Raw genomic sequence first — 94,667 nt, 5'->3', positions numbered from 1 at the left:
CCGGGATCCTGTTGGCCTCAACCCTGATCTGGATCAAGACCGACTTGATCAACACGCCCTAGCGCCCGGAGGACATGGCGTTCGAGGAACGGCGCCAGGCTGCGGGAGTAGGTCGCGGTGAGGTGGGAGCCGTCCATGTACACCAGTGCGCCGCCGACAACCGAATCGCACCGGTCGCGCTGGCAGATGAAGTCGTTCATGTCCACGTAGGTCGCCGCGGGGTGGTCAAGTTTGCGCACTGCCTTGACCAGCGGATCCGGCTTCAGCCAATGCGTGCGGAGAGCGGCGCACCGGTCGACGTTGGGCCACTGCGTCGCCACGCAGTCGGGGGCCACGACCTTCGTGAGGTACGGGACGGGGGTGTCGCGGATGACCAGGACCTTCTTGCCCGCATCGATCCACCGCCGAAGGGTGGACTCGTAGCCAACCTGAAACGTGGTCAGGGGATCTCCGCCATTCTTCGGCTTCCCATCCGTGCGCGACGAATAGATGACGAGATCGAATGAACGCTTCTCCACCTGATCGGTGGCCCACGCGCTCCAGGCTCGGCAATTCTCCGTTAGCCGGTCGGACTCCAGCTGCAATGGCACCGCGTTCGGGAAGCACCGGCCGGCGAGAAATGTCTCGATGGCGACGCTGCGCCCCTCGAACATTCGCTGCAGCGCGGGAAGCCAGTGCTCGGCGTGCGAATTGCCGATCAGGGCGATACGAACCCTCGCCTCGGGGTCACCGTAGACACACGACTTCAATCGTGTGAAAGGGGGATCGTTGCGGCAGTCCTCCTGCGCTGTGTCCGGAGCGTCCCTGCTTGCCAGCGCGGGTCGCGGCAGCACCTCGGAGAAGGTCCGGGAGCTGCATCGGGCGCCCGACGACTCCATGGAAGCCGCGGCGAAGCAGGGGTCGTTCGACCGTGCCAGGATCTCCTGCGCGTCCGAACGGATGCGACGATCGACCTCGCCCACCTGGAAGAGCCCGGCCGCCACGACCGCGCTCATGCCGAGCGCGGCAAGAGCGGTCGGCGTCAGCACCGGTCGGGTCCAGGTCCGGGTCCTCGCCGGATCCTCGACGTATCGCTTAGTGAGGGCGGCCAGCGCCACGGTAAGGCCGAGGATCCCGACCTTGTGGTCGAACGTCAGTTCGGTGCCGATGGCCCAGGGGGTGACGACGATCAGGGGCCAGTGCCAGAGGTAGACCGAGTAAGAGATATCGCCCAGGTACTGGGCCGGGCGCCATCCGAGCACGCGGTTGGTGCCTCGGCCCTGCGGCACGTCGGCGGCGATGACGAGGGCGGCGCCCACCACCGGCAGCAGGGCCGTGTACCCAGGGAACGCGGTCGCGCTGCTGTATCTGTAGCTCGCCACGCAAATTGCGATCAGGCCGATCGACGCGACCGTCGTCCGGGACCAGGTTCGGCTCGGACGTCGAACCCGGGCGGTCCGAGCGCGTGCCGCGACGAGCGCGGCGAGCAGGCCGCCGAGCGCCAGTTCCCACACGCGGGTGGTCGTCACGAAGTACGCGGCGGCGGGATTGCGGGCGGTCTCCGCGATCGACCAAACCAGCGACGCCCCGAGAACACTGGCCATGCCGACGAAGGCCCAGCCGTGGGCCCGCCGGGCGGCGCCCCGCGCGAGCAAGGCGCACGCCAGGAAGAGGATCGGCCAGAACAGGTAGAACTGTTCTTCGACGGACAATGACCAGTAGTGCTGTAGCGCGCCAGGCTCCTGGTCGGCCGCCATGTAGTCCACGGACGAATCCGCCAGGCGCCAGTTCTGGAAGTAGAGGGCCGATGCGGTCGCGTCTCGCGCAGTCCGTTCCCACTCCGTCTCCGGCGCGAATCCGCGGACCGCCACGAAGGTGACAGCGATGACCAGGAGCGCGGCAGGCAACAGGCGCTTGATGCGGCGCACCCAGAAGTGCGTGAGGTCCTCCAGGCTCTCCGGCCACCGGCGCAGGAGGTGCGTGGTGATCAGAAAGCCTGAGATGACGAGGAAGACGTCTACGCCGACGAATCCGCCGGGAAGCGCGTCGGGCCAGAGGTGATAAGCCACGACGGAACCGACCGCCAGCGCACGCAGCCCTTGAATGTCGGCGCGAGGCGCCGATTCGGCAGGCTTCGGCGCCGACCGCGCGGGTGCCCGCACGGGCCTCGACTCGTGCACGTAAGAGCCGTGCCCGGTTACGGCGAGGCCAATCCTTGTCGAGAACGTACCCAACTCGCAGTGACCCGCCGCGCGATCGATCACCAGCCCCGGGAACGCCACTCCGCGAGGTTGGGGCGTTCGTGGCCGAGGGTGGTGTCGGCGCCGTGGCCGGGGTAGACCCAGGTCTCGTCGGGGAGACGGGCGAAAAGCTTGGACTCGACGTCGTCGATCAGCTTCGCGAAGTTGTCCTTGTCCCCGAAGGTGTTGCCGACGCCGCCGGGGAACAGGCAGTCGCCCGTGAACAGGTGGGGGTGACCTGACGGGTCGTCATACAGCAGCGCGATGCTGCCGGGCGTGTGGCCGACGAGGTGGATCACCGACAGGTTCACCTCGCCGACGCTGACTGTGTCGCCGTCGGAGACCGGGTCGTCGGTCGGGACCGGGATGCCCTCGGCGTCGAGGTGGTGGGCGGTGGTCCGGGCGCCGGTCTCCTGCTTGACCTCACCCAGCGCCTGCCAGTGGTCGTAGTGCTGGTGGGTGGTGACGATGCGGCCGAGGGAGCCGCCGACCATCCCGAGGATCGTGCCCGCGTCGTTCGCCGCGTCGATCAGCAGCTGCTCCCCGGTGCGCCGGCACCGGAGCAGGTAGGTGTTGTTGTCCATCGGCCCGACCGAGGCCTTGCTGATGACCAGGCCGGCCAGTTCCCGGACGTCCGGGGCCCCGCCGAGCGTGACCTTCCCGGTGTAGGTGCGCATCGAGTGCCTCCCGTCGATCGTGGGCGCCATCCTCACACGCCGCCACCCTCTACCCGCGAGCCCGCTGTTCTCCCTAGAGTGCGCAAATGCGGACATTCAGGGATCTTTCAGGCGGCATATCCTTCGCGCTCGTCGCCGTGGTGGGCGCCCCGGCGGCGGTGGTCGCCCTCCCGTCCGCGGCGGTCGCCCGGACGGCGGCGGTCGCTCCGGTCATGAACCTGCAGGCCAGGGCGTACGTGGACGAGGTCGTTCTCTACTGGCAGCAGGACTTCTGGAACCCCGGGCACACCGCCGTCGTCCGCGGTCTGCCCGGGACCCTGCCGCCGAGCAGCCCGACCGACGGTTTCGGGGTGGCCGTGGGGTCCGGGGCCTCGACCGCGACCGTCCACGGGCTGGAAGCCAACACCCCGTACTCGTTCGCCGTCTTCGCCCAGGACCTGGCGGGGGAGTACGCCGCGCCCGCGACCATCACGGTCAGCAGCCTGCGAGTCACGCTCTCCTCGGCGGCGCAGGTCGTCCTCGAACAACCCGTGACGCTGAGCGGCCGAGTGACGGATGCGATCACCGGTGCCCCGGCGGCGGGCCTGCGCGTTCACTTCTTCGCGGTTCCGCTCACGACCGGGGAGCTCATCCCGATGCCGCAGACGGGGACGCAGTCGGACGGGCGCTACTCGATCCAGCTGTGGCCGCGGGAGAGCGCCCAATTCGTTGCGGTCGTAGAGGGGGACTGGCAGCACCTCGCCGGCAGCGCGGTGAGCCGAACCGTCAAGGTTCTCTCCCAGGTTGTCCTGAAGCCGCTGGGTCGGATGCAGCCGCTCGGGGCGCTCGTCTGGTTCAAGGCGACCGTCTTCCCCAGGTCCACCAAGGCCCTCGCTCTGCAGCAGCGGATCGGGAAGAAGTGGAGGACGGTGGCGAAGGTGAAGCCGAAGCGCGGAGTCGCGCAGTTCAAAATCAAGCCGACCAAGCGTGGCAAACACTTCTTCCGTGCGAAGGGCGGCGGGGTGCCCGGAGTCGCGGCGGGGACCAGCAAGACCAGGACGATCACCATTCGCTGACGTCGCGGGTCGTCATTCACCCGCTGACCTGCCCGAACGCCGATTGTCGGACCCCCCACCTACCATGGCCGCGGGTCCGGTCCAGGGCCCGAGCGGGGACTGCGAAGGGCACAGAGTGGCGGAACGTCTGATCGTCCGAGGGGCGCGGGAGCACAACCTCAAGGACGTCTCCCTCGACCTGCCCCGGGACAGCCTCATCGTCTTCACGGGCCTGTCCGGCTCGGGCAAGTCCAGCCTCGCGTTCGACACGATCTTCGCCGAGGGCCAGCGCCGCTACGTGGAGTCCTTGTCCGCGTACGCCCGGCAGTTCCTCGGGCAGATGGACAAGCCCGACGTCGACTTCATCGAGGGCCTGAGCCCGGCGGTCTCCATCGACCAGAAGTCGACCTCCCGCAACCCCCGGTCGACGGTCGGCACCATTACCGAGGTCTACGACTACCTGCGTCTGCTCTACGCCCGCGCCGGCCGCCCCCACTGCCCGCAGTGCGGCCGCCCGATCGCGCGCCAGACCCCGCAGCAGATCGTCGACCGGGTGCTCGAGCTCGAGGAGGGCTCGAAGTTCCAGGTCCTCGCCCCGGTGATCCGCGAGCGCAAGGGGGAGTACACCGAGCTGTTCCGCGAGCTCGTCTCCAAGGGCTTCTCCCGCGCCCGGATCGACGGCGTCGTGTACCCGCTCACCGAACCGCCGAAGCTCAAGAAGCAGGAGAAGCACACCATCGAGGTGGTCGTCGACCGCCTCGCGGTGAAGGCCTCCGCCAAGCGCCGCCTGACCGACTCGATCGAGACCGCGCTCGGTCTGTCCAGCGGTCTGGTGACGCTCGACTTCGTCGACCTCCCCGAGGACGACCCCCACCGCGAGCGCGTCTTCTCCGAGCACCTCGCCTGTCTCTACGACGACCTCGACTTCGAGGAGCTCGAGCCGCGCTCGTTCTCGTTCAACTCGCCGTTCGGCGCCTGCACCGAGTGCACCGGCCTCGGCACCCGCATGGAGGTCGACCCCGAGCTGGTCGTCCCCGACCCGTCGCTCTCGCTCGAGGAGGGCGCCGTCCAGCCCTGGGCGAGCGGCCACTTCTCCGAGTACTTCGGCCGGCTGCTCGTCGCGCTCGGCGACGAGCTCGGGTTCAAGACGACGACGCCGTGGGAGAAGCTCCCGGCCAAGGCAAAGCAGGCGATCCTGCACGGGCACGACCACCAGGTGCACGTGAAGTACAAGAACCGCTACGGCCGCACCCGCTCGTACTACACGGGTTTCGAGGGCGTCCTCCCGTGGATCAGCCGCCGGCACGCCGAGGCCGAGAGCGACGCCAGCCGCGACCGCTACGCCGGCTTCATGCGCGAGGTCCCGTGCCCCGCCTGTCACGGCGCGCGGCTCAAGCCGGTCTCCCTCGCCGTCACGCTCGGCGGGAAGTCGATCGCCGAGGTCGCCGCGATGTCGATCGGCGACTGCGCGGTGTTCCTGCGCGAGCTGCAGCTCTCGGCGCGTGAGGCGCAGATCGCCGAGCGCGTGCTCAAGGAGGTCAACGCCCGCCTCGGCTTCCTCCTGGACGTCGGCCTCGACTACCTGTCACTCGACCGCGCGGCGGCGACGCTGGCCGGCGGCGAGGCGCAGCGCATCCGCCTCGCGACGCAGATCGGCTCCGGCCTCGTCGGCGTGCTCTACGTCCTCGACGAGCCGAGCATCGGCCTGCACCAGCGCGACAACCACCGCCTGATCGAGACGCTGGTGCGTCTGCGCGGACTCGGCAACACCCTGATCGTCGTCGAGCACGACGAGGACACCATCCGCACCGCGGACTGGGTCGTCGACATCGGCCCCGGCGCCGGCGAGCACGGGGGACAGGTCGTCTTCTCCGGGCCGTACCAGGAGCTGCTCAAGGTCGAGGACTCCCTGACCGCCGCGTACCTCTCGGGCCGGCGCGAGATCGCGGTGCCCAAGATCCGCCGCAAGCCGCAGAAGGATCGCAAGCTCGTCGTCCGCGGCGCGCGCGAGAACAACCTCAAGGACGTCACCGTCGAGTTCCCGCTCGGCTGCTTCGTCGCCGTCACCGGCGTCTCCGGCTCCGGGAAGTCCAGCCTCGTCAACGACATCCTCTACAACGCGCTGGCCAAGCACCTGTACCACGCCCGCGAGGTCCCGGGCCGGCACACGCGCATCGACGGGCTCGACCAGATCGACAAGGCGATCCACGTCGACCAGTCGCCGATCGGTCGCACGCCGCGCTCCAACCCGGCCACCTACACCGGCGTCTTCGACAACATCCGCAAGCTGTTCGCCGAGACGCAGGAGGCGAAGGTCCGCGGCTACCAGCCGGGCCGGTTCTCCTTCAACGTCAAGGGCGGACGCTGCGAGGCGTGCGCCGGCGACGGCACGATCAAGATCGAGATGAACTTCCTCCCGGACGTCTACGTTCCGTGCGAGGTCTGCCACGGAGCGCGCTACAACCGCGAGACGCTTGAGGTGCACTACAAGGGCAAGACGATCGCCGAGGTCCTCGACATGCCGATCGAGGAGGCCGCGGAGTTCTTCGCCGCGATCCCCGCGATCGCGCGGCACCTCAACACCCTGGTGCAGGTCGGGCTCGGGTACGTCCGGCTCGGCCAGCCCGCCCCGACGCTCTCCGGCGGTGAGGCGCAGCGCGTCAAGCTCGCCTCCGAGCTTCAGAAGCGCTCCACGGGCCGGACGATCTACGTCCTCGACGAGCCCACGACCGGCCTGCACTTCGAGGACGTCCGCAAGCTCCTCGGCGTGCTGACCAGCCTCGTCGAGAAGGGCAACTCGGTGGTCGTCATCGAGCACAACCTCGACGTGGTGAAGACCGCCGACTGGGTGATCGACATGGGTCCGGAGGGCGGTTCCGGCGGCGGGACCGTCGTGGTGACCGGGACGCCCGAGGACGTCGCAGCATGTGCTGAGAGTCACACCGGTCGGTTTTTGGCGCCGCTCATCGGCCTATCCGGCCACTCGGCGCAATCCACGAACCGCACGGCGACGAAGCAGATTACGAAAAGGACAAAGGCGGCAGCTCGAGGCAGATCGGCATCAAGCCGCGGGTAGCCTTTCGAACGCCCTGTCAGGTTCTTCACATTTGCCCCGCCAAACTCGGAGGTTTTCCATGTCTGCTGCGGAAACGCCCAACGTCCCGGAGGGTGCGGAAGAAGCCGTTCCCGGCCGGCGCGTCGTGCTCCGCGGGATCTCGGCGCTGGGTCTGGCCGCCTTTGCGGCCCCGCTCGCTGCGTGCGGCGGGGACGACGACGACCCGACCGCGGCCGAGGCGACCCCCGAGACGACTCCCGAGGTGACCCCCGAGGCCACCACCAGCGCGAAGCCGTCCAAGACGGCCAAGCCGACCAAGTCCGCGGAGCCGACGGCGACCGCCGACGCCACGAAGACCGCCAAGCCCGAGGCGACGCCGAAGGCGACCCCGAAGCCCGACAAGGCGCCGAAGCTCGTCAAGGCCAGCGACACCCCGCTCGCGGCCACCTCGGACATCCCGGTCAACAGCGGCGCGCTGTTCGAGGCCGACGAGTACGTCATCACCCAGCCGAAGGCCGGTCAGTTCATCGGCTTCGACTCCCTCTGCACCCACGAGGGCTGCCCGGTCGACGTGTTCGACACCCCGGGCAAGATGAGCTGCTCGTGCCACAGCTCGGACTTCACGCTCGACACCGGCAAGCCGACGGCAGGTCCGGCGCGCAAACCGCTGCCGAAGAAGCCGATCATCGTCGAGGGTGGTCAGATCTACAAGGCGAAGGAAGCCTGAGCTCCCGCCTCCGCACGACCCGCATGAGGACCTCCCGGCGCGTAGCCGGGAGGTCCTCATATTTTCCGTTCCGAGCAGCGGCAAATGGCCGATCCGCGATTAGGCTCCCGCTGTGGTTCCCCGACGAGTAGTCCTCCGCGGCGCGTTCGCCGTCGGGCTCCTCGGCGCGACCGGAACCCTCACCGGCTGCGGGGACGACAGCCCGAACGCCGGCGGCGCCGCCCCGGCCACCGACCTGACCGCCACCGAGCCCGCACGGACCGGGCGTCCGACCGCCCGGCCCACGTCCAAGTCGGACGTCTACCAGCGCAGCCCCGAGCCCCGCCCGGCGCGCAGCACCGACCCCTCGAACGGAACCGACCCCTCGGCGCAGCCCGCGGCGACCACGGACCCGACGGCGGACCCGTCCGGGGAGCCCACCGTCGGCAGCCGCCGCGGTGACGACCTCGCCACGGCGCGCAACGAGCCGACCCCGGAACCGACCCCGAGCCCGTCACCCACGCCGGAGCCGCTGCCCCCGGGGGCGGTCGCCCGGACCTCCGACATCCCGGTCGGCGGGGGCAAGACGTTCCCGGAGAAGAAGCTCGTCGTCACCCAGCCGACGCCGGGGCAGTTCCGCGCGTTCGACGCGCGGTGCACCCACCTGGGCTGCCTGGTCGACAAGGTCGAGCACGGGCAGATCGTCTGCCCCTGTCACGGCAGTCGCTTCTCGATCGACGACGGCCAGCCCGAGGAGGGCCCGGCCCTGCTGCCGCTGGCCGCCAAACCGGTCGCGGTCGACGACGCGGGCAACATCCGCAGCGAGTGAGCTCGCCGCGTCCGCAGTCGAGTGACGAGAGCAACGCGGACCGGTAACACCCCGTTCAAGCGCGGATGATGTGCTCCTCCCGTGACACAGCCCGCGATCGAGAATCCTGAAGCTCCCGCCCGCCGCGTCGTCGTCCGCGGCGCGCTCGCCCTCGGCCTGACCGCCGCCGGCGGCGCCTCGCTGGCCGCTTGCGGCGGCGCGGACTCCTCCACCCCGGATGCCGCCGGACCGCAGGGCGTGCCCGGCCCGCAGGCGACGCCGGCGCCCGGCACCTCGCTCGGCCCGACGGAGAAGGTGCCCGTCGGCGGCGGCCTGATCTTCGGCGGCGGCGCGAACGTCGTCGTCACCCAGCCCACCGAGGGCGCGTTTCACGCGTTCAGCTCGATCTGCACGCACTCGGGCTGCCCGGTCACCAAGGTGCACCGCGGCGTGATCGAGTGCCCGTGCCACGGCAGCCGGTTCTCGATCGAGGACGGCTCCGTCGAACGTGGCCCGGCGCAGCTCCCGCTGCCCGCGGTCGAGATCACCACCGACGGCGGGACCATCACCGTCGCCTGAGTCCTTCGCCCGACCAGAGGCCCGCCACGGTCGTCGGAGGGATTGCATACCCTCAGGCCCGTGGCGGACCCAGCGACCTACCGACCCCGGCCCGGGTCCATCCCGGACTCGCCGGGCGTCTACCGGTTCTCGGACGCCCACGGGCGGGTCATCTACGTCGGCAAGGCGAAGAGCCTGCGGGCCCGGCTGAACTCCTACTTCCAGGACATCGCGGCCCTGCACGCCCGGACGCAGACCATGGTCCAGACGGCCGCCAAGGTCGACTGGACGGTGGTCGGCACCGAGGTCGAGGCGCTGCAGCTGGAGTACTCCTGGATCAAGGAGTTCGACCCGCGCTTCAACGTCCGCTACCGGGACGACAAGTCCTACCCGAGCCTGGCGGTCACGCTCAACGAGGAGTTCCCGCGCCTGCAGGTCATGCGCGGCCCGAAGAAGCGCGGCGTCCGGTACTTCGGTCCCTACGCCCACGCCTGGGCGATCCGGGAGACCCTCGACCTGCTGCTGCGCGTCTTCCCGGCGCGGACGTGCTCGGCCGGCGTGTTCAAGCGCGCCGGCCAGGTCGGCCGGCCGTGCCTGCTCGGCTACATCGGCAAGTGCTCGGCGCCCTGCGTCGGGCGGGTGTCGCCCGAGGAGCACCGGCGCATCGTCGAGGACTTCTGCGACTTCATGGCCGGCCAGACCGCGACCTATCTGCGGCGCCTGGAGAAGGAGATGCAGGCCGCCGCCGCCGTGCAGGAGTACGAGCGCGCGGCTCGGCTCCGCGACGACATCGGCGCACTCAAGCGCGCGATGGAGAAGAACGCCGTCGTCCTCGGCGACGGGACCGACGCCGACGTCATCGCCCTGGCCGAGGACCAGCTCGAGGCGGCGGTGCAGGTCTTCCACGTCCGCGGCGGGCGGGTGCGCGGCCAGCGCGGGTTCGTCGTCGACAAGGTCGAGGACGTGACGACGGGCGACCTCGTCGAGCACTTCCTCCAGCAGCTCTACGGTGACGACACTGACCCGGCGTCAGCTGAGGGTTCCGGCGACGGTGAGGCGGTGCCGCGCGAGGTGCTCGTTCCCGAGCTGCCGGCCGACACCGTCGCGGTCACGGAGTGGCTGAGTTCGAAGCGCGGAGCCCGCGTCGACCTGCGGGTGCCGCAGCGCGGCGACAAGCGCGCCCTGATGGAGACCGTCGCCCGCAACGCGGCGCAGAGCCTGGCGCTGCACAAGACCAAGCGCGCCAGCGATCTGACGACCCGTTCGCTGGCGCTGCAGGAGATCCAGAACGCCCTCGAACTCGACGAGGCGCCGCTGCGGATCGAGTGCTTCGACGTCTCCAACCTGCAGGGCACCGAGGTCGTCGCGTCGATGGTCGTGTTCGAGGACGGCCTGGCCCGCAAGAGCGAGTACCGCACCTTCAACATCAAGGGCGTCGAGGGTCAGAACGACGTCGCGGCCATCGCCGAGGTCATCACCCGCCGGTTCCGTCGTCACCTCGACGACCGGGTCGCCGCGGCCGAGGACCGACACAGCGGTCCCATCGACCCGGACACCGGCAAGCCCCGGCGCTTCGCCTACCGGCCGAACCTCGTCGTCGTCGACGGTGGCCCGCCCCAGGTCGCCGCGGCCGCCGAGGCGCTCGAGGCACTGCACATCTACGACATCGAGATCTGCGGTCTGGCCAAGCGGCTGGAGGAGGTCTGGCTGCCCGGGCAGGCCGACCCGGTGATCCTCCCGCGGACCAGCGAGGGGCTGTACCTGTTGCAGCGCGTCCGCGACGAGGCGCACCGGTTCGCGATCACCCACCACCGCAAGCGCCGCTCGAAGTCGATGATCGACAGCACGCTCGACGCGATCCCCGGCCTCGGGGAGGTACGTCGCAAGGCGCTGATGAAGCACTTCGGGTCGGTCCGCAAGCTCCGGGCGGCCACGGCGGAGGAGATCGCCGCCGTCCCCGGCTTCGGCCCGCGCACGGCCCAGGCCGTCGTCGACGCGCTTGCCGCGGCCGGCGGGGCGCCGGCCGTGAACATGGCGACAGGCGAGATCATCGAGGAGACTTCGTCCGGGCCCGGTGCCGCCGGGACCGCGACCGGAGGCTGAGCAGGGGGTGACGGTGACGGAACCGGGGGAGCCGGTGCTCGACATCTCGCTGGTGATCATCACCGGCATGTCGGGCGCGGGCCGCAGCACCGCGGCCAACGCCATGGAGGACGCGGGCTGGTTCGTCGTCGACAACCTGCCGCCCGAGCTGCTGCCGATGCTCGTCGAACTCGGCCGCCGCAGCCAGGGGAGCGTGCCGCGCATCGCGGCGGTCGTCGACGTCCGGGGCCGGGCGTTCTTCGACTCGCTCCGCGGCGCCCTCGCCGAGCTCGACGGCCGCGGCGTCGTCCCGCGGATCATGTTCCTCGAGGCCTCCGACGAGGCCCTCGTGCGCCGGTTCGAGAACGTCCGGCGTCCGCACCCGCTGCAGGGTGACGCCCGGATCGTCGACGGCATCGCGGAGGAACGCGAACTCCTGCGTGACCTCCGCGGCCGTGCCGACCTCGTCATCGACACCTCGGACAAGAACGTCCACGAGCTCCGCGCCGAGGTCGACCGCGCCTTCGGCTCCGCCGCCGACGAGTCCGTGACGATGACCGTCGTCTCGTTCGGCTACAAGTACGGCCTGCCGGTGGACGCCGACCTCGTCGTCGACTGCCGCTTCCTGCCGAATCCGCACTGGGTGCCCGAGCTGCGGCCCTTCACCGGGACCGACCCCGAGGTCAGCGCCTACGTCCTGACCCGGCCGGGGGCGGTCGAGTTCCTCGACGGGTACACCGACCTGCTCAAGGTCGTGACCGAGGGCTACCGGACCGAGCGCAAGCGCTACGTCACCCTCGCCGTCGGCTGCACGGGCGGGAAGCACCGCAGCGTCGCCATCGCCGAGGAACTCGGCTCCCGGCTCCGCAAGGCGGGCATCCAGGTGCGGGTCGTGCATCGCGACATGGGGCGCGAATGACCGGGTGGCCGGCATGAGAAGCGCCCACGTCGTGGCACTCGGGGGTGGGCACGGGTTGGCCGCCTCGCTCTCGGCGCTCCGGAACGTCACCGAGGAGCTGACGGCGATCGTCACCGTCGCCGACGACGGTGGCTCCAGCGGCCGCCTGCGGCGCGAGCTCGGGGTCCTGCCGCCCGGCGACCTGCGGATGGCCCTCGCGGCGCTCTGCGGCGACGACGAGTGGGGTGCGACCTGGAGCAAGGTCGTCCAGCACCGCTTCGCCGCCGAGGGCGACCTGCACAACCACGCCGTCGGCAACCTGCTCATCGTCGCGTTGTGGGAGCTGCTCGGGGACACCGTCACCGGGCTCGACTGGGTCGGCCGGCTTCTCGGGGCGCGCGGCCGGGTGCTGCCGATGTCCGCGGTGCCGATGGACATCGAGGCGACCGTCGAGGGGCTCGACCCCGACGACCCGGAGGCCCTCACGCGCGTCCGCGGCCAGGTCGCCGTGGCGACCACCCGCGGCCGGGTCCGCGACATCACGCTCGTCCCCGCCGACCCGCCGGCGTGCGCCGAGGCCGTCGAGGCGGTGTGCACCGCCGACTGGGTCGTCTTCGGGCCGGGCTCCTGGTTCACCAGCGTCCTACCGCACCTGATGGTCCCGGACCTCGCGCACGCGATCTGCACCACGGGCGCGCGTCGGGTGCTCACCCTGAACCTCGAGCCGCAGCAGGGCGAGACGACCGGGTTCTCGCCGCAGGACTACCTCGAGGTGCTCCGCGCCCACACCCCCGACCTGCGGCTCGACGTCGTCCTCGCCGACTCCGACGCGGTGACCGACGTCGACGCGCTCCGCAAGGCGGTGGAGGACGCGGGTGCCGAACTCGTCCTCGCATCGGTGGCGATGGGCGACGGCACCCCGCGTCACGACCCGGCGAAGCTCGCAGTCGCGTACACGGACATCTTCACGCGTGGCAGGATCGACACATGGCGATGACGGCAGCGGTCAAGGACGAACTCTCCCGGTTGCAGGTCACCAAGCCCTGCTGCCGCAAGGCCGAGGTCTCCTCGATGCTCCGGTTCGCCGGTGGACTCCACCTGGTGAGCGGGCGCATCGTCGTCGAGGCCGAGCTCGACACGGGCGCCGCGGCCCGTCGCCTGCGCAAGGACATCGCCGAGGTCTTCGGCCACCCGTCCGAGGTCGCCGTCATGGCGCCGGGCGGGCTGCGCCGCGGCAGTCGCTGGGTCGTCCGCGTCGTTGCCGCAGGGGAGGCGCTGGCCCGGCAGACGGGTCTCGTCGACGGCCGTGGCCGTCCGGTGCGGGGGCTTCCGCCGCAGGTCGTCTCCGCCGCCGCGTGCGACGCCGAGGCCGCCTGGCGCGGGGCGTTCCTCGCCCACGGCTCGCTCACCGAGCCCGGCCGCTCGTCGGCCCTCGAGATCACGTGCCCCGGCCCGGAGGCCGCGCTCGCCCTGGTCGGCGCCGCCCGCCGGCTGGGCATCGGTTCCAAGGCCCGTGAGGTCCGCGGCGTCGACCGCGTCGTCGTCCGCGACGGCGACGCCATCGGTGCCCTGCTCACGCGCCTCGGCGCCCACGAGTCGGTCCTGGCCTGGGAGGAGCGGCGGATGCGCCGCGAGGTCCGCGCCACCGCGAACCGCCTCGCCAACTTCGACGACGCGAACCTGCGCCGCTCCGCCCGCGCGGCCGTCGCCGCCGGCGCCCGCGTCGCCCGCGCGCTGGAGATCCTCGGGGACGACGTCCCGGAGCACCTCGCCTCCGCCGGCAAGCTCCGCGTCGAGCACAAGCAGGCCAGCCTCGAGGAGCTCGGCGCCCTCTCCGACCCGCCCCTGACCAAGGACGCGATCGCCGGCCGCATCCGCCGCCTGCTCGCGATGGCCGACAAGAAGGCTCAGGAGCTCGGCATCCCCGGCACCGAGGCCAATCTCACCCCGGACATGCTCGTCCCGTAACCCCCCGGGCGTCCTCTCCCGAAAGCGCAGGACAGCACGCCGATTTTGCTTTCGCGGGTGCCATGGTGCGCTTTCGGGAGTCTGGGGGGCCGCGGGGCCGCGGATCCTCGGCTCGGAGGTCAGTGCCCGTGGCCCGGGCCGCCGTGGTGGTCGGAGCCGGGGACGTGGGTCTGGGGGGTACGGCGCATCCACTCGGGGGCGCGGGTGCCGCCGTCGACGTCGTCGGTCTCGTGGACGCCGATCAGCATGATCCCCATGACGTCGTTCATGGGCTCGTGGGCGTTGTAGAGGCTGGTCAGCAGCAGCTCGTCGCCGGCGCGGAGGGCGCCGAGGGAGTCCCAGCTGCACGTCGACATCCGGGAGATCATCCCCTCCATCGCGCCGGTGCCGTAGCCCGCGCGGGAGGAGCAGATCCGCTGGTCGGTCGTGACGTTGTCGAGCGTCAGGCCGACGCCACCGGCGTGGACGTGGCCGCCCGCGGCGACGATGCGACCGGTCAGGGTGGACTTCCAGGTCCACGGGGTCGCGGACTTGCCGGCCGGGACCGCGAACTCCGAGGTCCCGCAGTTCGCGGCGTCGAGCCACACCGGGGTCACCGACTTCATGCCGGGCGTCGAGGCCGGGACGTGGTGGACGACGGTCTCGAAGAACACCACCTGCGGGGTGTCCGAGTGGTTCATCATCTCGATGATCCCGGCCCACGGACCGGGCTGGACCTGGAAGCCGAATCCGTCGGGCAGGCGGATCGGCGTGCGCTCGTCGCCGGCCGCGAACAGCCGCCGGCCCAGCGCGCCGACGCCGTTGCGGCCGCACGTGACGTCGGTGGCGCCCGGCTCGGCGATGACGACGTGGTGGAGCATCAGGCCCTTGCTCATGTCCGCGCGCTGCCCGTCCGCGGTGACGAAACGCGGCTCGATCGCGGTGATGAAGCAGTCCTCGCACGGCTTCGGGATGCTCGGGATCGGCCGGTTCACGTGCGCCTCGCCCATCGGGGCCGGCGGGAGGAGGAACGGCCCGACGCGGACCGTGGTCGCGGTCTCGACCGCGCTCAGGTCCGCGGGCGCCTCCGCCCGGACCGACCCGCTGATCGTCGTTCCCGCCACCGCGAGGGTCCCGGCGAGCAGGAGGCCGCCGGCTCGCCACCACCGAGAGGTCCGCATTCCACCACGATCCGTCCGGTTGGACCGGCGTGCAACCGATTCGCGTGGATTGCCCCGCCCGGGGCACCTGTCAGAGCAGCGCCGTCAGGCCAGGGGTAGGTTCAGCAGCACCAGTAGGAACAAGCAGCGCAGGCCAACAGCCAGCAGGAGGAGACGGTCGTGACCATCCGGGTCGGCATCAACGGTTTCGGGCGTATCGGCCGCAACTTCTTCCGTGCGGTCCTCGCCGGCGGAGCAGACATCGAGATCGTCGGCGTCAACGACCTCACCGACAACGCGACGCTCGCCCACCTGCTGAAGTACGACAGCATCCTCGGCCGCCTCGGCCTTGAGGTGAAGGCGACCGAGAACGACATCACCGTCGGCGGCAAGACCTTCGCGGTGACCGCGGAGAAGGACCCGGCGAACCTGCCGTGGAAGAGCCTCGGCGCGGACATCGTCCTCGAGTCCACCGGCCGCTTCACCAAGGCCGCGGACGCCAAGAAGCACGTCGACGCCGGCGCGAAGAAGGTCATCATCTCGGCGCCCGCCAACGACGAGGACATCACGATCGTGATGGGCGTCAACCACACCGCCTACGACCCGGCCGCGCACACCATCATCAGCAACGCGTCCTGCACGACGAACTGCGTCGCGCCGATGGCGAAGGTCATGCTGGAGACGTTCGGGATCGAGAAGGGTCTGATGACCACGATCCACGCCTACACGAACGACCAGGTGATCCTGGACTTCCCGCACAAGGACCTGCGCCGCGCCCGCGCCGCCGCCACCAACATCATCCCGACCTCGACCGGCGCCGCGAAGGCCACGTCGCTCGTGATCCCGGAGCTCAAGGGCAAGCTCGACGGCATCGCGATGCGCGTCCCGGTTCCCACCGGCTCGGTCACGGACCTGGTCCTGCAGCTCGGCCGTGAGACGACCAAGGACGAGGTCAACGCCGCCTTCCAGGCCGCCGCGCAGGGTGAGCTCAAGGGCATCCTCGAGTACACCGAGGACCCGATCGTCTCCTCCGACATCGTCACCGCGCCGGCGTCCTGCACCTTCGACTCGAAGCTGACGATGGTTCAGGGCAACCAGGCCAAGATCGTCGGCTGGTACGACAACGAGTGGGGCTACTCGAACCGGCTCGTCGACCTGATCGCCCTGGTGGGCAAGTCGCTCTAGGCCCGGCGAAGCATCAGGCGAGCAGGAAGACAGCGATGAAGTCGATCGCGGATCTCGGCGACCTCTCCGGCAAGCGCGTTCTGGTCCGCTCGGACCTCAACGTGCCTCTGGACACCGCTCCTGACGGCACTGCGACCATCACCGACGACGGCCGGATCCGGGCCAGCCTGCCGGTGATCCGGCAGCTCGCGGACGCCGGTGCGCGCGTCGTCGTGTGCGCGCACCTCGGCCGCCCGAAGGGCACGCCGGACCCGAAGTACTCCCTGGCCCCGGTCGCGAAGCGGCTCGAGGAGCTGGCCGGGACGGCGGTCGCCTTCAGCCCCGAGGTCGTGGGGGAGCAGGCGACGGCCACCGTCGCGGGCCTGACCGACGGCGGCATCGCGCTGCTGGAGAACGTCCGGTTCTCCGCGGCCGAGACGTCGAAGGACGACGCCGAGCGCGGGGCGTTCGCCGCCGAGCTCGCGGCCCTCGCGGACGCCTACGTCGGCGACGCCTTCGGGGCGGTGCACCGCAAGCACGCGAGCGTCTACGACGTCGCCCGGTTGCTGCCGCACGCGGCGGGTGACCTGGTCCGTACCGAGGTCGAGGTGCTGCGCCGCCTCACCGAGAACCCGCAGCGGCCGTACGCGGTCGTGCTCGGCGGTTCGAAGGTCTCGGACAAGCTGGCGGTCATCGACCGGCTCCTCGGGCTCGCCGACAAGATCCTCGTCGGCGGTGGGATGGTCTACACCTTCCTCGCCGCGCAGGGGCACGAGGTCGGGACGTCGCTGCTCGAGGCCGACCAGATCGAGACCGTGAAGGGCTACCTCGCCGAGGCGGAGAAGCGCGGCGTCGAGCTCCTGCTGCCGACCGACATCCTCGCGGCCGACCGCTTCGCCGCCGACGCGGACGCGGCTGTGGTGCCGGCATCCGCGATCCCCGCGGACCGCATGGGCCTCGACATCGGCCCCGAGAGCGCGAAGGCGTTCGCCGCGGCGTTGGCGTCCTCGGCGACGATCTTCTGGAACGGCCCGATGGGCGTGTTCGAGATGGCCCCGTTCGCCGCCGGCACCCGCGCGGTCGCGCAGGCCCTCGTCGACGGGTCGGGCTTCTCGGTCGTCGGCGGCGGTGACTCCGCGGCGGCCGTGCGCACGCTCGGGTTCGACGAGGCCGCGTTCGGCCACATCTCCACCGGCGGTGGCGCCAGCCTCGAGTACCTCGAGGGCAAGGCCCTGCCCGGTCTGCTCGCACTGGAGGACTGACCACATGGCCAAGGAGCCCAAGGGCGCCGCGGAGCGGGACGGTCGCACGCCGCTGATGGCGGGCAACTGGAAGATGAACCTCAACCACCTCGAGGCCATCGCCCTGACCCAGAAGCTCGCGTTCTCCCTCGACGACCCGGACTTCGAGGCCGTCGAGGTCGCGCTGCTCGTGCCGTTCACCGACATCCGCTCGGTGCAGACGCTGGTCGACGCCGACAAGATGCGCTTCAGTTACGGCTCGCAGGACATCTCGGCCCACGACGCCGGCGCCTACACCGGTGAGGTGTCCGGCGTGATGCTCGCGAAGCTCGGCTGCACCTACGCGATCGTCGGGCACTCGGAGCGCCGGCAGTACCACGGCGAGGACGAGGCCGTCGTGAACGCGAAGGTGAAGGCGGCCTTCCGGCACGGACTGCGCCCGATCCTCTGCGTGGGCGAGGGGCTCGACGTCCGCCAGGCGGGGGAGCACGTCGGCCACACCCTGGCCCAGCTCGACGGCGCGCTCGACGGCGTCCCGGAGAAGAACGCCGCCGACCTCGTCGTCGCCTACGAGCCCGTCTGGGCAATCGGGACCGGCGAGGTCGCGACGCCCGAGGACGCGCAGGAGGTGTGCGGCGCGATCCGCGGGCGTCTTGGTGAGTTGTACTCAAAGGAGCTCGCCGAGAACGTCCGGGTGCTCTACGGCGGTTCGGTGAAGGGCGACAACGTCGCCGCGATCATGGCGCAGCCGGACGTCGACGGCGCCCTCGTCGGCGGCGCGAGCCTGCAGGCGGACGAGTTCGTGAAGATCGTGCGTTACTCCAAGGCCTGAACCGGGTCGGATCCGCGGCGCACGTCGCCGGCGATTCGCCCGTGCCGGGTTAGGATGGCGCCGCTCGTCGGGCCGGAAGTCCGCAGCGCTCGACCGCCTCTAAGTGAAGGACCTTCGTGGAGACCGCGTTCCAGATCCTGCTGCTGATCACCAGCGTGCTGATCGTCCTGCTCGTCCTGCTGCACAAGGGCAAGGGCGGCGGTCTGTCCGACCTCTTCGGTGGCGGTGTCTCGTCCTCGCTGGGTGGCTCGTCGATCGCCGAGCGCAACCTCGACCGGATCACCTACATCGTCGTGACCGTCTGGGCCTCGGCCTGCATCGGTCTGCTTCTGCTGCTGAAGGACTAGCCGCACCACCACCGGCCCCACACCGGGCTCGCACCAACGTAGGAGAACTCTCGTGGCAAGTGGCAACGCGATCAGGGGCAGCCGTGTCGGGGCGGGCCCGATGGGCGAGGCGGAGCGTGGCGATTCCGCTCCGCGGTTCTGGATCTCCTACTGGTGCGCCAACGGTCACGAGACCCGCCCCAGCTTCGCCGACGACGGCACCGTGACCGCGCCGGACTTCTGGGACTGCCCCCGCTGCGGTTTCCCGGCCGGCCAGGACCGCGACACCCCGCCGTCGCCGCCGCGCAACGAGCCCTACAAGACCCACCTCGCGTACGTGCGCGAGCGCCGCAGCGAGGCCGACGGCGAGGCGATCCTCGCCGAGGCCCTCGACAAGCTGCGTGCGACCGGGCGTCCCTACTAGGGCGCCCGACTCCCTGAGCTCGGTCCGGCGTCAGAGCGGCGGGCCGGGCCGCTCAAGGGCGACGATGCCGCGTTCGTCCTGGAGCCCGGTCGGCGTGTGCCAGTAGGGCACGGCCGGCCGGCCACTGACGGTCCGGCGCCGCACGGGGCGGCGGTTCGAGGCCGCCCAGACGTACGTCAGCAGCAGGATCGCGGCTGTGCACGCGAGAAGAATGACCAGCGACTCCGTGCCGGACAGTGGTTGACCCATGCCGGACTCCTTCCGCCCGGCCCGAGCCCTACGGCTCGGGCGGTGGCCCTGTGCCGTACGTGCAGGATGCGCCCCCGACCGCCCCGGCGTCCAGTGTCCGACCCGGGAAATCGGGCACCGGTAAGTTGATCGTCATCCGACGCCAGAACTGGTCCGGGGCCACATATCGGGGCTGAGCAGGAGGCAGTGCATGCGCATCGGCGTGCTCACGGGCGGGGGCGACTGCCCGGGTCTGAACGCGGTCATCCGCGCGGTCGTGCGCAAGGGGGTCCACCAGTACGGACACTCCTTCGTGGGGTTCCGGGACGGCTGGCGTGGCCCGCTGGAGAACAAGACGCAGACGCTCGGCGTCCCCGAGGTGCGCGGGATCCTGCCGCGGGGCGGGACGATCCTCGGCTCGTCGCGCACGAATCCCGTCAAGGTCGACGGCGGGATCGAGCGGATCCGCAAGAACCTCGCCGACCTCGGCATCGACGCGCTGATCGCCATCGGCGGCGAGGACACCCTCGGCGTCGCGACCCGGCTGCACGAGGACGGCATCGCGGTCGTCGGCGTGCCGAAGACGATCGACAACGACCTCGGCGCCACCGACTACACGTTCGGCTTCGACACCGCGGTGAACATCGCGGTGGAGGCGATCGACCGCCTCCACACCACCGCCGAGTCCCACCACCGTGCTCTCGTCGTGGAAGTGATGGGCCGTCACGCCGGCTGGATCGCGCTGCACGCCGGCATGGCCGGGGGAGCGAACCTCATCCTGATCCCCGAGGTCCCCTTCGACATCGGACGAGTCTGCACGCTCATCGAGAGCCGGTTCCAGAGCCACTACGCGCCGATCGTGGTCGTCTCCGAGGGCGCCGTCCCCAAGGAGGGGACGATGGAGCTGGTCTCCGGGGAGAAGGACGACTTCGGCCACGTCCGCCTCGGGGGCATCGGCGACCGCGTCGCGAAGGAGATCGAGACCCGGACCGGGGCCGAGTCCCGCGCGGTCGTCCTCGGCCACGTCCAGCGCGGCGGTACGCCCACCGCCTTCGACCGCTGGCTCGCCACCCGGTTCGGGCTCCACGCCATCGACGCGATCCACGACAAGGACTTCGGGAAGATGGTCGCCCTCCGCGGCACCGACATCGTCCGCGTCCCGCTCGACGCCGCCACCCGCGAGCTCAAGCTCGTCGACCCGAGCCTCTACTCCGAGGCCGAGGTCTTCTTCGGCTGAGTCCGGCGGCGCCCCGGCCGAGCGGCGGACCCGGGCATACCGGGCGATAACCGATTTCAGGCCCGGACCAGGGGCGACGTACCCTCATACCCGTGAGTACCGACCTGGACACCTGGCGGGAGCTGCCTGCTCTGCAGCAGCCGGACTACCCCGACGCCGCGGCGCTGGCCGCGGCGGTCGCTGAACTGCAGTCGCTGCCGCCGCTGGTGTTTGCGGGGGAGTGCGACCAGCTCAAGGAGCGGCTGGCGGCCGTCGCGCGCGGCGAGGCGTTCCTGCTCCAGGGCGGTGACTGTGCGGAGTCGTTCGACGTCCGCGGGGCCGACGCGCTGCGGGCGAAGCTGAAGACGCTGCTCCAGATGGCTGTCGTGCTCACGTACGCCGGCTCGGTGCCGGTCGTCAAGATCGGCCGCTTCGCCGGGCAGTACGCCAAGCCCCGGTCCTCCCCGGTCGAGAAGCGCAACGGCGTCGAGCTGCCGTCCTACCGCGGCGACGCGGTCAACAGCATCGAGTTCACCGCCGAGGCCCGGATCCCGGACCCGCAGCGCCTGGTGAAGATGTACAACGCATCCGCGGCGACGCTGAACCTGGTCCGCGCGTTCACCAAGGGCGGTTACGCCGACCTGCGTCAGGTCCACGCCTGGAACCAGGACTTCGTCGCGGATTCCCCGGTGGGGCAGCGCTACGAGGCCCTCGCCGCCGAGATCGACCGCGCCCTGGACTTCATGCGGGCCTGCGGCGTCGACACCGACGCGCTCTCCAGCGTCGACATCTACTCCAGCCACGAGGCGCTGCTGCTCGAGTACGAGCGGGCCCTCACGCGGATCGACTCCCGCACCGGGCAGCCGTACGGCGTCTCCGGGCACTTCCTCTGGATCGGCGAGCGCACCCGCAACCTCGACGGCGCGCACATCGACCTGCTCCGCAAGATCCGCAACCCGATCGGCGTGAAGCTCGGTCCGAACGCGACGGCCGACGACGCGCTCGCGCTGATCGACGCGCTCGACCCGGAGCGCGAGCCCGGCCGCCTGACCTTCATCACGCGCATGGGCACCGGCAAGGTGCGCGAGAACCTCCCGCGCCTGGTCGACAAGGTCACCGCGTCCGGCGCCGTGGTCGGCTGGGTGTGCGACCCCATGCACGGCAACACCTACGAGACCGCCAACGGGTACAAGACCCGCAAGTTCACCGACGTCCTCGACGAGGTCCGCGGGTTCTTCGAGGTGCACCGGTCGCTGGGCACGCACCCGGGCGGCATCCACATGGAGCTGACCGGCGACGACGTCACCGAGTGCACCGGCGGCGGCCACGTCATCGACGAGGCCGACCTCCACCAGCGCTACGAGACGGCGTGCGACCCGCGCCTGAACCGGACGCAGTCCCTGGACCTCGCCTTCGAGGTGGCGAGGATGTACCGCGAGAACCACTGACGCCGGTGATCGACCTCCGCAGTGACACCGTCACGCGCCCGACGGCCGGCATGCGCCGGGCCATGGCCGAGGCCGAGGTCGGCGACGACGTCTACGGCGAGGACCCGACGGTCCTCGCCCTGCAGGAGCGCGTCGCCGCGATGCTCGGGCACGAGGCGGCCCTGTTCACCCCGACCGGGTCGATGGCGAACCAGCTCGGCCTCCGGCTGCTCGCCCGCCCGGGCGAGGAGGTGCTCTGCGACTCCCAGGCGCACGTGGTCCGCGCCGAGCTCGGCGCGCACGCCGCGTTCGGGTCGGTGACCACCCGGACCTGGAACGCGCCCGACGGGGCTTTCGCCGCGGCCGACGTGATCGGCATGGCGGTCCCGGAGAGCAGCACCCATCTGGTGCGCACCGGCGTCGTGGCCGTCGAGAACACCCACAACTTCGGCGGCGGCACCGTCCAGCCGCTCGACGAGCTGGAGAAGCTCGCCGCCTGGGCGCGGGAGTCCTCGGTGCGCCTGCACCTCGACGGCGCCCGGCTCTGGAACGCCGCCGTCGCCACCGGCACCTCGCTGGAGGCCTACGGCCGGCTCTTCGACGCCGTCTCCGTCTGCCTGTCCAAGGGCCTCGGTGCGCCGGTCGGCTCGCTCGTCGCCGGCTCCTCGGACCTCGTCACCGGCGCCCGCTGGTGGCGCAAGCGCCTCGGCGGGGGCATGCGCCAGGTCGGCGTGCTCGCCGCGGCCGGGCTGTACGCGCTCGACCACCACATCGATCGCCTCGCGGAGGACCACGCCCGCGCCGCCGAGCTCGCGCGGCGCCTGGCCGAGGTCACGCCGGGCGTCAGCATGCCGCAGACGAACATCATCGTGCTCGACCTGCCCGACGGCGGCCCGGTCGCGGCCGACCTCGTCACCGCCGCCCACGACCGGGGCGTGCTCGTCTCGCTGATCGGCCCACGGACGATCCGCCTGGTGACGCACCTGGACGTCGACGACGCGGCGTGCGCCCGCGCCGCCGACGTCCTGTGCCGGTTGTTCTGAGGCCCCGGGGCGGGCCTACGGCTGGAGCCGCTCCACGACGTCGAGGTTGACGAACGTCGGCGGCCCGTCGCACAGCTTCTGCATCTGCTGCGCGAACTCGGAGGTCGCCGGGTGGTTCGAGTTCGCCATCGCGTCCTCGTACGAGTTGAACTCGACGAGCACGGTGTAGCGGTTCGGCACCTCGTGGTCCGTGCACAGGGTGACCTGGACGGGCCGGAGGTCGGCCCCGTCGGCCATCCGGCGAGCCCGGTAGTCCTCGTTGAGTTGGCGAACCTCGTCGATGCGGCTGGTGGTGTACGTGATGGTCTGGATGAACCCCGGCATGGTCGCCTCCCGTTGTGGGGTGAGGACGATTGTCCTCGCCTGTCAAGGCTCGCCGGGGGAGTCGGAACACGCATCGGGGCCGGTACCGAACTGAGGTCGGTGCCGGCCCCGAGACGGAGCGAGGTGGGTCAGTTGGACGGCGGCCGCTCGACGCACTGCGCGAGGTAGAGCGCCTCACCGAGGGAGTCCATCAGCGCGAGCTGGGTCTCCAGGTAGTCGATGTGCTCCTCCTCGCTGGAGAGGATCTTCTCCAGGAGGTTCGCGCTCGTGTGGTCGCCCTTCTCGCGGCACATGATGACGCCGGGACGCAGCCGGGCCACGACCGCGAGCTCGATGTTCAGGTCGGCCTGGAACTGCTCGCGGACCGTCTGCCCGATGCTGAGCGGGAGCAGCTTCTGGTAGTTGGGCAGGCCCTCGAGGAACAGGATGCGGTCGGTGATCTCCTCGGCGTGCTCCATCTCCTCGATGGACTCGTGCCGGGTCTTCTTCGCGAGCTCGGTGTAGCCCCAGTTCTGCTGCATCTTCGCGTGCAGGAAGTACTGGTTGATGGCCGTCAGCTCGCTCGTCAGCTGCTCGTTGAGCAGTGCGATGACCTCAGGGTCGCCGATCATGAAAACGGGGTCCTTCCGGGGCGGGTGTGCGTGGCGGCCGGGGCGTCGGCGGACCCGACGGTAGCGACGAATTCCACGCTTGTCATCGAAGGGAAGGCTGCCCTCGGCGACCTGCCGGAAACCCGGCGAAGGGGAGCCTGACCTCAGGAGATGACGCTCGGTGACCGGTCAGGCGGTGGCGGCCAGGTTCCCGCTGAGCATCCGGCGCGGGCATCCGCTCAGCGCGGTGGTGACGAGGTTCTCGACCCGGTCGAGGCACGACCCGCAGTTGCTCGCGGCCTCCGTCGCCTCGCACGCGCTGCGCACACAGCGCGCACCTGCGTCAACAGCCCCGAGGATGTCGTCCTCGGTCACGGCGTTGCAGATGCAGACGAACACGTGCGTGCCTCCGGCCGACGGGTGAAACCGCTTTCCTTAGGTAAGGCTAAGCATCCGTGAGGCCCCGTCAAGAGGCTGTCCGTCAGATGGCGGAACGGGCGAATGGACACATGTCCGTCACCAGCAGTGATTACGCAAAGTTACGACGCGACGTGGTTCAGAACACGCGCAGTGTGACCCGGGTCCCACGCGGGACACGCGAGCCGGCGTCCGGATCCTGGGACACGACGCGGTCCCCGCCGAACAGGCTCCGCCGGACGTCCACCTCGAACCCGAGGCGCTCCAGCAGGTCCTCGGCGTCGTCGACGTCCATGCCGATGACGCGGGGCACCTCGATCAGGTCGGACTTGGACACGACCAGCGCGATCGTGCTGCCCTTGGCGAGCTTGCGGTTCGGGCCCGGGCTCTGCGACAGCACGGTCCCGGACGGCACCGAGTCGTCGATGCGCTCGGTCCAGGTCGCCTTGAACCCGGCCGACGTCAGCAGATCCGTGGCCTCCTGCAGACTCCGCCCCACGACGTCGGGGACGGCCACCGGCTTCGCGCCGCGGCTCACGATCAGCTTGACGACGGCGTCGCGGCGCAGCTCCCGCCCCGCGGGCGGGTCGGTCGCGAGCACGCGTCCCTCGGGCACGGAGTCGCTGTACTTCTGGCCCTGCTCGTCGGCGACCGTCAGGTTGTTCTCGGTCAGCCGTTTCTTCGCCGCCTCGACGGTCTCCCCGGCGAGGTCCGGCACCGCGTACCGCTCCGGCCCGGCGGAGAGGATCGCCGTGATCGTGCCGCTCTCGGAGATCTTGCGCCCCGGCTGGGGATCCGTCCGCAGCACCTGCCCCTTCGGGACGAGCTCGTCGTGCTCCTCGTCGGCGAAGCGGACCTTCAGCCCGGCCTCCTGCGCCTTGGCCAGCGCCTCGTCGCGGGTCAGGTTCAGCAGACTCGGCGTGGTCACCGAACTCCCGACCGCGACCTGCCAGGCGCCGATGCCGACGGCGAACGTCGTCACCAGGACGGCCAGGAGCGCCAGGAGCCCGCGCCGGCGGCGGCGCTGCAGCCGGGCCGGGACGGGATAGGGCACGGCGCCGGCCGCGCCGGGCTTGCCGGGCGGGGACCCGGCGGCGGGACCGGCAGCGGGACCGGCAGCGGCACCGGCGGGGCCGGGGCGGCGGATCGCCGCCGTGACCGCGTCCGGGCCGGCGGCGGCACCCGGGGGCACCTGGCCGAACATCAGCGTCGGGGCGCCCTGCGCGGGGGCCGGGGCGGGCACCGGGCCGGACCCGGCGACGTCGTCGAGCACCTCGGGCCGGAGCGTGCGGCGGACCGCGACGGTCTCGGCGAGGAACGCCCCGGCGTCGGCGGGCCGGCCGTCGGGGTCGCGGGCGGTGGCGCGCAGGACCAGGTTGTCCAGCGCCGGGGGCAGCGTCGGGCGGACCTCGGACGGCCGCGGCACGTCGTAGTGCACGTGCTGGTAGGCGACCTGGATCGGTGACTCGCCGGAGAACGGCTGCAGGCCGGTCAGGCACTCGTAGAGCAGGATCCCGGCCGCGTAGACGTCCGACCGCTGGTCGGCGTGCCCCTTCTCGACCTGCTCGGGCGAGAGGTAGGCGACGGTGCCGATCAGCGTGTTCGTGCCGGTCGGCGCGCCCCAGGTCGCGGTGTTCGACCCGGCGGTGACGGCGCGGGCCAGCCCGAAGTCGGCGACCTTGACGCGGCCGTCGTCGGCGATGAGGACGTTCTCGGGCTTGATGTCGCGGTGGACCAAGCCGGCCTGGTGCGCGGCCGCGAGCGCGGCGAGCACGGGTTCCATCACCGCGAAGGTCTCGCGCGGGGTCAGGCGCCCCTTGTCACGCAGCCAGTCCCGCAGCGTCCGGCCCTCGACGTGCTCCATCGCGAGGAAGACCGAGCCGGAGTCCGCGCTCTGGTCGAACACGGAGACGACGTTGGGGTGCGAGAGCCGCGCGGCCGAGCGCGCCTCCCGGATGAAGCGCTCGACGAAGTCCTTGTCCTCGGCCAGCGCGGGGTGCATCACCTTGACCGCGACGCCCCGGTCCAGCCGGGTGTCGACAGCCTCGTAGACGGTCGCCATCCCGCCGCGCGCGATGCGGCGCGTGACGCGGTAGCGCCCGTCCAGCACGGTGCCGACCAGGGCGTCGGCAGGCTCCCCCATGGGGCCGGAGTTTAGTCTCAGCCCCAGGCCAGACGGCCCTCAACGGGCGATGACGCCTCGGCATGATCCCGAATCGGTATACGGCCCGCGCGGCGCGCCAGCCGCCCCGCCGTGACCGCCGAACGCATCGCCGCGGCCATCGCGACCGGGTCCTGCGCGCGGGTCACCGCGGAGGCGAGCAGGACCGCGTCGCACCCCAGCTCCATCGCCAGGGCCGCGTCGGAGGCGGTCCCGATCCCGGCGTCGAGGACCACCGGCACCTGCGCCCCGGCGACGATCAGCCCGAGATTGTGCGGGTTCCGGATGCCCATGCCGGAGCCGATCGGCGAGCCCAGCGGCATGACCGCCGCACACCCCGCCTGCTCCAGGCGCCGAGCCAGGATCGGGTCGTCGTTCGTGTACGGGAGGACGACGAACCCGTCGGCGACGAGCTGCTCGGCGGCGTCGAGCAGTTCGACCGGGTCGGGCAGCAGCGTCCGCTCGTCGCCGATCACCTCGAGCTTGACCCAGTCGGTCTCGAGCGCCTCGCGGGCCAGCCGGGCGGTGAGTACGGCCTCGGCGGCGGTGTGACAGCCGGCCGTGTTCGGCAGCACGGCGATGCCGTGCCGGGTCAGCAGGTCGAGGACCGATCCGCGCGTGCCGGGATCGACCCGGCGCATGGCGACCGTGGTCAGCTCGGTCCCGGACTCCAGCAGCGCGGCCTCCAGCACCTCCAGGCTGGGCGCGCCGCCGGTGCCCATGATCAGCCGCGAGCCGAACTCCCGGCCGGCGATGACCAGCGGGTCGGCCGGGGCGGCACCGGGGGAGCCGGGGGCCGGCACGGGGCGGACGTTCACTTCTCAGCCTCCCTGGACCGCGGTCAGGATCTCGACCCGGTCGCCGTCGGTCAGTTCGAGCAGCCGCCAGCGCCCGCGGGGGACCACCGCCCCGTTCAGGGCCGCGGCGACACCCTTGGCGTTCGCGTCGCCCACGATCTCGGAGACGAGGTCGGCCACGGTCGTCCCGGGTTCGAAGTCGCGGGCGGTGCCGTTGACGACCACCGTGCCGCCCTCGGCCTCGCGCATCATCGGACGGCCACCGGACTCGCGGGCCGGAGCAGCCGCTCCGGCGAGAAGAACCGCGCGACCTCGGGCAGGGCCTCGCCGGCCAGCACCGCAGCGACCGCGTCCGCCGTGACCGGCGCGAGCAGGATGCCGTTGCGGAAGTGGCCGAGCGCGACCACGAGCCCGGGCAGCGCGGTGGCGCCGAGGGCAGGCATGTTGTCCGCGGTCGCGGGCCGCAGCCCGGCGCGGGTCTCGGCGATCGCGAGCTCGGAGACGCCGGGGAGGATCTCGCGGGCGTCGCGCAGGAGCTCGTACACCGCGCCGGCGGTGACCGTGGTGTCGAAGCCCTGCTCCTCCATCGTCGCGCCGAGGACGAGCTCGCCGTCCGCGCGCGGGACGAGGTACACCGAGCCGCCGCGGACGATGCCGCGCACGTTGTGGCGCAGGAAGGGGCGCTCCGGCGGGTACAGCGTGCTCGGCACCCGCAGGCGCAGGAGCTGGCCCTTGACCGGGCGGATCGCGGGGACGACGCCGGGCGGGACGCCGTCGACGTCGCCGGTCCAGGGGCCGGCCGCGAGCAGGACGGTGCCGGCGGCGCGCCGGGTGCCGTCGGCCAGCCGGACCCCGGTCGCGCGGTCGCCGGTCAGCTCGACGCCGGTGACCCGCTGCGCGAGAAGGTCGACGCCGGCGGCACGGACCGCCGCGAGCAGCGCGGGCACGAGCCGGCGAGGATCGACCTGGTGGTCCCCGGCGACGAACAGCCCGCCGCGGACGCCGGGTGCGAGCATCGGCTCCCGCTTCCGCAGCTCGCGAGCGGACAGGCGCTCGACCGTCAGGCCGAGGGAGCGCTGGAAGGCGTGCAGGTCGTCGGCCATCGCGAGGTCGCTGCCGTCGGCGGCCGCGAGGACGGTGCCGCACTCCCGGTACGCGGGGTCCAGGCCGGTGCGCTCGACGAGCTCGGCGGCCAGGTGCGGCCAGCGGGCGGCGGAGTCCAGCGTCAGGCGGACCAGGGCCTGCTCGGTGTAGTGCGCCTCGGTGACCGGCGCCAGCATCCCGGCCGCGACGGTGGAGGCGCCGGAGCCCGGGTCCGGGTCGCAGACGGCCACGGACAGGCCGCGGTCCGCGGCCCGCAGGGCGGTGAGGAGCCCGATCACCCCGCCGCCGACCACGACGACGTCGAACGACTGCGTCGGTGCCGCCACTGGTGCTCCCTTCGCCGGCATTACCCGGCAGGTTCAACGGTCGGAGACGGTTCGGGACGTCCCACCGGACGGCCCAGCCTCCCTCTCAGCCCGGTCCTCCGAGCTCCCGCGTGCTCCGGCCAGCCTAGCCCGCGAGGCTCCCGGGCGACGGGGTCAGCCGGTTTGACAGGGTGGGGGCCATGAGCGAGACGCAGGACGGTACGGACGTCGTCGAGGCGGCCGTCTCCGAGTGGCTGACGGTGCCCGACGTCGCGGAGCGGCTGGGCACGGACGTGATCAAGGTGCGGGCGCTCCTCAAGGACCGCCAGTTGCTGGCCCGGCGGCGCGGGGAGCGGGACGTGCTCTCGATCCCCGCCGAGTTCGTGCAGGACGGCCCCGACGGGCCCCAGGTGCTCAAGGGCCTGCCCGGGACGCTCGTGCTGCTCGCCGACGCGCGCTACTCGGACGAGGAGGCGCTGCGCTGGCTGTTCACCGCCGACGACACGCTGCCCGGCACCCCGGTCGATGCCCTCCGGGCGAACCGCGGCACCGAGGTGCGCCGCCGCGCCCAGGCGCTCGGGTTCTAGGCGGACGGACGGATGCCCGGCGCCCTCAACGTGCGTGACCAGCTCGCCTCGTCCCGGCTGTACCTGTGCACCGACGCCCGCGAGAAGCAGGGTGACCTGCCGGAGTTCCTCGACGCCGTGCTCGGCGCCGGGGTCGACATCGTGCAGCTGCGGCAGAAGGGCATGGAGGCGCGGGACGAGCTCGCCGCCCTCGAGGTCTTCGCCGACGCCGCCGCCCGGCACGGCCGCCTCTACGCGGTGAACGACCGGGCCGACGTCGCCTACGCCTCCCGCGCCGACGTCCTGCACCTCGGGCAGGACGACCTCCCCGTCCCGGACGCGCGCTGGCTGCTCGGGCGGGGCATCCTGATCGGCCGGTCCACCCACGACGAGGACCAGGCCGAGGAGGCCATCGCCGACCCGGCGGTCGATTACTTCTGCGTGGGACCGACGTGGGCGACGCCGACGAAGCCCGGCCGCCCGGCGGCCGGCATCGACCTCGTCCGGTATGTGGCGGGACGGACCCCCAAGCCCTGGTTCGCGATCGGCGGCATCGACCTGCAGAACCTGGACGAGGTGCTCGAAGCGGGCGCCCGCCGGGTCGTGGTGGTCCGCGCGATCACCGAGGCCGACGACCCCGCGGCCGCGGCGGCCGCCTTCGCCGCGCGCCTGCGCTCGGTCTGACCCCTGGGCGGCGTTCGGCCGGATCCTGACGAAGGCCTTGCCTGGCTGGGCCGTCCGAGGAGCTCCGTTACGGCGATGTCACAAAGCTGCGTCAAGTCCGGGGCGGCGGGCTGTGAGAGTCCCTAACGTTTTCGAAGCGGAACCCCTGATTCCGCCGCTGAGCCGGAGACCCCGAGAAGTTCCCGGCCAGGAACGGCGTGTGAGGCGCATCGACCCCCTGCGGTGCGCCTCACCGTCCGTCCACCGCGTTCTCGGACCCGCCGGTCAGGCCCGTCCCGCGCCGCCGGGAGACTGACGCGGTGCGCGCCCTGTCCTACCTCGCCATGCTGGCCGGCTGCCTGGCGTTCACGGTGCCGCTCGAGTGGCTCGTGGGGGCGCGCGTCCTCGCCCAGGGCCGCCGGCTCGCGCTGACGCTGCTGATCGCCGGGACGCCGTTCCTGCTCTGGGACCTGTGGGCGGTCTCGCGGCACCACTGGTCGTTCGACGCCGACCAGACGCTCGGGCTCGAGGTGCCCGGCGGGTTGCCGGTCGAGGAGGTCGCGTTCTTCGTCGTGATCCCGCTGGCGGTCGTGTTCAGCTTCGAGGCCGTCCGGGCGGTCCGGCGCCGGCTGGGCTGGGACTCCGGTTCCGACGTCGGCGTGGGGGACGGGCGATGAACTACACCGCGCTCGCGCTCGTCGGTGTGGTCGTCGCGGTCGTCGTGGACCTCGCGGTGCTGCGGACCCGGCTGCTCACGCGCACGTCGTTCTGGAGCGCCTACGCGATCATCGTGTTCTTCCAACTGCTCTCGAACGGCTGGCTGACCGGGCGCGAGATCGTCCGGTACGACGCGGACACCATCCTCGGCGACGCCGACCCGCAGTTCCTCGGCGACGGGCGGATCGTCTACGCGCCGGTGGAGGACCTGCTGTTCGGGTTCGCGCTCGTGCTCTGGACGCTCGGGGTCTGGACCTGGCTGGGCACCTGGCTGGACGAGCGCCAGGCCCGCCGGGCGCGGACGTAGGCCCCGGCGCCCACGCGCAACCGGGTGCCCAGGCCGACGCGGGCGCGGCGGTCCAGCACGCGGTAGTCGTTGCCCTCGACCTCGTCGAGGATCCCGGCGTAGAGCCGCGTGGCGGCGGCGATCGCGGGCCGGCTGTCGGGGTGCAGCATCGCGACCCCGGGTGCGGCGGCGGCGTACCAGTCCCGGGCCCGCTGAACCTGAAACGCCATCAGGTCGCGGACGGCCGGGGTGTGCTCCCCGCGTTCCAGCTCCGCCCGCGTGACGCCGAACGACGCGAGGTCCTCCAGCGGCAGGTACAGGCGTCCCCGCTCCAGGTCCTCGCCGACGTCGCGGATGAAGTTGGTGAGCTGGAAGGCGATCCCCAGGGCTCGCGCCGGCTCCGCGGCGGCCGCCGGGTCGGCGGGGCGCAGCAGCGGCAGCATCTGCAGGCCGATCACCGCCGCCGAGCCGTGCATGTACGCGTCGAGGTCGGCGAAGGTCGGGTACGTCGCCACCGTCAGGTCGGCGCGCATCGAGTCGAGGAACGCGTCGGTGTGCTCGATCGGGATGCCCCAGGTGCGGGCCGTGTGCACCGCGGCGCGGCCGATCTCGTCGTCGCTGGCGCCGCGCTCGAACTCCGCCCGGCGCGCGGTCGCCCACGCCTCGAAGCGCTCCGCGCGGGCGTCGGCCGGGCCGGCGAGCGTGCCGAGGTCGTCGACGAGCTCGTCCGCGCAGCGGGCGAAGCCGTAGAGCGCCCAGACGTAGGGGCGCCGCGCCGGCGGGAGCAGGAGCGTCGCGAGGTAGTACGTCCGGCCGTACCGGGCGTGCAGCTCCCGGCAGCGCAGGTAGGACCGCCGCAACGCGGGGTCGGTGATCCCGGCCGCGTCCAGAGCAGCGCGGGACGACATGGCCTGCAGGGTAATCGGCCGCGCCGAACCGCTGACGGGGTGCGCCGGCGGGGTACGCCGACGGCCGCCCGGTCCCCGGTAGGGCGGCCGTCGGCCGTCAGTCGAACAGCTCGGAGAGAAAGGAGTGCCGCTTCTTCTTCCGGTAGCCGCCGTAGTACTTGTGCTCGTCGGTGTCGTACTTGCGCTCGTCGTACCGGCGCTCCTCGTCGCGGGGCCCCTGGTAGCGGGGCTCGGGCTGACGGGGCCGCTCCGGCTCCCGGGCCTGCTTCTCGTAGTAGCCGGCCTCGGCGTCGATCAGGCGCTCCAGCTCGCCGCGGTCGAGGAAGATCCCCCGACAGTCGGCGCACTGGTCGATGGTCACGCCGTTGCGCTCGTAGCTGCGCATCTCGGCCTGGCACTTGGGGCAGGTCAAAGCGGTCACGGCAGGCGAACGAAGGGCACCGGCCCGGTGTTCCCGAACCTGGGAAAAGCCTGGCCATTCCGCCTCCGCCCGTGGGGTCGGCGCGTTACCGTCCCGCCATGGTCAGTCCCCGCCGGTTCCTGCCGGTCGCCGTCGCCGTGGTCGCGGCTGCCGCGGTCGCGATCCCGTTCGCCGTGGCCAACGAGATCGGCCCGGGCGACGAGGACACCGTCACGCAGGTCGCCGCCGACGCGACGGCCGCCCCGGCCGCGCCGGTCGACGCCCTGCCGGCGGGCCCGCTGCGCTACGTCGCGCTGGGGGACTCCTACACCTCCGCCCCCGGCGTCCCGCCTGTGGACCCGGCCGCGCCGGCGGTCTGCGGCCGCTCGGCGGCGAACTACCCGCACCTGGTCGCCAAGGCGCTGGGCGCCGAGCTCACCGACGTCAGCTGCGGCGGGGCCGACACGATGGCGCTCTACGAGGAGCAGGCTCCCGGCGTCGGGGCCCAACTCGACTCCCTGTCGCGGGACACCACGCTGGTCACGCTCGGCATCGGCGGTAACGACAACGACCTGTTCGCGACCGCGATCGCCGGCTGCGCGGGCAAGGTGGGCGCCGTCCTCGGGGGCGACGTCGCCGGCGCCCTGGAGGAGCGGAGCTCCTGCCGGGACCGCTACGGCGAGCAGTTCCGCGACGACATCGCCGCCTCCGGCGTGATGATCGAGCAGGCCCTGGAGAACATCCGCGCCGAGGCGCCGCTGGCCAAGGTCGTCGTCGTCGGCTACCCGAACCTGCTGCCGACCACCGAGGCCGGTCGGCTCGCCTGCCTCGCGGCCGGGGTGCCGTTCTCGGCCGAGGACATGGAGTTCCTCGACGAGATCGAGCGCGAGCTCAACGCGATGCTGAGGACCGCCGCCGAGAAGACGAAGAACACCTACCTCGACACGTACACCCCGAGCCTCGGGCACGACATGTGCGCCGCCCCGGGGGTCCGCTGGGTCGAGCCGACGATCCCGCTGTCCCCGGCGGCCCCGGTCCACCCCAACGCCGCCGGTCAGGCCGCGGTCGCCGACGCGCTGGTCGCGCTGCTGCGGTCCTGACCCGGCGGGCCGGTTGTCCCTGCCGGCTAGGTCAGCCGCCGGACTTGCGGCGGAAGGTGCGCTGGGCCTTGGCGGGCCCGTGCGCGGAGTGAACCTTCGAGTCACCGCCGGCCTTCTCGGAGGTCTTGCCCCCGCCCCCGTGCTTCCGGGCCAGGGCCTCGCGGAACTTGGCCTTGGGGTCGTCCCCGGCGAACACGTCCTCGACCGGCTCCTCGGTCTCGTCGGCAGCGGTGGCGTTCTCGGGGGTCTCGTTCTCGGTCATGGGCCAACCATCGCACGGATCACGGCCAGGCGCGCGAGCGATATTCGCGCTGCGGGCCGGTGATGCGTTCCGCGGCCAGCCGGCCGGAGATCAGGACGCAGGGGACCCCGACCCCGGGAACGGTCCCCGAGCCCGCGAACACGACGTTGTCCCACCCGCGGGCGAGGTTGCGGGGACGGAACGGCCCGGTCTGGGAGAACGAGTGCGCCGCGGCGAAAGGGGTCCCGGCGGCCATCCCGCGGGCGGCCCAGTCCGCAGGGGTGGTCACGTCGCGCACCTCGATGCCGGCACCGAACCCGGGATAGCCACGCGACTCCAGTGTCCCGATCATCTGCTCGACGTAGGCGTCCCGGCGTACCGACCAGTCCTGACGGCCCGTCAGGTTCGGGCTGGGGAACAGGACGTAGTACGACGACCGGTCCGGGGGCGCGAGCGTCGGGTCCGAGGCGCTCGGCGTGGTCACGAGGAACGAGGGGTCCGACATGGTCCGGCCGTCGCTGATGACCTCGCGGAAGGTCTCGCGCCACGCGGTGCCGAACGTGATCTCGTGGTGGGCGCGGTCCGGGTACGTGGCGGTGGAGCCCGCCAGCAGGAGCACGCACGAGGGCGAGTAACCCAGACGGCTCAACCGGCGCGGTCCGCCGCCGAGCAGGGTGTGCCAGGCCGTCGGCAGGTCCGGGGTGAGGACGAGGGCGTCGCAGGCGATGCGCTCGCCGGCGGCGGTGTGGACGGCGACCGCCCGGCCGCCGGCGCGCTCGACGCGGGCGACCTCGGTGCCGTAACGGATGTCGACGCCGTGCTTGGTCGCGGCACCGGCGAGGGCGGCGGGCAGGGCGTGCATCCCGCCCCGGGGGAAGTACACGCCCGCCACGGTGTCCATGTAGGAGATGACGGCGTACAGGGCGAGCGCGTCGTAGGGGGACCGGCCCGCGTACATCGCCTGGAAGGTGAACACCCGGCGGGTGCGGTCGTCGCGCAGGTAGCGCCCGACGCGCGGGGCGAGGCGGCCGAACCCGCCGGCGGCCACCAGACGGGCCAGGTTGGGGGTCAGCAGGCCGAGGGGTGAGTCGACGTTGCGGTCGATGAAGTCCCGCATCTCGTAGCGGTAGAGCCGGTGCAGCCAGCGCACCATGCGGCGGTACCCGTCGGACTCGGCCGGGCCGCAGAGCTCGGTGATCGCGCCGGCCATCGCGTCCGGGTCGGTGTGGACGTCGAGCGACGACCCGTCGGCGAAGCGGGCCCGGTACGCGGGGGTGAGGGGCAGCAGGTCCAGCCAGTCGTCGAGGTCCTCACCGACGCAGTCGAGCGCGTCGGCGACCAGGCCGGGCATCGTCAGGACCGTCGGGCCCGTGTCGAACCGGTAGCCGTCGCGGTCGAGCCGCCCCGCCCGTCCGCCCGGGAGGTCCTCGCGTTCGAGGACGACGACCTCGCGCCCGGCGCCCGCGAGACGGAGCGCGGCGGACAGACCCGCGAGACCGGCGCCGACCACGACGACGCGGTCGGTCGGTCCGGAGACGGTTCTCATTCGTGCCGCTGCGTCGCCGCGACCACGAGGTCGGCGAGAACCTGACGCGCCGTCGGATCGACGATGGGCGCCTCGGCCAGTGCGTCGACCGCCTGGGTGGTGAGGCGCTCGATCATCTTCTCGACCTCGTCCACCGCGCCGCTGCGGACGAGCACCCCGCGCAGCTGCTCCACGCCGGCGGCGTCGAGCTCCGGGTCGCCGAGCAGGGTGCGCAGCGTGGTGCGGTCGGCGTCGTCGGCAGCGGACATCGCGGTCGCGACGAGGACGGTGCGCTTGCCCTCGCGCAGGTCGTCGCCGGCCGGCTTGCCGGTGCGCTCCGGGTCGCCGAAGACCCCGAGGAGGTCGTCGCGGAGCTGGAACGCCTCCCCGAGCGGGATGCCGAAGGCGGAGAACGCCTCGACCAGTGCCGGTTCCGCCCCGGCCAGGGTCGCCCCGAGCTGCAGCGGCCGCTCGACGGAGTACTTCGCGGTCTTGTAGCGCAGGACGCGCAGGGCGCGGGAGAGCGCGGCCCCGTCGGCAGACCCGGTCGGGTCGTCCCCGGCGGACTGGGCGACGAGGTCGAGGTACTGGCCGGCGATGACCTCGGTGCGCATGGCCTCGAAGACCGCGATGCCCGCGGCGACGCGGTCGGCGGGCAGACCGCAACCGCGCAGCAGTTCGTCGGACCAGGCGAGGACGAGGTCGCCCAGCAGGATCGCGGCGCCGTACCCGAAGCCCTCCGGCGCCCCGGCCCAGCCGGCGGTGCGGTGCAGCTGCTCGAACTGGCGGTGGGCCGAGGGCCGGCCGCGGCGACGGTCGGAGCCGTCCATGACGTCGTCGTGGACCAGCGCGCTGACGTGGAGCAGCTCGAGCGCGGCCGCCGCGGCGACGATCCCGTCGCCGTCCGGTGCGCCGGCGGCGCGGTGGCCCCAGTAGCAGAACGCGGGGCGCAGCAGCTTGCCGCCGGTGGTCAGCTCGCGCAGGACCGCGACCGGTGCCTCGAGCTCGGGCCCGAGGGCGGTCACGAGGCCGGCCCGCTGCTCGAGGTGCGCCGAGAGTCGTGCGGACACCCGCTCGCGCAGATCGGCCGGGTCCACGGCGGTCATGGCGGGCAACTCCGTCCGGTCGCTCGTTCTCAGGTCGAGGAGGAAGTCGAGGAAAAAGTGGTGCAGGTCACGGGCCGGTCCTCGGGCGCGGACCGCACGGTCCGGGCGTAGCCCGATCGCTAGCCTGGGTCCACTATGACGACCGGATCCGGCCCGCGACCCGCGGGGTCCACGCTCGGCGCGACGCTGCGCGACCTGCTCGCGAGCGGCGGCCGGTCGTACTCGTTCGAGTTCTTCCCGCCGAAGACCGACGAGGGCGAGCGGACGCTGTTCGAGACGATCCGTCAGCTCGAGCCGCTGGCGCCGACGTTCGTGTCCGTCACCTACGGGGCCGGCGGGTCGACGCGGGACCGCACGGTCCGCATCGTCGAGCGGATCGCGACCGAGACGACGCTGACCGCCGTCGGTCACCTCACGTGCGTGAGCTCCTCGCGGGCCGACCTGCGGTCGGTCATCGGCAGCTTCGCCGGCGCGGGCATCCGCAACGTCCTCGCGCTGCGCGGCGACCCGCCCGGTGGGCCGGGCGCGCCCTGGGAGTCGCACCCGGAGGGGCTGGAGCACGCCGACGAACTCGTCCGCCTGCTGCGGGAGCTCGGCGACTTCTGCGTCGGCGTCGCCGCGTTCCCGGAGGGCCACCCCGAGTCGCCCGACCTGGACTCGGACGCCAAGTACCTGGCGCTCAAGGCCGCGGCCGGCGCCGATTTCGCGGTCACGCAGTTCTTCTTCGACGCCGACGACTACTTCCGTCTCGTCGACCGCGCGGGCGCTCACGGCTGCACCATCCCGATCCTGCCGGGGATCATGCCGGTCACGAACCTCTCGCAGATCCAGCGCTTCGCAGAGCTGTCGGGTGCGGCCTTCCCGGCGGCCCTCGCCGAGCGGCTGCAGGCCGTCGCGGACGACCCGGCCGAGGTCCGGCGGATCGGCGTCGAGTTCGCCACCGAGCTGTGCTCGAAGCTGCTCGACGGCGGCGCGCCCGGCCTGCACTTCTACACGCTCAACCGTTCGACCTCGACCCTGCAGATCTACCAGGCGCTCGGGCTCGGTCCCGCGCGAACTGACACCACGTCATGACTGACACCGCGTCATGACCTCGCGCGAGGAGTACCTCGCCGCGTGGGCCGCCGGACACGGTGGCCACGACCCGAGCCGCGGGGGTCGCGCTGAGCGTGGCTGGTTCGCCCTCGTCCACCGCGTCGCGCTGCCGCTGCGGGGTGTGCACCCCGACGCGTTGACAGCGGTCGCGGTCGCGTGCGCGGGGGTGGCGGCGGTCCTGGCCGGCGGCGACCCCCGGCTCTGTCTGCTCGCCGCCGCGCTCGTCCTCGTCTCGGCCGTGCTCGACGGCGTCGACGGAGCGGTCGCGGTGATGACCGGGCGTGCGAGCCGGTGGGGTCACCTCGTCGACTCGCTCGGGGACCGGCTGGCGGAGGTGTTCTTCGGCATCGCCCTGTACGAGGCGGGCGCGCCGGGTCCGGTGTGCGCGGGTGCGGTGGCGAGCAGTTGGCTCCAGGAGTACGCCCGCGCCCGGGCCGGCGCCGGCGGCCTGACCGACATCCTCGTCGTGACCGTGGCCGAGCGGCCGACCCGTGTGATCGCGACCGTCCTCGGCCTGCTCACCGTGGGCCTGCTCGGGCAGAACTCGGTCGGGGAGTTCGACGCCGAGATCGCCGCGTTCTGCGGCGCGGTGCTCTGGCTCGCGCTCGGGCTCGTCGGCCTCGCCCAGCTCGGTCGCGCGCTGCGCCACGCGCTACGGCCGGGCGGGACGGCGGCGGGTTCCTAGCCATCGTCCGAACGGATGAGCGGAGTCCGTCCGCACGACGGAATCGGGTCCGCCCCTCCGGATGATGTCGCAGGCCGGTGGGAAGGGGATTCTTTCTTCCACGGCAGGACATTCGGGGACGGCGCGCTACCGCTCGCGCGACCGGGTCCGGGTTCCTGACGGAGATCGAGCGCGTCCGGCCCGTCGGGGTGCACCGCCGGGTCGGGACGCGTGAGACGTCCCGAGATCGCTGTTGATCCTGCTGAGGGGGCTGGATCACCGGCGATCTCGGCGTTTAACGCCGGGTGTGCCGGCTGGGTGGCCCCGGCTCAGGCCTTGCCGATCGTCTCCGCCACCAGCGCCGACCCGAGCGGCGCGAACGCGAGGCCGGGACCGGGGTGGGCGGACCCGCCGACCTGGTAGAGGCCGGCGACGTCGGTCGTGTTCGCCGGGCGGAAGACGGCACCCTTGAGGCCGTGCAGCGCCGCGCCCCCGAGCGCACCGCCGGGGGAGCCGGAGCGGCGTTCGACGTCGGCGGGCGTGTGGGCCTCGAACCAGTGGAGTCGGGCGGAGACGTCGAAGCCCCGGTTGTCGAGGACGCCGAGGAGGTGCCGCGCGTACGCCTCGGTCTGCGCCGCGGTCCAGTCCACCTCGCCCTTGGCGGTTCCGTGACGGGGCGTCACCACGCTGACGGTCAGAGCGCTCGCGCCCGCGGGGGCGTCGGCCGGGGTGAGGAACAGCGTCGGGTCGGCGGGCGGGCGACCGGCGTCGAACACCTCCACGAGTTCTGCGACCGGGTCCAGGCCGAACGACATCGTGGGCAGTTGGTCAGCCGTGCCGTCGAGCGCGAGGGACAGGGTGAAGGCGGAGGCGCTGCGCTCCGCCGTGCGGGGGCGGCGGGCGAGGAACTCGGCGGTGAGTGAGGCGTCCACCGCGGAGACGACGATGTCGGCGGGCAGCGTGCTGCCGTCGGCCAGGCGAACGCCCCGGACGGTGCCGCCGTCGTGCTCGATCCCGGCGACCGCGGTGCCGTAGCGGATCTCGGCGCCGCGCTTCTCCGCCCGCTCGGCGGTGGCGTCGACGAGCAGCCGGATCCCGCCGACGACGCGCCACGTTCCGAAGGTGTGCTCCATCGCCGGCCAGACGGCGACGGCCGTGGCCGCTCGGCGAGGGTCGGACCCGAGCCGCAGCGCGTACGAACCGCCGACGGCGCGCAGGCGGGGGTCGCGGAGCTGACGCTTCATCAGGTCGTGGAGGGTCTTCTGCGGCGTCAGTGCGGAGAGCCACGCCCGACCGGTCCTCGTCCGCAGCGCCTGCAGGCGGGAGGTCGGCGGGGCGTTGACGAATCCCTGCCGGAACGTCGCCCACAGGTCGCTGCCGGTGGCGAGGAAGGTGTCCCAGTCCTCCGCGGCGGTCGTGCCGAGCCCGGCGGCGATCGCCTCCATCGTCCCGGCGCGCGTGGCGTTCGGGATGTCGATGCGTGTGCCGTCCGCGAACTGCCAGCGCATCGCCGGGTCCACCGGCACGAGGTCGAGCACGCTCTCCAGCGGCGTCGTCTTGCCAGTCTTGCGGAACAGGTCGCGGTACCCCGCGGGGAGCTGCACGAGCGTCGGGCCGGTGTCGAAGCCGAAGCCGTCCCGCTCGAACCGGCCGGCCTGCCCGCCGGGTCCGTCCGCGCGCTCGCAGACGACCACGTCGTGCTTGAGCCGGGCGAGACGCAGCGCGGCCGCGAGCCCCGAGAGCCCCGCGCCGATCACCACCACCCGTGCCACGAGCGGTCACCCTAACTTCCCCGGGATGACGTCCCGCACGGGCGAGTGTCGGCCCGCACGAGGGCTGACAGGGGCCCCCGGCGGGATGACGTCCCGCAGGGGTGGGGTGTCGGCCCGCACGAGGGCTGACAGGGGTGCGCCAGGGACGTCATCCCGCAGAGATGGGTAGGTCGGGCCGGGGGTCAGGGGCCGGGGGTCAGGGGCCGAGGTCAGGGGAGGGGGCGGCCCTTCCAGGTCAGGGTGCCGCGGCGGCGGGCGCGGACGGAGTCGGCGAGCAGGAACGCGGCGGCGGCGGTCGAGGCGGGGTGGGCGAGGACGTCGGGCCAGACGCGGGAGCCGACGCGGCGGGCGACGAGCGCGCGGCCCGCGGCGCCGGCGGCGTACCCGGCCAGCCCGAGCCGGGAGCCGCGCAGGGCGGCCACGGCCGGCACCGGCCCGAGGAGCAGGAGCACCCCGCACACCGCGGCGGCGGGGACGACGCGGCCGCCGGCGCCGAACGCGGCCCACAGCCACTTGGTGTGGCCGGCCCGCAGCTCGGTCCAGCCCGCGTACATGCGGCACGACGCGACGTCGGAGCCGACCACCATGCCCGCCCGGTGGCCTGCCCGCTTGGCCGCGCGGGCGAGCTCGATGTCGTCGACGACCCGGTCGCGGACGGCGTCGTGGCCGCCGAAGGCGTCGTAGGTCGCGCGTTCGACGACGAGGAACTGGCCGATCGCCGCGGCGGTCGACGGTCGGAGCGAGTGCTCCGCCGGCCGGACCGGCAGCGTCGACAGCCAGCTCCAGGCGAGCAGCGGCTGGACGAGGCGCTCGCCGGGTGAGTCGGTGACCTGACGTGGCATCAGCGACAGCAGCTTCAGCCCGGACTCGGCCATCACCGCGAGTGCGGCCGCCACCGCCCGCGAGTGCAGCAGGACGTCCGCGTCGACGAAGACCAGCACGTCGCCGGTCGCCTCCGCGGCCAGGCGGGCGCAGGCGTGCGGTTTGCCGAGCCGGCCCGGCGGCGGGGGCTCCCCGGTCAGGACGCGGACGCGCGGGTCGTCCACGGCGACGGCGCGGGCGAGGTCGCCCGTGCCGTCGGTGGAGCCGTCGTCGAGGACCAGGATCTCCAGGTCCGCCACGCCCTCCTGAGCGAGCAGCGCGCGCAGGCACCGGCCCACCACCGCGGCCTCGTCGCGGACCGGGAGGAGCACGGAGACGCGCCGCCCGGGCGGGACGTCGGGGGCGTCGGGCCGCGCCACCCGCACCGTCACGACGTTCGCCGCCGCCAAGGCCGCCCCGCCGAGGGAGAGCAGCGCCCCGGCCGCGACCGCGGCGCGTCCCGGCGAGCTCATGCCCGGCCGGCGCGCGCGGAGCCGGGGCGGGCCGCGCCGATCCGGCAGAGGGCGAAGGGCACGGCGACGGCCCCCATCGCGGCGCCGCCGATCAGTCCGACCGCGGGGCGGTCGAAGAACGCGAGGTTGCCGAGGACCTGCGCGGCGTACGTCCAGAGGTACAGGACGGCCGGCAGCAGGTCGCCCGGGTCGGCGGCGCCGGGAGCCCGGGGCACCGTCCGGTCGAGCAGGGCCATCAGCAGGACCGAGACGACGATCCAGCCCGCGTAGTTGGTCAGCGGGACGTCGGGGGAGCCGGGCAGGGCGGGGCTCGGGTCGGCCCAGGCCCAGTAGCCCTCCTCGACCATCTGCGGGTCGAGGAACAGGTCCCAGCTCGCGAGCGCCCAGCCGCCGACCAGGGCGGTCGCCGCCGCCCTCCGGTCCCGGGTGAGCCGCCGGGCGACGAGCAGCGCCGGGTACGCCGTCATCGACCAGGCCAGGGGAATGACGAGCGGGACGCCGGCCACCGTGGCGCCGAGCCCGTCGCCGTAGGAGTACTCGCCGAACGGGAAGCCGGTGTGCACGCCGAGTGCCTCCACGGCGGCCGACGCGACGCACACCAGCCCGAACGTCCGCAGCGCCACGCCGGCCCCGGACCGCACGACCAGGTGGCTCACGACGACGGCGAAGGTCACCGTGACGGTCGCGACCGTCAGCCGGTCACGCGCGGTGCCCGACACGAGCGGGTAGGCGATCTGGCAGGCGACGGCCGCCGCGAGCAGCGTCCAGGCGAGCCGTACCCCCGCGAGGTTCCGGTCCGGGCGCCGCGCGGTCTCGAGCGCGGGCAAGTCAGACGCTCAGGCCAGGGGCCGCAGGATCGAGAACGTCTCCCGGCCGGGCGCGGCGATGGCCGCGAAGCGCCCGACGTTGGGGACGTCCATCGGGGCGACCGCGACGGAGGCGCCGAGCTTGGTGGCCTTCTCGGCGGTGGCGTCCACGTCCGCGACCTGGAACGTCACCGACCAGTACGGGCCCGGGGCCGAGCCGGGCGGGAGCGGGGAGAAGCCGGCCACGCCCTGCTGGCCGAGCATCGCGACCGCACCGGTGGAACCGGACGGGTCCGCGCCGCGGACCGACCAGCCGAAGACCGCGGTGTAGAACGCGGCGGCGCGCGGGATGTCCGGCGTCACGAGGTCCGACCAGTACCAGGTGCCGGGCACGCGGGTGATGCGCGCGCCGATGTGGTCACGGGCCTGCCACAGGGTGAGCACGCCGCCCTGCGGGTCGGCGCAGGCGGCGCCGCGGCCGAGGTTGAGGATGTCGCCGGGGCCCGCGATGAGCGTGCCACCGTTGGCCTTGACGGTCGCGACGGACGCGTCGACGTCCCGCACCGCGATGTAGACGTTCCAGCTCGGCCGGGTGCCCTTCTGGCACGGACCGAGGCCCGCCACGGGGCGGCCGTCGAGGAGGAAGGTGGCGAAGCCGTCCTCGTCGTCCACCGAGCTCCAGCCGAAGAGCTCGGAGTAGAACTCCTTGCCGGCGGCGGCGTCGTGGCAGGCGACGTCCACCCAGCACGGGATGCCGGGTGCGTAGCTGTCGACGTAGGTCACGACGTTCTCCCCTTCTCCGCGCGGACGGCGCGTGCGCAGCCTACTTCGCGAATCTTCGTGCGCGCTTCAGGTCTCGGAGCAGGACCTTCGCGGCACTCCGGCCCGAGGCTCCGAACACACCGCCGCCCGGATGGGTCGAGGCGCCGGTGAGGTAGAGGCCGGGCAGGGGCCCACGGTAACCCGAGAGCTCGGGGACCGGTCGCAGGGCGAACATCGCATCGAGCGCCATCTCGACGTGCATGACATTGCCCCGACGCAAACCCAGCTCACGTTCGAGGTCGAGCGGAGTCTGGACGTGGGTGTCCAGGACGCCCGCGGCGAACCCGGGGGAGAAGGCCTCGACGCGTGCGACCGCCGCCTCACCGGTGGCCGCGCGCACCTCGTCCCACCCCGGTCCGGCGAGGTCGTAGCGGTGCCACTGCGCCCACAGCGTCACGGTGTGGCGGCCGGGCGGGGCGAGGCTGGGGTCCTGCACGGTCGGGGTGAGGGCGAGCACCGCGGGCCGCGCCGGGGGTCGGGCAGCGAGGTAGTCGGCGTAGGCCGCGCGCAGCTCGGCCCGGTCGGTGACGAGCAGTTGCATGCCGTGCCCCGCGTCGGCAGGGGCGCCGGGGTAGGCGGGCAGGGCCGAGGTCGCGAGCCGGACGGCCACCCCGATGCCGTCGCCGACCCGGATGCGTGGCCGCACGCCGGACGGTTCGACCCCGGCGGCGGCGAGCAGGTCCAGAGTCTCCAGGACGTGGGCCCCGGAGAGGACGGCCCGGGCACTGACGGTGCGTCCGCTCGCGGTCCGGACGCCGGTGACCCGGCCGGCGGACGTCGTCACCGCGGTCGCGGCGTCGCCGAGGTGGAGCCGACCGCCGGAGCGGGCCAGCCGTTCGGCGAGGGCCCGGGAGAGCTCGCCGGAACCGCCGACCGGCCGCCCCGGCGCGCGCAGGTGCATCAGGCCGATCCAGGACAGGTGCCCGACCGTGCCCGGCTCGTGCGGCGGTGGGCCCGACTGCGCCGCGAGCCACGCCAGCGCCGCGCGGAGGCGCTCGCTGCGGAACGTGGCGTCGAGGAGGTGGTCGGCCGGTTGCAGGAACCAGCGTGAGGTCTCGCCGCCGCCGCGGGCGCGGCCCAGGGTCGCCACCTTGCGGGCGATCCGACCGGGGGTCGGGGGCCCGGCGAGGACGTCGAGGATCCGCCGGCAGGCGGGGGTGAACTCGGCGATCAGCGCCCGGTACGCCGCGGCGTCCGCCGGCCCGCAGGCGGCGGCGATGGAGTCGCACGTGCGGTCGAGGTCGGTCGCGAAGACGAGTCCGGGGGAGTCCGGGTCCGGCCCCGGCGCGTACGCCCACGGGTCGGCGTCGAGGTAGCGCAGACCGCACTCACCGAGGCCGAGTTCCTCGATGATCCCGGTATGACGGACCATCACATGCAAGCTGGAGCCGCGATCCACGCGGTGGCCGGGGAAACGTTCGACGGTGGAGACCGCGCCGCCGACGACGGTGTCGCGCTCGAGAACCTCGACCTCGAGGCCGGCGGCCGCGAGATAGCAGGCCGCGACCAGCGCGTTGTGGCCGGCGCCGACGACCGCGACGTCGCAGCGGGAGTTCACGACCGCCGGCTGCGCTGCCGGCCGCCGGTCCGCTCGAGATACGCCCGCCCGCGCGGGGAAAGTTCGTACCCGACGGCGAGGCTGTGGGTGAGGCCCAGGTTCTTCAGCTTGCGGACGTCGATCTTGAACGGCTGGGTCTCCCGGCCGTAGGCAGCGGCGAGGTCGGGAGCGCGCACGCCGGGCTGCTCCGCGATCGTCCGCAGGTACTGCCGGGTCCAGGGCCCGTGCGAGCTCGCCGCGTCGAGGCGGTCGAGGCGGCGGGTGATCTCGGCGACGGCGGCGTCGTCGAGCGCGTCGTCGGCGGCGAGCGCGGCGCGCGGGTCGGGGTCGGTCGCGAGCGTGAACTCGATCCGCCACAGCGGGTGCGCCGGGTCGCCGGGGAGCTCGGAGAGCAGCTGCTCGGGGCTCGGCCGGCCCGCGCGCCGGGCATCGGCCTTCGTCAGCTTCGCGGGGTCGACCGCGCGCACCGAGGTCACGTCGATCCGCCCGGCGTTGGTGCGGTAGGTCCGGCCGGCGATCACGCGCGGCGCGGCCCAGCGCCGGAACTGGACCGTGACGGCGCCCGCGGCCGCCGCGCGGGCGTCGGGCCCGGTGAAGCGCACCGCTCAGCCCTTCCGCTCGGCCTCGATCGCGGCCTGCACCGCCTCCGGCGAGCGGCCGACGACCGCGCTGCCGTCGGCCGCGGTGAGGATCGGGCGCTGAATCAGCTTGGGGTGGGCGGCCAGGGCCTCGATCCACCGCTCGCGGTTGTCGGCGTCCTTCGGCCAGGACTTCAGGCCGATCTCACCGGCCACGGCCTCGCCGGTCCGCGCGATGTCCCACGGTTCGAGCCCGAGCCGGTCCAGGACGTCGCGGATCTCGGCGGCGGTCGGCGGGTCGTCCAGGTACCGGCGGACGGTGTAGCGAACGCCGGCGGCGTCCAGGTCCGCGACTGCGGTGCGGCACTTCGAGCACGCGGGGTTGAGCCAGATCTCCATGCGGCCGAACCTATTGCAACGGTGCGGGACCGCCCCGGCGGCGTTATTTACTCGGAGTAAGTTCTGCCGTAGCGTGGACGGTCGACGGATGTCCCGGAGGAAGGAAGAGCGCATGGACCGGCGGATCCTGATCACCGGAGCAGCCTCCGGGCTCGGTCGTGCGCTCGCCCGCGCGGCTGCCGACGACGGCGCCCGGGTGCTGCTCACCGACCGCGACGCGGCGGCGGGGGAGCTGGCCCGGCTGGAGCTGGCCGAGCGCCTGCGCGAACGCGGCGGGAACCCGGACCGGGTCGCCTTTCTCGCCCTCGACGTCCGCGACGACGCCGCCTGGGACGGTGCGCGCGAGTGGTGCGCGGAGCACTGGGGAGGACTCGACGTCCTCGTGAACAACGCCGGGGTGGCGGCGGCCGGCCCGATTGCCGACATCCCCATGGCCGACTGGGACTGGATCCTCGACATCAACCTCAAGGGCGCCATCCGCGGCGTGCGGACGTTCGTGCCGATGTTCGAGGCGCAGGGCGCCGGGCACGTCGTCAACATCGCCTCGCTCGCCGGGCTGATGAACCTCGGGAACATGGCGTCGTACAACGTCACCAAGGCCGGCGTGATCTCGCTGTCGGAGACGATGCGCTGCGAGCTGGAGCCGCTGGGGATCCGGACCACCGTGGTCTGCCCGAGCTTCTTCGCGACGAACCTCGCCGACACGATGCGGACGACCGACCCGGCCTTCGAGGTGATGGCACGTCAGGCCATCGCGGGGGACCTGTTCCCCGGTCCGAAGCTGACCGCCGACGACGTGGCGCGCAAGGTCCTGCGGGCCGTCGACCGGCGGAAGTTCCTGCTGCTGCCGCACATCGAGACGCGGCTGCTGTACGCGATGAAGCGGCTCGCGCCGACCCCGTTCGCGAAGGGTCTGGCCGCGGCCAACCAGCTCGTGCAGAAGCGGTTCGGAACGAATTCGGCCGGCCGCCTGCGGGCGACCGGCCGAATGCGCTGACCCCTGATCAGCTTGATACCTGACTGAGCGTCATCGCTTCAGGTCGATGACGACCCGCTTCGGGTTCGTCAGGTGGCTCACGCTGTAGCTCTTGAGGCTCTTGACGCCGACGCCGAACGTCACGTGGCCCTCGAAGTCGCACGCCATCCGGACGCCCTTGAGCGTCTTCAGGCTGTAGTTCGCGGTCGACAGTCGACCCGGGCCCGAGTACGTGCTCTTGCCCTTGTCGTTGTGCGCCTGAGCCGGCGTCAGGTCGATCTTGAGGATCTTGTCACCGGGGATCGTCAGCTTGTCGCCCTTGCCGCAGCTGTAGAGGCTGTTGACGAGGGAGAGCTTCACGGTCGGCTTCTTGCCCGTGTAGTCGATGACCACGCGGTCGAAGTTGCTGTGCGCGCCGGTGCGCAGGTTCTTGACCGTAGCGGTCTTCGCGGCCGCGTCGGCGGACGCGACGACGCCGACCAGGCCGGTCCCGGCGAGTGCGGTCGCGGCGAGGGCGGCGACGGCGGTCTTGCGGTTGCGGAGCTGGAACATCTCTTCCCCCTGGGGTGTCGGGCAGTGCATCGGGTGGGCAACTCGGTTGGGCAACTCGGTTGGGCAACTCGGTCGGGCAACTCGGTGGTGACTGCACAGGAGACGCCGAGGGGTGCGAATCGGTTTACCGGACTTACCGGACAAATTTTTCGGGCGGCGGCGCGCCGGAGACATCGGTGCTTGCCAGATTGTCGGGGGTGGGGGGCACTGTTCTCCGTGTCGAACAGATGTTCGAGCGACTGACCCCCCGCGGTCGCTCGGACCGGTTCGACACCACTCACCGGCCGGGCGGCCGGCCTCGACCCCCGCCCGCCCGGCCCGGTGGGAGAGCTCGGTCCCGGTCCGCCCGGGGCCGCACGGGAGAGCGAGGAGTCGACATGAGCCTGGTCATCGAGCACCCGGCCGCGCCGCGTTCCGGGGCGCCGGAGCTGCTGAACGCCGCCGGCCACTGCCTGGCCGCCGCGAACGCAGCGACGCGTCCCGTCGACCGGTACGCCGCCGCCCACCTCGCCGCGCTCCGCGGCGCGGCTGCCGTCCTTGCGGTCCGCGCGCAGCCCGTGACGGGCAAGCGGCGCCGCCCGCGCTCCGCGTGGGAACTGCTCGTCGTGGTCGCGCCCGAGCTCTCGGAGTGGGCCGCGTTCTTCGCCGCCAACGCCGGCAAGCGCGCCGCGGCGGAGGCGGGCCTCACCCGCTCCGTCACGGCCCGCGAGGCCGACGACCTGATGCGGGACGCGGCGACGTTCGTCGCCCTCGTCGCTGCCATGCTCGATGTGCCCTGCCCGCAGGCGGCCTGCCTCTAGAGCTGAGACAGCGTCAGAGTCGCGTCAGAGCCGGCGTCAGGGAGAGGCCAGCCGCGCGAGCGACGGCGGGAGCTTGGACGCCGCGGCCCGGTCGAGCAGCCAGAGGGTCCGCGTCCGGCCGGAGGCGCCCGCTGCCGGGATCTGCATCGGCCCCGCGCCGGAGAGCGCGAGGTGGACCGCCGACGCCTTGTCCTCGCCGGCGACGACGAACCAGACCTCCTTGGCGCCGCGGATCGTCGGCATCGTCAGGCTGATGCGCGTGGGCGGCGGCTTGGGGGATCCCCGGACCCCGACGACGGAGCGGACCTCCTCGTACAGCGCCGGCTTCTCCGGGAACAGGGAGGCGACGTGCCCGTCCGGGCCGACGCCGAGCAGGCACACGTCGAAGCTGGGCGCGATGCCGTGGTCCTCCGGCCGCGCCGCGGCCTTGAGTTCCGCGGCGTAGCGCTCGGCGGCAGCCTCCGGGTCGTCGCCGTCGGGTCCGTCGCTCGCGGGCATCGGGTGCACCCGCGCCGGGTCGACGCCGACCTTGTCGAGCAGGGCCGCACGGGCCTGGGTCTCGTTGCGGTCGGCGTGCCCGAGCGGCAGGAAGCGCTCGTCGCCCCACCAGATGTCGAGGTTGCGCCAGTCGATCGCGTCGCGGGCCGGCATGTCCGCGAGCGCCCCGAGGGTGGCGATGCCGACGCTGCCCCCGGTGAGGACCACCGACGCCCGTCCGGTCGCCGCCTGCACGTCGACGAGACGGGTCACGAGGCGCGCCGCGACGGCGGCGGCGAGGGTCGGCGGGTCGCGGTGGACCAGGACGGTGGTGGCCATGCAGGTGCTCCTGTGCGTGACGGGTGCGGCGGATCAGTCAGACGGGCTGGCGGGCGGGAACGGCGGCGAGGCACTCGGCGAAGATCTCGTCCGGGTCGAGGCGGCGCAGTTCCTCCGCCATCAGCTCGGAGAGGGACCGGCGGGGGAGCGCGATCGGGCGCTCCGGCCAGCCGGGGGCGCACAGGGTGGCAAGAGCGCCGTCGGTGCGCACGACCGCGATCTCGCCGTCCGGGGTGCGCAGGCGGACCTCGGTCAGGCCGGGGCCGTCGGAGGTCCGGCGCTCGATCGGGACACCGAGGCGAAGCTCCAGCCAGCGCGCGAGGAGTTCGGTGCTCGGGCTGTCGGGTTCCCCGGCCAGGACGCCGCTCTCGACGGCGGCATGCGGCTGGTCGAACGCGGCGGCGAGGACGCTGCGCCAGCGGGTCAGCCTCGTCCAGGACAGGTCGGTGTCGCCCTCGGCGTACGTCGCGGCCCGCCGGGCGAGCGCGGCGCGGGGATCCGCGGCCGACGCGAGGTCGGTGATCCGCCGCTGGCTCAGCGCGCCGATCGGGTCCGCGGCCGGGTCGTCCGGCGGCTCGCCGGGCCAGAAGGTGACGACGGGCGCGTCGGGGCCGAGCAGTGGCAGCACGACGGAGCCGCCGTGCGCGGCCAGCTCGCCGTGCAGATCGAGCACCACGAGTTCACCGGGACCGCGCTCGCCGCTGCCGCACACCTCGGCGTCCAGTCGCGCGACGCCGGAGTCGGGCCGCCGCCGGGCGACGAGGATCCGCGCCGGGTGCTCGGCCGCGCTCCGCACCGCCGCCTCGACCGCCTCGGTGTGCTCCTCGCCGTCGGTCACGACCACCAGCGTCAGGACCTGCCCGGTCGCCTGGCTGCCGCCGGCCCGCCGGGCCGCGATCAGCGCACGCCCGATCGCCGACGCGGTGGTGTTGGTCAGAACCTCACTCACGGGCGCCGCCAGACCCGACCGTCGCGCGCCAGCAACTCGTCCGCACTCGGTGGCCCCCAGGTGCCGGCGGCGTAGCCCTCGGGCGAACCCTGGGTCGCCCAGAACTCCTCGATCGGGTCGAGGACCTGCCAGGACAGCTCGACCTCACGGGCGCGGGGGAACAACGGCGGGTCGCCGAGCAGGACGTCGAGGATGAGCCGTTCGTAGGCCTCGGGTGAGCTCTCGGTGAAGGCGCCGCCGTAGGCGAAGTCCATCGTCACGTCCCGGACCTCCATGGCCGAGCCGGGCACCTTCGAGCCGAAGCGCACCGTCGTGCCCTCGTCCGGCTGGATCCGGCACACCAGGGCGTTCTGGCCGAGCTCCTCGGTGGCCGTGGTCTCGAACGGCAGGTGCGGCACCCGCTGGAACACGAGCGCGACCTCCGTGACCCGCCGGCCGAGGCGTTTGCCGGTGCGCAGGTAGAACGGCACCCCGGCCCAGCGGCGAGTGTCGAGTTCGAGCTTCACGGCGGCGTAGGTCTCGGTGGTCGAGTCGGCGGGGATGCCCTCCTCCTCGCAGTAGCCGACGACCTTCTCGCCGCCCTGCCAGCCGGCGGTGTAGCGCCCGCGGGCGGTCGAGCCGGCGAGGTCGGCCGGCAGCCGGATCGCGGAGAGCACCTTCTCCTTCTCCGCGCGCAGGTCGTCGGGGGAGAACGAGACCGGCTCCTCCATCGCCGTGAGCGCGAGCAGCTGGAGCAGATGGTTCTGCAGGACGTCGCGGGCGGCGCCGATCCCGTCGTAGTAGCCGGCGCGGCCGCCGATGCCGATGTCCTCGGCCATCGTGATCTGCACGTGGTCGACGAAGTTGCGGTTCCAGATCGGCTCGAAGAGTTGGTTCGCGAAACGCAGCGCCAGGATGTTCTGGACCGTCTCCTTGCCGAGGTAGTGGTCGATCCGGAACACCGACGAGGGCGGGAAGACCTCCTCGACGATCCGGTTCAGCTCCTGGGCGCTCGCGAGGTCGTGGCCGAACGGCTTCTCGATGACGACCCGCCGCCACGAGTCCCCGTGCGAGTCGGTCAGGCCGTGCTCCTTGAGCTGGCCGACCACCTCGGCGAAGAACTTCGGCGGGATCGAGAGGTAGAAGGCGTGGTTGCCCCCGGTGCCTCGGCTCTCGTCGAGCTCGGCGAGGGTCTTGGCGAGCGTCCCGAACGCGGCGTCGTCACCGAAGTCGCCCGGGACGAAGCGCATGCCCTCGGACAGCGACGCCCAGGTCTCCTCGCGGAACGGCGTCCGCGCGTTCTCCCTCACCGCGTCGTGGACGACCTGCGAGAAGTCCTGGTCCTCCCAGTCCCGGCGGGCGTACCCGACGAGGGAGAAGCCCGGGGGCAGCAACCCGCGGTTGGCCAGGTCGTAGATCGCCGGCATCACCTTGCGACGCGCGAGGTCGCCGGTGACGCCGAAGACGACGAGGCTGCACGGCCCCGCGATCCGCGGCAGGCGCTTGTCGCGCGGGTCGCGGAGCGGGTTCGCAGTCATGCCCCGACCGTCACGCACCGACCGTCACGCGCCGAAGGCCGCGAGCAGCGTGGCGATGCCCGCCTTGCGGTCGGTGAGATGGAGCCGGAGGGCCGGGCGGTTGCGGCTCTGGAGAGCGCCGAGGTCGCCGAGGGCCTGCGCCATCTGCAGCGTGGCGAAGCTGTACGGCCGGCCCGGGATGGGCAGGTCCTCCTCGACGGCACCGGTGATCTGGAGGAAGACACCGACCGGTTGGCCGCCCTTGTGGAACTGCCCCGTCGAGTGCAGGAACCGCGGGCCCCAGCCGAAGGTGACCTGCGGGCCGGCGAGCAGCCTGGCCAGCGCGGGCCGCAGCCGGGCGATGTCCGCGTCGGCGAACCGGTCGAGGTAGGCCATGAGGGCCAGGTACCCCGTCGGCTGGACCTGACGCAGAATCAGCTCAAGTGCGTCGACGAGCGACTTCGCCTCGCCGAGGAGTGCCTGGTCGCCGTGGACCTCGATCGGGCCGTCGGTGAACAGCGGCGCCGGGACGTCGAGCACGCCGTCGGTGGCGGACTCGAGCAGCCGCGCGGTGTTGTCCTTGGACTCGGTGACGTTGGGCTGGTCGAACGGGCTCGTGTGCAGGCCCCAGCCCATGAAGGCGGTCGCCCACTCCCAGAGCAGGAACTGCGCGCCGAGCGGGCCGCTGGTGATCCGGATCTCCGAACCGTCGACGTCGCCGAGGGTGGCGCGCACCGCGTCCGGGCCGATGTCCGCCCAGCCGGGGGCGTCGATGCCCTCGACGATGACGGGGAGGAGGCCTTTGCCCTCCTTGCCGCTGGACTCGGCGATCAGCTGCTCGACCCAGTCGCCGAAACCCTCCAGGGCGGGGTCGGTGTTGGCGAGCACGAGCTTCTCGCGGCTGTGGGTCGCGGCGCCGCTGAGCGCGGCGCCGAGCAGCAGGCCCGGGTTGTCGCCGAGCTGCTCCAGCGCGGGGCGGAGTTCGGCGGCCTCGTCGAGGAGCTTCGCGACGTCCGCGCCGGCGAGACCGCTCGGCACGAGGCCGAACGCGGACAGCGCGCTGTACCGGCCGCCGACGTTCGGGTCCGCGAGGAAGAGCGCGCGGTAGTTGCCCTCGGTCGCGATCTCCTCGAGCGGCGAACCCGGGTCGGTGACGACGACGAACCGCGCAGCGATCTGCTCGTCCGACAGGCCCGCGTCCCGAAAGGCCTGGATGTAGGCGCGACGGTGGCTGTCGGTCTCGATGGTCCCGCCGCTCTTGCTCGCGACGACGACCACGGTGCGGTCGAGGCGGTCGGCGAGCGTCCGGCGGATCTGGTTGGCGTCCGTGGTGTCGAGGACGGTGAGCTCGACACCGGCGTTGCGGCAGATCACCTCGGGCGCGAGCGACGAGCCACCCATGCCCGCGAGCACGACGTGGTCGAGCCCGTCGGCCTGCAGGCCCGCGCGGACCTCGGCGATGCGGGGGAGCAGCTCACGCGAACTGGTCGGCAGGTCGAGCCAGCCGAGCCGGATCGCGGCCTCCTCGGTGGCGGCGTCGCCCCAGAGCGTGGCGTCCTTCGCGGCGAGGCGCTGCACGACCTCGTGGACCGACGCGGCGCGCAGGGCGAACCCGGCGGGGGCGCGGACCTCCTCGCCGGACAGGCGGACGCGGCAGCCCCCGCCCTCCTGGGCGTAGGTGTTGAACGGGTTGGGTGCCTTGTCGCTCGTCGTCACTCCTCGCCCCCCAGGCGGGTCAGCTCGGCGCCGACGGAGCCGAGGAGGTCGTTCCAGGCGGTGATGAACTTCTCGACGCCCTCGCGCTCGAGCAGGTTCACGACGTCGTCGTAGTCGATGCCGATCGTGGCGAGGTCGGCGAGGACCTGCTTGGCCTCGGCGTAGTGCGCGCGGACCGTGTCGCCGGTGGTGGCGGAGTGGTCGGCGACCGCGTCGAGGGTGGCCTCCGGCATCGTGTTGACCACGCCGGCGGTGACGAGCTCGTCGACGTAGAGGGTGTCCGGGTAGGCCGGGTCCTTGACGCCGGTGGAGGCCCACAGCGGTCGCTGCGGCTTGGCGCCGGCGGCGGCGAGGGCGGTCCAGCGCGCCGAGGCGAAGATCTCCTCGTAGGCCTCGAACGCCAGGCGGGCGTTCGCGACCGCAGCCTTGCCGCGCAGCGCCTTGGCCTCGTCGGTGCCCAGCTTGTCCAGCCGCTTGTCGATCTCGGTGTCGACGCGGGAGACGAAGAAGCTCGCGACCGACCCGATCCGCTCCAGCGGCAGACCCGCCTTCTGGGCACGCTCCATGCCTTCGAGGAAGGCGTCCATCACCGCGCGGTAGCGCTCGAGCGAGAAGATCAGCGTGACGTTGACGCTGATGCCCTCGGCCAGGCACTGCGCGATCGCCGGCAGGCCTTCGACGGTGGCCGGGATCTTGATGTAGAGGTTCGGCCGGTCGACCGCCCACCACAGGAACCGGGCCTCGGCGACGGTCTTGTCGGTGTCGTGCGCGAACCGGGGGTCGACCTCGATCGAGACGCGGCCGTCGACGCCGTCGCTCGCGTCGTAGACGCTGCGCAGCACGTCGCACGCCTCGCGGACGTCGGCCGTGGTGATCGAGCGGACCGCCTCGTCCACGTGCACGCCGCGCACCGCGAGGTCGTGCACCTGCGGGTCGTAGAGGTCGGACTTGGACACCGCGTTCTGGAAGATCGACGGGTTGGTCGTCACGCCCACGACGTAGGAGTCGCGCACCATCGCCGCGAGCGTGCCCTTCTGCAGGCGCTCACGCGAGAGGTCGTCGAGCCAGATGGCGACGCCCGCCTCGGAGAGGCGGCGCAGATTCTCGGTTCCCACGATCTTCCTTCTTCCTTGCGTACGGGCAACCTGACGATCGGTCAGTTACCGGTCTTGGAACCCTTCTCGCCACGGGTACGGGCGAGCGAGCGGTGCGCAGCCGCGACGACGGCGGGTGCGGTGATGCCGAACTGCTCGAACAGCGTGGCGTAGGGGGCGGAGGCGCCGTAGTGCTCGATGCCCACGACCTCGCCGCCGTCGCCGACGTAGCGCCACCAGCCCTGTGCGATGCCGGCCTCGACGGCGACGCGGGCCTGCACCCGCGGCGGGAGGACGGTGTCGCGGTAGGACTGGTCCTGGGCCTGGAACCACTCGACGCACGGCATGGACACGACGCGCGTCGGGACGCCCTCGGCCTCGAGGGCAGCGCGGGCCTCGACCGCGAGCTGGAGCTCGCTGCCCGTCGCGATCAGGATCAGGTCGGGCAGGCCGGAGCCGGCCTCGGCCAGGACGTACCCGCCGCGGGCGACGCCCTCGGCGGACGTGCCCTCCAGCGTCGGCAGGTTCTGGCGGGTCAGCGCCAGCGCGGCCGGACCGTTCGGGTTCTCGAGGATGGTCCGCCAGGCGGCGACGGTCTCGTTCGCGTCGCCGGGGCGGACGACGTCGAGGCCCGGGATCGCCCGCAGCGCCCACAGGTGCTCGATCGGCTGGTGCGTCGGGCCGTCCTCGCCGAGGCCGATCGAGTCGTGCGTCCACACGTGCACGACCGGCTGCTTCATCAGCGCGCCGAGGCGGACCGCGCCGCGCATGTAGTCGGAGAACACGAGGAAGGTGCCGCCGTAGGGGCGGAACGTCCCGTCGAGCGCGATGCCGTTCATCGCCGCGCCCATCGCGAACTCGCGGACGCCGAAGTGGATGTTGCGCCCGGCCGGGTCGGCGTTCTTCGCCGTCGACCCGACGGGCAGGAAGCTGGGCTCGCCCTCGATCCACGTGTTGTTGGACTCGGCGAGGTCGGCCGAGCCGCCCCACAGTTCGGGGACCACGGCGGCAATGGCATTCAGGGTCTCGCCGGAGGCCTTGCGGGTCGCGACGGACTTGCCCACTCCGAACTCGGGCAGCTTCGCCGCCCAGCCCTCGGGGAGCCGGCGGGCGCGCATGCGGTCGAGCTCGGCGGCGCGCTCGGGGTGGGCCTCGCGCCAGGCCTGGTAGCGGGTGTCCCACTCGGCGTGCAGTGCGCGACCGCGGTCGACGACGCCGCGGGCGTGGGCGAGGACCTCGTCCTCGACCTGGAAGGACTGCGCCGGGTCGAACCCGAGCACCTCCTTGGTCGCGGCGACCTCGTCCTTGCCGAGGGCGGAACCGTGCGACTTGCCGGTGTTCTGCGCGTTCGGAGCGGGCCAGGCGATGATCGAGCGCATCGCGATGATGCTCGGGGCGTCGTGGTGATCCCGGGCCGCCGTCAGCGCGGCGTGGAGGGCCTCGATGTCGTTCGCGTCGTCGACGCGCTGCGTGTGCCAGCCGTAGGCGGCGTACCGCGCGAGCACGTCCTCGGTGAACGCGACGTCGGTGTCGCCCTCGATCGAGATGTGGTTGTCGTCGTAGAGGACGACGAGGTTGCCGAGCTTCTGCGTCCCCGCGAGGCTCGAGGCCTCGGACGCGACGCCCTCCTCCATGTCGCCGTCGGAGGCGAACACGTAGACGGTGTGGTCGAAGACGCTCTCGCCGGGCGCGGCCTCGGGGTCGAACAGGAAGCGCGTGCGGCGGGCGGCCATCGCCATGCCGACCGCGGTCGCGACGCCCTGCCCGAGCGGGCCCGTCGTCGTCTCGACACCGGCGGTGTGGCCGTGCTCGGGGTGGCCCGGGGTCAGTGAGCCCCACTGGCGCAGGTGGCGCAGGTCGTCGAGCGTCAGCCCGTAGCCCGAGAGGTAGAGCTGCACGTACTGCGTCAGGCTCGAGTGACCGCAGGAGAGGACGAAGCGGTCACGCCCCAGCCAGTTCGGGTCGGTCGGGTCGTGCCGCAGCAGCCGCTGGTAGGTGAGGTACGCCGCGGGGGCGAGGCTCATCGCGGTACCGGGGTGACCGTTGCCGGCCGCCTCCACCGCGTCCATCGCCAGGATGCGGGCGGTGTCCACCGCACGCGCGTCCAGCTCCGACCACGCCGGGTCGAGACTGCTCTTCGACGGGCTCACTACGACGGTCTCCTCTCGGGAAGTTCCGACCTGACCCCGCTTCCCGGGGACCCTTCCGGCTGTCGACACGGGTGTTGACGCCGGTGTTGACTGGATGGAAACCGACCCTATCCGAGCCCTTCCCGAGGATGTGACGCAGCAATCGGCACCCGAGCGCCGGAGGGGTCGGGGCGCGGGGTTACAGTGAGTGCCGCTCGTCGCCGCCCGTTCGGAGCCGGCATGGGCGTGACCACCTTTGCGACCGCCCCCGAGGTACGAGTGACCACTGTCGATCTCACCCCCGCCACCGGGGTTCAGGTCACTGTCGGCCGACGTGGTTTCGGCGACACGGTCCGGGCCTACGTCGCCCTGACGAAGCCGCGCATCATCGAGCTGCTGCTCGTCACCACGGCGCCGGTCATGTTCCTCGCCGAGCGCGGTGTGCCGGACCTCTGGCTCGTGCTCGCCACCCTCGTCGGCGGGACGATGGCCGCCGCCAGCGCGAACGTCCTCAACTGCTACCTCGACCGCGACATCGACCTGCAGATGCGCCGCACCCGGCGCCGTCCGCTGCCGATGCACGGGGTCTCGGCGCGGGAGACGCTCGTCTTCGGCGTCGTCCTCGGGATCGCGGCGACGCTGCTGCTCGGCCTGGCCGTCAACTGGCTCTCCGCCGCGCTCGCGCTGGCCGCGAACCTGTTCTACGTCTTCGGCTACACGATGTTCCTCAAGCGGCGCACGTCGCAGAACATCGTCTGGGGCGGGGCCGCCGGCTGCTTCCCGCCGCTCATCGGCTGGACCGCCGTCACCAACTCCCTCGACTGGGCGCCGGTCATCCTCTTCCTGGTGGTGTTCTTCTGGACGCCGCCGCACTTCTGGGCGCTCGCCATGCGCTACAAGGAGGACTACGCCGCCGCCGGGGTCCCGATGCTCCCCGTCGTCGCCACCGAGCGCCGGGTCATCACCGAGATCACGATCTACACCTGGGCCACCGTCCTCTGCTCGCTGGCCCTGTGGCCGGTCGCGAACACCGGCTGGCTCTACCCCGTCGCGGCGGCCGTCTTCGGTGCGGTGATCCTCGCCGAGTCCCACCTCCTGCTCGCCCGCGTCCGCCGCGGCGTCACCGGCGTCCACCTCTCCCCGATGCGCCTGTTCCACCTCTCGAACAGCTACCTCGCCCTGCTGTTCCTCGTCATCGCCGTCGACGCGGTCCTCTTCTAGGCCCTCCCGGCCCCGCCTCGCCCCGGGCCGTAGGGGCGCGTCTTCTCCTGCCTGGCGCGCCCATCCCACGGCCTCGATAGGCGCGGCGCGCGGGAGAAGATGAGGCGAGGGTCTCGCCGGGGAGGGCCGTCCGGGGCGCGGACGGCTCCGGGGCCCGACCTACGATGACGTGGTGAATCCGCTGCAGGCCGCGCGCGCGTCCGAGCGCTTCCGGCCCGGGACCGTGGGCCTGCGGCGCCTGGCGCTGGCATCGATCGTGGCGAACATCGGGATCGTCGTGACCGGCGGCGCGGTGCGTCTGACCGGGTCCGGCCTCGGGTGCCCGACCTGGCCCCGGTGCCACGAGGACTCGTTCGTCCCGACCGGCGAGCTCGGTCTGCACGAGCAGATCGAGTTCGGCAACCGGCTGCTCACCTACGTCCTCGGCGCGGTCGCGCTCGCCACGCTCATCGGGGTCTGGCGCTCCCGGCCGGCCCGGACCGACCTGCGGCGCCTCGCGGTCGTCCTGTTCGTCGGCATCCCGGCGCAGGCGGTGATCGGCGGCATCTCGGTGCTGACCGACCTCAATCCGTGGGTCGTCATGGGCCACCTGCTGGTGTCGATGGTCCTCATCGGTCTCGCGACCGTGCTGTACCGACGGATCGGCGAGGGCGACGAACCGCCGGTCCGGGTCGTCGCGCCACGGGTGCAGCAGCTGGCGCTCGGCCTCCTCGCGCTGACCGCCGTCGTGCTCTACCTCGGCACGATCGTGACCGGCAGCGGCCCGCACGCCGGCGACGTCGACGCCCCGCGGACCGGCCTGGACACCCACCTGTTCTCGATGATCCACGCGGACACGGTTCTCGCGCTCGTGCTGGGCACCGTGGCGCTCAACGTCCTGCTCGTCCGGACCGCCGCTCCGCGCGAGCTGATCGTCGCCGCGCGGGTGATGCTCGGTGTCCAGCTGGCGCAGGGGCTGCTCGGCTACGTCCAGTACTTCACCGACCTCCCCGAGGTGCTCGTCGGGCTGCACATGCTCGGTGCCGGCTGCCTGGTGGTCGCGACGGTCCGGGTCGTGCTCGCGATGCGCGTCCGCGGCACGGTGTCCCTGCCGAGGCCCGAGTCCGAGGGCGCAGCGGTCGTCTCGGCCTGATCGCGCAGCGCGTCCGACTTCAGTTATCCACAGATCCCGAACCTTCGGTCGCGTAACCACGCCGCGGCGTTGTTGCCTCCTCCCCTCACCGTCATCCGAGGGGGTTCGCCATGGGACAGCGCCGCAAACAACGCGAGGCCGACGTGCTCGTGGGCGTCATCAGTTGGCAGGGGTCCGAGGCCGACCCCGCCGGGGTTGATCCCGAGCGTCCGGACGCGGACGTCATCCTCTTCGAGCCGCACCGGCAGACCCGGCGCCGCCGCGCCGCAGCGCCGCCGCGGCGCGCATGACATGCCCCCGCGGCCGTTCGTCCCGCCCGAGCTCACGGTCGGCCCGTTCCATCAGAACACCGCCTTCGCCGCCGGCCTGACCCGTCACCAATTGGCCTCGAAGTGCTGGGTCCGGCTGTTCCGGAGCGTGTACGTCCACCACCTGGTCGAGTTGACCGACGAGCTGCGCTTCGAGGCCCTGCGCCTCGCGGCCCCGGCCGACGCGGTGGCGACGGGTCTGACCGCCGCCTGGCTGTTCGGGGTATGGACGCCGCCGCCCGGCGAGACCGTTCCGCTCCACCTGGCCCTGCCCAACCGCGGCGAGTACCGGGAGGCCGGGGTGCGCACGAGCCGCCTCGTCGTCGACGAGGGCGACATCGGCACCTGGCACGGCGTGCCGGTCACGAATCCGGAGCGGACCTGCTTCGGCCTCATGACCCGCTCGTCGCGGATGGAGGCCACGGTCTGGGCGGACGCCTTCCTCTACCGGGGCCTGGTCACCAAGCACGGCCTGAACCGGTACGCCGACGAGCGGCCGCACTGGCCCTACGTCCGCAGGGTCCGCGCGGCGCTCGAACTGGCGCGGACCCGGGCCCGCTCGATGATGGAGTCCCGGCTCCGCCTGGTGATCGTGTACCGCGGCGTCGACGAGCCGCCGCTGCTCAACGAGCCGATCTACGGCCCCGACGGTGAGCTCCTCGGCATCCCCGACATGGGCTACCCGGTTCGCGTCCCGTTCGGTCTGGAGTACGACGGCGAGCAGCACCGGGAGCCCGACCACCACGCCGCCGACCTCGTCCGGGAGAACCGCCTGCTCGTGGTGGGCAACTATCCGCTCCTCCGCTACGGGGCTCTCGACGTCTACCGGTACGCCGACCGCACCGCCGCCCAGGTCGCCGCCATGCTCCGGCGGTGCTCGTGAACGCGCTCCGGCCTCAACTTCTCCTGCCTGGCGCGCCTATCAAGGGCGTGGGACAGGCGCGCCAGGCGGGAGAAGTTGCGTCCCGGGCGGGCCGGCTAGTCCCAGCGGAACCAGCGGGCGGCGGCGGTGAGGCTGAGGGCGGCCCAGACGGCGAGGACGGCGACGGGGGCCCAGGGGGTGGCGTCGGTGCCGGTGAGGACGTCCCGGAGGCCGGTGGCGAGGGCGGCGGCGGGGGTGAATTCGAGCACGTCCGCGGCGCCGCCGAACTTGTCGAGGGGGACGACGATGCCGCCGCACAGCAGCAGGACGAGGTAGACGAGGTTCGCGGCGGCGAGGGTGCCCTCGGCGCGCAGGGTGCCGGCCATGAGCAGCCCGAGTCCGCTGAACGCGGCGGTGCCGACCAGCAGCAGGGGCACGACCATGCCGACCGAGCCGACGGGGTCCCAGCCGAGGGCGAACGCGGTGCCGGTCAGCAGCACGAGCTGCAGCGCGATCACGACGAGCACCGAGAGCGTCTTGCCGGTCAGCAGGGCCCAGCGGGGGAGCGGGGAGACCGCCAGGCGCTTGAGCACGCCGTAGCGGCGTTCGAAGCCGGTCGCGATGGCCTGCCCGGTGAACGCGGTCGACATCACCGCGAGGGCGAGGATGCCGGGCGCGAGGAAGTCGATGCGGTCGAGGGAGCCGGTGTCCACCACGTCGGCGGCGGCGAACACGATCAGCAGCAGCGTCGGGATGATCACCGTCAGCAGCAGGTTCTCGCCGTTGCGGAGCATCAGCCGGGTCTCGAAGGCGGTCTGCGCCCGCACCATCCGCCCGACCGGCGCGGCACCGGGGGCGGGGGAGAAGTCGACGCTCATGTCCCCGACCCCGTCTGCGCCGGGCCCGGCGCACTCAGACCCCAGTTGGTCAGCTTCCGACCGGTCAGCTCGAGGAACACGTCCTCGAGCGACCGGCGCTCGACGGAGAGCCCGTCGGGCATGACGCCGAGGTCCGCGCACCAGGACGTGACGGCCGCGAGCGTCGTCGGGTCCATCGGGCCCGAGACCAGGTAGTGCCCGGGCGTCGGCTCGCTGGCCTCGGTGCCCTCGGGCAGGGCGCCGGTCAACGTCGAGACGGGCAGCCCGGGCGGCGCCGAGAAGGTCAGCGCGTTGCCGGCACGGGTGAGCTCGTCCGGCGTCCCCGACACGATCAGGCGGCCCTTGTCGACGATGTGGACGTGGTCGGCCAGCGACTCGGCCTCGTCCATCAGGTGCGTGGTCAGGACGACGGTGACGCCGACGTCGCGCAGCCCGGAGATCAGGTCCCAGGTCCGGCGCCGGGCGTGCGGGTCGAGGCCCGCCGTCGGCTCGTCGAGGAACGCGAGCTCGGGTCGGCCGACGAGCGCGAGCCCGAGCGCCAGCAGCTGCTTCTCCCCGCCGGACATCCGGCGGTACGTCGTGCGCCGCGCACCGTCGAGGCCGAGAAGCTCGACCAGTTCCTCGGGGTCGAGCGGGTTGGCGTGCAGGGCCGCCACGTGCCGGAGCATCTCGACCGGCTTCGCGCCGGAGTAGATCCCGCCGGCCTGCAGCATCACGCCCAGGCGGGGCATCAGAGCGGCGCGGTCGCGGCGGGGGTCGAGCCCGAGGACCTGCACGGACCCGGCGTCGGCGGTCCGCAGACCGGCGCAGATCTCCAGCGTCGTGGTCTTGCCGGCCCCGTTGGGACCGAGGACGGCGGTGATCGCCCCACGCTCGACGGTCAGATCGAGGCCGTCGACCGCGGCCCGCCCGCCGTAGCTCTTGCGCAGGCCGGCGATCGCGATGGCGGGCCCGGACACGGCGGTCAGTGTAGGGAGGGGGGTGGGGTCGGCCGTGCGGGTGATCCAGGTAAGGCAAGCCTTGCCTACTCCACCCTTCTGTGGTGAAGTTGACCCTTTTGGTTGGCGTCCCCGGCGAATTAGGTAACATCGACGTTGTGAAAACCGTCCGTGACCCCAACTCCGTGACCGAGGCGCCCGCGCGCGACCTCGGTCCGGTCGAGGACGTCACCGCCGGGACGCGCGAGAAGGTCGCGCGCGCGATCCTGGAGAACGGACGCTCGACCGCCGCCGACCTGGCCGCCCAGCTCGACCTCACGCCGGCCGCCGTGCGTCGTCACCTCGACGCCCTGCTCGCCGACGGGGTCATCGAGGAGGCCGAGCCGCGCGGGCAGGCCCACCGCGGCCGCGGTCGCCCGGCGAAGGTCTTCGTCGTCACCGACGCGGGCCGGCACCACTTCGTCCAGGCCTACGACGACCTCGCCGCGAGCGCCCTGCGCTTCCTGGCCGAGACCGCCGGGGTGCACGCCGTCGAGCAGTTCGCGGCCCGCCGGGTCGCGGAGCTCGAGGAGCGGTACCGCCGCGTCGTCGAGCAGGCGGACCCGGCCGACCGGCCGGCCGTCCTCGCCGAGGCCCTCTCGGCGGACGGCTACGCCGCGAGCATCAAGCCCGCCCCGGGCGGCGCGCTCGGCGAGCAGGTCTGCCAGCACCACTGCCCGGTCGCCCACGTGGCCGAGCAGTTCCCCCAGTTGTGCGAGGCCGAGACCCAGGCATTCGCCCGCCTGCTCGGCACGCATGTGCAACGTCTCGCCACCATCGCCCACGGCGACGGCGTGTGCACCACCTACGTACCAACGGTCGCAACCACCGGAAGGACCACCTCATGACCAGCACCGCCGACGCACTTGAAGGCATCGGCCGATACGACTTCGGCTGGGCCGACCCGGACGTCGCCGGCGCGAGCGCCCGCCGGGGCCTGAACGAGGACGTCGTCCGCGACATCTCGGCCAAGAAGAACGAGCCCGAGTGGATGCTCGACCTCCGACTCAAGGGCCTGAAGCTCTTCGAGAAGAAGCCGATGCCGACGTGGGGTTCCGACCTGTCGGGCATCGACTTCGACAACATCAAGTACTTCGTCCGGTCGACGGAGAAGCAGGCCACGTCCTGGGACGAGCTGCCCGACGACATCAAGAACACCTACGACCGGCTCGGCATCCCCGAGGCCGAGAAGCAGCGTCTCGTCGCCGGCGTCGCCGCGCAGTACGAGTCCGAGGTCGTGTACCACCAGATCCGTGAGGACCTCGAGGAGCAGGGCGTCATCTTCCTCGACACCGACACGGGTCTGAAGGAGCACCCGGAGCTGTTCCAGGAGTACTTCGGCAAGGTCATCCCGGCCGGGGACAACAAGTTCTCCGCGCTGAACACCGCGGTCTGGTCCGGTGGCTCGTTCATCTACGTGCCGAAGGGCGTGCACGTCGACATCCCGCTGCAGGCCTACTTCCGGATCAACACCGAGAACATGGGCCAGTTCGAGCGGACGCTGATCATCGTCGACGAGGACGCGTACGTGCACTACGTCGAGGGCTGCACCGCGCCGATCTACTCGTCGGACTCGCTGCACTCCGCCGTCGTCGAGATCATCGTGAAGAAGGGCGGCCGCTGCCGCTACACGACGATCCAGAACTGGTCGAACAACGTCTACAACCTGGTCACCAAGCGCGCCATGGCCCAGGAAGGCGCGACCATGGAGTGGATCGACGGCAACATCGGCTCCAAGGTCACAATGAAGTACCCGGGCGTCGTCATGACCGGCGAGCACGCCAAGGGTGAGGTGCTCTCGATCGCATTCGCGGGCGAGGGTCAGCACCAGGACGCCGGCGCCAAGATGGTCCACGCCGCGCCGCACACGTCGAGCTCGATCGTCTCCAAGTCGGTCGCGCGTGGCGGTGGCCGTACCTCCTACCGCGGCCTGATCAAGGTCCAGGAGGGCGCGCACCACAGCAAGTCCACCGTCCGCTGCGACGCGCTGCTCGTCGACACGATCAGCCGGTCGGACACCTACCCGTACGTCGACGTCCGCGAGGACGACGTGGCGCTCGGCCACGAGGCGACGGTCTCCAAGGTGTCCGAGGACCAGCTGTTCTACCTGATGAGCCGCGGCCTGTCCGAGGACGAGGCCATGGCGATGATCGTCCGCGGCTTCGTCGAGCCCATCGCCCGAGAGCTTCCGATGGAGTACGCCCTCGAGCTGAACCGCCTGATCGAGCTCCAGATGGAAGGGGCTGTGGGTTAGTGACCACCCCTGTTCTGAACCACCCCGTACCGACCGGCCGCGAGGAGGAGTGGCGCTTCACCCCGATGCGTCGCCTCCGTGGCCTGCACGACGGGACCGCGAAGGGCGACGGCAAGGTCGTCGTGTCCGTCGACGCCGGTGAGGGCGTGACCGTCGAGACCGTGGGTCGCGACGACCCGCGCGTCGGCAAGGTCGGCGCTCCCACCGACCGCGTCGCGGAGGCCGCGTTCTCCGCGGTCCAGACCGCCACCGTGGTGACGGTGCCTCAGGAACTGGAGCCGGGCCCGACGGTCATCACCGTCCGCGGCGAGGACGCCGACGGCGCCGCCTTCGGGCACATCGTCATCGACGTCAAGCCGTTCGCGGTCGCGACGGTCGTCCTCGACCACCTCGGTTCCGCCACGTACGCCGGCACCGTTGAGGTGCACGTCGGTGACAGCGCGAACCTGACGCTGGTCAGCGTCCAGGACTGGGCCGACGACGCCGTGCACCTCGCGCACCAGCGGATCTCGCTCGGTCGCGACGCGAAGGTGAAGGCCATCGCCGTCACTTTCGGCGGGAACCTGGTCCGCCTGTACCCGCAGGTGCACTACACGGCCCAGGGCGGCGACGCCGAGATGCTCGGCCTGTACTTCGCCGACGCCGGCCAGCACCTCGAGCACCGGCTGCGGATCGACCACACGGTGCCGAACTGCCGGAGCAACGTCGCCTACAAGGGCGCGCTGCAGGGCGAGAAGGCGCACACGGTCTGGATCGGGGACGTCATCATCGGCGCCGAGGCGACCGGGACCGACACCTACGAGCTCAACCGCAACCTGCTGCTGACGGACGGCGCCTCTGCGGACTCCGTCCCGAACCTGGAGATCTACACCGGCGAGGTCGCCGGTGCCGGTCACGCCAGCGCCACGGGCCGCTTCGACGACGAGCAGCTCTTCTACCTGCAGTCGCGCGGTATCCCGGAGGACGAGGCCCGCCGCATGGTGGTCCGCGGCTTCTTCGGCGAGATCATCGGCCGCATCGGGGTCCCGATCGTCCAGACCCGGCTGCTGCAGAAGATCGACGCCGAGCTCGCGAAGACCCTCAACTGACGGTCGGGGGCTCCGCCCCCGACGACCCCCGAAGACAACCGCAACTGATCGCCCATCAGAGAAGAGCTTCAAAGACATGAGCACCCTGGCTATCAAGGACCTCCACGTCTCGGTCGAGACGGCGGAGGGCGTCAAGGAGATCCTCAAGGGGGTCACCCTGACGATCAACGCGGGAGAGACCCACGCGGTGATGGGCCCCAACGGGTCGGGCAAGTCGACGCTGGCCTACACGATCGCGGGCCACCCGAAGTACACCGTCACGAGCGGCACCATCACGCTCGACGGCGAGGACGTCCTCGCGATGAGCGTCGACGAGCGCGCCCGCGCCGGTCTGTTCCTCGCGATGCAGTACCCGGTCGAGGTTCCGGGCGTGAGCGTCTCGAACTTCCTCCGCACCGCGAAGACCGCGATCGACGGCGAGGCACCCAAGCTGCGCACGTGGGTCAAGGACGTCAAGGGCGCCATGGACGCGCTGTCGATGGACCCGTCCTTCGCCGAGCGCAACGTCAACGAGGGCTTCTCCGGTGGTGAGAAGAAGCGCCACGAGACGCTGCAGCTGGAGCTGCTGAACCCGAAGGTCGCGATCCTCGACGAGACCGACTCCGGCCTCGACATCGACGCGCTCAAGGTCGTCTCCGAGGGCGTGAACCGGTTCCGCTCCGGCGGTGACAAGGGCCTGCTGCTCATCACGCACTACACCCGGATCCTGCGCTACATCGCGCCGGACTTCGTTCACGTCTTCGTCGACGGCCGGTTCGTCGAGGAGGGTGGCCCGGAGCTCGCCGAGCAGCTCGAGGCCGAGGGCTACGAGCGCTTCCTCGCCAAAGCCGGAGCCTGACGGTGCCTCAGCTGGAGGGGCTGCTCGACCTGGAGAAGATCCGGGCCGACTTCCCGATCCTGGAGCGGCGTCTCGCGGACGACCGTCCGCTGGTCTACCTGGACTCGGCGAACACGTCACAGAAGCCGCAGTCGGTGATCGACGCGATCTCCGAGCACTACGCGCTGCACAACGCCAACGTGGCGCGCGCGGCGCACCAGCTCGGCGAGGAGGCGACGGCCGCGTTCGAGGGCGCCCGCGACAAGGTCGCGGCGTTCGTGAACGCGCCGAGCCGTGACGGCGTCATCTTCACCAAGAACGCCTCCGAGGCGCTCAACCTGGTGGCGAACGTCCTCGCGAACGCGGGCACGCCGTACGGGTTCGGCCCCGGTGACGAGGTCGTCATCACCGAGATGGAGCACCACTCCAACATCGTGCCGTGGCAGCTCGCGTGCGAGCGGACCGGTGCGACGCTGCGGTGGTTCGGCATCACGGACGAGGGCCGGCTCGACGTGTCGAACATCGACGACCTCATCACCGAGCGGACCAAGGTCGTCTCGGTCGTGTGGGTGTCGAACGCGCTCGGCACGGTCAACCCGGTCGAGGAGATCACGCGGCGGGCCCACGAGGTCGGTGCGCTGGTCGTCGTCGACGCGTCCCAGTCCGTGACGCAGATGCCGGTGGACCTCACCGCGCTCGGGGCCGACTTCGTCGCGTTCACCGGGCACAAGCTGTGCGGGCCGACGGGCATCGGCGTGCTGGTCGCGAAGCCGGAGCTGCTCAACCAGCTCCCGCCGTTCCTCGGCGGCGGCGAGATGATCGAGATCGTCCGCATGGAGGGCTCGACCTACGCGCCGGCGCCGCACCGCTTCGAGGCCGGGACGCCGCCGATCGTGCAGGCGGTCGGGCTCGGTGTCGCGCTGGACTACCTCTCGGCGATCGGCATGGAGGCGATCCGCGCCCACGAGCACGCGCTCACCGGGTACGCGCTGGAGCAGCTCCAGCAGGTGGAGGGTCTGCGCATCCTCGGCCCGACCGAGAACGTCGACCGCGGTGGTGCGATCAGCTTCGAGCTGGGGGACATCCACCCGCACGACGTCGGCCAGGTGCTCGACTCGCGGGGCGTCGCCGTCCGCGGCGGCCACCACTGCGCCCGTCCGGTCCACGCCCGGTTCGGGGTCACCGCGTCGACCCGAGCGTCGTTCTACCTCTACACGAAGCCCGAGGAAATTGATGCCCTCGTCGAGGGGTTGGACGCTGTGAAGGCGTTCTTCTCGAGGGGAGCGTGACGCCGTGAGCGATGTGGATGCGCTCTACCAGGAGATCATCCTCGACCACTACCGCAACCCCCGCCACAAGGGGCTGCGGGACCCGTTCGAGGCCGAGGTGCACCACGTCAACCCGACCTGCGGCGACGAGGTGACGCTGCGGGTGCACATGGTCGACGGCAAGGTCGCCGACGTCTCCTACGACAGCCTCGGCTGCTCGATCAGCCAGGCCTCGGCCTCGGTGCTCACCGAGCTGCTCATCGGCAAGGACCTCGACGAGGCCATGGCCGTGCACGAAGAGTTTCTGGCCCTGATGCAGTCCAAGGGCCAGGCCACCCCCGACGAGGACGTCCTCGAGGACGCGGTCGCCTTCGCCGGAGTCTCGAAGTACCCCGCCCGCATCAAGTGCGCGTTGCTTTCCTGGATGGCCTGGAAGGACGCCACAGCTCAAGCCCTCGCGAACGGAGCTACGTCATGACCACCAGCGCACCGACCGAGGACGACCTGACCGAGGCCCTGCGCGACGTCGTCGACCCGGAGCTCGGCATCAACGTCGTCGACCTCGGCCTCGTGTACGGGGTCAGTGTCGACGAGTCGAACATCGCGACCATCGACATGACCCTGACGTCCGCGGCCTGCCCGCTGACCGACGTCATCGAGGACCAGACCCGCGCCGCCCTCGAGGGTCTCGTCGCGGACTTCCGCATCAACTGGGTCTGGATGCCCCCGTGGGGCCCGGACAAGATCACCGACGACGGCCGCGAGCAACTCCGCGCCCTCGGCTTCAACGTTTGATCGGAGGCGTTCGGCCGCTCCACCTCCGATCCCGCGAGGAGCATTCCATGCGTTCCGTCGAGGTCGAGGCGGAGCGCATCCCACGGTGGTTCGCCAACTTTGCCGACCGCAACAGCGGTCTGACGGAGGTTTCGGCGACGACGGACGGCGTGCGCGCGGTCGGCGGCAACAGGACGGTCGCCGAGTGCGTGCCGCCGTTCCTCCGTCTCTGGGCGCCGACCGGTGACCCCGTGGCGGCGCTCGCGGCGCACGCGGCCGCGGAGCGACGGGTGGGCGTGCTGCTCGTCCGGCTCGGCGGGTTCGCGGCCGGCGTCTTCGTCGGCCCGGCGCTGAGGGAGTCGAAGGTCGGGTCCCGGCACGTCCAGGGCCGCACCGCCGCCGGCGGCTGGTCGCAGCAGCGCTTCGCCCGCCGCCGGGCCAACCAGGCCGACCAGGCCCTCGACGCGGCCGCCGAGACCGCGGCGCGGATCCTCGTCCCGGCGGCCGGGGACCTCGACGCGCTCGTCCTCGGCGGGGAGCGCAAGGCCGTCGACCGTGTCCTCGCCGACCGCGCTCTCGGGCCGCTGCGGGACGTTCCCGTCGAGCCGCGGTTCCTCACGGTCCCGGATCCCCGCCTCGACGTCCTCCGTTCGACACCGACCCGCTTCCGGTCGGTGACGATCCACCTCACCGACCCGGCCTGACTGCATTGGAGATGACATCTCTTGTGCACATGCACAAGAGATGTCATCTCCAGTGCAGGGGCGGTCAGGCGGTGGGGGCCGGTGTGGAGGGACGGACCTCGCCCTTGTCGATGACGAGGACGCGGTCGCAGTCGTGGGGCCGCAGCTGCTGGAACTGTTCGGCGATGACCACCGAGGTCCCGCGGTCGAGACAGATCCTCTGCAGCGTCGCGTAGACCCGGTCGACGACGACCGGCGCCAGGCCCTGGGACGGTTCCTCGACGAGGATCAGCGCCGGGTCGGACATCAGCGCCCGGCCGATCGCGAGCATCTGCTGCTCGCCGCCGGAGAGCGTGCCCGCGATCTGGCCCGCGCGGTCGGTGAGCGTGGGGAAGTAGGAGAACACCGCGTCCCGCCGGCCGGGCAGGCGGCGGGTCGGGACGTGCGAGGCGCCGGCGTCGAGGTTCTCCCGCACCGTCAGGGTCGGAAAGACGCGGCGGCCCTCGGGGGAGTAGCTGATCCCCGCCCGGGTGCGCCGGGCCACCGGCCACCGGACGATGGACCGTCCGTCGTAGCGGATGTCGCCGCCCAGCACGGCGACGGTCCCCATCACGGTCTGCAGCAGGGTCGACTTCCCGGCGCCGTTGCCGCCGACGAGGATGACGATCTCGCCCGGGTTCACGTCGAGGTCGACGTCGTAGACGACCGGCACCCCGTCGTAGCCGGACCGCAGGCCGCGCAGGCTCAGCCGCGGTTCGCCGGCGTGCTCAGTCACCCGTCACCCCCGTCCGCTCGGCCGCGACGCGCTCGCGCCACGGGATCGCGGCGGCGTCGTGTCCGGCGCCGAGGTAGCGCTCCTGTACGTCGGGGTCCGCCGCGACGTGGTCCGGGTCGCCGTGGGCCAGGATCTGACCCTCCGTCAGAACGTAGACGAGGTCGCAACTCTCCAGGACGGCCTTGACGTAGTGCTCGACGAGCAGGACAGTCAGCCCGAGGTCGGCCTGCAGGCGCCGGACGAGGCCGATCAGGGCGCCGGAGGACGCGGGGTCGAGGCCGGACGTCGGTTCGTCGAGCAGCAGGATCTGCGGACCGGAGAGCAGCGCGCGCCCGAGCTCGGTCCGCCGGCGGGCGGAGAACTCCAGCTCGCCCACCCGCTCGTCCCAGTAGCGGTCGATGTCGAGCAGGCACGCGATCGCCCACGCGGCCTCCTCGGCGGCGCGGATCTGCCGCCACTGCGCGGGCATGCCGACGACGAACTGCGGCAGGCTGCCCGAGATCCGCAGACCCGCACCGGCGAGCAGGTTGTCCGCGACCGAGAGCTCCTTGACGATGCGCGTCGTCTGGAAGGTGCGCGTCATGCCGAGGCCGGCGCGCTCCCACGGCTGCCGATGCGTCACGTCGTCGCCGAAGATCCGCACGACGCCGGCATCCGGGCGGGTCAGTCCGGAGACCACGTCGAACAATGTCGTCTTGCCCGCGCCGTTCGGGCCGATCAGGCCGGTGAACGACCCGGTCGGTACCTCGATGCTCGCACCGCGCAGGGCCCGGACCCCACCGAAGGCGACGGAGACGTCCTCGGCCGCGAGGGCGATCGGCTCCGTGCGACGCCGTGGGAACCAGCGTTCGAGGGTCTCCAGCGACTGCCGGCGGACCTCGTCGCTCGGGCCGATCTCGCGCAGTTCGGTCAGCCCGTCGGCGCGGGCGAGCACCTCGGCCGCCGCGGTGAACGACGACGGCCGCTCCGCCCGCCGTTGCGCGGCCGGGCCGAACCGCAGCCGCCGGTAGGCGTCCTGCATCCGGCCGCCCAGTCCGCGCGAGCCGCACAGCACGCCGGCCAGGAGCGAGATGCCCGCCAGCAGCTGGTAGTTGACGTGGAGCTTCTCGAGCTGGAAGGGGATGTACTGGAACGCGACGGCGACTGCGAGCACGCCGACCATCGAGTCGAAGCCGCCGAGGATCGCGATCGAGAGCCACAGCAGGGACGTCGTGGCGGTGTAGTTCACCGTCCCCGGCGTGCTGCCGTAGAGCGTCGCCGCGAGGATCCCGGCGAGACCGCCGAGCGCCCCGCAGACGGCGAAGGCCAGGGCCCGCGTCCGCAGCGGGCGGACCCCGACCGCGACGGCCGCCTGCTGGTCCGCGCCCATCAGCAGGATCGCCCGGCCGTGCGGCGAGTGCCGGAGCCGCTGCAGGAACGCGAGCACGAGCGCGACGACGGACAGGATGAAGAGGTAGAACGCGCGGTCGTCGTGGCTGGAGACCTCGTAGCCGAAGATGTGCGGGCTCGGCGTCGTCAGGCCCTGGTCGCCGCCGGTCAGCCGATACTGCGTGAAGACGATCCGCTCGACCAGGATCTGCACGCCGAGCGTGAACACCATGACGTAGACGCCGGAGAGCCGGACGCTGAACAGGGCGACCGCGAGCATCATGACGATGCCGATCGCGACGGAGACGACGATCGCGATCACCAGCGGATGGCCCCACCCGTTCGGTCCCGGACGGTAGACCCACGACCCCAGGTACAACGAGGTCGCGTAGACACCGGCGGCGGCGAGGTTGATCTCGCGTCCCCACCCGACCATCACCATCAGGCCCAGGGCGAGGACGCCGATCACCAGGCCCGTCGTCACGGTGAAGACGCGGTAGTCGGGCGCGAAGAAGATCCACCCGATCGCGACCGCGGCGCCGACGAGGTTCAGCGGCTGCCGCAGCAACGACAGCAGCGGGCGGGCCCGGCGGCCGGCCGTCGCCCCGGGGGCGGTCACGTCCGCACCGTCCAGACGCTGCGGGGCGAGGACCGGCTGCGCCACCCGGCGACGGCCAGCGCGGTGATCACCATCGCGGCGAAGATCATGCCCTCGCGGGTCGCGGGGTTGATCTCCCCGAGCGCCGAGGTGCTGGCGAACGAGTCGATCGTGGAGAGCACGATCGCGCCGAACAGCGCCAGGCCCGGACTCGAGAACGCCCCGACGACGGCGACCGTCAGCGCGCGGAAGAACACGAGCAGGATCGCGGACAGGTCGGTGCCCGCGAGCGGGGCGAGCAGGGCGCCGGCGAGCGCGGACATCGCGCCGGCGGCGGCGTAGGACCCGACACCGATCCGGTACAGGCGGATCCCCGACCAGCGGGCGGCCTCGACGTCGTCGCTGATCGCGCGGACGTTCACCCCGGCGCGGGTGTGGTTCAGGTACAGCGAGACGAGCGCGACGAGGACCAGGCTGATCACGAGGCAGGCGAACCGGTGCGCGGTGACGTTGAAGCCCCACACGCGGAAGCTGCTCTCGCCGAACGGGCTCGCGCTGATCGCGACGTCCGGGGCGACGGGGAAGTTCTCCGTCGCGACCGCGCCGATGATCAGCATCGCGGCGATCGACACCGTCGACAGCGTCAGCGGCGGGAGGAACGCGATGCGTGAGTTCATCATCACCAGCCCGTAGGCCGCGCCGACGCCGGCGCCGATCCCCATCAGGGCGATCAGGGCCATCCAACCGGGCATCGTGTACTCGACGGTGAAGTGGTAGTACCCGTACGCCCCGACGACGGCGATGCCGTAGTGGACGAACCCGATCGTGCGGCTGATGCGGTAGGTGAGCACCAGCGCGATCGCGAGGACGCTGAAGATTCCGGCGTTGGCCAGGCCGATCACGAGCGCCGGACCGAACAGGTCCGGGTTCGGATCGATTCCGAGCATGCGTACGCCTTCCCTACGCGGCCATCCCCGGGACTGGATTGGGCGCGGGCAGCGTCAGCCTAGAAAATCGGCGCCGCCTAGAATCCGTCAAGGCATGATCACCGCGACCGGACTTGAGCTGCGGGTGGGGGCGCGGCTCCTGCTCGGCGCTGCGACGTTCCGTGTGGGCCCTGGCGACCGCGTCGGCCTGGTGGGCCGCAACGGCGCCGGCAAGACCACGCTGACGAAGGTGCTCGCGGGGGAGGGCCAGCCCGCCGCCGGGTCGGTGACCCGCTCCGGCGACATCGGCTACCTGCCCCAGGACCCCCGCACCGGCGACCTGAACGTGCTCGCCCGCGACCGGATCCTGTCCGCGCGCGGCCTCGACGAGATCGTCACCCGGATGCGCGAGACCGAGGGCCAGATGGCCAGCGCGGACCCGGAGACGCACGAGAAGGCAATGCGGCGGTACTCCCGGCTGGAGGCGGAGTTCGTCGCGAAGGGCGGCTACGCCGCCGAGTCCGAGGCCGCCTCCTTCGCCGCCAGCCTGGGCCTGCCCGACCGTGTCCTCGGCCAGCCGCTGCACACGCTCTCCGGCGGTCAGCGCCGCCGGGTCGAGCTGGCGCGCATCCTGTTCTCCGGCGCGGGGACGCTGCTGCTCGACGAGCCGACCAACCACCTCGACGTCGACTCGGTCGTCTGGCTGCGGGACTACCTGAAGTCGTTCCCGGGCGGCCTGATCGTGATCAGCCACGACGTCGCGCTGGTCGAGCAGTGCGTGAACAAGGTCTTCCACCTCGACGCGAACCGCTGCGAGCTCGACATCTACAACGTCGGCTGGAAGGCGTACCTCCAGCAGCGGGAGACCGACGAGCGCCGGCGGCACCGCGAGCGCGCCAACGCCGAGAAGAAGGCGGCCGAGCTCACCGCGCAGGCGAACAAGATGCGCGCGAAGGCCACCAAGGCTGTGGCCGCGCAGAACATGCTGCGGCGCGCGGAGTCGCTGGTGGCCGGCCTGGAGGGCGTCCGGCAGGCGGACAAGGTCGCGAAGATCCGGTTCCCGGAGCCCGCCCCCTGCGGCAAGACGCCGCTGATGGCGACCGGGTTGTCGAAGTCCTACGGCAGCCTGGAGGTCTTCACCGACGTCGACCTCGCCGTGGACCGTGGCGCGCGCGTCGTCATCCTCGGCCTCAACGGCGCCGGCAAGACGACGCTGCTGCGGATGCTGGCCGGCGTCGAGGAACCGGACACCGGCGAAGTCGTGCCGGGGCACGGGCTCAAGATCGGGTACTACGCGCAGGAGCACGAGACCCTCGACCCGGACCGGACGGTGCTGGAGAACATCCAGTCCGCCTCGCCCGACATGTCCGAGACCGACCTGCGCAAGCTGCTCGGCTCGTTCCTGTTCACCGGCGACGACGTCGAGAAGCCCGCGGGCGTCCTCTCCGGCGGCGAGAAGACCCGGCTCGCGCTCGCGGCGCTCGTGGTCTCGAGCGCGAACGTCCTGCTGCTCGACGAGCCCACGAACAACCTGGACCCGGCCAGCCGCGAGGAGATCCTCGCGGCTCTGCGGCGTTACGCCGGCGCGATCGTCCTCGTCTCCCACGACGAGGGTGCGGTGCACGCCCTGAACCCGGAGAAGCTCATCCTCCTGCCGGACGGCATCGAGGATCTCTGGGGCGACGAGTATGCGGATCTTGTCGCCCTGGCGTGATCACTTTTCCGGATTTTCCGGGGTTCTGCCCGTTTCGTTCCGTTCGGTCATGACATCTGCCAGATCGTCATGTAGCAGGCGTCATCACTTTCGTCGAACGCCCTCAACGGCACCCACGTTCCAGCCGATCATGCAGGTCTCGGGGTCACCAGACCGGTTCGCGTATGAGCGACAGTTCGATCGGAGGCACCACGTGGCCGAAACCCTGCGGAAGGGCAGCCGGGTCACCGGCACCGCGCGAGAGCGTCTTGCCGCGGACCTGAAGAAGAAGTACGGCCAGGGGCGGAGCATCCGTTCCCTCGCCGAGGAGACCGGACGTTCCTACGGGTTCGTCCACCGCATGCTGACGGAGTCGGGTGTCACCCTCCGCGGCCGCGGCGGCGCCACCCGGGGCAAGGTCAAGGCCTGACCTGAGGCCAGCTCCGAACGAACTGAGCCGGCTGAGCGCGCGAGCGCCCAGCCGGCTCCGTTCGTTCCCGGGTGGGATTCCTCAGACCGCGTCGGCGGAGCCGGCCTTGCGACCTTCGAGGAACTCCCACCCGAGGGCGGCGACCCACGCCACGCCGCCGAACAGGGTGAGGTAGAGACCGAACGCGGCGAACTCGTTCATGTCGGCGATCGCGACGATCGCCACGACGGCGCCCGCGATCCCGGAGACGGCGACGTACGCGGGCTGCGGAAGCTTGCGCCGCCCGATCACGTCGGTGCCGAAGGCGAGGGCGGCCAGCCCGGCGAACGCGGCGAGGAGCGTGAGCTTCCCGTCGCCCTCGATGCCGGCCACGCTCAGGCCGAACACGGAGACCCAGGGCAGGAACGCCGCGATCGCGACGACCCCCATGCTGACCGCGGCGATCTGCTGCTGGCGGTTCAGGACCGACAACCGGACGGCTCCGGACGTGTTCCCGGACGTGTTCTGGGTGTGCTGCTCGGTGCTCAAGGTTCCCCCGTCTGATCTCGTCGTGGGCCCCGGGGCGGGGCTCCTGTGCGCTTCGAGCCCCACTCGCCCCGGTCCGTTCCCGCCGGCGTCGGAATCGGGCCCTTCGGACCAGCGGCCATCGGTCGAAGGGGCGCGCGTGTCTCGTAGGGTTCGGCCATGACCTCTGCTACGTCCGCCGGGAATCCGGTGCAGTCCGACGCCCTCGCCGCCGGTGGGATCCGCCTCGAGGTGGACGGGGCTGTTGCGACGGTGGTCCTCGACCGCGCCGACCGGCGCAACGCGATGACCCCGACGATGTGGCTCGCCCTCGCCGCGGTGCCGGAGTTGCTGCCCGCCGACGTCCGCGTCGTCGTGATCCGCGGCGACGGCCCCACGTTCTGCGCGGGTCTGGACCTGCGCCTCGCCAGCCCCGAGGGCGTCCCCGGCGAGGGCTCGATGGGGTCGATCATGACCCCGCTCGACGACCAGGGCATCGCTGACCAGGTCGGCATCTGGCAGCAGGGCTTCCTCTGGATGCGCGACCCCCGCTGGATCACGATCGCATCCGTTCAGGGCGCCGCCGTCGGCGGCGGTTTCCAGCTCGCGCTCTCCGCCGACCTGATGGTCGCCGCCGACGACGCCAAGTTCTGCATGAAGGAGAACGCGCTCGGCCTCGTTCCCGACCTGACCGGCACCAAGCCGCTGGTCGATCGCGTCGGCTACTCCCGCGCCCTGGAGATCTGCGCCACCTCCCGGTGGATCGACGCCGAGGAGGCCGGTCGGCTCGGCATCGCCCAGCAGGTCGTCCCCGTCGCCGAGCTCGAGTCCGCGACCGCCGCCCTCGTCTCGGCCCTGCTCGCCACCGTCCCCGCCCCGGGGGTCAAGGTGAAGGAGCTCCTCCTCGCCGCCGAACGCCGCGACGTGTACGAGCAGGCCCGCGCCGAGCGCGAGACCCAGGTCTCCCTGCTGCGCGGCATGGCGAACCGGATCAGCGGCGCCTGACCTCTCGTTGGAGATGTCATCTCCAGTGGGCTGACACGTCTGCTGTCGGGGCGGATCGCCCTGCGCCGCCCCAGGTCTGACGCCGGTTCAGTGCACTGGAGATGACATCTTCAGTGCATGTGCACAAGAGATGTCATCTCCAGTGCAGGGGCGGGGCGAGCGAACCGGCACGGTGGCGGGGCGCCGTCTAATCTCGATGGGCAGAGCAGTACCGGAACACCAGGAGCACCGTGACCTACCAATCCCCGTGGTCGACGTACCGGGCCTACACGAAGGTCAAGCCCGGGAAGGCGGCCCGGGGGACGGCGCGGCGGATCCTGACCTACGCGCGGCCCTACCGGGGCTGGATCAGCTGGTTCGTCGCGCTCGTCGTGCTCGACTCGATGCTGATCGTCGCGACGCCGCTGCTGCTGAAGAAGATCATCGACGACGGCGTGATCCCGGGGGACCGGGGTGTGGTCACGACGTTCGCGTTCGTCGTCGCCGGGATCGCGGTGGCGGACGCGATCCTGACGCTGCTGCAGCGGTGGTACTCGGCGCGGATCGGTGAGGGTCTGATCTACGACCTCCGGACGACGGTCTACGCCCACGTGCAGCGGATGCCGGTGGCCTTCTTCACCCGGACGCAGACCGGGGCGCTGATCTCCCGGCTGAACAGCGACGTGCTCGGGGCGCAGACCGCGTTCACGTCGACGCTGTCGGGGGTCGTGGCGAACTCGGTCAGCCTGGTGATGGTGAGCATCGCGATGCTCTACCTCTCCTGGCAGGTGACGCTGCTCGCGCTGGTGATGCTGCCGGTGTTCGTGATCCCGGCGAAGTACGTGGGCCGACGGCTCCAGCAGCTCACGCGTGAGTCGATGGACCACAACGCCGACATGAACACGACGATGGCGGAGCGGTTCAACGTCTCCGGCGCGCTGCTCGTGAAGCTGTTCGGGCGGCCGGACGAGGAGTCCGAGCGGTTCAACGCAGCGGCGGGGGAGGTCCGGCAGATCGGCATCCGCATCGCGATGGCGAACCGGTTCTTCTTCGCCTCGATGGTGCTCGTCACCTCGCTCGCGACCGCGGTCGTCTACGGCGTCGGCGGCAACCTCGCGATCTCCGGCGACCTGTCGGTCGGGACGCTGCTCGCGCTGACCGCACTGCTGAGCCGGCTCTACGGCCCGCTGACCGCGCTCGCGAACGTGCGCGTCGACGTCGCGTCGGCGCTGGTCTCCTTCGACCGGGTCTTCGAGGTCCTCGACCTGCAGCCCTCGATCGACGAGAAGCCGGACGCGAAGCAGATTCCCGCCGGCCCGGTCGCCGTCGAGTTCGACGCGGTGAACTTCCGCTACCCGTCAGCTGACGAGGTGTCACTGGCGTCGCTGGAAGCGATCGCCATCCGCGAGCGGGGCCCGTCGGAGCAGGTCCTGTTCGACGTCTCGTTCCGCGCCGAACCCGGGCAGCTCGTCGCGCTCGTCGGGCCGTCCGGCGCCGGGAAGACGACGATCTCGCACCTGGTCGCCCGGCTGTACGACGTGACCTCGGGCAGCGTCCGCATCGGCGAGACGGACGTACGCGACGTCACCACCGCCTCACTGCACGCGACGGTGGGGGTCGTCACCCAGGACGCGCACCTGTTCCACGACACGATCCGGAACAACCTGCGCTACGCGCGGCCCGGCGTGACCGAGGAGGAGATGCTCGCCGCCTGCCGCGACGCGCAGATCCTCGACCTGATCGAGTCCCTGCCGCGCGGCCTCGACACCGTCGTCGGGGACCGGGGCTACCGGCTCTCCGGTGGGGAGAAACAGCGCCTGGCGCTCGCGCGCCTCATGATCAAGGCGCCCTCGGTCGTCGTGCTCGACGAGGCGACCGCGCACCTGGACAGCGAGTCCGAGGCGGCGGTCCAGCGCGCGCTCGGCAACGCGCTGGCCGGCCGCACGTCGATCGTCATCGCGCACCGGCTCTCCACCATCCGCGCCGCCGACCAGATCCTCGTCATCGAGGCCGGCCGCATCGTCGAGCGGGGCCGCCACCGCGACCTGCTGGCCGCCGACGCCCTCTACGCGGAGCTGTACCGGACCCAGTTCGCACCGGCCTGATTCGTCCGGTTTGCGAGGTGTGCCGTCTCGAACGGCTCAACGAAAGATCATCCGAACGTATGGTTTCGCGGCTTCCGGAGTCCGCACGGAACCCCCCTGCGTCATAGCGCATGACCGATCGGGCCGGCGCTGGTCCCGAACGGGAAATGCAACGCCATGGGGGAGACGATGTCGGAGTTCGAGCGCGAGTACGGGGCCGGGTCGCCGTGGGAGGCGTTCTCGACCGAGGGTGAGGCACCCGATCCGTCGTGGAGCCGATCCCGGCTCTCCGAGGAGACCGACGCCTCCCGTGAGCTGCGCGCCGCCCGTCTGGTCTACGCCGGCGTCCGCGACGCCGAGCGCGTCGCCGCCGTCATCTACGGCTCGATCTTCCGGCGCATCAAGGTCCACGTCGTGGGCCTGGAGAACGACCTGCAGTGGGTCTCCGCCGTCGAGGCGATGTGGGCCGCCGGCATCGTCGTCGTCCTCGAGGACATCGCCCCGACCGAGTTCGACGAGCCCGCCTCCGCCGGTCTGCCGACCGACGCCGAGGTCCGCGCCGCCGACCTGCTCGTGCTGACCGGGCACTACGAGAACGACGCCAACATCCTGGCGCAGGCCCAGCGCTGCGGCACTCCGGCCGTCCCGCTGCGTGCCCTCGTGCAGTCCTGACAGTCGGGGGCTCCGCCCCCGACAACCCCCGGAAAAGCGCTCACGTCCAGCAGCTGACGACAGACCGTTACGGAGCGCTGTCACCCGGACGGGTGAGCGGCGGCCGCGAGCGCGGCTGCAGCGGAACTACAGCGAGCGCAGGGCTCCGCCGTCGACCGGCAGCATGACGCCGGTCAGGTAGGACGCGGCCGGGCTGAGCAGGAACGCGGCCGCCCGGCCGAACTCCATCGGTTCGCCGTAACGGCGGAGCGGGATGGCGGCGCTGTGGCGTGCGCGGCTCTCCTCCGGGTCGACGCCGGCGAGGGCGTCGAGCTCGCGGATCCGGTCGGTCGCGATGCGGCCCGGCAGCAGCGCGTTCACGCGCACGCCGCGGGGGCCGAGCTCGTCGGCCATGGTCTTCGCGACCATGCCCAGCCCCGGTCGCAAGCCGTTGGACACCGCGAGGCCGGGGATCGGGGCCCGGACCGAGGTCGAGAGCACGAAGCAGATCGAGCCGCCGTCGCCGAGGCCGTTCGCGGTGGCGCGCGCGGTCCGGACCGCGCCGAGGAAGACCGACTCGAAGCCGGTCCGCCACTGCTCGTCGGTGGTGTCCATCGCCGATCCCGGTGGCGGGCCGCCGACGCTGATCAGCGCGCCGTCGAGCTGCCCGAACCGGGCGTTCGCCGCGGCGACCAGGCGCTCCGCGGTGCCCGGCTTGCCGAGGTCCTCCGCCAGGCCCACGGCCACGTCGGGGCCGAGCTTGTGCGCGGCCTCCGTCACCGACGCCTCGTCGCGGGCGGCCAGCACGACCCGCGCGCCTTCGGACACGAGCACCGTCGCCGTCGCGAAACCGAGCCCCCGGCTGCCGCCGGTGACGAGGTACACGCGCCCCTCCAAGCCCAGGTCCATGGCCGCATCCTGCCCGACCACACCAGCCACACACGACCCGGCGGGGACGTGGTGCCGCTCGCAACCAAGATCAACATCACGAAGAGTGATCACGTTTCGGATCGCGTTAAGGTCGGCCCGTGACGCCAGAGACGATCGACGCCGGCACCGTGCGCGGCTGGTTCCAGGCTGCGGAGCGGATCACCGTCCTGAGCGGGGCGGGGGTGTCGACCGCGTCCGGGATCCCCGACTTCCGGGGCCCCCGGGGCGTGTGGACGTTGAACCCGGACGCGCAGCGGATGTTCTCCCTCGACGAGTACGTGCGCGACCCCGCCCTGCGGGTGAAGGCCTGGATCAACCGGCGCGACCACCCGGCCTGGACCGCGCAGCCGAACGCCGCCCACCGGGCGCTGGTCGACCTCGAACGTTCCGGGCGCCTGCGGGCGCTGCTGACCCAGAACATCGACGGCCTCCACCAGCGGGCCGGCTCGGACCCGGCGAAGGTCCTCGAGCTCCACGGCACGCTGTTCGGCGTCGAGTGCCTGACCTGCAACGCGCAGACCACGATGGAGGCGGCGCTGGCGCGCGTGGCGGCCGGCGAACCGGACCCGGCGTGCGAGATCTGCGGCGGGATCCAGAAGGCCGCGACGATCTCGTTCGGGCAGGCGCTGCGCGCCGACGTCCTCGACGCGGCGGTCCGCGCCGCGGCCGACTGCGACCTCTTCCTCGCGGTCGGCACCTCGCTGCAGGTCCAGCCGGCCGCCGGGCTGTGCGAGCTGGCGGTGTCGCGCGGCGCCCGGCTCGTCGTCGTCAACGGCGAGCCCACGCCCTACGACGGGATCGCCTCCGCCGTGCTGCGCGAGGAGATCTCAGACGTGCTGCCCGCGCTCCTGGCGGGCTGAGTCGGCGCGCAGGTCCGCGGCCTCGCGGCGGGCGAGCAGGACGAAGCCGATCGGCCCGATCATCGCGAAGACGTACCACTGCCAGCCGTAGGACCGGTGCAGCAGCTCGCTGCTCGTCCCGGGCAGCTCGCCCGGGTCGGGGGAGTACCGGTTCGCGACGATCGGCACCGGGGGCTTCTGCGTCGCGAGCTGCAGGTAGCCGCCGTAGAGCGGATAAGGGAGCGCCGCCGCGATGCCCGCGGTGTCGATGCGCAGCACCTGCGCGGCGGGGAGGTCGTCCGCCGGCTTGGGGGACTCGCTGGGCCGCAGGTACCCGGTGACCGTCACCGTGCCCGTCGGCGTCTCCGGCGGCGTCGGCTCCCCGTTCACCGGCGCGGCGATCCAGCCGCGGTCCACGAGCGCGGCCGGCCCGGCGGAGGTCACCACCGGGGTGAGGACGTGAAAGCCCTGCCGGCCGTCGCGCGGGCGGTTGCGGACGTAGAGCTGGTGCTCGACGTCGTAGCGGCCGGTCACGATCACGGCGCGGTACTCGTCCTCGGAACGGACGGTCGACCCGACCGGGGAGATCTCCCCGACGGGCACCGGGGCCGCCTCGGCGTTGTCCCGCACCAGCGAGTTCTGCCGCTCGGCGTCGTGGAGGCGGCCGAACTGCCAGCCGGCGAGGAACAGGCAGCCGGGCACGGTCAACGCCGCGACGAGCGCCAGCGCGATCCAGCGCGGCGTCAGCAGGAAGCGGTACCCGGTGCGCGACACCGCCTCACCGTAGCCAGCGGCCCCGCGGCGGCTGCGGGGTCATCTTTCGGCGGGGGTCGGCGGGGCGCTCCCGCAAACTTTGGCCCGACGACCAAGCACCACACCGCCCGCGCGCAGCGGGTTGGGAAATGCGAGCGCAAGTTCGTACTCTGGATCGCAGATGCCAGCGACGATCCTGGCATATCGGACACCTCGGACCCCGTTCCCGCAGGTCAGCCGGACGAAAAGGCTGTCCGGTAGTCCGGTCCGGACTACTCTGAAACGACTGGTCCCCGCCCGGATCAATCGCTGGGAGTCCTCTTGCTCAAGCTGGCAGACACCTACGGCCGTGTGGCCACGGATCTGCGCGTGTCCCTGACGGACAAGTGCAATCTGCGGTGCACCTACTGCATGCCGGCCGAAGGCCTCGACTGGCTGCCCAAGCCGCAGCTGCTCACCGACGAGGAAATCGTCCGGCTCATCCGCATCGCCGTCACCAAGCTCGGCGTCGAGGAGGTCCGTTTCACCGGCGGCGAGCCGCTGGTGCGCAACGGCTTCGTCGGCATCGTCTCCGAGGTCGCGAAGCTGACGCCGCGCCCCAAGATGTCGGTGACCAGCAACGGCCTGGGCATGGAGCGCCTCGCGCAGCCGCTCAAGGACGCCGGCCTGGACCGGGTGAACATCTCGCTCGACACCGTCGACCCCGAGCTGTTCCACAAGCTGACCCGCCGCGACCGCTGGCACGACGTCGAGCGCGGCCTGGCGGCGGCTCGCGACGCCGGCCTGGTGCCGGTCAAGGTGAACGCCGTCCTCATGCGTGGCCAGAACGACGCCCACCCCGAGGACCTGCTGCAGTTCTGCCTCGACCGCGGTTACGAACTGCGCTTCATCGAGCAGATGCCGCTCGACGCCCAGCACGGCTGGAACCGCGCCGACATGATCACCGCCGACGAGATCCTGGAGAAGCTGCAGCGGCGCTTCACGCTGACGCCGGAGCCCTCCAGCATCCGCGGGTCCGCCCCGGCCGAGCGCTGGTTCGTCGACGGTGGCCCGGCGACCGTCGGCATCATCGCCAGCGTCACCCGGCCCTTCTGCGGGGACTGCGACCGCGTCCGCCTCACGGCCGACGGTCAGGTCCGCAACTGCCTGTTCGCCCGCGAGGAGTCGAACCTGCGGGACGCCATGCGCGCCGGCGCCTCCGACGCCGAACTCGCGGTCCGGTGGCAGGTCGCCATGCGCGGCAAGAAGGCCGGGCACGGCATCGACGACCCGACGTTCCTGCAGCCCGACCGCCCCATGTCGGCGATCGGCGGCTGATCACCGGCACCCGGCCGGACCTCCGGGGCCGGCCCCGGAAACGAGCGAACCGGGGCGGCCACGGGGGAAGCCGCCCCGGTTCGCGTTCCGGGGGCCCGGAACGAGCTGTCGTTCAACGGGCGTGACGCGAGTATTACACGCGTTTAGCGGGCTCAGCTGGGCGTTTGCCCAAAGTCACGAGCGGTCCTCGCGTTGCGCGGGTGGCAATTGGGTCCGAAGGGGCAATTGCACCGCAGGGGGCGGGTTGTGCCGCGTGGGCTCGCGTCCGCCGTTCGCGATCACGACGGCGATGTAGGGGAGCACGATCGCGCCGACGAACAGCGACCACCGCAGCAGACCCTCCGTCACGATCGCGCCGAGGAAGCAGACGGTGCGGATGCCCATCGAGATGGCGTACTTGCGGGTCCGTGTCCGGACGTCGTCGGTCAGACTCGACCGCACGCCGGAGACCTCGAAGACCTCCTGCGCCTGCTTCCGGCGGTAACGCGACACGTGCTCACGGTACGTCCGGACCCGGTCGAACCACGCCGCCGGGGTCCCGCTGTGCGCCGAACGGCACAGACTGCGAGACGATGCCCCCGGAAGACGGCAGAAACGGGAGAGAACGATGGCCGACCGCACGTACCGCGTCACCGAGATGGTGGGCACCTCGCCCGACAGCATCGAGCAGGCCATCCGCGGTGCGATCGCCCGGGCCAGTCTGACCCTGCGCCACGTCGACTGGTTCGAAGTGACGGAGATCCGCGGGTACATCCGGGACGGGCAGCTCGACCATTACCAGGTGGGCATGAAGCTCGGCTTCCGCCTCGAGGACCCGTGATCGGCCGCGCCCCGGGCAGAGCAGGTCCCGACGTTCCGCTGACGGTTCGTTAGCTTGCTGCTGCCGGTCCTGATCTACTGCGGTCTCTGCACCGCGGTGATCAGCTCGTTGGGTGTGCTCCTGATCCCGACGCTCGCGGCGGACCAGGGCGTCTCCCTGGCCGCCGGCCAGTGGGTGCTGACGGTCTCGTCCTTCACCGCCGCCATCTCGACGCCGGTCCTCGGCCGCCTCGCCGACCGCGGCGACCCGCGCAAGGTGCTGCTCGGTGCGCTCGGCGTCGTCGCGGTCGGTTCGGTGCTGGCCGCGACCGCGACCGAGTTCGCCGTGCTCCTGGTCGGTCGCGCCCTGCAGGGCATCACCTTCGGCATCGTCCCGGTGACGATGTCCCTGGCGCGTCGGCACCTTCCCGTCGAGCGCCTGCAGTCCGGGATCGCCGCGCTGTCCGTCACCGCGGTCACGGGCATCGGCCTCGGTTACCCGGTCACCGGCGCCGTCGCCGAGTACGGCGACTACCGCGTCGCGTTCTGGATCGCCGTCGCCTTCGCGGGCAGCGCGCTGCTCGTCGTCCCGTTCGTCGTGCCGCCGAGCCCATCGCTGCGTCCCGGCGCGGCGGCCGAGCCGTTCGACGTCGGCGGCGCGGTGCTGCTCGGCGTCGGGCTGGGTGCGGGGCTGCTCGCGCTGGCCGAGTCCCCGCGGTGGGGCTGGGACTCACCGGCGACGCTCGGTCTCCTCGCGGTCAGCGTCGCGGTGCTCGCGCTCTGGGTGCGCTGGGAGGTGCGCGCGCCGGCGCCGCTGATCCGCCTCGACCTTCTGCGGCGGCCGGACGTCCGGCTCGCGCAGCTGTCCGCGCTGTGCTTCTGGCTCGCGATGTTCGGCTCGTTCGCCGCGACCGGGACGCTCGCCCAGACCCCCGCGGGGGCGGACTACGGGCCGCACCTGACCGCGTTCGGCGCGGGGTTCGTGATCCTGCCCCTGTCGATCGGCAGCCAGCTCTCCAGCCGACTCGGGGTGTGGCTGTCCCGGCGGCTCGGGCCCCGCGCGGTGCTCGTGGTCGGGGCGGTCGCCGTCGTGGTCGCGAACAGCGGGCTCTGCGTCTGGCACGGCGAGACGTGGCAACTGCTGCTCGGGCTGCTCGTGCTCGGGGTCGGCGTCGGCGTCGCGCTCAGCACGATGCCGCTGCTGCTGCTCGGCGCCGTGCCGGGGGACCAGCTCGGGAGCTCGATCGCCGCCAACGCCGTCCTGCGGCAGGTCGGGGGCTCGATCGCGTCCGCCATGGTGGGCGCGCTGATCGCGGCCCACACCGTCGACGGGCTGGCGACGGACGAGGCCTTCCGATGGGTCTTCGGGATCGGGGCGCTGATCGGAGTCGGTCTCATGATCAGCCTGACGATCGCGACGGTCCGATCACGGACTGCGCCGTCGGAGTGACGCTCCGTCGACGGTCTCAGGTTTTTCGCAGATCGAGGGATCCGTCGGCGCCGCCACGGCGTCGGAGCTCTGACACCTGGGTACGGAGGGGGACCCCATGAGTCTGATGCTGGAACACGACGAGTACGCGCCCGAGACCGAGCTCGCCGAGAAGGAGCCGTTCGGGAAGACCGTCGCGCGCGTCGTCCTGCTCAGCGTCGTGGTGACCGCTCTCGTCGCGGGCCTCTACCTGGCGTTCGGCAACAACGGCGGCACGGACCCGCTCGCCGGGACCCCGGCCTCGCAGTCCGCGGACAAGGGCGCCAAGCCGGCGCCCGCGAAGCCGAAGCCGCTGACGTACTCGGAGAAGGTCGCGAAGGCCGCCGACGCGCTGCCGAAGCCGACCGGGATGAGCGCCAACGCCAAGCGCGCCGCGCTCGTGAAGTACCTGAACAAGGTCGGCATCAAGGTGACTGCGGCCAGCGCCCCGGCGACCGCCGCGTCGCAGGCCTGCCAGTTCCTCGGCAACGGCGTCGCGCCGAGCAAGATGGTCGCCGAGGTCGCCGCCGGCGGCGGGTTCACCCGTCCGCAGAGCAAGGCGTTCCTGCTCGGCGCCGCGTCGCTCTACTGCCCGGGCTACGCCAAGAACTTCCGGTAAGCACACCGGTTCTCCGAGCGGCCGACGCGCCCGCCCCGCCCGCCGGGAGGCGGGCGCGTCGCGTTCGGTCCGGCTTCTACGCTGACGCCATGAGCGTCGTCGTCGAGATCCCCGATCTGCCCGACACCATCGCCCGCTACGACCTGGCGTTCCTCGTCAGCGTCTCCGCCGCGGGCCAGCCGCGCTTCCTCGCCCAGCGCCCCCGCGTCGAACCGGGCCCGATGCTCGTCGTCGACAAGGCCGGCGAGGGCACGCGCAAGGCCGCCGACGGCAAGGTCGTCGCCCTGCTCTACCCGAACCCCGACCCGTCCCGGCACGCCCTGATCGTCGACGGCACCGCTGAGCTCCGCGGCGAAGAGCTCTGGATCACCCCCACCGCCGCGATCCTCCACATCCCCCGCTGACCCGACCCCTCCCGCCCCCGTGGTGGTGGTGACAGCCGGTTCGACGGCGGCCTGTGGAAAAGAAGGGGTGACACCCCTTACTGCGCAGTAAGGGGTGTCACCCTTTCTTGACAGCGGACGTCAGGAGGCCTGGGAGACCGAGCTCATCAGGAACTTGTCGACGCGGACGGGGGGCATCGCGGCGCGGGTGAAGTAGTCGCTCCACTCGCGGGGGAGGCAGGGGGCGGTGGGGCCGATCTCGGTCATCCGCGCCAGCAGGTCGACGGGGGAGACGTTGAACCGGAAGTTGTTCACCGCCCCGACGACGGCGCCGTTCTCGACCAGGTAGACCCCGTCGCGGGTCAGACCCGTGAGCAGGAGCGTCTGGGCGTCGACCTCGCGGATGTACCACAGGCACGTCAGCAGCAGGGCCCGCTCGGTGTTCGCGATCATCTCCGCGAGCGTCGGACCGGGGGTCTCGGCCTCGAGGATGAGGTTGTCCAGCGGCGGCGTGACGTTGCCACCGGTCTTGGCCGCGGTGTGGCGGGTGTGGATGAGGTTCGTCAGTTCCCCGCCGCGGACCCAGTCGGTGGCGCCCGTCGCGAGGCCGTTGTCGAACACCGACGACATGCTCGACGACGACGAGGCGACGACGAACGGGCAGCACTCCAGACCCGGGGCCGCCGGGTCGCTGCGCAGGGTCAGCTTCGCGTCGCTGAGTCGCTCGCCGACGCGGGTCCCGCCACCGGGGGCGGAGTAGACGGTGCGTCCCTCCGCGGCGTCGCGGCCGGCGGCGGTCCAGTAGGCGTAGATCATCAGGTCCGCGACGGCCGACGGGGGCAGGATCGTCTCGTAGGTCCCCGCGTCCAGCGCGATCCGGTTGGCGGCCCAGCCCAGACGCTCCGTCAGTTCTGAGTCCAGGGCGTCGACGTCGACGCCGACGAAGTCCGGCGTCGCGACGCCGGCCCAGGCCGAGCGCGCGTAGTCGGCGCTCTTGCCGTTGATCTCGACCTTGCCCGTCGGCTGGACGTGCCGCAGACGCAGGCCGGTCGACGTGCCGAGGTAGGTGGTGCTCAGGTTGTGCGACGCGAACCCGAACAGCAGGCGGTCCGCGGTACGTGCCCGCTCGAACGCGGCCCCGAGCCCGGCGGCCAGGTCGGAGAAGACCCCGATCGCCGTCTCGGCCGGCGGAGCGTCCCAGTCGGCCACGGTCGGCGCCTGACCGGGCGTCACCAACGGACCCGCGTCCTCGGCCGGGTCGTTGCGGCGCGCGGCCTCCTCGGCGGCGCGGACGAGCTCGGGAATCGCGTCCGCGTCGGGGTTGCTCCGCGAGACGACGCCGACGGCGGTCTCGGTCCCGGACCCCACCGTCGCGATGACCGTGACGCCGCGGGAGCGGCTGACGCCGTTGGTGGTCAGGGTGTTCCCGGCCCAGCGCAGGTTCGCGTCGCTGTCCTCGGACACGATCACCTGGCAGCCGTCGGCCGTGGAGGCGGCCAGCGCCCGCTCGACGATCTCCTGGGGCTCCAGCATCGAACTCATCGACCGGCCTCCGCGAGGGTGTTGAGGACGCGCACGCCGCGGAACAGCGCGACGGGGCAGCCGTGGCTGACGGCGGCGACTTGACCGGGTTGGCCCTTGCCGCAGTTGAACGCACCGCCGAGCAGGTAGGTCTGCGGGCCGCCGACCGCGGCCATCGACCCCCAGAAGTCGGTCGTCGTCGCCTGGTAGGCGACGTCGCGCACCTGCCCGGCGAGCTTGCCGTTCCGGATGGCGAAGAAGCGCTGGCCGGTGAACTGGAAGTTGTACCGCTGCATGTCGATCGACCACGACTTGTCGCCGACGATGTAGAGCCCGTGCTCGATACCGGCGATCAAATCCTGGGTTGACGGACCGTCAGGAGCCGGCTGGAGCGAGACGTTCGCCATCCGCTGGATCGGCGTGTGCGCGGGGGAGTCGGCGAAGGCGCACCCGTTGGACCGCGACTGACCGGTACGGGCGGCGATCCGCCGGTCGAGCTGGTACCCGACCAGGACACCGTCGGAGACGATCGGCCACGACTGCGTCGCGACGCCCTCGTCGTCCCAGCCGATGGTCGCGAGGCCGTGGTCGACGGTCCGGTCGCCGGTGACGTTCATGATCGGCGCGCCGTACTGCAGCGTGTTCAGCTTGTCCGGCGTGGCGAACGACGTCCCGGCGTAGGCGGCTTCGTAACCCAGCGCGCGGTCGAGCTCGGTCGCGTGGCCGATCGACTCGTGGATCGTCAGCCACAGGTTGGTCGGGTCGATCAGCAGGTCGTAGTTGCCCGGCTCCACCGACGGCGCCGCGAGCTTCTCCGCGAGCAGGCCCGGGAGCGCCGCCAGCTCGGCGTCCCAGTCCCAGCCCACGCCCTGTGTGTACTCCCAGCCCCGGCCGGCGGGCGGGGCGAGCGTGTCCATCGTCTCGAAGCGGCCGGACTCGGCGTCGATCGCGATCGCGTTGACGTTCGGCTGGATACGGACGCGCTGCTGGGTGGTGCTGGTGCCCGCGAGGTCGGCGTAGAACTTGTTCTCCAGCACCGCCAGCAGCTCGGCGTCGACGTGCGAGACCCCGGGGGCGCGCAGGACCCGGTTGCTCCAGTCCGCGAGCAGCGCGATCTTCTCCGGCTCGGGGATCGTGAACGGGTCGATCTCGTAGGCCGACACCCACGTCACGTCCGGGTACACCGGCTCCGGCGCGAGCTCGACGGGCTCGATGTTCACCGGCCGGCAGATGCGCGCGACCTCGACGGCCTGCTCGGCCACCCGGACGGCCGCGTCCGGCGTCAGGTCGATGCCGGAGGCGAAGCCCCACGTCCCGTCGACGACGACGCGGACGGCGAAGCCGACGTCCTCGGCGTCCGAACTCGCCTCCAGGCGGGCGTCGCGCAGGCGGATCGCCTGGTTGCGCACCCGCTCGAGGCGGAAGTCGGCGTGGGTCGCGCCGAGCGACTGCGCGCGCTGCAGCGCGGCGGCGGCCATCGCCCGGCCGGGGAGGGCGAGGAAGGCCTCGTCGATCCGGCGGGCGGCGTGCGGAGATCCGTTGGCGGTCACGGCGCCCACCCTAGGCAGGAACGGCCCGGGAATCCGGGGAAGGACGCGGGTGACGCGCGCGGGTCAGCAGCCGGTGATGACGTCCCGGCCCGCGCCGCCGCGACACCGGTCGTTGCCCCGGCCGCCCTTGATCCGGTCACGGCCGGGCCCGCCGAGGATGACGTCGTCCCCGCCGCCACCGATCAGGATGTCGTTGCCCCGGCCGCCGCAGATCAGGTCCGCGCCGCCGCGGCCCTCGATGCGGTCGGCCCCGCCGAGGCCGACGATCACGTCCGCCCGTTTCGTCCCGCGAATCCGGTCCGGCCCGGCGGTGCCGACGATCGTCGCGGGACGGCCGAGGCACCGCGGCACGGGCTTGGACGCCCGGGCCTTGGGCGGGGTCGGCGTCGGGCGCGGGGCGGGCGCGGGTGGCGCGGGCGGTGGGGTCAGCGGGGAGAACAGCAGCCGGTTGGGCGTGCCGGGCCCGGCGTCGGCGATCACGCCCGGGGTCGCGGTCCGCGTGAGCAGCGACTCGACCTGTGCCGGGGTCGCCCCCGGATTCGCCTGCAGGTAGGTGGCCGCCACCCCGGCGACCAGCGGCGCGGCGTACGAGGTGCCGTCGAGGTTGCCCTCGGCCGAGGTGTCCGTGGCGGGCGAGCTGGAGACCAGGTCGTCACCGGGGGCGAACAGGTCCACGCACGACCCGACGTTCGAGAACGACGCCCGGGCGTCGTTAATGGTGCTGGCGGCGACGGTGATCGCGGCCCGCTGCGCGGCGGGGGACTCGGTGCAGGCGTCGGCGCCGTCGCGGTTGCCGGCGGCGACGACGGTCGTCACCCCGGCCGCGACCAGGTTCGCCACCGCGGCGTCCAGGGCGTGCCCGCGCACCCCGAGGCTGAGGTTGGCGACCATCGGGGCGGCGGGGTTGGCCGCGCGGGCCGCCAGGACGTGGTTGATCCCGGCGATGACGACGCTGACGGCCGAAGCCGCGGTCGAGCCGAAGATCCGGACCGGCACGAGGGTGACGCCCTTGGCGGCGCCCCAGGTCTGCCCGCCGAGCAGCCCGGCGACGCGGGTGCCGTGGCCGAGAACGTCGTCGGTGCTGCCGAGGCCGGTGAAGTCGGCGCCCGCCGCCACCCGTCCGGCGAACTCGCTGTGCGTCGCCCGCACGCCGGAGTCGATGACGAACGCGGTGACGCCGGTCCCGTCGTTGCCCCAGCTGTACCTCCCGTCGAGGGAGCGGCTCCGCTGGTCGATCCGGTCCAGTGCCCACGGCGCCGGGTTCTGCGTGGCCGCCAGAGCTGACGGAGCGTCAGTCGAGCTCAGGCACACCGGCAGGTCGGGCTCGACGGCGGCGACGTCCGTGTCGTCCTCCACCGCCGACTGGGCGCGTGGGGGCAGCGTCGCCGCGTACCCCTTGACCGCGTACTCGTACCGGAAGTGCACGGTTGCACCCTTCGCCGCCGCCTCGTCGGCGGCCGCGGCGACCTCCTCCGGAGTCGCGTCGTCGTCGAGCAGGACGACGAACCGGTCCCCGTCGTAGTCCGCCGCCTGGACCGCGCACGGGTCGTCGGCCGCCGCGCCGTGGGGCGCCGGCGCGCCGACCAGCGCGAGCACCAGGGCGCCGGTGAGGACCGCGGCCCCGGCGGCCGCGCGACGTGCCACGCCTAGGGCTTCTTGGCGACCGACACCTTGGCGGTCGCCCCCTTGCCGGCCTTCGAGCGCGCCCACACCTTGCACGTGTAGGCGGTGCGCGCCTTCAGCCCCGTCACCTTCGTCGACGGCGCCTTGTCCTTCACCGTGACGACGTGCTTGCGGCCGGTCTTCGCGGTGCAGGTCGCGGTGTAGCCCGCGATCTTCGAACCGCGAGCCTTGGACTTGGCGTAGGTGAGCTTGACCGCGCTCGCGCTCACGCGCTTCGACGTGAGCTTGCCCGGCTTCGTCGGGGTGATCTTGCCGCGGTGGATCCGGACGTTCCGCTTCGAGAAGGTCATGTCCGTCAGGTCCACGCGCAGCGCACCGCCGATGTCGACGACGCTCGCGGTGCCGCTGCCCGACCCGGTGATCACCGGGCTCAGCCCCGCGGTCGTCAGCGAGCCGGGGGAGTCGATCCCGTAGACCTCCTTGAGGAAGGCGTTGGGGATCACGACGCTCGCGCTGCCCTTGAACGGCGTCGCGCCGTCCTGAAGGAAGTGCGAGTTGGCCAGCTCGAGCAGGATCATCTGCTGACCCTTGCTGTCGTTCACGATCTGCGGCGGGATCGCGCCGGCGTCGATGTTCGAGCTGTAGTCCATGCCGAGGAACGCGTTGCGCTGGGCCTTGTTCCGCCAGCTCGCGTAGTCGGTGATCCAGCCGCCGAGGTAACCGTCGCGCTGGTCGGTCGGGGTGCTCGGGCAGGTCCACGGCACCGAGCCCTGGTCGCACCCGCCGGTCACCAGGACCGGCTTGGCGGTGATCTGCACCCGCCAGTGGGGGTGACCCGAGGACGGGGGCGTGCGGTTGACGATCACGCCCGTGCCCTTGGTGTCCGTCACCCGCGGGACGATCGACCCGGTGTCGATCGTGATCACGTAGGTGTCGTTGCGGGCGCCGGCGCCGAGCTCCAGGCTGGAGCCGCCTTCACCGGCCGGGCCGGACCAGACGTTCCAGCCGACGTCGCCGGCGGCGCCGTCCGCGCCCGGGGTGCAGATCGTCGAGACCCAGGACGTGTCGAGGGCAGCGCCGTTCTTCGTCGCGGAGACGACGGAGCCGCAGGCGGCCGTGGTCGCGGTGGGGGCGGCCGCGGTGGGGGCGGCCGCGAGCGGGGCGAGTCCGGTGATGGCCAGTGTGGTCGCCATCACGGCAGCGGAACGACGAGCGATCATGGGGACATCCTGGGGCATTCCGGCGGCCCGATAGCGTTCCGGCAGGCCGTGTCGACGTCTCGTGTCGGCCGGCGCGTTGATCGGGAGGAGCCCCACGGTGGCAGACCGCTCCGTACTGGTGACCGGAGGGAACCGCGGCATCGGCCGCGCGATCGCCGAAGCCTTCGTCGCGGCCGGCGACAAGGTCGCGGTCACGTACCGCTCGGGTGAACTGCCCGACGGCGTCCTCGGGGTCACGTGCGACGTCACCGACACCGCCGCCGTCGAGGCCGCCTTCGCCGAGGCCGAGGCTGCCCACGGGCCGGTCGAGATCGTGGTCGCCAACGCGGGCATCACCAAGGACACGCTCCTGCTCCGGATGAGTGAGGAGGACTTCACCTCGGTCCTCGACACCAACCTGACGGGCGCCTTCCGGGTCGCCAAGCGTGCGTCGAAGTCGATGCTGCGCCAGCGCAAGGGCCGCATCATCTTCATCTCCTCCGTCGTCGGCCTGCTGGGGTCGCCCGGACAGGTCAACTACGCGGCCTCGAAGGCCGGCCTGGTCGGCATGGCCCGGTCGATGGCCCGCGAGCTCGGGTCGCGCAACATCACCGCGAACGTCGTCGCCCCGGGCTTCATCGAGACGGCGATGACCGCGGAGCTGACCGAGGACCGGCAGAAGGAGATCCTCGCGTCGGTCCCGTTGACCCGGTACGGCCAGGTCGAGGAGATCGCCGGCGTCTGCGTCTTCCTCGCCGGGCCGGACGCCTCGTACATCACCGGGGCGGTCATCCCGGTCGACGGCGGCCTCGGCATGGGCCACTGACGCCCGACACGCGGACACGCCAGGTTCTGGCGCCCAGTCAGATCAACGAGAGGAAGTCATGTCGCTGCTCGACGGCAAGCGGATCCTGGTCACGGGCGTGCTCACCGACGCCTCGATCGCCTTCCACGTCGCGCGCCTGGCGCAGGAGGAGGGGGCGCAGGTCGTCCTGTCCTCCTACGGCCGCGTACTGCGCCTGACCGGCCGGATCGCGGGCCGGCTGCCGAAGCCGGCCGAGGTGATCGAGCTCGACGTGACGAACCCCGAGCACCTGGCCGCGCTGCCGGACAACGTCCGCGGCGCCGGCCTCGACGGGCTCGACGGCGTGGTGCACTCGATCGGCTTCGCGCCCGAGGCCGCGCTCGGCGGCAACTTCCTCGACACCTCGTGGGAGGACGTCGCGACCGCGGTCAACGTCTCGACCTACTCGTACAAGGCCCTGGCGATGGCGGCCAAGCCGATGTTCCCGTCCGCCGGCGGCTCGATCGTCGGGCTGACCTTCGACGCGACCGTCGCCTGGCCCAAGTACGACTGGATGGGCATCGCCAAGGCCGGGCTGGAGTCGTGCTCCCGGTACCTGGCCAAGTACCTCGGCCCCGAGGGCATCCGCTCGAACCTGGTCGCCGCCGGCCCGATCCGCACGATGGCCGCGAAGTCGATCCCCGGGTTCGACGAGTTCGAGAACGTCTGGACCGAGCGGGCCCCCATCGGGTGGGACCTCAACGACCCGGTCCCGGCCGCCCAGGCCTGCGTGGCCCTGCTCTCGGACTGGTTCCCGGCCACCACGGGCGAGATCGTCCACGTCGACGGCGGCGTCCACGCGATGGGCGGCTGACGCGGGACGGACCGGCGAACGGGCGAAAAGAGCAGGTGAGGGCGTCGTGACGGTGCGCTCTCAGGGCGTCGTGAAACACTGGTCGCATGGACGACGGAGGTAGTAGTAGTCCGGGGCCGGCGCCCCTGCCGCCGCGCCTCGGAAACCCGGGAGACCCCCTGCCCGCCCGCAGCGGCCGGCAGCTGGCGCTGGTCTTCGGCTCGATGGCCGTGTTCTTCGTGGTCCTGGTCGCGCTGTCGATCTGGGGGTCGAAGAACGGATGAAGCGCCGCTTGGTCCTGCTCCGGCACGCAAAGGCCGAGCGGGGTAGCACCACCGATCATGAACGCCCGCTGACCGCACGGGGCCGTGCCGACGCCATCGCCGCCGGCCGGTGCCTCGCCGAGCTGAAGCTCGCCCCGGACCTCACGATCTGCTCGACGGCGACCCGGGCCAAGGAGACCTGGGTCCTCGCCGCCACCGAGCTCGAGGACGGCATCGAGACCACGTACGAGCGCGCGGTCTACAACGCCGAGCTCGAGGACCTCGTCGCCCTGCTCCGGGAGACCCCCGACGACGTGCAGACGGTGCTGCTCGTCGGGCACAACCCCGGCCTGTACTACCTGGTGCAGACGCTGGCCGGCAGCGGCCCGGAGCACCTGCTGCGCGAGGCCCGGGAACACCTGGCCACCTCCGGCATCGCCGCGCTGGAGTTCGACGTGCCGTGGTCCCAGCTGGACACCGGCTCCGGCCGGCTCGTCGAGTTCGTCGTCGCCCGGGGCTGAGCGGCCGGTCAGCCCAGGAGCCTCGGATGTCCCGCGCGCGCACCGCGACCGCCGGAGCGGTGCTGCTCGCGCTGAGTGCCCTGGCGGCCTGCAGCGACGGCGACGGGCCCGCGGCACGGCCGGCGGGCTCGCCGTCCGCGAGCGCCCTCCCCGCGGAAGCTCCGACCGCCCCCCCGGACGGGCTGCCGGAGGTGACCGACGAGCGGTCGCTGGCGGCGCTGATGCGGGAGGAGATCCCGGCGAGCCGGATCCGGACGGTCGCGGTCGAGTCGCGGACCGACGCCTACACGCGGTCCCGGGTCACCTACCGGGCCGGGGACCTGACCATCTCGGGCGTGCTGCTGCGCCCCCGGGGCGCGGGGCCGTTCCCCGGGATCGTGCTCAACCACGGCTACATCGACCCGGACGTCTACCGCCCCGGGCAGGGCCTCGCCCGCGAGCAGGACCGCCTCGCCCGCGCCGGCTTCGTCGTCCTCCACACCGACTACCGCGGGCACGCCGGCTCCGACGAACCCGTCGACGACTTCGATCGCGAGAGTCGCCTCGGCTACACCCGCGACACCATCGCGGCCGTCCTCGCCCTCGAGCAGGAGCCCTACGTCGACGCGGACAGGATGGCGATGCTCGGGCGGTCCATGGGCGGCGGGGTGACGCTGAACGCGCTCGTCGTCCGGCCCGACCTCGTCGAGGCCGCCGTCATTTACGCCTCCGTCAGCTCCCTGCTCCACGAGAACGTCGAGCACTTCACCCGGCGCAGCCGCCCGAGTCAGGCCGACCGCATCCACGCCGAGTACGGCACGCCCGAACAGGCGCCGGAGTTCTGGGCCGGCCTGTCGGCGCGGACGTACTTCGACCGCGTCTCCGACCCGCTGCTGATCCACCACGGCCGCGTCGACGACACCTGCCCGTACCGGTGGGCCACCGCCACCCAACGGGCCCTGGTCGCCGCCGGCGCCGACAGCGAGCTGCTCACCTACGACGGCGAGAGCCACACCTTCTACAGCCGGTGGTCGGAGTCGATGGACCGGACGATCGCCTTCCTCCGCCGGCACCTGGGCATCTCGCCCCGGTCCTGAGAAATCACGTCCGCCCCACTGGGGGTGACGCTCCTATGTCCCGTCAAGCCGGGTTGGGGCCTGCTTCGAGGAGTCGGTAGAGGT

Annotated in this window: 97 protein-coding genes; 54 read left to right on the top strand and 43 right to left on the bottom strand. The window is 72.2% G+C overall.

Annotated features, from left to right (window positions below; all coding sequences use genetic code 11):
• Window positions 1-17 precede the first annotated feature (17 nt).
• Both ABD401_RS15140 and ABD401_RS15135 read right to left on the bottom strand, forming a co-directional pair.
• Window positions 18-2,261: an acyltransferase family protein gene (locus ABD401_RS15140; protein ID WP_344606153.1), complete on the bottom strand. Its 2,244-nt coding sequence runs from the start codon at window positions 2,259-2,261 to the stop codon at window positions 18-20.
• Complete coding sequence (locus ABD401_RS15135; RefSeq protein ID WP_344606151.1) at window positions 2,240-2,896, bottom strand: MBL fold metallo-hydrolase; 657 nt, start codon at window positions 2,894-2,896, stop codon at window positions 2,240-2,242. The genes ABD401_RS15140 and ABD401_RS15135 overlap by 22 nt, the downstream gene beginning before the upstream one ends.
• 86 nt (window positions 2,897-2,982) lie before the next feature.
• Between ABD401_RS15135 and ABD401_RS15130 the strand changes: the two genes are divergently transcribed.
• The 9 genes from ABD401_RS15130 (at window position 2,983) to whiA (ending at window position 14,005) form a co-directional block, all read left to right on the top strand.
• Complete coding sequence (locus tag ABD401_RS15130; RefSeq protein WP_344606149.1) at window positions 2,983-3,951, top strand: hypothetical protein; 969 nt, start codon at window positions 2,983-2,985, stop codon at window positions 3,949-3,951.
• Window positions 3,952-4,066: 115 nt separating this feature from the next.
• A complete protein-coding gene (gene uvrA, locus ABD401_RS15125) occupies window positions 4,067-7,006 on the top strand; it encodes an excinuclease ABC subunit UvrA (RefSeq protein WP_344606147.1) in 2,940 nt (979 codons plus the stop codon).
• 58 nt (window positions 7,007-7,064) lie between these two features.
• The gene (locus tag ABD401_RS15120) at window positions 7,065-7,712 is read left to right on the top strand and encodes a Rieske (2Fe-2S) protein (RefSeq protein ID WP_344606145.1); all 648 of its coding nucleotides are present in this window, start codon (window positions 7,065-7,067) and stop codon (window positions 7,710-7,712) included.
• Window positions 7,713-7,824: 112 nt separating this feature from the next.
• Window positions 7,825-8,520, top strand: coding sequence for a Rieske (2Fe-2S) protein (locus tag ABD401_RS15115; protein WP_344606143.1), 696 nt, complete (start codon window positions 7,825-7,827; stop codon window positions 8,518-8,520).
• Between the two features lie 81 nt (window positions 8,521-8,601).
• Window positions 8,602-9,078: a Rieske (2Fe-2S) protein gene (locus ABD401_RS15110; protein ID WP_344606141.1), complete on the top strand. Its 477-nt coding sequence runs from the start codon at window positions 8,602-8,604 to the stop codon at window positions 9,076-9,078.
• A gap of 60 nt (window positions 9,079-9,138) precedes the next feature.
• Window positions 9,139-11,160 (top strand): excinuclease ABC subunit UvrC, encoded by a 2,022-nt coding sequence (uvrC, locus tag ABD401_RS15105; protein WP_344606139.1) that lies wholly within the window; start codon window positions 9,139-9,141, stop codon window positions 11,158-11,160.
• 7 nt (window positions 11,161-11,167) lie between these two features.
• A complete protein-coding gene (rapZ, locus tag ABD401_RS15100; protein WP_425566159.1) occupies window positions 11,168-12,058 on the top strand; it encodes an RNase adapter RapZ in 891 nt (296 codons plus the stop codon).
• A 13-nt stretch (window positions 12,059-12,071) separates the two neighbouring features.
• The gene (locus ABD401_RS15095) at window positions 12,072-13,034 is read left to right on the top strand and encodes a gluconeogenesis factor YvcK family protein (RefSeq protein ID WP_344606137.1); all 963 of its coding nucleotides are present in this window, start codon (window positions 12,072-12,074) and stop codon (window positions 13,032-13,034) included.
• Window positions 13,025-14,005: a DNA-binding protein WhiA gene (gene whiA / locus ABD401_RS15090; protein ID WP_344606135.1), complete on the top strand. Its 981-nt coding sequence runs from the start codon at window positions 13,025-13,027 to the stop codon at window positions 14,003-14,005. Before ABD401_RS15095 ends, whiA begins: the two co-directional genes overlap by 10 nt.
• Window positions 14,006-14,124: 119 nt before the next feature.
• On the opposite strand, the gene ABD401_RS15085 is transcribed toward whiA, so the two are convergent.
• Window positions 14,125-15,165, bottom strand: coding sequence for a hypothetical protein (locus ABD401_RS15085; RefSeq protein ID WP_344606133.1), 1,041 nt, complete (start codon window positions 15,163-15,165; stop codon window positions 14,125-14,127).
• A gap of 159 nt (window positions 15,166-15,324) precedes the next feature.
• On the opposite strand from ABD401_RS15085, the gene gap reads away from it, so the two are divergent.
• The 5 genes from gap to ABD401_RS15060 all read left to right on the top strand — a co-directional run bounded on the left by gap (window position 15,325) and on the right by ABD401_RS15060 (window position 19,131).
• Window positions 15,325-16,329, top strand: coding sequence for a type I glyceraldehyde-3-phosphate dehydrogenase (gap, locus tag ABD401_RS15080; RefSeq protein WP_344606131.1), 1,005 nt, complete (start codon window positions 15,325-15,327; stop codon window positions 16,327-16,329).
• Between the two features lie 35 nt (window positions 16,330-16,364).
• Window positions 16,365-17,570 carry a phosphoglycerate kinase gene (locus tag ABD401_RS15075; protein WP_344606129.1) on the top strand — a complete coding sequence of 402 codons (1,206 nt, stop codon included), beginning with the start codon at window positions 16,365-16,367 and terminating at the stop codon, window positions 17,568-17,570.
• A 4-nt stretch (window positions 17,571-17,574) separates the two neighbouring features.
• Window positions 17,575-18,381: a triose-phosphate isomerase gene (gene tpiA, locus ABD401_RS15070; protein WP_344606127.1), complete on the top strand. Its 807-nt coding sequence runs from the start codon at window positions 17,575-17,577 to the stop codon at window positions 18,379-18,381.
• A 116-nt stretch (window positions 18,382-18,497) separates the two neighbouring features.
• On the top strand, window positions 18,498-18,728 hold the full coding sequence (gene secG / locus ABD401_RS15065; RefSeq protein WP_344606125.1) for a preprotein translocase subunit SecG: 231 nt from the start codon (window positions 18,498-18,500) through the stop codon (window positions 18,726-18,728).
• Window positions 18,729-18,780: 52 nt separating this feature from the next.
• Window positions 18,781-19,131 carry an RNA polymerase-binding protein RbpA gene (locus ABD401_RS15060; protein ID WP_084671460.1) on the top strand — a complete coding sequence of 117 codons (351 nt, stop codon included), beginning with the start codon at window positions 18,781-18,783 and terminating at the stop codon, window positions 19,129-19,131.
• A 30-nt stretch (window positions 19,132-19,161) separates the two neighbouring features.
• On the opposite strand, the gene ABD401_RS15055 is transcribed toward ABD401_RS15060, so the two are convergent.
• Window positions 19,162-19,380, bottom strand: coding sequence for a hypothetical protein (locus ABD401_RS15055; protein WP_344606121.1), 219 nt, complete (start codon window positions 19,378-19,380; stop codon window positions 19,162-19,164).
• A gap of 190 nt (window positions 19,381-19,570) precedes the next feature.
• On the opposite strand from ABD401_RS15055, the gene ABD401_RS15050 reads away from it, so the two are divergent.
• The 3 genes from ABD401_RS15050 (at window position 19,571) to ABD401_RS15040 (ending at window position 23,045) form a co-directional block, all read left to right on the top strand.
• A complete protein-coding gene (locus ABD401_RS15050; RefSeq protein ID WP_344606119.1) occupies window positions 19,571-20,596 on the top strand; it encodes a 6-phosphofructokinase in 1,026 nt (341 codons plus the stop codon).
• 92 nt (window positions 20,597-20,688) lie between these two features.
• Entirely contained in the window at window positions 20,689-22,023 is a 1,335-nt protein-coding gene (locus ABD401_RS15045; protein ID WP_344606117.1) for a class II 3-deoxy-7-phosphoheptulonate synthase, read from the top strand.
• Window positions 22,024-22,028: 5 nt separating this feature from the next.
• Window positions 22,029-23,045 carry a threonine aldolase family protein gene (locus tag ABD401_RS15040; protein ID WP_344606115.1) on the top strand — a complete coding sequence of 339 codons (1,017 nt, stop codon included), beginning with the start codon at window positions 22,029-22,031 and terminating at the stop codon, window positions 23,043-23,045.
• Between the two features lie 15 nt (window positions 23,046-23,060).
• Here ABD401_RS15040 and ABD401_RS15035 read toward each other — a convergent pair whose 3' ends face one another.
• The 7 genes from ABD401_RS15035 to thiO form a co-directional block, all read right to left on the bottom strand.
• Window positions 23,061-23,369 (bottom strand): hypothetical protein, encoded by a 309-nt coding sequence (locus ABD401_RS15035; RefSeq protein ID WP_344606113.1) that lies wholly within the window; start codon window positions 23,367-23,369, stop codon window positions 23,061-23,063.
• A 128-nt stretch (window positions 23,370-23,497) separates the two neighbouring features.
• Window positions 23,498-23,980: a bacterioferritin gene (gene bfr, locus ABD401_RS15030; RefSeq protein WP_019877439.1), complete on the bottom strand. Its 483-nt coding sequence runs from the start codon at window positions 23,978-23,980 to the stop codon at window positions 23,498-23,500.
• 168 nt (window positions 23,981-24,148) lie between these two features.
• Entirely contained in the window at window positions 24,149-24,358 is a 210-nt protein-coding gene (locus tag ABD401_RS15025) for a (2Fe-2S)-binding protein (RefSeq protein ID WP_344606110.1), read from the bottom strand.
• A 157-nt stretch (window positions 24,359-24,515) separates the two neighbouring features.
• Complete coding sequence (gene pknB / locus ABD401_RS15020; protein ID WP_344606108.1) at window positions 24,516-26,519, bottom strand: Stk1 family PASTA domain-containing Ser/Thr kinase; 2,004 nt, start codon at window positions 26,517-26,519, stop codon at window positions 24,516-24,518.
• A 17-nt stretch (window positions 26,520-26,536) separates the two neighbouring features.
• Window positions 26,537-27,355 carry a thiazole synthase gene (locus ABD401_RS15015; RefSeq protein WP_344606106.1) on the bottom strand — a complete coding sequence of 273 codons (819 nt, stop codon included), beginning with the start codon at window positions 27,353-27,355 and terminating at the stop codon, window positions 26,537-26,539.
• 3 nt (window positions 27,356-27,358) lie between these two features.
• On the bottom strand, window positions 27,359-27,583 hold the full coding sequence (gene thiS, locus ABD401_RS15010; protein WP_425566161.1) for a sulfur carrier protein ThiS: 225 nt from the start codon (window positions 27,581-27,583) through the stop codon (window positions 27,359-27,361).
• Window positions 27,583-28,764: a glycine oxidase ThiO gene (gene thiO, locus ABD401_RS15005; protein WP_344606102.1), complete on the bottom strand. Its 1,182-nt coding sequence runs from the start codon at window positions 28,762-28,764 to the stop codon at window positions 27,583-27,585. The genes thiS and thiO overlap by 1 nt, the downstream gene beginning before the upstream one ends.
• Window positions 28,765-28,943: 179 nt before the next feature.
• Between thiO and ABD401_RS15000 the strand changes: the two genes are divergently transcribed.
• The 4 genes from ABD401_RS15000 to ABD401_RS14985 all read left to right on the top strand — a co-directional run bounded on the left by ABD401_RS15000 (window position 28,944) and on the right by ABD401_RS14985 (window position 30,996).
• The gene (locus ABD401_RS15000) at window positions 28,944-29,330 is read left to right on the top strand and encodes an Rv2175c family DNA-binding protein (protein ID WP_344606100.1); all 387 of its coding nucleotides are present in this window, start codon (window positions 28,944-28,946) and stop codon (window positions 29,328-29,330) included.
• A 12-nt stretch (window positions 29,331-29,342) separates the two neighbouring features.
• Window positions 29,343-29,993, top strand: coding sequence for a thiamine phosphate synthase (thiE, locus tag ABD401_RS14995; RefSeq protein ID WP_344606098.1), 651 nt, complete (start codon window positions 29,343-29,345; stop codon window positions 29,991-29,993).
• A 299-nt stretch (window positions 29,994-30,292) separates the two neighbouring features.
• Window positions 30,293-30,649 (top strand): lycopene cyclase domain-containing protein, encoded by a 357-nt coding sequence (locus ABD401_RS14990; protein WP_344606096.1) that lies wholly within the window; start codon window positions 30,293-30,295, stop codon window positions 30,647-30,649.
• Entirely contained in the window at window positions 30,646-30,996 is a 351-nt protein-coding gene (locus ABD401_RS14985) for a lycopene cyclase domain-containing protein (protein ID WP_344606094.1), read from the top strand. The genes ABD401_RS14990 and ABD401_RS14985 overlap by 4 nt, the downstream gene beginning before the upstream one ends.
• On the opposite strand, the gene ABD401_RS14980 is transcribed toward ABD401_RS14985, so the two are convergent.
• Window positions 30,879-31,883 carry a phytoene/squalene synthase family protein gene (locus ABD401_RS14980; protein WP_344606092.1) on the bottom strand — a complete coding sequence of 335 codons (1,005 nt, stop codon included), beginning with the start codon at window positions 31,881-31,883 and terminating at the stop codon, window positions 30,879-30,881. The two genes, ABD401_RS14985 and ABD401_RS14980, sit on opposite strands and share 118 nt — an antisense overlap.
• A gap of 97 nt (window positions 31,884-31,980) precedes the next feature.
• A complete protein-coding gene (locus tag ABD401_RS14975) occupies window positions 31,981-32,304 on the bottom strand; it encodes a TFIIB-type zinc ribbon-containing protein (protein WP_344606090.1) in 324 nt (107 codons plus the stop codon).
• Window positions 32,305-32,402: 98 nt separating this feature from the next.
• On the opposite strand from ABD401_RS14975, the gene ABD401_RS14970 reads away from it, so the two are divergent.
• Window positions 32,403-33,383: an SGNH/GDSL hydrolase family protein gene (locus ABD401_RS14970; protein WP_344606088.1), complete on the top strand. Its 981-nt coding sequence runs from the start codon at window positions 32,403-32,405 to the stop codon at window positions 33,381-33,383.
• A 31-nt stretch (window positions 33,384-33,414) separates the two neighbouring features.
• Here ABD401_RS14970 and ABD401_RS14965 read toward each other — a convergent pair whose 3' ends face one another.
• The 3 genes from ABD401_RS14965 to ABD401_RS14955 are packed head-to-tail and all read right to left on the bottom strand — an operon-like array spanning window position 33,415 to window position 36,255.
• Window positions 33,415-33,645 (bottom strand): DUF5302 domain-containing protein, encoded by a 231-nt coding sequence (locus ABD401_RS14965; protein WP_344606086.1) that lies wholly within the window; start codon window positions 33,643-33,645, stop codon window positions 33,415-33,417.
• Between the two features lie 19 nt (window positions 33,646-33,664).
• Complete coding sequence (gene crtI / locus ABD401_RS14960; RefSeq protein WP_344606084.1) at window positions 33,665-35,170, bottom strand: phytoene desaturase family protein; 1,506 nt, start codon at window positions 35,168-35,170, stop codon at window positions 33,665-33,667.
• Complete coding sequence (locus ABD401_RS14955; protein ID WP_344606082.1) at window positions 35,167-36,255, bottom strand: polyprenyl synthetase family protein; 1,089 nt, start codon at window positions 36,253-36,255, stop codon at window positions 35,167-35,169. The genes crtI and ABD401_RS14955 overlap by 4 nt, the downstream gene beginning before the upstream one ends.
• Window positions 36,256-36,390: 135 nt before the next feature.
• Between ABD401_RS14955 and metF the strand changes: the two genes are divergently transcribed.
• A complete protein-coding gene (metF, locus tag ABD401_RS14950) occupies window positions 36,391-37,329 on the top strand; it encodes a methylenetetrahydrofolate reductase [NAD(P)H] (RefSeq protein ID WP_344606080.1) in 939 nt (312 codons plus the stop codon).
• Window positions 37,330-37,342: 13 nt separating this feature from the next.
• Window positions 37,343-38,035, top strand: coding sequence for a CDP-alcohol phosphatidyltransferase family protein (locus tag ABD401_RS14945; RefSeq protein WP_344606078.1), 693 nt, complete (start codon window positions 37,343-37,345; stop codon window positions 38,033-38,035).
• Window positions 38,036-38,343: 308 nt separating this feature from the next.
• Here the strand turns inward: ABD401_RS14945 and ABD401_RS14940 are convergent, their stop codons facing one another.
• From ABD401_RS14940 to ABD401_RS14910, 7 genes are all read right to left on the bottom strand, one after another.
• Window positions 38,344-39,786 (bottom strand): phytoene desaturase family protein, encoded by a 1,443-nt coding sequence (locus ABD401_RS14940; protein WP_344606076.1) that lies wholly within the window; start codon window positions 39,784-39,786, stop codon window positions 38,344-38,346.
• Between the two features lie 209 nt (window positions 39,787-39,995).
• Window positions 39,996-41,120 (bottom strand): glycosyltransferase family 2 protein, encoded by a 1,125-nt coding sequence (locus ABD401_RS14935; RefSeq protein WP_344606074.1) that lies wholly within the window; start codon window positions 41,118-41,120, stop codon window positions 39,996-39,998.
• On the bottom strand, window positions 41,117-41,947 hold the full coding sequence (locus ABD401_RS14930; RefSeq protein WP_344606072.1) for a carotenoid biosynthesis protein: 831 nt from the start codon (window positions 41,945-41,947) through the stop codon (window positions 41,117-41,119). Before ABD401_RS14930 ends, ABD401_RS14935 begins: the two co-directional genes overlap by 4 nt.
• Window positions 41,948-41,956: 9 nt before the next feature.
• A complete protein-coding gene (locus tag ABD401_RS14925; RefSeq protein WP_344606070.1) occupies window positions 41,957-42,709 on the bottom strand; it encodes a VOC family protein in 753 nt (250 codons plus the stop codon).
• Between the two features lie 40 nt (window positions 42,710-42,749).
• Window positions 42,750-44,306 carry a phytoene desaturase family protein gene (locus tag ABD401_RS14920; RefSeq protein WP_344606068.1) on the bottom strand — a complete coding sequence of 519 codons (1,557 nt, stop codon included), beginning with the start codon at window positions 44,304-44,306 and terminating at the stop codon, window positions 42,750-42,752.
• Window positions 44,303-44,908 carry an ASCH domain-containing protein gene (locus ABD401_RS14915; protein ID WP_344606067.1) on the bottom strand — a complete coding sequence of 202 codons (606 nt, stop codon included), beginning with the start codon at window positions 44,906-44,908 and terminating at the stop codon, window positions 44,303-44,305. The genes ABD401_RS14920 and ABD401_RS14915 overlap by 4 nt, the downstream gene beginning before the upstream one ends.
• Window positions 44,909-44,911: 3 nt before the next feature.
• Complete coding sequence (locus ABD401_RS14910; protein ID WP_344606065.1) at window positions 44,912-45,283, bottom strand: arsenate reductase family protein; 372 nt, start codon at window positions 45,281-45,283, stop codon at window positions 44,912-44,914.
• Between the two features lie 112 nt (window positions 45,284-45,395).
• On the opposite strand from ABD401_RS14910, the gene ABD401_RS14905 reads away from it, so the two are divergent.
• On the top strand, window positions 45,396-46,280 hold the full coding sequence (locus ABD401_RS14905) for an SDR family NAD(P)-dependent oxidoreductase (protein WP_344606063.1): 885 nt from the start codon (window positions 45,396-45,398) through the stop codon (window positions 46,278-46,280).
• Window positions 46,281-46,310: 30 nt separating this feature from the next.
• Here ABD401_RS14905 and ABD401_RS14900 read toward each other — a convergent pair whose 3' ends face one another.
• A complete protein-coding gene (locus tag ABD401_RS14900; RefSeq protein WP_344606061.1) occupies window positions 46,311-46,811 on the bottom strand; it encodes an AMIN-like domain-containing (lipo)protein in 501 nt (166 codons plus the stop codon).
• A gap of 377 nt (window positions 46,812-47,188) precedes the next feature.
• Here ABD401_RS14900 and ABD401_RS14895 point away from each other — a divergent pair, with 377 nt between their 5' ends.
• Window positions 47,189-47,611 (top strand): SAV_6107 family HEPN domain-containing protein, encoded by a 423-nt coding sequence (locus ABD401_RS14895; RefSeq protein ID WP_344606059.1) that lies wholly within the window; start codon window positions 47,189-47,191, stop codon window positions 47,609-47,611.
• Window positions 47,612-47,647: 36 nt separating this feature from the next.
• Here the strand turns inward: ABD401_RS14895 and pgl are convergent, their stop codons facing one another.
• From pgl to tkt, 6 genes are read right to left on the bottom strand one after another with little or no spacing between them, the layout of a single operon-like run.
• Window positions 47,648-48,427: a 6-phosphogluconolactonase gene (gene pgl / locus ABD401_RS14890; RefSeq protein WP_344606057.1), complete on the bottom strand. Its 780-nt coding sequence runs from the start codon at window positions 48,425-48,427 to the stop codon at window positions 47,648-47,650.
• 37 nt (window positions 48,428-48,464) lie between these two features.
• Window positions 48,465-49,376 carry a glucose-6-phosphate dehydrogenase assembly protein OpcA gene (locus ABD401_RS14885; RefSeq protein ID WP_344606055.1) on the bottom strand — a complete coding sequence of 304 codons (912 nt, stop codon included), beginning with the start codon at window positions 49,374-49,376 and terminating at the stop codon, window positions 48,465-48,467.
• Window positions 49,373-50,893, bottom strand: a complete 1,521-nt coding sequence (zwf, locus tag ABD401_RS14880; RefSeq protein WP_344606054.1) for a glucose-6-phosphate dehydrogenase — start codon at window positions 50,891-50,893, stop codon at window positions 49,373-49,375. The genes ABD401_RS14885 and zwf overlap by 4 nt, the downstream gene beginning before the upstream one ends.
• A gap of 24 nt (window positions 50,894-50,917) precedes the next feature.
• Window positions 50,918-52,588 (bottom strand): glucose-6-phosphate isomerase, encoded by a 1,671-nt coding sequence (locus ABD401_RS14875; RefSeq protein ID WP_344606052.1) that lies wholly within the window; start codon window positions 52,586-52,588, stop codon window positions 50,918-50,920.
• Complete coding sequence (gene tal, locus ABD401_RS14870) at window positions 52,585-53,703, bottom strand: transaldolase (RefSeq protein WP_344606050.1); 1,119 nt, start codon at window positions 53,701-53,703, stop codon at window positions 52,585-52,587. The genes ABD401_RS14875 and tal overlap by 4 nt, the downstream gene beginning before the upstream one ends.
• Window positions 53,704-53,744: 41 nt before the next feature.
• Window positions 53,745-55,751, bottom strand: coding sequence for a transketolase (gene tkt / locus ABD401_RS14865; RefSeq protein ID WP_425566160.1), 2,007 nt, complete (start codon window positions 55,749-55,751; stop codon window positions 53,745-53,747).
• 300 nt (window positions 55,752-56,051) lie between these two features.
• Here tkt and ABD401_RS14860 point away from each other — a divergent pair, with 300 nt between their 5' ends.
• The 4 genes from ABD401_RS14860 to ABD401_RS14845 all read left to right on the top strand — a co-directional run bounded on the left by ABD401_RS14860 (window position 56,052) and on the right by ABD401_RS14845 (window position 59,355).
• Window positions 56,052-57,032: a heme o synthase gene (locus tag ABD401_RS14860; protein ID WP_425566157.1), complete on the top strand. Its 981-nt coding sequence runs from the start codon at window positions 56,052-56,054 to the stop codon at window positions 57,030-57,032.
• Window positions 57,033-57,204: 172 nt separating this feature from the next.
• Window positions 57,205-58,164 (top strand): COX15/CtaA family protein, encoded by a 960-nt coding sequence (locus ABD401_RS14855; RefSeq protein WP_344606044.1) that lies wholly within the window; start codon window positions 57,205-57,207, stop codon window positions 58,162-58,164.
• Window positions 58,165-58,274: 110 nt separating this feature from the next.
• Window positions 58,275-58,454: a hypothetical protein gene (locus ABD401_RS14850; protein WP_344606042.1), complete on the top strand. Its 180-nt coding sequence runs from the start codon at window positions 58,275-58,277 to the stop codon at window positions 58,452-58,454.
• Window position 58,455: 1 nt separating this feature from the next.
• A complete protein-coding gene (locus ABD401_RS14845; protein WP_344606038.1) occupies window positions 58,456-59,355 on the top strand; it encodes a type IV toxin-antitoxin system AbiEi family antitoxin in 900 nt (299 codons plus the stop codon).
• A 95-nt stretch (window positions 59,356-59,450) separates the two neighbouring features.
• On the opposite strand, the gene ABD401_RS14840 is transcribed toward ABD401_RS14845, so the two are convergent.
• Window positions 59,451-60,212 (bottom strand): ABC transporter permease, encoded by a 762-nt coding sequence (locus tag ABD401_RS14840; protein ID WP_344606036.1) that lies wholly within the window; start codon window positions 60,210-60,212, stop codon window positions 59,451-59,453.
• Entirely contained in the window at window positions 60,209-61,171 is a 963-nt protein-coding gene (locus tag ABD401_RS14835; RefSeq protein ID WP_344606034.1) for an ABC transporter ATP-binding protein, read from the bottom strand. The genes ABD401_RS14840 and ABD401_RS14835 overlap by 4 nt, the downstream gene beginning before the upstream one ends.
• A 137-nt stretch (window positions 61,172-61,308) precedes the next feature.
• On the opposite strand from ABD401_RS14835, the gene ABD401_RS14830 reads away from it, so the two are divergent.
• From ABD401_RS14830 to ABD401_RS14795, 8 genes are all read left to right on the top strand, one after another.
• Window positions 61,309-62,037 (top strand): helix-turn-helix transcriptional regulator, encoded by a 729-nt coding sequence (locus ABD401_RS14830; RefSeq protein ID WP_425566156.1) that lies wholly within the window; start codon window positions 61,309-61,311, stop codon window positions 62,035-62,037.
• Window positions 62,034-63,443, top strand: coding sequence for a Fe-S cluster assembly protein SufB (gene sufB, locus ABD401_RS14825; RefSeq protein WP_344606032.1), 1,410 nt, complete (start codon window positions 62,034-62,036; stop codon window positions 63,441-63,443). Before ABD401_RS14830 ends, sufB begins: the two co-directional genes overlap by 4 nt.
• Window positions 63,443-64,531: a Fe-S cluster assembly protein SufD gene (sufD, locus tag ABD401_RS14820; protein ID WP_344606030.1), complete on the top strand. Its 1,089-nt coding sequence runs from the start codon at window positions 63,443-63,445 to the stop codon at window positions 64,529-64,531. Before sufB ends, sufD begins: the two co-directional genes overlap by 1 nt.
• Window positions 64,532-64,607: 76 nt before the next feature.
• Window positions 64,608-65,369: a Fe-S cluster assembly ATPase SufC gene (gene sufC / locus ABD401_RS14815; protein WP_344606028.1), complete on the top strand. Its 762-nt coding sequence runs from the start codon at window positions 64,608-64,610 to the stop codon at window positions 65,367-65,369.
• A 2-nt stretch (window positions 65,370-65,371) separates the two neighbouring features.
• On the top strand, window positions 65,372-66,637 hold the full coding sequence (locus ABD401_RS14810) for a cysteine desulfurase (protein ID WP_344606026.1): 1,266 nt from the start codon (window positions 65,372-65,374) through the stop codon (window positions 66,635-66,637).
• A 13-nt stretch (window positions 66,638-66,650) separates the two neighbouring features.
• Window positions 66,651-67,094 (top strand): Fe-S cluster assembly sulfur transfer protein SufU, encoded by a 444-nt coding sequence (gene sufU / locus ABD401_RS14805; RefSeq protein WP_344606157.1) that lies wholly within the window; start codon window positions 66,651-66,653, stop codon window positions 67,092-67,094.
• Window positions 67,091-67,411 carry a metal-sulfur cluster assembly factor gene (locus ABD401_RS14800; RefSeq protein ID WP_019877388.1) on the top strand — a complete coding sequence of 107 codons (321 nt, stop codon included), beginning with the start codon at window positions 67,091-67,093 and terminating at the stop codon, window positions 67,409-67,411. Before sufU ends, ABD401_RS14800 begins: the two co-directional genes overlap by 4 nt.
• Before the next feature lie 47 nt (window positions 67,412-67,458).
• Window positions 67,459-68,094 (top strand): acVLRF1 family peptidyl-tRNA hydrolase, encoded by a 636-nt coding sequence (locus ABD401_RS14795; protein ID WP_344606024.1) that lies wholly within the window; start codon window positions 67,459-67,461, stop codon window positions 68,092-68,094.
• A gap of 64 nt (window positions 68,095-68,158) precedes the next feature.
• Here ABD401_RS14795 and ABD401_RS14790 read toward each other — a convergent pair whose 3' ends face one another.
• From ABD401_RS14790 to ABD401_RS14780, 3 genes are read right to left on the bottom strand one after another with little or no spacing between them, the layout of a single operon-like run.
• The gene (locus ABD401_RS14790; RefSeq protein WP_344606022.1) at window positions 68,159-68,848 is read right to left on the bottom strand and encodes an ABC transporter ATP-binding protein; all 690 of its coding nucleotides are present in this window, start codon (window positions 68,846-68,848) and stop codon (window positions 68,159-68,161) included.
• On the bottom strand, window positions 68,841-70,880 hold the full coding sequence (locus ABD401_RS14785) for a branched-chain amino acid ABC transporter ATP-binding protein/permease (RefSeq protein WP_344606020.1): 2,040 nt from the start codon (window positions 70,878-70,880) through the stop codon (window positions 68,841-68,843). The genes ABD401_RS14790 and ABD401_RS14785 overlap by 8 nt, the downstream gene beginning before the upstream one ends.
• Entirely contained in the window at window positions 70,832-71,761 is a 930-nt protein-coding gene (locus ABD401_RS14780; protein ID WP_344606018.1) for an ABC transporter permease subunit, read from the bottom strand. Before ABD401_RS14780 ends, ABD401_RS14785 begins: the two co-directional genes overlap by 49 nt.
• Window positions 71,762-71,855: 94 nt before the next feature.
• On the opposite strand from ABD401_RS14780, the gene abc-f reads away from it, so the two are divergent.
• Entirely contained in the window at window positions 71,856-73,454 is a 1,599-nt protein-coding gene (gene abc-f / locus ABD401_RS14775; protein ID WP_344606016.1) for a ribosomal protection-like ABC-F family protein, read from the top strand.
• A 193-nt stretch (window positions 73,455-73,647) separates the two neighbouring features.
• Window positions 73,648-73,863 carry a helix-turn-helix domain-containing protein gene (locus ABD401_RS25110; RefSeq protein ID WP_019877375.1) on the top strand — a complete coding sequence of 72 codons (216 nt, stop codon included), beginning with the start codon at window positions 73,648-73,650 and terminating at the stop codon, window positions 73,861-73,863.
• Between the two features lie 81 nt (window positions 73,864-73,944).
• On the opposite strand, the gene ABD401_RS14765 is transcribed toward ABD401_RS25110, so the two are convergent.
• On the bottom strand, window positions 73,945-74,391 hold the full coding sequence (locus ABD401_RS14765; protein ID WP_344606014.1) for a hypothetical protein: 447 nt from the start codon (window positions 74,389-74,391) through the stop codon (window positions 73,945-73,947).
• 156 nt (window positions 74,392-74,547) lie between these two features.
• On the opposite strand from ABD401_RS14765, the gene ABD401_RS14760 reads away from it, so the two are divergent.
• From ABD401_RS14760 to ABD401_RS14750, 3 genes are all read left to right on the top strand, one after another.
• Complete coding sequence (locus ABD401_RS14760) at window positions 74,548-75,372, top strand: enoyl-CoA hydratase/isomerase family protein (RefSeq protein ID WP_344606013.1); 825 nt, start codon at window positions 74,548-74,550, stop codon at window positions 75,370-75,372.
• A gap of 230 nt (window positions 75,373-75,602) precedes the next feature.
• Window positions 75,603-77,456, top strand: a complete 1,854-nt coding sequence (locus ABD401_RS14755) for an ABC transporter ATP-binding protein (RefSeq protein WP_344606011.1) — start codon at window positions 75,603-75,605, stop codon at window positions 77,454-77,456.
• A 168-nt stretch (window positions 77,457-77,624) separates the two neighbouring features.
• Window positions 77,625-78,107: a hypothetical protein gene (locus ABD401_RS14750; RefSeq protein ID WP_156870147.1), complete on the top strand. Its 483-nt coding sequence runs from the start codon at window positions 77,625-77,627 to the stop codon at window positions 78,105-78,107.
• Window positions 78,108-78,233: 126 nt separating this feature from the next.
• On the opposite strand, the gene ABD401_RS14745 is transcribed toward ABD401_RS14750, so the two are convergent.
• Window positions 78,234-78,995, bottom strand: a complete 762-nt coding sequence (locus ABD401_RS14745) for an SDR family oxidoreductase (protein WP_344606007.1) — start codon at window positions 78,993-78,995, stop codon at window positions 78,234-78,236.
• 119 nt (window positions 78,996-79,114) lie between these two features.
• On the opposite strand from ABD401_RS14745, the gene ABD401_RS14740 reads away from it, so the two are divergent.
• On the top strand, window positions 79,115-79,876 hold the full coding sequence (locus tag ABD401_RS14740) for an SIR2 family NAD-dependent protein deacylase (RefSeq protein WP_344606005.1): 762 nt from the start codon (window positions 79,115-79,117) through the stop codon (window positions 79,874-79,876).
• Here the strand turns inward: ABD401_RS14740 and ABD401_RS14735 are convergent.
• Window positions 79,844-80,629: an SURF1 family cytochrome oxidase biogenesis protein gene (locus ABD401_RS14735; protein ID WP_344606003.1), complete on the bottom strand. Its 786-nt coding sequence runs from the start codon at window positions 80,627-80,629 to the stop codon at window positions 79,844-79,846. The genes ABD401_RS14740 and ABD401_RS14735 overlap by 33 nt on opposite strands.
• Window positions 80,630-80,929: 300 nt before the next feature.
• On the opposite strand from ABD401_RS14735, the gene moaA reads away from it, so the two are divergent.
• Entirely contained in the window at window positions 80,930-81,925 is a 996-nt protein-coding gene (gene moaA / locus ABD401_RS14730; protein ID WP_344606001.1) for a GTP 3',8-cyclase MoaA, read from the top strand.
• A 174-nt stretch (window positions 81,926-82,099) separates the two neighbouring features.
• On the opposite strand, the gene ABD401_RS14725 is transcribed toward moaA, so the two are convergent.
• Window positions 82,100-82,417 carry a DUF3099 domain-containing protein gene (locus ABD401_RS14725; protein ID WP_344605999.1) on the bottom strand — a complete coding sequence of 106 codons (318 nt, stop codon included), beginning with the start codon at window positions 82,415-82,417 and terminating at the stop codon, window positions 82,100-82,102.
• 115 nt (window positions 82,418-82,532) lie between these two features.
• Between ABD401_RS14725 and ABD401_RS14720 the strand changes: the two genes are divergently transcribed.
• The 4 genes from ABD401_RS14720 (at window position 82,533) to ABD401_RS14705 (ending at window position 85,214) form a co-directional block, all read left to right on the top strand.
• Complete coding sequence (locus tag ABD401_RS14720; RefSeq protein WP_019877359.1) at window positions 82,533-82,745, top strand: dodecin; 213 nt, start codon at window positions 82,533-82,535, stop codon at window positions 82,743-82,745.
• Window positions 82,746-82,799: 54 nt separating this feature from the next.
• A complete protein-coding gene (locus ABD401_RS14715; RefSeq protein ID WP_344605996.1) occupies window positions 82,800-84,173 on the top strand; it encodes an MFS transporter in 1,374 nt (457 codons plus the stop codon).
• A 97-nt stretch (window positions 84,174-84,270) separates the two neighbouring features.
• On the top strand, window positions 84,271-84,810 hold the full coding sequence (locus ABD401_RS14710; protein ID WP_344605994.1) for a DUF732 domain-containing protein: 540 nt from the start codon (window positions 84,271-84,273) through the stop codon (window positions 84,808-84,810).
• Window positions 84,811-84,899: 89 nt separating this feature from the next.
• Entirely contained in the window at window positions 84,900-85,214 is a 315-nt protein-coding gene (locus tag ABD401_RS14705; protein ID WP_344605992.1) for a hypothetical protein, read from the top strand.
• A gap of 120 nt (window positions 85,215-85,334) precedes the next feature.
• Here the strand turns inward: ABD401_RS14705 and ABD401_RS14700 are convergent, their stop codons facing one another.
• From ABD401_RS14700 to ABD401_RS14685, 4 genes are all read right to left on the bottom strand, one after another.
• Complete coding sequence (locus tag ABD401_RS14700; protein ID WP_344605990.1) at window positions 85,335-86,735, bottom strand: metallopeptidase TldD-related protein; 1,401 nt, start codon at window positions 86,733-86,735, stop codon at window positions 85,335-85,337.
• On the bottom strand, window positions 86,732-88,192 hold the full coding sequence (locus ABD401_RS14695) for a TldD/PmbA family protein (RefSeq protein ID WP_344606155.1): 1,461 nt from the start codon (window positions 88,190-88,192) through the stop codon (window positions 86,732-86,734). Before ABD401_RS14695 ends, ABD401_RS14700 begins: the two co-directional genes overlap by 4 nt.
• A gap of 135 nt (window positions 88,193-88,327) precedes the next feature.
• Entirely contained in the window at window positions 88,328-89,908 is a 1,581-nt protein-coding gene (locus ABD401_RS14690; RefSeq protein WP_344605988.1) for a S8 family serine peptidase, read from the bottom strand.
• 2 nt (window positions 89,909-89,910) lie between these two features.
• Complete coding sequence (locus ABD401_RS14685) at window positions 89,911-91,107, bottom strand: fibronectin type III domain-containing protein (protein WP_344605986.1); 1,197 nt, start codon at window positions 91,105-91,107, stop codon at window positions 89,911-89,913.
• 97 nt (window positions 91,108-91,204) lie between these two features.
• On the opposite strand from ABD401_RS14685, the gene fabG reads away from it, so the two are divergent.
• The 5 genes from fabG (at window position 91,205) to ABD401_RS14660 (ending at window position 94,583) form a co-directional block, all read left to right on the top strand.
• A complete protein-coding gene (fabG, locus tag ABD401_RS14680) occupies window positions 91,205-91,912 on the top strand; it encodes a 3-oxoacyl-[acyl-carrier-protein] reductase (RefSeq protein ID WP_344605984.1) in 708 nt (235 codons plus the stop codon).
• 58 nt (window positions 91,913-91,970) lie between these two features.
• Complete coding sequence (gene fabI, locus ABD401_RS14675; protein ID WP_344605982.1) at window positions 91,971-92,744, top strand: enoyl-ACP reductase FabI; 774 nt, start codon at window positions 91,971-91,973, stop codon at window positions 92,742-92,744.
• Window positions 92,745-92,830: 86 nt separating this feature from the next.
• Entirely contained in the window at window positions 92,831-93,007 is a 177-nt protein-coding gene (locus ABD401_RS14670; RefSeq protein ID WP_344605980.1) for a hypothetical protein, read from the top strand.
• A complete protein-coding gene (locus tag ABD401_RS14665; protein ID WP_344605978.1) occupies window positions 93,004-93,507 on the top strand; it encodes a SixA phosphatase family protein in 504 nt (167 codons plus the stop codon). The genes ABD401_RS14670 and ABD401_RS14665 overlap by 4 nt, the downstream gene beginning before the upstream one ends.
• Window positions 93,508-93,533: 26 nt before the next feature.
• Window positions 93,534-94,583 (top strand): alpha/beta hydrolase family protein, encoded by a 1,050-nt coding sequence (locus tag ABD401_RS14660; protein ID WP_344605976.1) that lies wholly within the window; start codon window positions 93,534-93,536, stop codon window positions 94,581-94,583.
• Window positions 94,584-94,667: the final 84 nt, after the last annotated feature.

The organism is Sporichthya brevicatena (genome assembly GCF_039525035.1).
GTDB classification, from domain to species: Bacteria; Actinomycetota; Actinomycetes; order Sporichthyales; family Sporichthyaceae; genus Sporichthya; species Sporichthya brevicatena.
The sequence above is the reverse complement of the archived record's forward strand: the minus strand, read 5'-3'. Positions and strand labels throughout refer to the sequence as shown.

Bases quoted from the DNA above. Each gene is read 5' to 3' on its own strand.
- ABD401_RS15075 (WP_344606129.1), top strand. From the start codon at position 16,365: ATGAAGTCGATCGCGGATCTCGGCGACCTCTCCGGCAAGCGCGTTCTG.
- ABD401_RS14845 (WP_344606038.1), top strand. From the start codon at position 58,456: ATGCCCCCGCGGCCGTTCGTCCCGCCCGAGCTCACGGTCGGCCCGTTC.
- fabI (WP_344605982.1), top strand. From the start codon at position 91,971: ATGTCGCTGCTCGACGGCAAGCGGATCCTGGTCACGGGCGTGCTCACC.
- metF (WP_344606080.1), top strand. From the start codon at position 36,391: ATGACGACCGGATCCGGCCCGCGACCCGCGGGGTCCACGCTCGGCGCG.
- ABD401_RS15035 (WP_344606113.1), bottom strand. From the start codon at position 23,369: ATGCCGGGGTTCATCCAGACCATCACGTACACCACCAGCCGCATCGAC.
- ABD401_RS14760 (WP_344606013.1), top strand. From the start codon at position 74,548: ATGACCTCTGCTACGTCCGCCGGGAATCCGGTGCAGTCCGACGCCCTC.
- crtI (WP_344606084.1), bottom strand. From the start codon at position 35,170: ATGAGAACCGTCTCCGGACCGACCGACCGCGTCGTCGTGGTCGGCGCC.
- ABD401_RS14860 (WP_425566157.1), top strand. From the start codon at position 56,052: ATGGGCGTGACCACCTTTGCGACCGCCCCCGAGGTACGAGTGACCACT.
- zwf (WP_344606054.1), bottom strand. From the start codon at position 50,893: ATGACTGCGAACCCGCTCCGCGACCCGCGCGACAAGCGCCTGCCGCGG.
- ABD401_RS14700 (WP_344605990.1), bottom strand. From the start codon at position 86,735: ATGAGTTCGATGCTGGAGCCCCAGGAGATCGTCGAGCGGGCGCTGGCC.
- tpiA (WP_344606127.1), top strand. From the start codon at position 17,575: ATGGCCAAGGAGCCCAAGGGCGCCGCGGAGCGGGACGGTCGCACGCCG.
- thiS (WP_425566161.1), bottom strand. From the start codon at position 27,583: ATGCGCGAGGCCGAGGGCGGCACGGTGGTCGTCAACGGCACCGCCCGC.
- ABD401_RS14685 (WP_344605986.1), bottom strand. From the start codon at position 91,107: ATGATCGCTCGTCGTTCCGCTGCCGTGATGGCGACCACACTGGCCATC.
- ABD401_RS14780 (WP_344606018.1), bottom strand. From the start codon at position 71,761: ATGCTCGGAATCGATCCGAACCCGGACCTGTTCGGTCCGGCGCTCGTG.
- ABD401_RS14840 (WP_344606036.1), bottom strand. From the start codon at position 60,212: ATGAGCGTCGACTTCTCCCCCGCCCCCGGTGCCGCGCCGGTCGGGCGG.
- sufB (WP_344606032.1), top strand. From the start codon at position 62,034: ATGACCAGCACCGCCGACGCACTTGAAGGCATCGGCCGATACGACTTC.
- thiE (WP_344606098.1), top strand. From the start codon at position 29,343: ATGCCCGGCGCCCTCAACGTGCGTGACCAGCTCGCCTCGTCCCGGCTG.
- ABD401_RS14665 (WP_344605978.1), top strand. From the start codon at position 93,004: ATGAAGCGCCGCTTGGTCCTGCTCCGGCACGCAAAGGCCGAGCGGGGT.
- tkt (WP_425566160.1), bottom strand. From the start codon at position 55,751: ATGGACGCGGTGGAGGCGGCCGGCAACGGTCACCCCGGTACCGCGATG.
- ABD401_RS15000 (WP_344606100.1), top strand. From the start codon at position 28,944: ATGAGCGAGACGCAGGACGGTACGGACGTCGTCGAGGCGGCCGTCTCC.
- abc-f (WP_344606016.1), top strand. From the start codon at position 71,856: ATGATCACCGCGACCGGACTTGAGCTGCGGGTGGGGGCGCGGCTCCTG.
- ABD401_RS14965 (WP_344606086.1), bottom strand. From the start codon at position 33,645: ATGACCGAGAACGAGACCCCCGAGAACGCCACCGCTGCCGACGAGACC.
- ABD401_RS14970 (WP_344606088.1), top strand. From the start codon at position 32,403: ATGGTCAGTCCCCGCCGGTTCCTGCCGGTCGCCGTCGCCGTGGTCGCG.
- ABD401_RS14695 (WP_344606155.1), bottom strand. From the start codon at position 88,192: ATGGCCGCCGCCGCGCTGCAGCGCGCGCAGTCGCTCGGCGCGACCCAC.
- ABD401_RS14850 (WP_344606042.1), top strand. From the start codon at position 58,275: ATGGGACAGCGCCGCAAACAACGCGAGGCCGACGTGCTCGTGGGCGTC.
- ABD401_RS14800 (WP_019877388.1), top strand. From the start codon at position 67,091: ATGACCACCAGCGCACCGACCGAGGACGACCTGACCGAGGCCCTGCGC.
- ABD401_RS14670 (WP_344605980.1), top strand. From the start codon at position 92,831: ATGGACGACGGAGGTAGTAGTAGTCCGGGGCCGGCGCCCCTGCCGCCG.
- ABD401_RS14985 (WP_344606094.1), top strand. From the start codon at position 30,646: ATGAACTACACCGCGCTCGCGCTCGTCGGTGTGGTCGTCGCGGTCGTC.
- ABD401_RS15130 (WP_344606149.1), top strand. From the start codon at position 2,983: ATGCGGACATTCAGGGATCTTTCAGGCGGCATATCCTTCGCGCTCGTC.
- whiA (WP_344606135.1), top strand. From the start codon at position 13,025: ATGGCGATGACGGCAGCGGTCAAGGACGAACTCTCCCGGTTGCAGGTC.
- sufC (WP_344606028.1), top strand. From the start codon at position 64,608: ATGAGCACCCTGGCTATCAAGGACCTCCACGTCTCGGTCGAGACGGCG.
- ABD401_RS14935 (WP_344606074.1), bottom strand. From the start codon at position 41,120: ATGAGCTCGCCGGGACGCGCCGCGGTCGCGGCCGGGGCGCTGCTCTCC.
- ABD401_RS14955 (WP_344606082.1), bottom strand. From the start codon at position 36,255: ATGACCGCCGTGGACCCGGCCGATCTGCGCGAGCGGGTGTCCGCACGA.
- pgl (WP_344606057.1), bottom strand. From the start codon at position 48,427: ATGGCCACCACCGTCCTGGTCCACCGCGACCCGCCGACCCTCGCCGCC.
- ABD401_RS14895 (WP_344606059.1), top strand. From the start codon at position 47,189: ATGAGCCTGGTCATCGAGCACCCGGCCGCGCCGCGTTCCGGGGCGCCG.
- ABD401_RS14660 (WP_344605976.1), top strand. From the start codon at position 93,534: ATGTCCCGCGCGCGCACCGCGACCGCCGGAGCGGTGCTGCTCGCGCTG.
- ABD401_RS14910 (WP_344606065.1), bottom strand. From the start codon at position 45,283: ATGGAGATCTGGCTCAACCCCGCGTGCTCGAAGTGCCGCACCGCAGTC.
- ABD401_RS15095 (WP_344606137.1), top strand. From the start codon at position 12,072: ATGAGAAGCGCCCACGTCGTGGCACTCGGGGGTGGGCACGGGTTGGCC.
- ABD401_RS14980 (WP_344606092.1), bottom strand. From the start codon at position 31,883: ATGTCGTCCCGCGCTGCTCTGGACGCGGCCGGGATCACCGACCCCGCG.
- ABD401_RS14795 (WP_344606024.1), top strand. From the start codon at position 67,459: ATGCGTTCCGTCGAGGTCGAGGCGGAGCGCATCCCACGGTGGTTCGCC.
- ABD401_RS15120 (WP_344606145.1), top strand. From the start codon at position 7,065: ATGTCTGCTGCGGAAACGCCCAACGTCCCGGAGGGTGCGGAAGAAGCC.
- ABD401_RS15135 (WP_344606151.1), bottom strand. From the start codon at position 2,896: ATGCGCACCTACACCGGGAAGGTCACGCTCGGCGGGGCCCCGGACGTC.
- bfr (WP_019877439.1), bottom strand. From the start codon at position 23,980: ATGATCGGCGACCCTGAGGTCATCGCACTGCTCAACGAGCAGCTGACG.
- ABD401_RS14705 (WP_344605992.1), top strand. From the start codon at position 84,900: ATGAGCGTCGTCGTCGAGATCCCCGATCTGCCCGACACCATCGCCCGC.
- ABD401_RS14710 (WP_344605994.1), top strand. From the start codon at position 84,271: ATGAGTCTGATGCTGGAACACGACGAGTACGCGCCCGAGACCGAGCTC.
- ABD401_RS15050 (WP_344606119.1), top strand. From the start codon at position 19,571: ATGCGCATCGGCGTGCTCACGGGCGGGGGCGACTGCCCGGGTCTGAAC.
- ABD401_RS14900 (WP_344606061.1), bottom strand. From the start codon at position 46,811: ATGTTCCAGCTCCGCAACCGCAAGACCGCCGTCGCCGCCCTCGCCGCG.
- ABD401_RS14905 (WP_344606063.1), top strand. From the start codon at position 45,396: ATGGACCGGCGGATCCTGATCACCGGAGCAGCCTCCGGGCTCGGTCGT.
- ABD401_RS15055 (WP_344606121.1), bottom strand. From the start codon at position 19,380: ATGGGTCAACCACTGTCCGGCACGGAGTCGCTGGTCATTCTTCTCGCG.
- ABD401_RS15085 (WP_344606133.1), bottom strand. From the start codon at position 15,165: ATGCGGACCTCTCGGTGGTGGCGAGCCGGCGGCCTCCTGCTCGCCGGG.
- ABD401_RS14720 (WP_019877359.1), top strand. From the start codon at position 82,533: ATGGCCGACCGCACGTACCGCGTCACCGAGATGGTGGGCACCTCGCCC.
- ABD401_RS14750 (WP_156870147.1), top strand. From the start codon at position 77,625: ATGTCGGAGTTCGAGCGCGAGTACGGGGCCGGGTCGCCGTGGGAGGCG.
- ABD401_RS14945 (WP_344606078.1), top strand. From the start codon at position 37,343: ATGACCTCGCGCGAGGAGTACCTCGCCGCGTGGGCCGCCGGACACGGT.
- pknB (WP_344606108.1), bottom strand. From the start codon at position 26,519: ATGGGGGAGCCTGCCGACGCCCTGGTCGGCACCGTGCTGGACGGGCGC.
- ABD401_RS14745 (WP_344606007.1), bottom strand. From the start codon at position 78,995: ATGGACCTGGGCTTGGAGGGGCGCGTGTACCTCGTCACCGGCGGCAGC.